We start from the raw sequence: 110,430 nt of genomic DNA on the forward strand, positions 1-110,430 counted from the left end.
GGCCGCCAAATCAAAGCCGTGATCCCGGGCGGCAGCTCGGCGAAAGTTTTGCGCGCCGACGAGCGGTTCAACCTGAAATTGAAACAGCCGGATGGCTCGATGGCGGAGCAGGCCGTGTCCCTTTTCGAAATCCCGATGGATTTCGATTCGCTGGCCGCAGCGGGGTCGATGGCCGGATCGGGCGGCGTGATCGTCCTCGACGACTCTCGCGACATGGTCTGGACGCTGAACAACATCAACGAATTTTACGCCCACGAGAGCTGCGGCCAATGCACGCCCTGCCGCGAAGGCTCACTCTGGATGCAAAAGATTACCGATCGCATGTTGCTCGGCGGCGGCGTAACGCAGGATCCCGACACTCTGAAGACCGTGGCGGATAACATAGCCGGGCGAACCATCTGCGCTTTTGGCGAAGCCTGCGCGTGGCCCACCCAAAGTTTCGTCGAGAAGTTCCGTGATGAGTTCGTAGCGCGGGCCCAAAAGCCGGTCCCGCCCCCCATGCCTCCAGAATTTACCCCGGGAGAATTGATCGAAGAACCAACCATCCCCGCCACTCCCCTGCCCCGCGACCCAGGCTGGGAAAAGGCCGGCACGGCCGGAAGAATTTGAGATGAACAATTGTCCTCGTCCTCGTCCTCGATCGGGCACGCTTTCGATCACGAGCACGAGCACGAGCACGAGCACGAGGACGAGGACGAGGACGAGGAAATAATGGCTGAGACCGCTACAGCGCAGCAGATGGTCAACGTCCAGATCAATGGCGTCTGGCATGAATTTCCAAAAGGGACTCGCGTGATCGAAGCGTGCGAACAGGCCGGCAGTTACGTGCCGCGCTATTGCTATCACAAGAAACTGAGCTCGCCCGGCAACTGCCGGATGTGCCTGATCGAAATGGGTCTCCCAAAAATGGGGCCGGACCGCAAACCGGAACTCGGCGAAGATGGCAAACCAGTGATCAACTGGATGCCGCGTCCCCAGATTTCATGCGCGCAGGACGTGAGCGAAGGAATGGGCATTCGGACCGACTCCCCCCTGGCGCAGGAATGTCGCAAGGGAGTGATGGAATTTCTCCTCATCAATCATCCGCTCGACTGTCCGATTTGCGATCAGGCCGGAGAATGCCGGCTCCAGGAATTCAGTGTGGAATATGGCCGCGCCGATTCGCGGTTCCTGGAAAACAAAGTCAAGAAGCCCAAGAACGTCGAGCTCGGGCCGCGCGTCACGCTCGATGACGAGCGCTGCATTCTTTGCTCGCGCTGCATTCGTTTCTGCCAGGAGATCGCGCACGACGATGTCCTCGGGTTTGTCGACCGCGGCAGTCACAGCGTGCTGACCGCGCACCCGGGCAAGCGGCTCGAAAACAATTATTCGCTCAACACCGTCGATATCTGTCCGGTCGGGGCGCTGACCTCTTCCGATTTTCGTTTCCAGATGCGCGTCTGGTTTTTGAAGGAGACCAAAAGCTTCTGCACAAGTTGCGCCACCGGGTGCAATACCATTATCGGCAGCCGTGAAGATGTCATTTATCGCCAGACCCCGCGCGAAAACGACGCCGTTAATTCCTCCTGGATGTGCGACTACGGGCGGTTGAATTTCGATTATCTCCAGTCGGACCAGCGGCTCCTTCAGCCAGAGATTCTTTCTGGCGACAAACTCATTCCAGCCGAATGGAATGTGGCGATCGCGCACGCCGCCGGGCAGTTGAAACATTTCTCGGGTTGGGAAATCGCGATTCTGGCATCCGGCCGGATGACGAATGAAGAGCTTTGGCTCACGGCGCAACTGGCCAGAGCCCTGGGAGTCGAATTGATCGACATAGTCCCGCGCACGGGGCCGGCCGATGAAATTCTGCTCAGCGCCGACCGCAATCCGAACACGAACGGAGCGCGACTCCTGGGAGTGACCTCCTATCCCGGAGCGAGACTTCGCGAGATCGTGGATGGCGTCGCCTCCGGCAGAGTCCGAGCACTGGTCGCGCTGGGGGAAAATCCGATCGAGATCGGGCTTACCGTCCCCCAACTCGGCGCCCTGCAGTCGTTTGTCCTCATGAATATGCTGGCGAATGAAGCGACGCCGGCCGCAACGGCGCTTCTTCCTTCGTTTGGTTTCGCCGAGAAACGCGGCTCGATGATTAACGGCAAAGGCCGGCTTCAACGACTGAATCGCGCCGTGCGTGGTCCCGGCCAGGCGCGCGATGATTGGGAAATTTTGCGCGACCTGATTCAGACCTATTCCGGGCGAAACGGGATTTACTCGATTGAGGATGTCTTCAAGGAAATGAGCGAAGCGGTGCCGGCCCTGGCGGGATTGAGCCTGAGCAAGATTGGAGATCGGGGCGTGCAGGTGATGGGGGACGGCCAATAGACCAATCGAGATGGACTACGCGTTTCTCATTTCATCGCTGATCAAGATCGTCGTGCTTCTGGCGGTCGTTCTTGGCATCATGAATTACGCGGTCTATGCCGAGCGCCGGATCAGCGCGCTCATCCAGGATCGGCTCGGGCCGAATCGCGTCGGCCCGGCTGGGTTATTCCAGCCGATCGCGGATGCGATGAAGTTCCTTCTAAAGGAAGATTTCACTCCCGCCCACGTTAACACCTTCTACTACTGGCTCGCGCCGTGCCTCGCGATGATCCCCGCCATCATCACCCTCGCCGTCATTCCATTCGGCAGCACTCTTTTCGGATATCCCATGGTCATCGCGGACATCAACGTCGGGGTGCTTTTTGTTTTCGCGGTCGCTTCGCTCGGAGTTTACGGGATCGTCATCGCCGGCTGGTCTTCAAACTCCAAGTATTCCTTCCTGGGTGGTGTCCGGTCGACCTCGCAGATGATCTCCTACGAATTGTCGCTCGGGCTGGCCGTGGTCCCTGTTTTCCTCCTGGTCGGACAGCTCAAATTAACTGAAGTCGTCCGCTACCAGATCGAGCACGGCTGGATGATCGCCCCCTTTGTGGGCGACTGGGGTAATTGGCACAAATGGCTGCTCGCAATTCCGATGCTGATCTCTTTTGTCGTCTTCGTCATCGCGGTCTTTGCCGAGACCAATCGCCTGCCTTTCGATTTACCCGAGGCCGAAACGGAACTGGTCGGCGGCTATCACACCGAATACGGCTCGATGAAGTTCGGCCTTTTCTTCCTCGGCGAATACGTCGCGATGATCACCGGCAGCGCCATCATCGTGACCCTCTTTTTCGGCGGCTGGCATTTTCCGGGCATCCCGGATGGATCGGCCGGCTGGGGTTGGGGGTTGGTCAACATTTTTGTCTTCTTCTCGAAGATCACGGCGCTTCTCTTCGTTTTTATCTGGGTGCGCTGGACGCTCCCCCGCTTTCGTTACGATCAACTGATGCGGCTGGGCTGGGTTTTCTTTTTCGAAATCGCGCTCGTAAACATTTTTATCATGGCGATCATCCTCGCCTATCTGCCGAGCTAATCCTGACCATGGCCCTCACCGTCCGACGTCCGAATCTCAATTTGCGGGAGCGCCTCTACCTTCCGGCCATCCTGAGCGGAATGGCCATCACGATGAGGCATTTCAAAAATATGCTTTTCGGCCGAACGAAAGTGACCATGCAGTACCCGGAAGAGAAATGGGACAGCCAGCTGCCGGAACATTATCGCGGCGCCCCCGCGCTGGTTAAGGATGAAACCGGACGCGTCCGGTGCGTGGCGTGTCAGCTTTGCGAATTCATCTGTCCCCCGCGCGCCATCAAGATCATTCCGGGGGAGTTTTCGGAGGCCGATCGCTTTGCCAAGGTGGAGAAATTTCCGCAGGAATTCGATATCGATATGATTCGCTGCATTTACTGCGGGTTATGCGAGGAGGTTTGCCCCGAACAAGCCATTTACCTTCGGAAGGATTACGCCATTACCGGCTATACCCGCGCCGACATGGTGCATCACAAGGAAAAGCTCCTGGAGATCGGCGGAGTGATGCACGGAGTCGTCTTGAAATGGAACGAGAAGAAGTGAAAGGCCATTTCAGATTGCAGATTTCAGATTGCAGATTGGAGCGCCGCGCTTGCGCTCAATCTGCAACCTGCAATCTGCAATCTGCATTCCTCCCATGAACCCGTTTCTCTTTTGGTTCTTCGCCTTCCTGATGCTGGTGTTCGGCGCCGCCGTCATCATCAATCGCAACCCGATTGCCAGCGCGCTCAGTCTCGTCATCTGCTTCCTGGGGCTGTCAGCCCTGTTCATGTCGCTCGATGCGTTCTTCATCGGGATCATCCAGGTCCTGGTTTATGCCGGCGCCGTGATGGTGCTTTTTCTTTTCATCATCATGTTGCTCGATCTGCGCGTCGAAGTGCGGCGCAAAACAAATTTCGTGGCGTTCGCCGGCGGAATCGCCGTCGCCCTGGCCTTTTTTGTTCAGCTTTGTTTTGTGGTGGGACAAATGAGCGCCGCAAAGGAACCCATCCCTCCGCTGGCGGCCGGCAGGACCGATGACGTTCATAGCGTGGGCGTGGCTCTTTTCACCAATTACACTCTTCCTTTCCAAATCATCGGCGTGCTGGTCCTGGTCGCGACGATTGGCGTGATCGTGCTGAGCAAGAGGGAGCTCCGATAACATGGTGACCCTGGGCCAATATCTGGTTGTCAGCGGTTTGCTTTTCACGATTGGATTCGCCGGCGTCATGCTCCGCCGCAACATCATCATTATCTTCATGTCGCTGGAGTTGATGTTGAATGCCGCCAACCTCTCTCTGGTCGCCTTTTCTCGCTTTCGGCTGACCGCCGACGGAATGCCGAACTACAACGCGCAGGTCTTCGTCTTCTTCATCATTACCGTGGCCGCCGCCGAAGTCGCGGTGGGCCTCGCCATTATCGTGGCGCTCTACCGCGCCCGGCAGACGACCCATGTCGAAGACATCAACTCGCTGAAATTCTGAATGAAAGCCGCCGCGCGTATTTCATGAGCGCCCTGCCCTGGTATCTTTTGCTCCTGCCCTTGTTTGCGGCAGCCGTGATCGTTTTGTTCACGAAATCATCGCCGGGCCTGAGCAGTTTCATTTCCGTCGGCGCGGTCGTGGGAAGCTTCCTTTGCAGTTGCCTGGTCTTTGCGCAGGCCGACATCCAGACGTTTGAGCTGATTTGGATCGATCTTCGCCCGCTCCTCTATGTGCCGCTGGGGTTTGTTCTCGATAACCTGGCGAAAACGATGCTCGTGCTCGTCACCGGGATCGGCGCGCTTATCCATATTTATTCCCTCGGCTACATGCGGGACGATCCGGGCAAGTCCCGCTACTTCGCGTCGCTTTCCTTCTTCATGTTCTCGATGCTCGGAATTGTCGTTTCGAACAATTTCGTGATGATGTTCATTTTCTGGGAGCTGGTGGGCGTCAGTTCCTATCTGCTGATTGGCCACTGGTTTGACCGCGACACGGCGGCGGCCGCCGCCAAGAAAGCGTTTTTGACAAATCGCATCGGCGATTTCGGCTTCATGCTCGGAATCCTCATGGCCTGGACGGCGACGGGCTCCGTTCTTTTCAGCGAAATGAATCACGAACTGGGCCGGATCACGAGTTACCCCGGGTACCTTACCGTCTCCGCGCTGCTCATCTTTTGCGGCGCGATGGGCAAGTCCGCGCAATTCCCGCTTCACGTTTGGTTGCCCGATGCGATGGAAGGCCCCACGCCGATCTCCGCTTTGATCCACGCGGCAACGATGGTGGCCGCCGGCGTTTACATGCTGGTGCGGGTCAGCTTCCTGTTTCAAGCGTCCGCCGAGGCGCTCTGGGTGATCGCCTGGATTGGAACGATCACCGCGGTCATGGCCGCACTCATCGCCACGCAACAAAACGACATCAAACGCATTCTGGCCTACTCAACCCTGTCGCAGCTCGGATACATGGTGATGGCGGTGGGGCTCGCCTCGGGAGAGGCCGCGATGTTCCACCTGTTTACCCACGCGTTCTTCAAGGCGCTTCTCTTCCTCTGCGCCGGATCGATCATCGTGATGCTGCACCACGAACAAAATATATGGAAGATGGGCGGACTGGCGGGCCGCCTCGGCATCACCTTTCTCACCTTCCTGGTCGGGACGCTTGCCCTGATTGGGTTTCCGCCCTTCAGCGGTTTTTTTAGCAAGGACGCCATCCTGGCGTTGGCCTACGAAAAAGATCGCGCTATTTTTTGGCTTGCCCTTTTTACGGCGTTTCTGACCGCGTTCTACATGCTGCGCCTGGTGGTGGTGGTTTTCTTTGGCAAACCACGCAGCGACCAGGCGCGAGCGGGACGAGAAGCGCCTTGGGTGATGATCGGGCCGCTCGTTCTCCTCGCCCTTCCGGCCTTCGCATCGGGCTTTGGATTTGTCGCGAAACTCTTCGTCCAACTGCCGGCTGAGAAAGAGACGGACTGGCTCGTCCCCGGGATGGCTCTGGCCGCCACTGTCGCCGGCGCCACCGCCGCCATCGTCCTTTATCGCAACCGGCAAAGCGAACCGATGGACTTCGCACTGCTTCGAAAGCGTTTCTATTTCGACGAACTCTATGCGTTTCTGATTGCCGCGACCCAGGGACTACTGGCTGCCCTGGCCGCGTTCATTGACCGCTGGATCCTCGACGCCGGTTTCATCCGGGGCGCCAGCACCGCCACCTGGGGTATCGGTTCGCTGCTTCGGTTATTTCAGGTCGGAAACCTCCAGGCCTACTCGTTCCTTTTCGGGCTGGGGATCGTCGCGCTCATCTACTTCACGATTTTCCGATGATCCTGCCTTTCATTGTCTTTCTTCCGATCGCGGCTGCCGTGGCAATCCTGCTGGGAGCGCCTGCCCGAAGAACGGCTCTTTGGGCTGCAGGCCTGACGCTGGGAGCGACCCTGCTCGCTTACCTTTTATTCGAAGGTGGCCGGCGGGGTTTTGAAATGGTGATGTCGTTTCCCATCAGCGCCGATTGGAAGATCAACTTCACGCTTGGGGTCGACGGACTGAGCGTGATGATGCTGCTCCTCACCGCCCTGGTAACCCTGGCGGCCGTCTGGTTTACCGGCGAAATCGGGCAGCACCCAAATGCCTTTTATGCCTGTCTTCTTTTCATCGCCGCCGGGGCGCTGGGGGCATTCGCGTCGCTCGATCTATTTTTCTTTTATGCCTTCCATGAGCTCGCCCTGATTCCCACCTTCCTTTTGATCGGAATCTGGGGCACGGGTAATCGGCAGGCGGCGGCGTGGAAAATCACGATCTACCTGGCGACCGGAAGTTTCATTCTCCTGCTTGGCCTGATCATGCTTTACCGCGCAGTCCCCGAAGCGGCGCGAAGCTTTGATTTTCGGGCGTTGCACGCGGCCGCAGGGGCGATCCCGGCTGCTGCGCAAGGACGCATCTTCCTTATCCTGCTGGTCGGTTTCGGAATTCTGGTTTCGCTCTTTCCGTTTCACACCTGGGCGCCCGAGGCGTATGCCTCCGCTCCGGCGCCGGCCGCGATGTTGCACGCCGGGGTCCTGAAGAAATTCGGATTGTATGGATTGTTGCGGCTCGCGTTGCCGCTCCTGCCGGAGGGCGCCCAGCAATACAGCACGCTCCTGATCGTGTTGTTGCTCGGCAACATCATCTACGTCGGGTTGGTCACCATCGCGCAAAAGCGGCTCGATTGGATGTTGGGTTACTCGAGCGTAATGCACATGGGTTACATTTTCCTGGGGATCGCCAGCGGTACCCTACTCGGGACCAGCGGAGCCGCGGTTCTGATTTTCGCCCACGGAATTTCCATCGCCCTTCTCTTCGCTATCGCCGGAGAAGTCCGCCAGCGCACCGGGACCCTGGTGCTGGAGGAACTGGGAGGTCTTGGAAAATTAATGCCACGCGCGGGCCTGGCGTTTGGATTCGCCGCCTTCGCGTCGATTGGTCTGCCGGGCTTCGCCAATTTTGCCGGCGAAGTGATGGTGCTTTTCGGCGCTTTCCGGAATGGGGCGAACCCGGAGCGCTTTGGGATTTACCAAATCGCAACCGTGCTGGGTCTCTGGGGGATAGTAATTTCCGCTGTCTATATGTTGCGGGCGTATCGCCGGGTTTTCATGGGCGCGTTGGGGGAATCGCTCGGCGGCGTCACCGACCTCCGCCAGAGCCTCCGCGTTCCAATCATGCTCCTCGTCGCCATGACGATTTGGTTCGGGGTCGCTCCGCAATCGTTCCTCAAGCTGGTCACGCCAACTTTCAAAAGTTATTTCAGCGCGAAACCATGATGATCGCCGCTCCCAGTCTCGAAATCGCGGTGCTCGTTCTCGGTTTGCTCGTGCTCCTCTTTGAAGCGTTCGCGGAGGGAATCGACAAGAGGACGTTTGCGATCACCGCCATCGCCGGTCTTGCTACCGTCTTGCTCGCGAGTTTCTTCCTTGTTCCCGCGGTCCCGGACGCGGCCTCCTCTGGTTTCTGGAGTTTTTACACCGCTGATCCCCTGGCGATTTTTTTCAAACGCTTCGCTCTCGTCACGACCATCATCGTCCTGGTCATGATGATCGATTACGCACCGGTCGTGCGGGATTCGATTCCCGGCGCGACGCCTCAGTCAGGGCTGGGCGAATTCTTTGCGCTCCCGATTTTCACCTGTGCCGGCCTGATGTGGATGGCGTCCGCGATCGATTTCGTGATGATTTTCGTCTCGCTCGAGCTCGTGTCCATTTCGCTTTATGTCCTGGTCAGTTTCACCCGTCGCAATCCCGCTTCTCTTGAGGCCGGGGGGAAATATCTGATCCTGAGTGCTGTCTCGACGGGCTTCCTGGTTTATGGGATCACCTGGGTTTTCGGCGTCACTGGCGAAACCAGTCTTGCCCGGATCGCGACCGCGCTAACCCAACCCGGGATCGAAGAGGGCCCGGCTCTTTTCGGGATGGTTCTTATTCTCGTGGCGCTGGGATTCAAAATCGCCGCGGTGCCTTTTCAAATTTGGGTTCCCGATGTCTACCAAGGCGCGCCCACTCCGGTCACCGCTTACCTTTCCGTGGGATCGAAAGCGGCGGGGTTCGTCGTCCTTTTGCGCGTGCTTCAACCGTTCCTGATGCTGCCTCGAATGGAGCGTCTGCTCATGGCGATGGCGCTGCTTACGCTCATCTATGGAAATCTGGCCGCGCTCCCGCAGAGCAATCTCAAACGGCTCCTCGCTTATTCGAGCATCGCGCACGCGGGTTATCTTCTCATCGGCGTGGTCTGCCTCGATGGGATGGCCGTCGCCTACTACCTCGTCGCTTATCTGCTCATGACGCTCCTGAGCTTCGCCGTCCTGGTGGTAGTGGCGAAACACACCGGCGACAACATCGAAGACTTCAACGGCCTCGCCCGGCGGTCGCCATTCCTGGCTTTCGCGATGTTGATCGCGATGGCGTCGCTTGCGGGCATCCCTTTTACCGCCGGTTTTCTGGGCAAATTCTACATCTTCAATGCCGCCATCGAACACCATCAGACGGCCCTGACGGTCGTTGGCATCATCACAGTTGCCTGCGGCTTTTATTATTACTTCAAGATCGTCCGGGCCATGTACTGGGAAACGCCCGTGGGCGACGCGGCGGTGCCGCTGAGCGGATTGTCGCGGGCGACCATGGCAGCGCTGATCGCCGGCATCATTTTTCTGGGCGTCTATCCGCAGCCCGTCCTAAATGCGCTCAAGGGGCCGGCTGTTGCGGTCACCGCGTCGGTCAACCACTGAATGAAACCGCGGATTACGCAGATTTCACGGATCTGAAGAAGGCATTTGCCATAACATCCGGGCCATCCGCGTAATCCGCGGTTCAAAACTCAATCGCTCAGCTCTACGTTCCAGTAGGCAAGATCGACAAAGTGCCGCCAGCTTTCGTGGTGTTGCGACGTGAACGTCACATGGACAAATGGCCGCCATTTCGGCCGCTTCGGTCTTCGGATAAGAGTCATGTGCGCTTCATGCGGGAGGCGGTTTCCCTTGCGCGTGTTGCAGGAGATGCACGAGCAAACCACGTTCTCCCAGGTCGTCAGTCCCCCCTTATCGCGGGGCAGGACGTGGTCGAGATTCAATTCGGTCCGCTCGAAAGTTCCGCCGCAATACTGGCACATGTTTTTGTCGCGCTCGAAAACGTTGTGGCGGGTGAACTTCACTTCCTTTTTCGGCAACCGATCGAACAGGAGGAGGACGATCACTCTCGGCACGCGGATCTTCCACGAGATGGTGGTGACGACCTCATGGTCCGGCGCGGTCACGGAAAAATCACGCCAGCTCGCAAAGTCATGGGTCAGGAAGTTGTTGGAAGGATCGGAGGAAACCACCTGGGCATGACCCTGGTAAAGCAGGGTGAAAGCACGCCTGGCGGAACAAATATTGACGGCCTGCCAGAGGCGATTCAGCACCAGAACCTGAGTATTAAGCAGGGTATGCACGTCGGCGTAAATTGCGGCGACGGTATCACCGCCGATTTTTCCTGTCAACGCGGGTACGCTCCCCCGGGACGCCCCGGGGTGGAATCCCGAGTCAGTGCCCGGTAAGGCCGTGGCCCTCTGGAATCCTCATCATGGTCGAGGCGCTACCCTCCCCGGCCCGCTCCTGTATGTTTCGAACCGAGGCGCGGTCCATTCCCACGACGTTTCGCGGATTTGTCTCACCTGCTTCCACCCAGCGCCCCAAATTACTTCCGGTCCCACTTTTCACCCAAAAGTAGCGAACGCCCTGGATGATCCTTTCGTTGGATGCGATGGGCCGTTCGCTGACGATCTGGCCGGTGATCTGAAGCGTGGATGTTACCGGGACCTTCATGGCAACGCCACCCGCGCTGAATCTCTCCCCCGGCACGGAATCGGCGGTAATCTTTTTCGTCCCGGCGGCGACGACGATCAGATATCGGTCGCCCTTAAGCGTTCCGTTGTTTGCGTCAAACTGCACCACGTACTTTCCGGGACCAAGTCTGCCGGTGATGAAGAGACCCGCGGCGTTGGTCCTGCCTTGGAACGTGGTCTTACCGCTGGCATCGGAGACCGCCACGTTAATGGCTGGCAGCCCGGCCAGAACGGGCGAGGCCAGGAGAAAAGAAAACAGAATGTTCCGGATCGCGCTCTTCACAAGCCGATCGTATCTCGGACTGGAGCGCTTCGACAAGCTCAAGCTTCAGCCGACTCGCGCATCCCGTGCCGAAACTGTCGACTCAGAAGCATCTCCGAGTTCTACTTCTGCAGCCGCACAAGAGCCTCGATCATCTCCGGACTCCGCATCCGCATCTCTTCGCGATGAATCGCGGCCAGTCCAGCCAGGAGCCGATCACCTTCGGGCGTCAGCTTCAGGAAAACCTGACGTCGATCCAGGACACCCGGCTCGCGCTGGAGGAGCGATATCGCCTCGAGTTTGTCCACGATACCCACCGCCGTGTTGTGCTTCACCTGCAGCCGTTCACTCAAGTCGCCGATGGTGAGACCGGTCGAAGCGGAAAACGCCTTCAACGCCAGGAGCGCCTCATATTGTTCGGGGGTCAGCTTTGCCTCGTGGGCCAGGGTTCGCTTACTGAAGCTCAAAAATTTTCGCATCGCATACCGGAAATCGGCGAGCGCATCATAATCCTCTGCCTGGAGTGAACGCGTCATGGCCAGAGAGGTATACGGAAGAAGTTTTTCTGCCCAGCTCAAAAGAATTGGGATACGGACACTATTTGCTCAAACCTCATAATATATCGGTTGCCGATATATTGGCATGAACGGTGCTTATAATTATTATAACATGAAAACCAAATTTGGTTCGCGCCAGTCCGCCTTCACTCTCGTCGAAATCATGATCGTCGTGGCGATCATCGCCTTGCTCGCCGCTATCGCGGTTCCAGGATTCCTCCGCGCCCGGAAGCGCTCCCAAGCCAGCCGCATCATCAATGATCTGCGCCTGATCGACTCCGCAGTCGACCAGTATGCCATCGAAACGAACCGCTCGAGTGGGTTTTCCGTTAACACCGTCGATTGGACCAATTATCTCAAAAAAGACACCAACCTTTATCTGACCGGCAAAGATATTCTCGGCAACAGCTTCGGTCAGCAGGGAGTCGATTCTCTCCCGAAAGTGCCGACGTCCAGCTACAATGCTCTTTCGGACGTCGCAGACGCGACTTTCTGGTCGCCTTACAACTAAGAGCGACCTATCCGTCCGCGACCCATATTGCGGACCTCAGGATGAAGGCAGGCGCGAGCCTGCCTTCGTCGTTTTGTGGATGCCCGGCCCGGGCTGTTTGCCCGGGTTTCAGCGAAGAAAATACTCGCAAAACGAGTAACAACTCGAGAGCCGATATTTCCGGCGCAACTGCTGCTGTAATTTCCATAACATGAAACGCCAGCTCGATTCCAAGCCGACTGCCTTCACGCTCGCCGAAATCATGATCGTGGTCGCTATCATCGCCTTGCTCGCGGTCATTGCGGTCCCTGGTTTTCTTCGCGCGCGCAAGCGAACGCAAGCGAGCCGCGTTCTCAACGATCTGCGCATGATTGATTCCGCGGTCCATCAGTATGCCATCGAGACCAACCGATCCGGCGGGTTTGCGGTTGGAACCGCCGATTGGACGAACTATCTGAAAGTCGGAACGAACCTCTATCTGACCGGCAAGGACATTCTAGGGAACACCTTCGGTGAGCAGGGCGTCGACTCCATCCCGAAAGTCCCGACCGCCAGCTTCAACGCCCTCTCGGACGTGGCGGACGCCGGCTTTTGGTCGCCTTACAACTAAGAAAGATATTTCAGTCCGCGGCATTTTGCGGACTTCAGGATGATGGCAGGGCAGCCGGTCTTCGTTGTCTAACGGATAAGCATTCGGGTCCGATCTTTGCCCTTAACGAAATCACCCGGAGCGCGCTTCCGGTCGTGAGCCGCGGAGCCGGCGGCATCGCCAAGCTCCTGTTCGTCGACCGGCAGGAACTCCTTGAACCGGCCTTTGTCGATCGCCTTCATAAACGCTTCCCGGGGTGAGACCGCCCCCTCTTGCAGCAAAGCCTGGATCGCGTCGTCCATGAATTGCATCCCCTGCCCTTTGCCCGCCACGATGACGTCCTGAAGCTTTTGGGTCGCGCCTTCCCGGATGATGGCGGAGACAGCGGGGTTCGCGATGAGAATCTCATTCACGGCGATCCGTCCGGACCCGTCCGCCTTCTTCAGGAGCAATTGCGCCAGCACTCCCCGCAACGAATTCGCCAGCATGGTGCGAATCTGCGCCTGCTTGTTTGCCGGGAAGGCGTCCACCAGGCGGTCGATCGTCTTGCGCGCGTTGTTGGTGTGGAGCGTGCCGAACACCAGCAATCCGGTCTCCGCGGCAGTCAGCGCGAGGGAGATTGTTTCCAGGTCGCGCATCTCGCCCACGAGGACAATGTCGGCATCTTCCCGCAGGGCGGCCTTGAGCCCGCCGGGAAACGAGGCGCAATCGACCGGGACTTCGCGTTGGGTAATGAGGCTAAGTTTGTTCGCATGCACGAATTCGATCGGCTCCTCGATCGTAACGATATGTCGCGCGAAATTTTCGTTTAGGTAATCGATCAACGCCGCCAGCGTCGTTGATTTTCCCGAGCCGGTAGGACCGGTCACGAGGACCAAGCCGCCCCGAAGACGTCCAAATTGTTTTACCACCGGCGGAATTCCCAGCTCATCCAGGCTGGCGATCGCAGCCGGGATCAGGCGAAAAACCGCACCGTAACCGTTCGTCTGTTTGAGGTAGTTGCAGCGGAACCGGGAGCGGTCAGGCATTTCGTAGGCGAAATCAAGATCGCCGCGCTCCTCGAATAATTTCCAACTCTCCGGGCCGCAAATCTCACTCAACATCGCGACCGCTTCGTCGCGCGTCACGGCCTCTTCCCGAATCGGCATAACATCCCCATGCCGCCGCATCTTCGGCGGCTGACCCTGGGCAATGTGTAAATCCGAGCCGCCATGTTCGACGATGATGCTGAGAAATTGATCAAGGTAAGACATTTTTTGAACCGCGGATTACACGGATTACACGGATGACACGGATGGGATTCAGGAATGAAAGTCAGGGAGGTTAGGCTCGGGTTTCTGACGAACGACACGTTTCCAATCCAGTTTTGTGTTCTTGAAGTTTAGGAGCAACGCGAGTTCAAGACCGGTGATGTTCAGATAGCCGATCATTTGGGCGATGTGTGTCTCGCTAGACGCACTGACCACCTTTGGGTCGACGATCACTACGCGATCGACAATCAAATCAGGGATGAGGTTGCCGATTAATTCAGCTTGATAGAAAACCGGAAAGGATTGTTGAACAGCGACCACATGGCCACGTCGACGCAACTCGATCGCTAGCGCGCGTTCGTATAAGGATTCGTCGAGCCCCGGCTTGAGCTCGTTAAGAACCTCCATCGCGATTCCGATGATCGCGCCACTCAATTGCTCGTGAATCATCTTCCCCATCCGTGTCATCCGCGTAATCCGCGGTTCTCCTTCTGTTCCATCCGTGCCCCGGCTTCCTCCTCCGTGATCGTCCCCTGATCGCGGAGCGCGGCCAGCGCGTCATCCATCAACCGCATTCCCTGTTTCTTCCCGGTCTGAATAATGCCGGGCAACAGGTAGGTCTTGGCTTCGCGAATTACATTCGCTACGGCCGGCGTGTTGGTCAGAATCTCCAGGGCGACTACTCGTCCCTGGCCGTCGGCGCGGGGGACCAACTGCTGACTGATGATCCCGCGCAACGATTCGCTCACCATCATTCGAACCTGGTCTTGTTGTTCTACCGGAAAAACATCGAGCAGCCGGTCGAGGGTCCGGGCAGCATTGCCGGTGTGCAAAGTCCCTAGGACTAGGTGACCCGTTTCGGCGGCGGTAATGGCGAGGGAGATCGTTTCCAGATCGCGCATTTCACCAATAACGATCACATCGGGATCTTCGCGCAACGCTCCCCGCAAAGCCGCGTGGAAAGAGCGGGAGTGAGTCGGCACTTCCCGTTGCGTGATGTGACAACCTTTCGGTTCGAAAATGTATTCGATTGGATCCTCGACGGTAATGATGTGTTCGCGGCGCTCCAGGTTCACCTGTTCGACCAGCGCGGCGAGCGTCGTCGATTTCCCGCTGCCCACGGAGCCCGTCACGAGGATGAGGCCGTTCTGATAGCGCGTCAGCAATTTCAGAGCTGACGGAAGCCCAAGCTCGTCCATCGTTCGCACCTGTGAATTGATGACCCGAAAGACGAGATCCAGGCCGAGCCGCTGCCGGACGACACTGGTTCGAAAGCGCCCAAAACTGTTGGCGTAAGCAAAGTCCGCGTCGCCTTGCTCCTGGAGGCGAGCCTTTTGCACCTTGCTGAGCAATGGCTCCGCGAGCGCGGCGATTTCCCGGGCAGTGAGCTTCGCCGCGTCGGAAGAGATCGGTTGCAGCGTGCCGTGCAACCGCCAGACCGGTGGAGAGTTTACCGCGAGATGAATATCCGAGGCTTCGGCGGTGAGACCGAGAGCAAGGAAATCGTCAACGTGAGAAAAGCAGGGCGCACTTGTGCCGAGCGTGTCCGTGGGGGCGGTCATGGGGGGCCGCCACGATCATTAGCTGGGGGCTACGATTGCGTAAACCCAAATCTAATACACCGCGGATTACGCGGATAACGCGGATGCAAAACAGAAATGTCCATTCCCCCATCCCATCCGTGTCATCCGCGTAATCCGCGGTTCAAATTGATACCAGCCTGACTCTACGAACGCCGCGGCCCGCCGCTGGCGCGTGCGGCATAACTGCCCACTTGTTTCGCGAGGAATGCGGTAATGGTCGGCTTGAGGGCCGTAGCGAGCAGCCGAAGCGCGCCCAGCGCCAGACCCGCGCCGAGAAGTCCTTCCTTCTGCTGTTCTCCCCGGCTTTTCCCTCTTGGCCCCTTAACCTGAACCTTCTTGGTTCGCGCTGGCATCACGGCGAAGACGACGCCTACGACGATCGCGGCGCCAATCCAGAGAACGGTCTGGCGTTGAAACGACTTCCGGAACTTGAGCGGGAAATCGAGCTCATACCGCAGCCCGCTGAGATCGCGCCCGAGCCGATCACGCGAATGAGCAGCTTCCTGCCTTAATTCGTGGAGCGATTTTTCTTGTCCAGGTTCTTGAGCCATTCGCGATCCTTCTTCAATTCCGTTCCCGTCATTTCAAACATCGATTTGTGCATCCGGCCGCGCGCGACCATCACACAGACGAACGCGAGCAGGAAATGCAACCCGGCCGCCATCAGGCTGATCTTCACCCACGAAATATGGAGGGCGTGCGCTATTCCGAAGATCGCGCTGGCCACCAGGAAGATGTAGCCGAAAACGACCAGGAACGCCGCCACCGCCAGGCATCCCACCAGGACCAGCACATGGACCAGCGCCGTCTTCGATTCCTTCGCGAAGAGCGCGATCCGGCTCTCCAGGAATCCCACCAGGGAATTGACCAGCGAGACCAGACTATGGAGCAAGCCGGCGTGTCCCGCGGGATTGCGGAACCGCATCGTTTCGCCAGCCATGCGGCCCAACCGTTAGCGGCGGAAAATCAACCCGAGAACAAACCCGATCCCGAGCGCGGTAAAGACCGCCTTGGTGGGATTTTCACGGATATATTGCTCGCCATCTTCCTGCAGTGTCCGGGCGCGTTCCCGCGCGTCATCCCAGACTTGCTCGGCTTTGTCGCGGTACTCCCCCGCCATTGCCCCGGCGGCCGACTTCAGGTCCTCGGCCACAGCGCCGGCCGCCGAACGGAGATCGTCCGCGGCTCTGCGCACATGGGTTTTGCTGCTTTCGAATTTGTTTTGCGCGGCGGGCGGGATGAACCCGCTGTCGCCTTGGGTCGTAGTTTTGTTTTCTTCAGCCATTTTAGTGTCCTGCTTCTTTTTCTTCGTCTTTCGCTGCGTCTTTTTCACCGCACGCATGCGCTAATGATAGTCCTCTTCAACTAAAACGAAACTCGCGATTTGATTGCGTCTATTTCCCGCCAGTTTGGGAACAAATTCAACCGCGGATTACGCGGATTTAACGGATAAGGATCAGATCGGAGGAGAATTTCTTTCTCATCCGAGTAATCCGCGAAATCCGCGGTCGATCTCCGATCCGATCAACATGTCACTCGTCACATGTCACTCGTCACTGTTCCTTATTTTTCCCTGAAGATGATCCGCGCCTTGGTCAGATCGTAAGGGGAAAGTTCCACTTCCACCTTATCGCCCGGGACGATTCGGATGAAATGCTTCCGCATTTTGCCCGAGATATGGGCGAGAACGTTGCGGTTCCCCGGCAATTCGACCCGGAACATGGTTCCCGGCAGCACCTGCGTCACCGTTCCTTCTGTCACGATCTGTTCCTCTTTCGGCACGACGGATCATAGGCAGGAATGACGTTCTTCTCAACTTACAGATCACTGAAATTGAACCGCGGATGACTCGGATAACTCGGATCGGGAATTGGTAGGGACGGTGCGCTGCGGAGAGCGCCGCTCCTTGGTTTTGAACCGCGGCTACTCAGAAACGGACGGCGCAGCGCGCCATCCCTACCCTTCCCCATCCGTGCCATCCGCGTAATCCGCGGTTCAATTCTTCAAGTGGCAGCGGACGCCACGTTTCACCTTCTACGGTCTCACGGTTACCGCCGTCCCGACGTGGGCGGCTTCGTAGAACTGGCGGGCCTTCCAGTACGGCATCCGGATACAGCCGTGCGAAGCGGGAACGCCGGGCAGATAGCCCTGGTGCAACCCGTAGCCAGGCGAGAACTCGACGAAGAACGGCATCGCGGCCCCGACGAAATGGGAGTGCGGCGGCTTGCTGTCTTTCCGGCTGTCGACGTTTGCCTTCACTACCCGGCCGGAGTTGTCCACATAGTTGCCGTAGAGACTCGAACGATGATCGATGTCTTTCCGGATCACGCTGAACCTGCCCACAGGAGTACGATGACCTTCGCGCCCGCTCGAAATTCGGGAGGAGGCGGTGCGGTGTTTGCCTCGATAAAGATACGCCTCTTGTTCGCCCAGATCGACGACGATGGAAGCGCGCCCGGAATGGCGCTCCGGGATGTGTGACGTGACGAGGTCGGTGACGGTGTTGACGGTTCCGCAGCCGGTCAATGCCGCCGCGATCGCGCTGAGCGCACAGAATTGAGCGAGTCGATTTGCCATGTTTTTAGCGGTGCTCCTAACTTGAGAGGCGGATATTGCCGATGATTGTTGCACAGATGCTTCGTTGTTTCCTGATCTTCATCGTGTGCCTCCTTCTTGCCGGCTGTGCGTCGGACGACCCATTGTCGACCTCGATGGAGAATCACACCCCCGTGGCGGGCGAGTCGACTCCGCCTCCGGCGACCGGCACGCGTCGCGGTTGGGCCTGGTGATTATCTGCCTTGGAAGTCGTCGAGCGAAATTGCCGGCAGATATTCTCCGCGCTCCTCGCGTTTCCAATACGCGCCGTTGGCTCGATGTTCGGGCCAGGTTGTGAAACGATAATCGTAAATCCTGGCGCGAACATAACGGGGCGGACCCTTCGGAAAGGGATTTTGGGCGAACAAACTGGTGACGTCCGGAGACGAGCGAAGCAGTCGTTCCAGGAGGCTGACGAACCAGGGATTGTGCCGGTAGGTCCCGAGCGCGGCGAACCACATTTGCCAGTCGAGGCGCGGCTGGTGCGGCGCGACCCCACCGCGGGGCCTGGTCGAGGCGCCCCGGCTTCCATTTGAACTCGTATGAAAGCCACTCGATTCCATCCACGCTTCCTTCAATGATGATTTCCGGCCGCGTTTTGGTCATGACGCGGAACAGGCCGTAGCCACTCACGACATGGAACGATTCGAGATAGCCGGCGAGTGTCGCGATCGGCCGCGGCCAGCGGACTTCGGGTCTAAACGCGGAAAAGATGAACATGGCGTTAACCGGAAGCGTGATGAGCAGCACGATCAACCCTGGTAGGGACGCCGCGCTGCGGCGTCCGTCGACGCGCGCGTCATTCCTGGCCTCGGGCGGACGCCGCCGCGCGGCGTCCCTACCAAACGAATCCTCAAAGAGCAGCAGGCAGAGCGCGATCGTCAGCAGATTGAAGAAGCAATAATTGCCCGTCGCCGCGATCGCGATTTGGAGCCCGATCAGGAGAATTCCAGCGATATGGCGGAAACGCCGCGGCGCCCAAATGAAAAACGGCGCGGCGATTTCAATGATGAGGCAAAACGCGACCGAGAATTTTTTGAACCATTCGGGATGCTGATCGAACCACCAGCCGAGGACAGTCGGCAACGGCTGCGTCCAGTAATGGTAATCGAGGGCGGTCAGGTTCCACCACGAGTCGTCGCCGCTGGTCAGTTTTACCACCCCGGACATCAGCATGAGCTTGAAGAGAAGCAGCTTGAGCAGAAACAATCCGACGCGCGACAGCGGCGCTTCATTGCCGCGCCGCATCCGCCAAACCATTGGAGCAAAGAAGAGCGCAAGAAACCCGGTTTCCAGAAGAAGGATGTCCCATTGGAAGCTCAGGAATGTTTGGCCCGCGATGGTGAGCGAGAGATAGAGAACGAAAAGCAGCCCGAGCGAAAGGACTGGCGCCAGCCCCACCATTAACAGAACCGAAATGATTGCACCGGCCGCGCAAAGAAAATGGAGAAAGCCGGTGCTGGAATTGAACCAGCAGAGCGTGGGGAGCGCGAGGAAAGCGTCGCTGCCAAACTGTTCTCGAATCCTGGCGAGATACGGACCGACCGGCGAGATGCCGTTCTCGCCGATCAGGCCGTCGACCTGGAACCAAAGCGAAACGAAAGCGATAAAATAGATCGCGCCGAGCGAGCGCACGAAAAGGTCGCGCGCGCCGAAGTAGTTGGGACGACGGACCTCGTTGCCCCAAAGCATCCGGGTGAAGAACGACGCGATCCGGCGATTGCGCGCCACGAAGCCGTAGGCCGCTTCGGTGACGGGTGCAAAACCTGGCAGGTGCTCGTGGCACCAGAGCAAAGCCCGTCCTGCGCGAGCCGTACCTAACGAGCGGAACACGGCTTCCGCGCCGCGATAGACGGTTCCGTCCCGGTCAACGAAATGAAGCGCTGCCTCGAAGTTCTCACGCGGGATTTCCGGAAACCGGGTCGCAGCTTCCTGGTAAGGCGCGTACTCGACCGCGCCCCCGGTCATATCGCGCCAACGCTCGATCCAGCGCCGGCAGAACCGGCAGTCGCCATCGAAGATAACAAGCGGCTTCGAGGGCGGATTGGGCACGCGGTTCGTTTGCGCCATTAATAGATGTTGCGACTTACCTTGGGGAACGTCCACTCCGCGCTTATTGGAGCGGGCGCGCCGTCGCGCTGTAGCGGCGGTCTCAGACCGTCGATCGAACGGTTGTCACGGCCGGTTGTATTCCCGGGCCGCGCGCTCCTCCGCCGGCGCGATGGCGCGCCGGCTCCAATGCTCGGCGGTGAGACACCGCCGCTACAGATCAGAGGGCGGTTTGGAAAGCGCCCCTCCTTGGTCACAAATCAAACTCAGCCCAGATCGGGGCGTGATCGCTGGGTTCCTTGCCCTTGCGCATCTCCCGATCGATCCCGGCTCCGCTGCACTTGTCCGCCACCGTTCGGCTCGCCAGGACCGCGTCGATCCGCAGTCCGCGGTTCTTTGGGAACGCCAGCATCCGATAATCCCACCAGGTGAATAAGCCCGGCTCCCGATGATGAAGCCGAAGGGTATCGACCAATCCGATCTTGCACAGCTCGTCAAAGGCGCGGCGCTCACCCTCCGAGCACATGATCGCGCCTCGCCACAGCGCAGGGTCGTAAACATCCTCGTCCTGCGGCGCCACGTTGAAATCGCCGCAGACGACCAGCGGCCCGTCTCGCTTCTCACCTTCCAGGCAATTCCGCAGCCGCCCGTACCACTTCAGCTTGTAATCGTACGCCGGCGACCCCACCGCCTGCCCGTTCGGCGCGTAAACGGAATAGACGCGCACCTTTCCGATGGTGGCTGCGATAACGCGCGCCTGCGGGTCGTCTTCTTCGTCGCAAAGCGACGCGCGCACTTCCTCCGGCTCAGCCTTCGAAACGATAGCGACGCCGTTGTACGATTTCTGCCCGTGAAATGCGGAATGATAACCCGCGGCTCTCAGGTCGAGCACCGGGAACTGATCATCGGTGCACTTCGTCTCCTGGAGACAGACGACGTCCGGCTGAGTGGCCGCGAGCCAGCCGAGGAAGCGTTCCTGGCGGCGGCGCAGCGAATTGATATTCCAGGATACGATTCTCATCTCTTGTAGCGGCGGTCTCTGACCGCCGAAATCTTCACACCCCGGCGGTCAGAGACCGCCGCTACAGCTACAATTCCAACTCCACCCCCGGCGCTGGCACAATGACTTCCGAGCCCGGCAACTCCGCGGCCAGCTGCGCCCGGGTCCATTCCACCGCGGGCACGTCGCCATGCACGAGCACGATTTTCTTCGGCGCGAGTTTTTTTACATAACTGACAATCGATTCGCGTGACGCGTGCGCACTGAATTGGAATTGCTCGATCTGGCAACGTAACGGCTGCGCGGGCTCGTCCGGATCAAGCGACACCATGTCTCCGGGCCGGGCCGCCTTGAGGACGCCAGCCGGCGATTCGGGGTCGGCGAACCCAACAAAGAAAATCGAGGCTTTCGGATTTTCGAGGACGCGCCGCGCGAAAATATTGGAGAGCGTTTTGGGCGTCATCATGCCACTGGAAAGAGCGTAGAGATGCCCGGGACGGGCGGTGGCGTCGTGAATGGTCTGGCCGTTCAAGATAAAAGGATCGACTTGCTCCATCAATTGCAAACGAGGCAGCAGCCGGCGAGTGGTCATGGCGCGGCGATCGTAGATCTCCGTCATCTTCACGCTCAGCCCGCCGATGTAGACCGGGAAATCCCCGAGCAATTTCTCCCGCCGAAAGTTGTGAATCATTCCGAGCGCTTCCTGCGTTTTGCCCAAGGCAAACACCGGCATAAGAATGCAGCCGCCCCGGCTGAACGCCCGTTGAATGGCTTCCGCCAGCCGCCGCTCTTCGCCGGCGCGCGTGAACCCTTCCGGAAGCGGGCTGTCGCCGCGCGTCGTTTCGATGATCAACACATCGACGCCCGATTCGGGAAAGACCGCGCCCTTTGTGATCGTCTGGTCGTCGAAGTTCACATCGCCGCTGTAAAAAATAGTGCGGCCTTCCGCGCGCAGAATCACTCCGGCTGCGCCAAGGACATGACCCGCGTCCACGAATTCGACGGTGAGCGTGCCTTCTTCGTGCGGCTTCGCCCGCTCCCCCGCGAGCGTGAACGGCTGGCCCAGCGGGCACCAGCGCCACCGGTCCGTCGCGCGATCCGTTTCCTTGTGGGTGAAGAGCGGATAGATCGCAACGCCGATTTCCTCCCGTTGCCGCATCATAACGCTGACCGAGTTGTGCAGCAGGGCGCTGCCGATTTCAGCGGTCGCTTCCGTCATGAAAATGCACGCGTCTGGCTGGCGCCGCATCAGAACCGGGAGGGTGCCGATGTGGTCGAGGTGGGCGTGCGAGATGATAATTCCATCGAGCGGCCGATCACCCAGCACGGAGAGGTTCGGGAGGGCGGCTTCCCCTTCCTCTTTGGGATGCATCCCGCAGTCGAGAACGAGCCGCTGCCCGGCCGCCTCGAGGTAATAGCTATTGGCGCCGATCTCGGTGCGACGCGTGAGATTCGTGAACTTCAATTTCGGCTCTTCCTCTTGCTCTTCCTCTTGCTCTTACTCTGCTTCCCCATAACGCTCGCCGTCTTCTTGAACACGAGCCATCAGACTGTTCGTTAGTCCAATCAACATCGAGACAATTTCCAGGAGCTGCTCCTTCCCAGAACGGATCGTTTCCGCCTGAATCAGTCGCTTCGCCACCAATACATCGAGACACGCGGCGCATTCGAGCGCTGACCCGCGCGCGATATCCAGAAAACGGCAACGATCCCGAATCGCAAATTTTCCATTTCCTTCGGCGATATTGAGCGGAACGCTCGTGGAGGCGCGGTCGAGTTGATCTTTCGCCGCCGCCTTCCCTCTTACCTGAGCAAGCAGATCGGTCGACCAAGTAACAAACACTATGGCCGATTGATAAACCTTAAGTCTCTCGTGATCGAATGAGGGGCGCATTCGATGAGATTGCGCGGGAGCAAGAGCAAGAGCAAGAGCGAGACGGCTTCAGAGCCATTGCTCGAACACCCGCATCCAGTTTCGGAAGAGGATCTTTTCGATTTCGTCGTCCTGGAATCCGCGCTCGATCAACCGCCGGGTCAGGGCGCGGCTGTGGGAATGCTTTGCCAGCTCGGGAACGAAATGGGCGTAGGTGAATTTCTCCTGAAACGCGATCTGCTCCGCTTCCGACCATTGTCGATAGATGAATTCGAAAAAATCGAACCCGATGGCGACGCCGTCGATGCCGATCAAATCGCGCATGTGCTCAATGTGATCGATGTAGCGGTCCAGGGTGATTTCCTCCTTCTTCGGACTCACCAGGACGGCGTTGACCCCGATAACGCCGCCGCGCGCGCCGACGGCCTTGATCTGCTCGTCGGTGACGTTCCGCTCGATGTCGAAGTATTTCCGCGCATTCGTATGCGAGATGATCACGGGCCGCGTCGCCATCTCGATGATGTCGTCGAATCCGGCCGGGCTGATGTGGGCGAGATCGACGATGATTCCAAGCCGCTCGCATTCCCGAATCACATCGCGTCCGAAAGGCGTGAGGCCGCCGCGCGGCGAACCGGTCGGGGCAAACAGGCCGCCATCCCCGGCCGCGTTCCGGCGGACGTGGGTCAGGCAAAGCGAACGCAAACCGAGCTCGTAAAAAACCCGGAGGAGATCGAGATCGGCCCCGAGGGGCTCAACACCTTCCATCGTAAGAAGGAGAGCAATCTTGTTTTGTTCGCGGGCCCGTAGAATTTCCGCGTGGCTTCGGCAAATCGCGAACCGGCCCGAAGCATCCACCTCGAGATAAAGCCGCGCGATTTGGTCGAGGGCAATCCGCAATCCCATCTCAGGCAGGTAGCGATCTTCAAGATAGAGCGCGACGCCGGCCACTCCGATGTCGCCCGCGACCAGGTCATCGAGGAAATCCGTTGCCAGCACATTTTGGCGGCCGCGCTTGTCATACAAATCCATCGGCAGATCGAAATGCATGTCGATCACGCCGTGGCGGTGGAGGCGGGAAATCCGCTCTTCGATCCCTTCGTTCGCGTCGGTCACGGAGTAGGTGGAGAGACTGCGATCACGTCGCGCGCAGCGTGGGAACGATGGGGAATGAGGATCGAGATGAGCACCAGCAGCCAAAGTGCGCCCAGGGGCAGCACCCCCGGAAGCCAGATCAGCCAGCGCGAGACAATGGCCAGAGACACCAGGCAATAGGCCGCCGTAAAGGCGATCGCGACCAAAACCAGATCGATTCGGGAACGACTTCGTAATTGACCGACCACGAAAGCGAGCGCCAGAAGAAGGACGTAATCGAAAATCCAGCTAACCCGACGGACATAGGCGTTCGACTGGATCGTCGCGATCGTGGCTGCGAAAAGGTCCGGAGGCGCGAGCGGGTTCGCGGGCGTGCGGGCCAGGACAATCCGGTCGCGCAACGAATCCGTTTCCGCGTCCTTTTTCGGTCCGGCGTCCCGCTGCTGCGCGGCCACGAGCAATTCGCTCAACGCCATGCGACGAGCTTTCTTGATGGCATTCCGTGAAACCAAAAGAGTTCCATCCGAACGAATCGGAATCCTGCGACCTTGCGGGAGGGAAATGTGCGAATCGAGATCGATGGTGACCTCCGCCGGCGTGACGCGCAGCCAAAGCAGAATTGCTTCGAGAGCGAAAGAGGGAATGACCTCGCCTCGATAGCGGAAGAGCAGCGGCACGTGGATGTCGTCCGCAACTTCATCGGGAAGGTTAGTGAAACCAGCCGTGCCCAGGAGACGGATCTCCTCGTTCGGCTGCCGCCCAATCCCAGAATATTCCACCAGGTCGCCGCGCTTCCCTTTCACCTGGGTGAACCCCTGAATCTCGGGGCCCGGCGCATCCGGATCGGGATTCTTGGTCAATTCCGCGCCCAAAAGAAGGAGCGGCACCCGCATCGCCTGGTCGATAAAGACTTGCTCGTTCCCCTTCTCGCTTTCGCGCCATTTCAAAATATTTTCGAACGCCACCACCGTCGGCTGAAAGGAGAGAACCGACTGAAGGAAAAGCGCGAACTCAAGGGGCGTCAGAGCGCTTGATTCCAGCGCAGGAGCGTTGGCATCACGCAGGGCGGGGTCGGCGCCGATCTCCACCACCGTCAAAGGCGCCGCGGGCCCATGCGAATCCGAATTATTCAGAAGCCATCTCAGGAAAAATTCTTCTGTTTGGGCGAGTCGCGGTTCGCGCAAAAAGAGAGTTCCAAGCAGCAAAACCACCAGCATCAGCCAAAGAGTAGTTCGCGGCATTGTGGCAGAAGTGAAACGGGGAAAGTGACAGGTGACAAGTGACAAGTGCGCTGGAGCCGGCACGCCATCGTGCCGGGGGGGTGACGCACCGCTTACTCCCAACGGCCTGATGGCAGGCCGTCTCCAACCTGAGGGCGAGCCGTCTCCAGATTCTACTTGCTCAGCTCGAGCATCCGCAGAATCGGCGCTTCCGCCCGTTTGCGCAGAGACTCCGGGAGAATGATCTCGGGCTGCATATCCCGAAGGGCGGCGTGCGCTTTCTCCAGCGTGTTCATTTTCATAAACCGGCACTCGCCGCAGAAGCAGTTTTCCGTCGGCCCGGGAATGAAAAGCTTGCCGGGCACTTCCTTTTTCAAGCGATGCAACATTCCCGCTTCTGTGACAACGATGATTTCGCGCGCGGGCGAGTTTCGGCAAAAACCGATCATCTTTTCGGTCGAGCAAACTTCGTCGGCCAGCAAACGCACCGCGTAGGTGCACTCCGGATGGGCGACCACGGGCGCGTTGGGGTAGGTCTCCCGAATCTTGTTGATGCTGCGAGCGGTGAATTCCACGTGGACATAACAGTTGCCCTGCCAGAGGTCCATTTTGCGCCCGGTGCGCTCCATTACCCATGCGCCGAGATTTTGGTCGGGAACGAAGAGAATATTGCGATCGGCCGGCGCAGCGCGGACGATTTTCTCGGCGTTGCCACTGGTGCAGATCACGTCGGAAAGCGCCTTCACGCCGGCGCTGCAATTGATGTAGGCGATAACGTAGTAGTTCTTCTCTGGGTGCGCCTCGAGGAACGCCTTCAGTTTCTCCGGCGGACACGATACGGAGAGCGAACAGCCGGCGTCGAGATCGGGAAGCAGGACTTTCTTGTTCGGGTTGAGGATCTTGGCGGTCTCGGCCATGAAATGGACGCCGCAAAAGAGAATGACGTCCGCGCTCGTTTGCGCCGCCTGGAAACTCAGGCCTAACGAATCTCCGACGTAATCGGCAATGTCCTGGAGCTCTGGGACCTGGTAATTGTGCGCCAGGATCACGGCGTTTCGCTCCCGCTTCAGCTCCTGGATTTCTTCCACGAGGTCGAGACCGAAATTTACACCGGCGGCTACCATTGCTTAATATGCGGCCAACCTATGGATTCTCAAACCTCCGCCGCGGCGTATCGACTTGGTTTTATTGGCGGCGGCAAGCTGGCCGGCTCGGTCATTCGCGGACTGGTCCGGGCCCGATATTGCGCGCCGGGATCGATCCTCGTCAGCGAACCGAATGAAGACACGCGGCGGATCCTCGAGCATGAGTTGGGCATTTCCGGGACGGCGGAGAACGCCGAGGTCGCGGAAAAAAGCGACGTGATCTTCGTCGGCGTGAAGCCGGCGGTGGTGCTGCCGATTCTGAAGGAATTGGCGCCGATCCTGGAACGCAAGCTGGTCGTTTCGTTCGCGGCAGGGGTGCGGCTGGCGAGCATGGAGAAGGTAGCCGCCGCTCACTTCATTCGGGCGATGACCAATACGCCTTCGGCCATCTGCCGCGCCGCCACCGCGCTGGCCCGGGGCAGCCGAACGACCAACAGTGAGCTTTCCTCCGTTCGTGAAATCTTCGGGGCCATCGGTGCCGTCGTCGAAATCGCCGAAGGCCAGATCGATGCGGTGACCGCGCTCTCGGGAAGCGGGCCCGCTTTTGTTTACACCGTTATCGAAGCGCTCGCGCGGGGCGGAGAAAAGATGGGACTGAGCTGGGAAGCAGCCCTGGCTCTCGCCGCCCAGACGGTTTTCGGCGCCGGGCAGCTCGCGAGCGAAACGAAAATGTCGCCTGAAGATTTGCGGAAGATGGTCGTCACCCCCGGCGGGACGACAGCCGCTGGCCTCGCCGCGATGGAGGAACACAAAACCGCGGATGGTTTGATCGCAGCAGTCGAAGCTGCCACCAGGCGGGGCGCCGAAATGGCGAAGGAGAATCAGTAGCTGTAGCCGTCGCCCTGTGGGCGACGCATCGAGCCTTTATGCCGACGCTTCGCACAGCGAAGCGGCTACAGAAGAAACGGTTACAGAAAAGCTATCTCAGCGCCTTCCGCATCGCTTCGATTGGCGCCGGCCGGTCGAACCAAATCTCGAAGGCGAGCGCGCCCTGGTGCAGCAACATCGAGAGCCCGTTGGCCCCACGCGCACCGGACTCGATTGCGCCGGTGACAAAAGCCGTCGGGCGGCCCGAGTAGACGGTGTCGTAGACCATTAAATGCGGCTCGAGCAATCGGGCCGGTATCGGCAAGGAATCGTTTCGATTAAGACCAAGCGGCGTCGCGTTCACCACCAGATCCGTATTCGCGATCTGAAAACGCAACGCCGCCTCGTCGAGCGCGACCGACTGGAGTCGCGCGACCGGCCCGAGCACTCGCGGCCCGGCAAAGAACGGGCGCAACTCCTCGACCAGCGCGCCACCTTTTCCGGCATCGCGATTCGCCACCACCAATCGCTCGCAATTTTCCCTGGCACATTGCCACGCGATCGCCCTCGCGGCTCCCCCTGCCCCGAGGAGAAGAATCCGCAAATCGCGCAGATCGACCGCGAACTCTTCCCGAATCGCCTGGGCGAACCCCCGTCCGTCGGTATTGAAGCCGCGTAGCTTCCCTGCCTCGACTTTGATCGTGTTGATGGCGCCGATCTCACGCGCCGCCTCGTCCAATTCGTGAACCAACGCCACCGCCGCAACCTTGTGCGGCACCGTCAGGTTCACGCCGGCGAAATCCAGTTGCGGCAGCAACTCGAGCGCTGGCTTAAGTTCGTCCGGCGCGATCTCGAAGCGAGCGTATTGCATCGCGAGGTCGGCTTCCTTCAAGGCCGCGTTCTGCATTTGCGGCGAAAGCGAGTGCGCCACCGGTTGGCCGAAAACGCCGAGGCGGACCGGAGGCTTCGCCTTCTTAAAAGAGACGCCTTGCAGATCGGCCAGCGTAAAGATGTCCTTCACCGTATGACGGGATAATGCTTCAAGGAGCGGCGGTTTGAAACCGCCGGTTTTTGTAGTGACGCCGCTCGGTCGGCGTACTTCCCTGAGGTTCCAGGCGGCATGTTCGTACGGCGACAGAGCGCCGTCGCTACAGCAGAAAAATCGGCGATTTCAAATCGCCGCTCCTTGGGTTTGCCGGTCGTTACCTTCCTCTGCTACCGTCGCGCAGGAAAATGACCACGCCCAACGAGGATCCAACACCTTCCGATTTTATCCGCGACATCGTGATTGAGGATTTGAAGGCGGGGAAGCACGCCCAGATTTGCACCCGTTTTCCGCCCGAGCCGAATGGCTATCTCCACATCGGGCACGCCAAATCGATCTGTCTCAACTTCGGCGTCGCGCACGAATTCAACGGCGTCTGCAACATCCGGATGGACGACACCAATCCGACGAAGGAAGAAACGGAATACGTCGATTCCATCATGGCGGACGTCCATTGGTTAATCGACGGCTGGGCCGACAAAAACCTCGGCGGCGCGCCGCTCTACACCTCCGACTATTTCGACCAGCACTACGACTACGCCGTCGAGCTCGTCCGCAAGGGAAAGGCTTACGTCGATGAGATGCCGGCGGATCAAACCGATGAATACCGCCGCCTTGGGAGGGAAAGTCCCTTCCGCGATCGACCGGTCGAGGAGAATCTCGATTTGCTCGCGCGAATGAAGGCCGGCGAATTCCCGGACGGCGCGAAGACCCTGCGGGCGAAGATCGACATGCAGGCGCCGAACGTCTGGCTACGCGACCCGGTGCTCTACCGCATCCGTCACGCCGAGCATCATCACACCGGCAACAAATGGTGCATTTATCCGATGTATGACTGGGCCCACACCCTGAGCGATTACCTTGAAGGCATTACCCATTCGCTCTGCACCCTCGAGTTCGAAGTGCATCGCCCGCTTTACGAATGGATTCTTGAATCTCTCGAGCTCCCCGCGCCGCGCCCGCGCCAGATCGAGTTCGCGCGCCTGAACCTCACTTACACCGTGATGAGCAAGCGCAAGCTCATCCAGCTCGTCAAAGAAGGTTTGGTCAATGGCTGGGACGATCCGCGCATGATCACTATTTCCGGTTTTCGCCGGCGGGGAGTGACGGCGAGCGCCATTCGCGCCTTCGCCTACAACATCGGGATCACGAAATACCCGAGCTTGAACGAGATGGCCTTGCTCGAACATGCCGTCCGCGAGGAATTCAACCGCACCGCGGAACGCCGCCTCGGCGTGCTGAAGCCGATCAAGGTCGTGCTAACAAATTATCCGGAGGGAAAAACCGAGCAGCTCGACGCGGTCAACAATCCGGAGAATCCGGATAGTGGCACCCGGAAAATCCCGTTTGGCCGCGAGCTGTTTATCGACAGCGCCGATTTCACGGAAACGCCGCCGCCGAAATATTTTCGGTTAAAACCGGGCGGCGAAGTGCGGCTCAAATACGCCTACATCATCAAGTGCGATGAGGTGGTGAAGGACGCGGCCGGAAGCGTGACGGAACTGCGTTGCACCGCGGATCTCGAAAGCAAATCGGGCGGCGCCACCTCAAACCGGAAGGTGAAAGGAACGATCCACTGGGTCAGTGCGGCGGACGCCGTCGAAGCCGAGGTGCGGCTCTACGATCGGCTCTTCACGGTTCCAGAGCCGGACGCCGACGGCGGCGATTTCAAATCGTTCATTAATCCAAGCTCGCTCGAAACGGTCCGGGCCAAGTGCGAGCCGTCGTTAGCCGATGCCGATCCCAACGCGCGCTACCAGTTCGAGCGGCTCGGTTATTTCGCGCTCGATCCCGATTCCAAGCCAGGCGCGCTGGTCTTCAATCGGACCATCCCGCTGAAAGATACCTGGGCGAAAGCGGGCGGACGGGCGCCGTAGGTGGATCGCGCGCTACGTCGCGCGATGAGTGACGCGAATCATTTTTCGAACGCCGAATTTCACAGCGACGCCGCACTGATCGAGCGGCGTAGCGCTCGATCCACCATCATTGTAGCGACGCCGCTGTGTCGGCGTAGCAAGCGTTGGCTGACGGAGAAGCGAGCTTACGGCGACATAGCGCCGTCGCTACAACAATGACGTCGCACCTCGGCGTTAGAACGTGCCAAGCGCGCGATCGATCCGGGCGAGCACCTTCTCTTTCCCGAGAATCTCCAAAAGATGGTAAAGGCTCGGCCCGGCATTACTGCCCGTGACGGCCAAACGCGTCGGATGAACCAGCGCGCCGACTTTCAGGCCAAGATTTGCGGCGGTCGCTTTGAGTGTCGTTTCCAGGTTGGCGGCGTCGAAAACTTCCAGGCTGGCAAATGCGCCGCGGACCGCTTCCAGCCGCGGCTTGTTTTCCGGCACGAAATGTTTCGCCGCGCCTTCCGGGTTGTATTCGAATTCGTCCCGGAAATAAAAACCGCCGTAAGCCGGCAGCTCATTGAAGATGCGAAACTTGCCTTTGCAGGTATCGAGCGCGGCGCGGACGTAGTCGGGCGCAAATTGTGAGAGATCGAACCCGGCCCGTTCGAGAGCCTGTTGTCCCATTTCGCGAAATCGTTCGTCGCTTAGCTCGCGCAGATATTCGCCGTTGAGCCAGGTGCATTTCTCGAGGTCGAACGCCGCGTTCTTGTGGTGGACCTTCGCCAGATCGAACAACTGGACCACCTCGCCGAGATCGAGCTTTTCTCGATCGTCCTTCGGTGACCAGCCGAGCAGGCAAAGAAAATTGCGCACTGCTTCCGGCAGGTAACCGTTCTCGATATAAGTGATGAGGCTCGCCCCCTGGTCGCGCTTGCTCATCTTCGAACCGTCCAGATTCAGGATGAGCGGGATGTGGGCGAAGCGCGGCAGTGGCGCCTGGAGCGCGCGATAGAGCTGGATGTGCTTCGGCGTATTGGAAAGATGGTCCTCGCCGCGGATCACATCGGAAATTTTCATCTCGATGTCGTCCACAACGTTGACGAAATGAAAAATCCACGAGCCGTCCGGACGGCGAATGGTCATGTCCGGGTTCGTTTCCGCGTCCGAAAGGTCGAACTCGACGCGACCGCAAATGGTGTCGTCGACAACCACCTTCTCTCGAATAAAACGAAACCGGACCGAGCCCCCGTCGTCATATACCCGGCCCGCCCCGCGCAGCTTTTCGAGATAACTCTGATAAATCTCCTCGCGCTGACTTTGAAAATACGGCCCGAAATTCCCGCCGACTTCCGGGCCTTCATCCCAGTCGAGGCCGAGCCACCGCAACCCGTCGTAAATGGCGCGGGCGGCTTCCTCCGTGTTCCGCGCCCGATCAGTGTCTTCGATTCGCAACACGAGAGCGCCGCCGGTATGTTTCGCGTGCAGCCAGTTGAAGAGCGCGGTGCGCGCTCCGCCGATATGCAAATAGCCGGTAGGCGATGGGGCGAAGCGGACGCGAATTGGCGAGGTCATTGGAGTAATGGAGTGCGGGAGTATTGGAGTGGTGTCATTTCGTTTCGTCGCGCTACTCCATTACTCCATTACTCCATTACTCCAACACTCCATTCCCGCGGCTTACTCCAAAAACAGCTTCCCCGCCCGGCGGCGAGCGTGACGGTCTCTGGGCAGGTTGGTCTTTGCTCGGGGAGCGTCGGGCTCGATCAACGCTCGGACCAGCTCGATCGTGTCGAAATCGAGATCGACCACCCCGCGATTTTGGAGCCAGCGCTGAATTCTCCTGCGTTGCAGGGCCCGCGGCTCGTGGCGCAACTCCTTCACCGACAAATCGCGACTTTCGGCTGGACTGGCGTCGAGCAAGGAGTCGGCCCACTCCGCTTCATCGGCCGCGATCGTGGCCGCGCGCCAGAGGGCGCGGGTGACATTCCGGTTCAGTTCCTTCTCAATATAGGGAATGATCCGATGACGCACCCGATTGCGCATCGGGGCGACGGAATCGTTTGTCGCGTCGTCGCGGTATTTCAAGCCACGTTCTCTAACATAAGAGTCGATTTCAGTTCGGCTGATCCCGAGGAGCGGCCGGACGATTGTGAGCTGAAGGCGATTGACCTCGCGCGTCGCGACCGGCCGCATGGCGCTGAGCCCGGCCGGTCCCGCGCCGCGGAACAAATTCAGGAGGAATGTTTCAACGAGGTCGTCGGCGTGATGGCCGAGAAAGAGGGTCCGGCAACGGTGGCGCCGGGCGATTCTGGCGAAGAATTCGTAACGAGCGTTGCGCCCGGCGGTTTCGATCGATTGCCTGGTTCGCTTCGCCAGCGCCGCGACATTGGTCCGGCCGATTTCGCATTCCAGTTTCAATTTCGCCGCGAGAGTTTTGACGAATTTCGCGTCGGCCATGCTGGCGCGTCCGCGTAACTGATGATCGAGATGGCAAACGACAAGCCGCCGGTATCCGGCGTGGAGGAGCGCGTCCAGAAGCGCAACGGAATCCCGGCCGCCGGAAACGCCAATCAGGTAGCGGTGGGTGGACGGAAACCTGGCGACCAATTCCGATGGCAAAGAAAGCTCCACGCCATGAGGAGGCCATCCGTGTCGAACCGCGTCAAGACTTCAAGGAGCGCGGTTTGAAACCGCCGTCGAACGTCGCAGCCGAATCAGCAGTTGACGGCGATTTCAAATCGCCGCTCCTCGAAGCTCACCTGGAATCCGCCGGCGGAGAAAATTCCGAAGCCGGAATTTCGTCGAAAGTCACCTCGTCGATCTTGATCAATTGCCGCTGCACGCTGCTCTCGATGAAAATCTCAGTCGCAGTCTTGAACCCGTCGAAGTCACGGTATTTCCTCAAATATGTTTTAGTCTCCACGGGACCGATCGGCGTTGGGACGCTCGTTTTCGTTCCTGCAGAGAGAAATGTTTCAGTGTCCACGTACAAGAACGATATCCCGCCTCCCTGCCCAGTGAGCTTCAGTTCGAGGCATTGTTTTTCGTCAAAAACAGCGAAGCCGAGGATGATCACTTCCCGGTTAAAGTTGACCAAATCCAGCGGTCCAAAGAACTGCGCCTGTTGCTGAATCAGGTCCGCGGCGGCGCCGGTCACGATCGTCTTTCCGGTCATTGGCGTATCGGACCATGCGATCGCGCCATCGAAGCCCTGCCGGACCAGGAGGTCACCCAGATTCATCTCGATGAGTGAGCGATTGGGTGCGCTCGCTTTTTGCAGGTAAGGGCCCTTCATCGGCAAACCGACCAGCTCAGCCGTGCCCCGAAGCGTCCGGTGCAGATGCGTGCGGAGCGTCTTTTCTCCGCCCAGCGCGTCCGTCATTTTCTCGATTAGCTCGGACAAGGCGGGCAGCTCCTTTGCCGCCGGCCGGGACGAATGCGGCTGAATGGGTCCCGCAGGACTGATCGATCGCGAATTGCGCGGCGCGGTTTCCAAAAGACGCGCTAACTCCGCTTTCCCGCGTTCGAAGATCGGATCGTCCCCGGCCGAATACGGGCCCGCCCGCTCGACCAGGATGTCCGGCGCGACGCCACCTTGGAGTTCCAGTTTCCGGGTGTATTCGCCAAGGGTGAACGATGGAAACATCAACATCGTCTTCTCGCCCACGGGCGCGAAGCTGGCGGGAATCACAGCTCCCGCCGTCTTTTCCCCGACGAGGAGGGCGAGGTGCCGCTCCTTGAACTCATAGGCGAGCGCATCTTTCGCGCTCCGCGACTGGCGATCGGTCAACGCAACAATTGGGCGATTCCATTCCGATAGAATCTGAAGGATGTCGGGAACGACCACGCCGTTGCCACCACGCCCCCGCAGATCGAGGAGAAGTCCGGCGGCCTCGGCAAATTCGCCGGCAAACAATTCCCGCAGCATTTCGGCCACGCCGGTTGAATGAATGAACCAGAAATGAACGTAGCCGGCTGACTGGCCGCCGACCTGGATCGTTCGGGCGCTGGCCCGGGCGGCTTGCAGGGCGGAATAGGGACGCGCCTTTACGCGGACAGTGCGTTGGTCGCCTCGGCGCCGCTCAAGGACGATCGAGATCTCGTCATCGCTTCGACCAAGGATGGAATGGATCGGCGGATCGCGATCGACGGGCAGGTAAGCGTCCTTTTGGGCCCAATCAAGGCGGGGGTACTCCGCGGTCGGCGTCCCATCGATGGAAACGACCCGCTCCCACGGATGAATCCCGGCCAGGGCAGCGGGCCCTCCTTCAAGGACGAAGAACGTGAAGTAGCTGTCCTGAATTCGAACCAACTGGAACCCGAAGGTCGGCTGAGGTTGTCCGGTTAGTTCGGCGACCAGGTAATGGAAACTCGCTTCCGAGAGCAGCCCGAGATGCGAAGCCGGAACCTGAGACAGGAGTTTCTCGGCCGCGGCCCGTTGCGATCTGAGGTCGGAAGGCGACCCGGAATTCGGGCGATATTTCTCGATCAAGGCGGGAAGGCGTTCTTCGCGGAATTCCTTTTCGTAAAAGCGGTCGCGGAGAATGGCGGCGACGTTGTCGAAGATGGTGGACGACCCGGCGGGGGCGGCGGTCGCAGGAGAGAAGGCGGAAGCGGCGGTAGTCATAGAGAGGAAGTGCGTTGTCGGGCAATGAGACTGATAGAACAAATGGAAAGAATGTAAATAGATATTTACATTTACATTTGCAGGAAGGCAATTAGGATTTGCCGCGATGAGACGAACAACCCGGGCGGCGCATCAGCAAACCCGCAGCAGGGAGACCGCGGTTCGCCTCCTCCAGGCGGCGGAGCAAGTCCTCGAAAAGCGCGGCCTGGAAGGCGCCTCTGTCCCGGAAATCGCGCGGCGGGCCGGGGTCTCACCCGCCAGCATTTATCGCCGCTTTGTCGACAAGGACGGGCTCCTCCGTGAAGTCTTTGAGCGGTTCTTTGAGCGCTCAATCCAGGCCAATGACGAAGCGCTTCAACCCTCCCGGTGGAAAGCAGGATCCCTGGAAGAAGCGGTCTGCACCCTGGTCAGCGGGATGGTGGCGGCCTACAGCCAGCGACCCGGCCTCCTCCGGGCCGTCATTTCCTATTCCGAGAAACATCCCGACTCGGCTTTTCGCCGCCGAGCCGTCGACCTGCGCGAGCGTTCCCTGGCCGGCATCGAAAACGTGATCCTTCTGCACAAGAAAGAGATCAAACACCCTCAGCCGCAGAAAGCGGTTCGGATCGCCTTGCAACTGGTGTCGCTGGCTTTGAAGGAACGAATTCGGCCGGGCGACAAACGAGGCGGGCCGAGGCTGTCGGCGGAAGAACTGGGGAAAGAACTGACCCGGATGTTCCTGGGTTATTTGAAGGCGCCTCTTCTGTAGACGCGTCCCTGTGGGGCGCGAGAGAGGAAGCTGCGGGTTTACGCTAAACGATGCGTCGCCCGCCGGGCGACGGCTACAGAAGAGCCCATTTGACAATGAATGAACGTTCATTCATTGTTGCTTCCTCATGGCCCAGAACCCAATAGAGATTGGTCCCGATCGTCGCACCCAAATCCTTGAGGCTGCCATCGTTTGCTTCGCCAAACACGGCTTTCACCAGGCCAGCATGCACGATATCAGCGCCGAGGCCGGGATCAGCGTGGGCCTCATCTATCGCTATTTTGCCAACAAGGAGGCCGTCATCTCCGCCATGGCCGACCGCCACAAGCAGGAGATCCACGATCTCCTCGAGCGGGCCCAACAGGCCCCCACTCTCTTTGAGTCGCTTGAAATTTTGTTCACCGCCCACTGCTGCGAGAATTCGCCCAAGGTTCTGTCGGCCTTCGTCGTGGATCTTTACGCTGAGGCCTCCCGCAATTCCAAGGTCGCCGACCTGGTGCGCGACGTTTTGCGCACCGCGATGGAAGGCGTGACCGACCTGATCGCGCGTTCGCCTGAAGCCAAACAAGGGGCAGCCCATGGCCTGCAACCGCATGAGTTGGCCGAACTAATTTTCGCCGTCGCGCGCGGGATGCTGATGTTCGACGTTCTCCAGCCGCAGGAAATGACAGCGGCCGAACGCCGGACGCATCAGCTCGAAGTAACCCGGAGGCTCTGGCGGCTCCTGTTCAAGACGGAAAGCGAACCAGTCTATGCATGACGTGGCCAGACCTGTGAAAGAAACGAATGTGAAAAGTCGCACCGCTAAACTCTTCCGCGGCAGACCGCTCCTTTCCGCGATTGCCGGATTACTGCTCATTTTCGCGGCCGTCGCCGGGATCAAGGTGCTGCAAATCCGCAAGATGATGTCGACGCCGATGGTGATGCCGCCTACGACGGTATCGAGCGCGAAAGTCACCGAAGAGAATTGGCCTCCGCTTTTTTCGTCGGTCGGCACCATCTCAGCCGTGCAAGGCGCGACCGTTTCCGCGGAGCTGGCCGGCACCGTGGCCGAGGTTAAATTCGAGAACGGCGGGGTAGCAAAACGAGGGGACGTTCTGGTTCGACTGGATGCTTCGTCGGAGGAAGCGCAGTTGCGGAGCGCCGAAGCGGAACTGGAATTGGCGCGCTCGGATCTGGCGCGGGCGCGCGACCTGGCGACGCGCAACGTTGTTTCGAAAGCGGAACTGGATTCCGCGGAATCGAAATCGAAACAGAAGGAAGGCGTCGTCAACAACATGCGATCGATGATTTCGAAGAAGGAAGTGCTGGCGCCGTTCGACGGACAGTTGGGCATCCGGCAGGTGAACGTTGGCCAAATGGTGACGGCGGGCCAGCAGGTCGTGTCGCTCCAGGCGCTCGATCCGCTCTACGTCGATTTCGCCCTGCCGCAGCAATACCTGCCGAAGTTGACCGCCGGTCTCGAAGTGCGCATTCAAACCGACGTCGTGCCCGGGCGCGACTTCAGCGGAAAACTGACCGCGCTCAATTCCTCGGTCGACCCGGTGACGCGAAACGTCACCCTGCAGGCGACGATCGAAAACAAGGACCACATGCTCCGGCCGGGGATGTTCGCCAAAGTCGAAGTGGTATTGCCGGAGAAACAGAAGACACTCGTCGTTCCGGGCAGCGCGATCTCCTACGCGCCCTACGGCGATTCGGTTTACGTCATCGAGAATAAGAAGGACGAAAAGACGGGAAAAGAATCCCAGGTGTTACGACAGCAATTCGTCCGGGTCGGGGAAGCACGCGGAGATTTTGTTTCGGTCACCAAAGGGCTTGAGCCAGGGCAGCAGATCGTGAGCACCGGGGTGTTCAAATTGCGCAATGGCATGGCGGTCGTAATCAACAACGATCTCGCGCCGAAACCGCAGTTGAATCCCAAGCCTGCAGACACCTAAGGCATGAGGTCGTTCACCGACATCTTCATTCGCCGGCCGGTTCTGGCTCTCGTCGTCAGTTTCGTTATCCTCATCGCCGGATCGAAAGCATTGCTCCCGATCCTGTTTCCGAACCTGCAAGGGCTGGGCGGTCTGGTTGTCCGGCAATATCCGCGGAGCGACATCGCCGCCATTCAGGTGAGCACGGTCTACGTCGGCGCGGACGCGCAACTGGTCCAGGGATTCATCACGACCCCCCTGGAACGCGCGATCGCGGCGGCCGACGGCATCGATTACATCCAATCGTCGAGCAAGCAGAGCGTGTCGACGATCACGGCGCGTTTGAAACTGAATTACGACGCGAACAAAGCGCTGTCCGACATCAGCTCGAAGGTCAATGCAATTCGCCGCGATCTGCCGCCGGAGTCGGAAATTCCGGTGATTCAAATTCAGCCCGCCGATTCCCAAATCGCGTCCTGCTACCTCAGCTTCACTTCGGACATTCTCGAGCCGAACGAAGTTACCGATTATCTCGTCCGCCTGGTGCAACCGCGACTTACCGCGATCGGTGGCGTGCAACGGGCGGACATCCTGGGCGGCCGCACCTTCGCGATGCGGATCTGGATGAGACCGGAACGCATGGCCGCGCTGAATATCAGCCCGGTCGATGTCCGCAACGCCCTTTCGCGCAACAACTACCTCTCCGCGCTCGGGAGCACGAAAGGCTCGCTTCTCCAGGTAAACCTGACCGCGAACACCGACCTGCACACGGCGGATGAATTCAAAAAACTGGTCGTTAGGCAGGAGAAGGGAACGCTGGTCAGGCTGGGCGACATAGCGGACGTGGTCCTCGGGGCGGAAGATTACAATGCGGAAGTGCGTTTCTCCGGCGAGCGGGCCGTCTTTATGGGCATCTGGGTTTTGCCGAACGCGAACGTAGTTGATGTGATCCGACGCGTGCGCACGGAGCTCGGCGCCATCCAGAAGGAGCTGCCGACGGGAATGAAAGCGGATGTCGCCTACGATTCCACCGCCTACATCAACGACGCCATTCATGAAGTGGTGAAGACGTTGCTCGACACCTTGCTCATCGTTGTGGTCGTCATCTTTCTCTTTCTCGGCTCGGTGCGTTCGGTCATCGTCCCCGTGGTAGCTATTCCGATTTCCCTGATCGGTGCGTTGTTCCTGATGCAGGCATTCGGCTTCAGCCTGAATCTGCTCACCCTGCTCGCGATTGTTTTGTCGGTCGGTCTCGTGGTCGACGACGCCATCGTGGTGGTTGAAAACGTCGAGCGCCATATACGCGAAGGTCTCTCGAGGTTCAATGCCGCCCTTCTGGGCGCGCGCGAATTGGTCGGCCCGATCATTGCCATGACGCTGACGCTCGCCGCGGTTTACACCCCAATCGCCTTGCAAGGAGGACTGACCGGGGCGCTCTTCCGCGAGTTCGCCCTCACCCTGGCGGGCGCCGTTGTGATTTCCGGCATCGTCGCCCTCACCCTGTCGCCGATGATGGCGGCGAATCTCTTGCGCGCGGGACATTCCAATCACGGATTTGCCGGAGTTGTGAATCGCACCTTCGATCGGTTCCGCGATTGGTACGGCCGGCATTTGGATCGCACCCTCCAGGCTCGCCCCGCCGTCTATACCGTGTGGGCGGGACTATCCATTCTCGCCGTCGCTTTTTACATGATGTCGCCGAAAGAACAGGCGCCGGAAGAAGATCAAGGCGTTCTTTTCGGCATCGTCACCGCGGCAGCGAATGCGACGATCGACGACACGGTTCGTTACGCGGACGCGGCCGGCAGGATTCTGAAGGATTTGCCCGACTCCCAATTCACCTTTCAACTCACCTTTCCCGATTCCGGTTTCGGTGGCGTGCTTCTAAAACCATGGGGTGTGCGCAAAACCCCCACCGCCGCCTACCTTCCGGTCTTGCAACAAAAGTTCGGCGCCCTGCCGGGCATCATGATGTTCCCCACCGCGCCCCGGCCGTTACCGGGCGGGGAAAACTTTCCGGTCAGTTTTGTGATCGCTTCGACGGCTGATCAGCCGCGCATTCTCGAACTGGCCAGGGACCTGTTCATGAAAGCAATGCAGGCCAACATGTTTCGCTTCGGTGATCTCGACACCAAGATTGATCAGCCGCAATCGCAGGTCATTTTCGATCACGACAAGGTCGCGACCATGGGTCTCGACATGCAGCAGGTCGGCGCGGACATGTCGGCTGCGATCGGCGGCAACTTCGTAAACCGTTTCAACATCGAAGGACGCAGCTATAAGGTCATTCCGCAGATCAAACGGGTCGATCGTTTGAATCCCGATCAGCTGCAAAACATCTACGTTACCGGTCCGGACAAGAAGCTCATTCCCTTGAGCACGGTGGCGACCATTGAACACAAGACGGTGGCGCGTTCGCTCAATCGCATGCAGCAGCTCAACGCTGTCACCATCAGCGGCGTGCCGGCGCAACCCTTGGAGACGGTGCTGAAGTTTCTCGAAACCGAAGCGGCCAAAACTTTGCCCAAAGGTTACGTGATCGATTACACCGGAGAGTCTCGCCAGCTTCGGACGGAAGGCAGCAAGTTTCTGCCCGCGTTCTCGCTCGCCGTCATCCTGATTTTTCTCGTCCTCGCGGCACAGTTCAATAGCTTCCGCGATCCGTTCATCATTCTGCTTGGCTCCGTGCCCCTGGCGATGTTCGGCGCACTTTTGTTCACGTTCCTCAAGATGCCGTTCGGTCAGTTCTGGACCAACTCGTTCACCACCACCCTCAACATCTATTCGCAGGTCGGGCTCGTCACCCTGGTGGGATTGGTGGCGAAGAACGGCATCCTGATTGTGGAATTCGCGAACAAACTCCAATTGACCGGCCTGTCGAAACTGGACGCGATCGCGCAAGCGGCGCGCATTCGGTTGCGCCCGGTGATGATGACCACCGTTGCCACCGTCGCGGGTCACTTCCCGCTCACGCTGGTCACTGGCGCGGGCGCGGCGGCCCGGAATTCGATCGGGTTGGTGCTCGTGGGCGGGATGACCATTGGAACCATCTTCACCCTCTTTATCGTCCCGTCGCTTTACATGCTGATCGCGAAGGAACACCATGAAGGCCGGGAAGACGAGATGGAGGCGGAAGACGAGCCCGAGCTGGCATCGCAATCGCCGGAATCTCGCGAGGTTCCGGAGCCAATGCTTGCGCGCGATGGCGATCTCGATTGGCGACCGGCCTAATTGCGGCTGCAACTGCAAGAGGTGGATCGAGCGCCACGTCCCTCGATAAAGCTGGATCGCGCGCTACGTCGCGCGATTTGTGGGACCCCCATGTTCATCGACCGGCATTTCCAACTACCTCTCCCTCATCGAGCGCGGAGCGCTCGATCCACCATGGCCAATCCTCCGCCCTTTTACATAAGCCCGCGGCGACCGGATTCTGACGGATGTAATTGATCTTGGCTGCTAGTTGCTCGCCCCGTTCATCGTCCCGCAATCGATGATCGAAGTAGCCGTTTTGCCAGGCAATTCCATGCTGGACCGTTTGATATCGTTTCCAATCGCCAATCACGCGACTCATCTGTTTGTCGGGATCGAAAGAGAGCAGCGCGTGAATGTGATCAGGCATCAACATGAAAATGGTGATGTACCAACGCCGTCGACGATGATAGAAGCGCGCGGAATCCATTAGGGATTCAGCGATCGCCGGGCTCGTCAGACCCGGCTGATTTTTCGCCCGATCGAGGGCAATGCGAATGTGAAATAATGCGCCCGTCTCAACCCAGCCGGGTACATCGTGATACAATTTCGAGGGGAACCACCGCGCCACGCGGTAGGATAGGTGGATCGCGCGCTACGTCGCGCGGTTTTTGACGCCTCCGATTCTTCGAACGGCGAATTCCCACAGCAACGCCGCACTCATCGAGCGACGTAGCGCTCGATCCACCTAACGTCAGCGCTTGTCCGGATGCGGCTGCTCGACTTCCCTGGCCACAATCGGCACGGCGTGCTCGCTGGGCTTCACGCGGCGGCCGGCCCGGTTCGCATAAACCTGGGTGAACTCCGCGCCGAAAAGGAGGATCTGCGATGAGTAATAAATCCAGAGCAACAGCGTGATGAGCGAGCTCGCCGCGCCATAGGCCGACGATGCGGCGCCGCTCCCCAGATAAAGCCCAAGCGCCCATTTCCCGATCCCGAAAAAAATCGCGGTCATGACCGCGCCGATCCAGACATCGCGCCATTGAATCTCCGCATCGGGAAGGAATTTGAAGATCATCGCGAAAAGCAGAACGACGACAGTGAAATCGAAGATAAGGTAAACCGAAACCGCGATGGCCAATCCCCCGGGCAAAGCGCCCTGGACATAATGACTGAACCCTTTCAGAAGCGCCTCGATGGTCAGTGAGACCAACAGGAGAAAGAAAACTCCGCCCAGCATGGCGAACGAAACGAAACGCGCCCGGAGAAACGACATGATCCCCTCGCCCGGCTTCGCTTTCACTCCCCAGATCGTGTTCAACGCATCCTGCAATTGGCCGAACACGCCGCTCGCGCCGAAAAGAGCGAGCGCGATCCCGATGACGGTGGCCATCGTGCTCTTGCCCGGTTTCGACGCTTCCGCGGCGATGTCGGTCACGACCTGCACTGCGCTCTTGTCCAGGAAGTAACCCATCTGCTCGGTCACTCTGCTCCAGGCGCCCGCTGGATCGTCGCGAAAGAGGACGCCGATGATGGCGAGCAAAACGAGCACGAGCGGCGCGAGCGCAAAGACCGTGTAGTAGGCCAGGGCAGCGCCGAGCTGCGGCGCCTTGTCGTCCAACCATTCCACGCCGGTCTGCTTCAGCAGACTGAACGCGTTCGGAAAAAACGATGGGCGTTTTGCCATACCAAGAAGCAATCGCAGCGCAAAGGTGGATCGCGCGCTACGCCGCGCGATTTTTGACGCGTCCGATTTCTGCGAAGACCGAAATTCCACAGCGACGCTGCACTCATCGAGCGACGTAGCGCTCGATCCACCCAAACCGTGCGCGTTAACTCTTGTAGGTGGATCGCGCGCTACGTCGCGCGATTTTTGTCGCGTCCGATTTCTGCGAAGACCGAGTTTCCACAGCAACGCTGCACTCATCGAGCGATGGAGCGCTCGATCCACCCAAACCGTGCGCGTTAACTCCTGTAGGTGGATCGCGCGCTACGTCGCGCGATTTTTGTCGCGTCCGATTTCTGCGACGACCGAAATTTCCACAACGACGCTGCACTCATCGAGCGACGGAGCGCTCGGTCCACCCAAACCGTGCGGGAGCTCTGTAGCGGCGTCTGAGACCGCCGGCGCTTCTTCTCAAATCGGTTTCGGCGGTCTGAGACCGCCGCTACAACATTCACTTTCGACGGTCTGAGACCGCCGCTACAGGCCGCTGATGCGTTTAACTCCTGTGGACTGGATGCAACACCTGCAATGGCCGGCGATGATCGCGACCCTGCTTTCGGCCTGGCTCGTCGCGGAGCAATCGAAAACCAGACGCCAATGGGGCTTCTGGATTTTCCTGCTCAGCAACGTTCTCTGGGTGGCGTGGGGCTGGCCGGCCCGCGCCTACGCCCTCGTCGTTCTCCAGTTCGGCCTCGCCTTCCTGAACGTTCGCGGCGTCGCCAAAAACAAACGCGCGTGACGCTTCTGTAGCGCCAAAGGCGCGCCCTCATCTCCAGCCTGGGGCGGCGCCCCAGCATTTCAAGATCAGGAGATCTCAGCGCTGAAAGCGCGATTCAGAGTCGCGCCTTCAGCGCTCGGGCTCAGCCAAGAACCTGGAGTCCCTGGGGCGTCGCCCCAGGCTCAAATTGAATGACCGCCGTTGGCGCAGCGGCCGTGGGTGGACCGGGCGCTCTGCGCGCGGTTCTGACTTGGCCGCATATCGAGCGACGGAACGCTCGATCCACCTACGCGACAGCACCCATCTTTTCCCACTCGACGGTGAGGCGTTCCAAGTCGGCCGTCACCGCGAGCAGTTCGCGGTTCAATTGGGTCGCGGCGCCGCCCCGCTCGTAGGTCTCGGGCTTTTCCAATTCTTCGGTTAATTCCTTCTGTCGGCCTTCGAGTTTGAGAATCTGCATCTCCAAATCGCGAACTTTCTTTTCGTGGTCGCGCTTCAGTTTCGCTTCGGCTTTGCGCTGCTCGGCTTCCGCACGGCGTTGATCGCGCGCCTCGCGCATACCGGGCTTTTGTAGGGCGGGCGCTGCGCCTGCCGTGGCGGTAGATGAGGCAAGCGGAGCGCTTGCCCTACAATCTGAATTCGGATCGACGAGCCCGGCGCGAGCGGAGGTCGCCCGCGACTTATCCAGGTAATAATCGTAATCGCCCGCATAGGGCGTGAGCTTGCCGGCGTTGATGTGCAACACCGTCTTCGCCACCGCGCGAATGAAATAAACATCGTGACTAATAAAAATCAGCGTGCCTTCGTACTGCGCGAGCGCGCCGACCAAGGCATCGATGCTCCCCACATCGAGGTGCGTCGTCGGCTCATCCATCAGGAGAAGGTTCGGCGGATCCAGGAGAAGCTTCACCAGCGCGAGACGCGTTTTTTCTCCGCCGCTTAGAACGGCCGTCGTCTTGAAAACATCGTCTCCACGAAACAGAAACGAACCAAGGACCGTCCGGGCAACCTGCTCCGAAACCGGGTCGGGCATGTCGCGCGCCGCTTCGAGCACCGTTTGCCTTGGATCCAGCATGTCGACCCGGTACTGCGAGAAATATCCGACCTTCACATTGTGCCCGGTCTCGCGTTCGCCTTTTTGCAAAGGCAGGACGCCAGCCAGCAATTTCAGGAGCGTCGATTTCCCTGCCCCGTTCGGACCGACCAGGACAGTCCGTTGTCCCCTCTCCGCTTCGAAATCCAGGCCGCGATAAACCACCAGATTGCCGTAGGCATGATCGACGGCCTTTAGCGTAATCACCCGATGCCCGCTCCGGGGCGGCTGCGGAAAACGGAAATGGACCGTCCGCTCCCGCGCGACCGGCGCCTCGATCTTCTCCATCCGGTCGATCTGCTTCAGTTTGCTCTGCGCTTGTGCCGCCTTGCTCGCCTTGGCGCGAAACCGGTCGGCAAACAATTGCAGGGAAGCGATCTCCTTCTGCTGGTTCTTGTAGGCGGAGAGCTGTTGTTCTTCGCGAGCTTCACGTTGTTCGACGTAGCTGTCCCAGTTCCCGCGATAACGATTCAAACGGCGATGCGCGATTTCGATAATGGAACCGACCAGCTGATTCAGGAATTCGCGGTCGTGCGAGATCATCAGGATCGCGCCCGGATAACTTTTCAAATATTCCTGAAACCAGACCAGCGACTCGAGATCGAGGTGATTGGTCGGTTCGTCGAGCAGCAGCAAATCGGGCTCCTGGACAAGGAGACGCGCGAGATGGGCGCGCATCACCCATCCGCCGCTCAGCGCCCGCGCAGGCCGATCAAAATCCGATTCGCGAAAGGCGAGGCCGGCCAGGATGCGCTTCGCCTTGGGCTCGAGCTGCCAGCCGCCATGTTCGTCGAAGATGTGCAGCGCATCATGGTGCTCCACCGAATCTTCCGGCGTCGTTTTCATGATGCGCTGCGCCTTGCTCAACTCAGGCGAAACCGCGCTGGCCAATTCCAAAACCGTTTCTTCGCCTGCCGGAGCATGTTCCTGCGGGAGAAATCCGATCGTGGCCGATTTCTCGATCGAAATTTTCCCCTCGTCCGGCGAAGCCTCGCCGAGGATAAGAGAGAAGAGCGTCGATTTCCCGGCGCCGTTCGGTCCAACGAGCCCGACACGATCGCCGCGGTTTACCTGGAGCGACGCGTCTTCAAAAAGCGTGCGGCCGGCAAAGGCTTTTGTGACCTGAGAAATCGTGAGCATGCGAGCGGCGGCGAATCTCGCGAATTGATCGCGGCGCGCAAGGAGGCGCGCGGATTTCAGATTTTAGATTGCAGATTGCAGATTGAGGGAGGCTTCGATCTATCGCTGCTAACCGCGCGCAAATCTGCAATCTACAATCTGCAATCTGCAATCCCTTTACTCGTTCCAAATCCTCGACAGACTCGAGGTAGGAACTTCCGGAATGGCGAGGCCAGCCGCGGCATAATGCGAGGTATCGTTGAAAAGCGTCAGCCGTGCGCTCACCACGTTTTTGAAGTCGACTATGTTTAGCGCCGCCGGATTTTGATCGAGATTATCGCGGTATCGGCGCGGGTCGAAGCCAAGCAGGGAACTGAGAAGCAGCCGGATCGTGGCCTTGTGGGAAACAACGAGCACATTCGATTCGGGATGATTCCGCACAATATCCATCAGCACGGGCAGAGCGCGCGCCGTCACCGCCAGCCCACTCTCACCGCCGAGGGGCGCGAAAGTGTATGGATCTTTCTCCCAGGCGTCGGCTTCCTCCGGAAAAGCGTGCTCGACTTCTTTCCGAGTCATTTGCTCCCAACGGCCATGCGAAATTTCCCGGAGCCCGTCGCGTCGTTGCAATTCGAGCCCGTGCGGTTCGGCCAGGATTTGCGCGGTCTCAACGGTCCGCCCCAGCGGCGACGCGTAGATCGCGGCCATCTTTTCTTTTGCGAGACGAACCGCAAGTCGCCGCACCTGTTCCCGGCCTTCATCGGACAATTCCACGTCGGTAGCGCCGGCGAAACGGTCTTCCGCCGACAACACGGTGGCCCCGTGCCGGACCAGGAAAATTCGGGTATGCATTATTCGCTCCTTCCGTCTCCGGTTTCCGCCTTCTTCCTTCTTCCTTCTTACTTTCGTTGTCCCCGGCGAGAATCGAACTCGCATTTAAGGTTTAGGAAACCTCCGTTCTATCCGTTGAACTACGGGGACGATGGATTTGCGATTTTCGATTTGCGAATGCCGATTGTCCAGAGCCGATCCCCTTGCCACCCGCCGGCGGCGATCTGTCTCGCCATCGTCGCCGAAAGTCTTGTCGATTAGCGTGGCGTAAAACATAATCGATTTGTGCGCGCACTTTCCAGGATTGTCGTTCTTCTCACTTTGGTCGCTGTTTCAGCGGCGGCCGATAGCGCGCCGCAAGGTGGCGGCACAACCGCTCCACCTAACAACTCCGAGCTGTCCAATATGAGCACCCGGGGCTTTGTCCTGACCGACGATAACGTCATGATCGGCGGATTCGTTCTCGGAAGAGGGAGCAACACGACAGAGATCGTGGTTCGGGGGATTGGACCATCGCTGGCTGGCCTCGGCCTTGATCCAATCCTCGCCGATCCTGCTCTCGAACTCTACGACGGTAATGGGACGCTCCTGATCGCAAACGACGATTGGCAGGATAATCCCGCGCAAGCCTCGGAGCTTGTTTCGGTCGGCCTTGCGCCCCAGAATGCCAAGGAATCCGCCGTGTTGATGTCGCTTCCCCCGGGCGCCTTCACCGCTATCCTCGGCGGAAGGAACGGCGGGACCGGGATCGGGCTGGTCGAGCTCTACAACGTTCATTAGCCCCGAAGCTATTGAACCGCGGATGACGCGGATAACACGGATGAAAAGAATCCGAACTGTCCATCCTATCCGTGAAAATCCGTGTTGTCCGCGGTTGAAGTCTGCTCGTCGAGCACTGCATATTCCACGTAAATTTTGTGTCTTGTCTCGGGTCTAGCAGTCGGACACAATCAGGCATTCACCCCTTCGCCCTTGGTCTGAATCGGCAGGCCGGATTTTACCTGGTTTCGGTCACAATGCTGCTGGCCGCCAGTGTGGCATCCGTGCGCGGGCAATCCGCCCTCGACGGCTTCGACCCGAACGCGAACGGAACAGTTCGCGTTATCGTCGTCCAGCCGAACGGCAAAATTCTTATCGGCGGCGACTTTACCAATGTCCTCGGCTTACAGCGTAACCACATCGCACGCCTCAACCACGACGGGACTGTTGATGCCGACTTTGACCCCAATGCGAATGGCAACGTTTTGTCGATCGCGGTGCAGGCAGATGGCAAGATCCTGGTCGGAGGCTCGTTCAGCGGGGCGAGCAGTATTGGCGGACAGGCGCGTAATCACATTGCCAGGCTCGATGCCGTGACCGGACTGGCAGATTCGTTCGACCCGAACGCAAACGGTGATGTCAAAGCCATCACCCTTCAGAGCGACGGCAAAATCCTCGCCGGCGGCCTTTTCACCAGTATCGGCGGGCAGGTGCGTAACCGCATCGCCCGGTTGGACGGCGCCACTGGACTGGCCGATTCCTTCGATCCCAACGCGAACGGCGATGTTAATGCAATCACGCTTCAAGCCGACGGCAAGATCCTGGTAGGCGGTGCATTCGCCGGAGCTAATAGCATCGGCGGGCAATCACGGAACCGCATCGCACGACTCGATGCTGGGACCGGCCTGGCTGACTCACTCGATCCTGGCGCGAATGGGTCGGTTAACTCCATCGCCCTCCAAGCTGACGGCAGGATCCTGGCAGGCGGCTCGTTCACTGACATTGGCCAACAATCGCGCAATCGCATCGCCCGGCTCGATCCCAACACCGGCCAGGCTGACTCATTCGATCCAAACGCCAATAACGAAGTCCATTCCATCGCGGTGCAGTTGGACGGCAAAATCCTGGTAGGTGGGGTTTTCAATGGAGCGGGCAGCATCGGCGGTCAATCCCGAAACCGAATCGCCCGACTCGATCCGGCGACCGGCCTCGCTGATTCGTTAGACTCAAATGCGAACAACATCGTTTATGCGATCGCGACGCAGGCGGATGGCAAGATTCTAATCGGGGGCGTTTTCCAAAACATCAGCCCAAACGGCGCCCCGCTGGTGACTCGCAATCGTATTGCCCGGCTGGAAACCGACGGCAAACTCGACCAAACATTTACCGTCATCTTGCAGCGCCCCAGCAACTTCAACATCACCACTGTAAGCGCCATGGCCGTTCAACCGGACGGCAAAATTGTCATTGGCGGCTATTTCGAACTGGTGGCGGGAGTCCCGCGTGCAGACGTAGCCCGTCTAAATGTGGATGGCTCACTGGATACCGCGTTTAACCCCAGTTCCAATGAATACCTCCGTTGCATCGCGGTCCAGCCAGACGGGAAGATCCTCGTGGGTGGCCTTTTTACCAGTATCGGTGGACAAACGCGCTTCGGATTGGCCAGGCTAGATCCAATAACGGGCATGGCCGATTCCTTTAATCCAGCCGTGCAAAATACCAGCATTAACTCCCTGGCAACGCAGGCGGACGGCAAGATTTTGGTAGCCGGCATTTTCACTAGCATCGGTGGGCAATCGCGCAGGGGTATCGCGAGGCTCGATCCTTCCACCGGCCTGGCCGATTCGTTCAACCCAAGCCCGAATAATTCTATAGATGGAGTTTTCGTGCAGGCGGATGGCAAAATTCTGGTAGCTGGCGCTTTCACCAGCATCGGCGGCCAGGCCAGGGTCGGGATGGCCAGGCTCGATCCGGTAACGGGAATGGCCGATTCGCTCAACCCGGCCCCGGACGCTGGCATTAGCACCATCCTGAAAGTCGACGACAAAATTCTAGTAGGCGGTTCCTTCAGCACCATCGCCGGCCAAGCTCACCATTGGATTGCCCGCCTCAATGCCACCACCGGGATGGCCGATTCCTGGGATCCTCACGCGAATGGCGGGGTCAGTTCCATCGGAAGAGGACCGGATGGAAAGATTTTGGTAGGAGGGGGGTTCCGAAACCGTTACAGCGTCGGGGGCGCGCAGAGCAGCATCGGAGGGCAGCCGCGCGACGGCTTCGCGCGGCTAGATCCCAGCAATGGATTGGCGGATTCCTTTAATCTCAACCTCTTCAACACGATAACCAATTCTGGTGCCGGCACCAATTTTGTCGTCCTGCCGGATGGCAAGATCTTGTTGAATGGCGGTTTTGACACGGTAAACGGGCAGTCGCGGGGGGGCCTCGCTCGGGTTACGAACGATGTGCCGGCCCTGCAAAGTCTCAACGTCACTTCAACCACCATTACTTGGGAACGCGGTGGCTCAAGTGCGCAGCTGGCCCACGCGAGTTTTGACTATTCGACGGACAATCTCAGTTACTCTCCACTCGGGGAGGGCACGCCGGTCGGCAATAGCTGGACTCTGACCAATTTAGATTTGCCCATAAACCAAAACTTTTATGTCCGGGCTCGTGGCTATTACGGCTGCGGTATCAACCAGAGTATTACGGAGTCAGTGCGGAATGTGTTTCTGACGCCGGCTGGAACTCCAACTCCAACTCCGTCTGCTACGCCCACCGCTACCGCTACACCCACAACAACGGCAACCACGACGCCGACAGCGACAGCAACGCCTACACCAAGCACACCTACCCCCAGCCCAACCCCGACTGTTTCGCCCACGGCAACTCCTGCGTGTCCATCGGCGATCACTCATTCAACGAGCCAGGAAATTACTCCCGGTAACTCCGTCTCCTGCAACAACGGCGTCTGGCAGGCCGCCAATAGCTACTGGCGCGCATTTAACATGGCCGCTTTCACAGCTCTGGCGCAATACGATATCACATCGGTTTCTTTTGGCGTGGAATCGGTAAACCAGACTCAGCCGGTGACGATACGCTTATACACTCAAATTGGCTTCTTCCCCGGCGGGGTCCGAACCCAGCTTGCGACAACGACCGTTAACCTGACTAGCGACCAATCGGGGACCATCGTCACGGTACCGTTAGTGGCGACGGTACCCGCCAGTACGCCCGAGCTGGTGATGGAAGTCTCTGTGCCCAGTGGGCAGGCTAATGGCCGCCTGTTTTTCGTCGGCTCAAACGCGAGCGCGGAAACGGGGCCGAGCTACCTCAGCTCGACCACCTGCGGGTGGTCGGAACCTCAAAATCTCACCACCGCCGGATTCACCAACGTCCATTTCGTATTCAACGTTAACGGCACTTGCAGTGGTCCGCCACCACCTACGCCAACTCCAACCCCCACTCCATTTGGCAAGATTGTTTTTTCCAGCAACACCCAAACATTCGAAAGCACCTATGAGATCTATGTCATGGACTCCAACGGCGCGAATCGAACCCGCCTTACCCTCTCCGGCCTCAACGATCGAGCAAACAAATATAACCCAAAATGGTCGCCGGACCGGACAAAGATCGCATTTAGTTTCTATCCCGTGCCGCAGTTCCCAGGTAACCAGACAGCCAGCATTATTGTGATAATGGGTGCGGCCGGTGGGGGTGGCAGCTCCCTGGGCAACGGCATAGACGATTTTTCCAATCCGGCCTGGTCCCCTGACGGCCAGAGAATCGCCTTTAGCCGCTACCGCTCGGGGGTCCAAGATCTCTGCATTATCGATGTTAACGGTTCGAATTTAACCCACCTGACGGACAACGCTTGGAGTCCGGCGTGGTCGCCTGACGGCACCAGGATCGCGTTTGTCACCTCTCGGGATGGCAACGCCGAAATCTACGTAATGGATGCAAATGGCGCCAATCCGACCAGAATAACGAATAACCCGGCCTTTGATGAAGACCCGGCCTGGTCACCGGACGGCACGAAGATCGCGTTTACTAGCCTCCGCGACGGTAACGACGAAATCTACGTCATGGATGCAAATGGCGCTAATCCGACCAGAATAACGAACAATTCAGCATATGATGACGAGCCTACCTGGTCGCCAGACGGCAGCCAGATCGGCTTTTATAGTTCCCGTGACGGTGGTGGCGAAATATACGTCATGAACGCGGACGGCTCCAATCCGAGCCGGCTGACGATCAACACTGTTCCTGACATTGACCCAGACTGGCAGCGGTTCTCGCCCATCCCATCTCCAACACCAACCCCTCCTTTTACTCCCAGTCCGACACCCAGTTCTCCTACTCCCACGCCAACGCCCACGGCGCCTCCAGACGCAAGTCAAACTCCCACCCCGACGCCTACAGCCACTCCGGATCTTTCTCCAACCCCTTCTCCATCCCAGGCAAAGCCGCTCAACATTTCCACCCGTCTTCGCGTTCAGACCGGTAACAACGTCGGAATCGGCGGCTTTATCATCAACGGTAACGCCCCCAAAACTGTGGCCGTCCGCGGTCTCGGACCCTCCCTTAACGCTTTTGGAATAAGCGACGCCCTCGCTGACCCGACCTTGGAACTCCGCGACAGCTCAGGCCTCTTGCTCAAGCCCAATGACAATTGGCAGGACGACTCCGCCGACGCAGCCCAACTCATCTCCCACGGTCTCGCGCTTCAGGATCCGAAAGAGTCAGGACTCATGGCGACCCTCCAGCCCAACGCTTCTTACACCGCGATCCTGGCCGGAAAAAACCAGACTGAAGGTGTAGGTCTCATCGAAATCTACGACGTTGACCGGGCAGCGAACTCGGAGCTGGCCAACATCAGCACGCGCGGTTTTGTCCAGGCCGCTAACCATGTCATGATCGGTGGCTTCATTCTTGGAGGGACCTCTAACACTAACATGGTGGCGCGGGGCATCGGGCCGTCGCTCACTCAATTCGGTCTCAGCCCCGTGCTGCTCGATCCCACTCTCGAATTGCGTGACAGCAATGGCGCCACTTTGGTTTCCAATGACAACTGGCAGGACGATTCCGGCTCGGCGGCGCAGCTCATTGCGTTGGGCCTCGCTCCACAGAACTCGCAAGAATCAGCGCTCGTCCTTTCGCTTCCGCCGGGAGCATTCACTGCCATCCTCGCAGGGAAAAATGGCGGCACTGGCATCGGTCTCGTTGAGCTGTATAACGTTCGCTAGCCACGAAGGGTTTGGGGAAACGGCTCCGTCGACGCGCTCGGAGCGGACGAAAGAAGGCGCCTTATCGGCAATTTCCCTCGAAATGGAGTGGTGGAGTAATGGGAAAGAAGGGAAATCCAAACGTCGCCGCAAAATTTGGCTTCCGCTTGCCGTTCGTGAAATTAGTGTCGCCCGTCACACCATAGCCTCGGCGGAGGAGGATCCCGGTTGAATTCGGCTCTTGGGAACCGACCGCACATTCCACGCAAATTTTAGGTCTTGTATGGCGTCCACCACTTAGAGATAATCCGGCATTCACCCCTTTGCCCTTGATCTGAATCTGAAAGCCGGACTTCTCCTGACTTCGGCCGCGATGCTGCTGGCCGCGAGTGTGGCAATGGTTCGTGGACAATCCGCTCTCGACGGTTTCGATCCGAACGCCAACAGCGGAGTTCACGTGATCATTGAACAACCGGATGGCAAGACTCTGATTTCCGGAGATTTTACAACGCTTTCCCCCAACGGCGGCATACCGGTTACGCGCAACCGGATCGCCCGGCTCAACCCAGATGGCACCCTCGACACCGCGTTCGACCCGAATGCGAACGACTCTGTCAATGCGATGTTCCTCCAACCCGACGGCAAAATTCTGATCGGCGGCTACTTTACGCAAGTTGGCGGTCAGCAGCGCAATGGGGTTGCCCGGCTAAACCCGGATGGCAGCCTCGACCCGGTTTTCAACCCTAACGCGAGGGGCGCCGTCTTTACGTTTGCCGTCCAGGCGGACGGAAAGATTTTGGTGGGGGGTAGTTTCGCCGGAGCGAATAGTATTGGCGGACAGACTCGCAATCGCATCGCCAGACTCGACCCCGTGACCGGATTGGCCGATTCTTTCGACCCGAATGCGAACCAGGAAGTCGATGTGATCGCAGTCCAGGCAGATGGAAAGATTTTAGTCGGCGGTCATTTTTCCATGGTCTTTGGGGCCAACAGCATTGGGGGACAGACCCGCAACTATCTTGCCCGGCTCGACCCCACGACCGGCTTGGCGGATTCGTTCAACCCGAATCCGAGCTCCGATATTTGGGCGCTTGTCGTGCAGCCGGATGGCAAGATTTTGGTGGGCGGTCAGTTCTTCGGCCTTGGGAGCATACCGCGCGGCCATCTGGTCCGGCTCGATCCCACCACCGGCTTGCCGGATAATTTTGACCCGCACCCAAACGGGAACGTTCACTCAATTTTACTCGCGGCGGATGGCACCGTGATAGCGACCGGCGCTTTTACAAGCATAGGCGGGCAAACGCGCGGAAGAGTCGCCCGGCTCAATGCCTCTACCGGCCTGGTTGCTGATTCATTCGACCCAAACATCCCTGCGCTGGTGAATTCCGCCGCGGAGCAGGCGGACGGGAAGGTTTTGGTCGGTGGTTTATTCTCGAGCGTTGGTGGCCTGCCACGAAACTCCATTGCGAGGCTGGAGAGGGATGGCCGGCCGGATCGGACCCTGAAGCTCAGTATTGCGGGCACCGACGTTAGCGCTACCGCTGTGCAACGGGATGGGAAAATCGTTATTGGTGGCAGTTTTGCGACCATTCTGGGAATGGCGCGGAACAATGTTGCCCGTCTTAATTCCGACGGGACACTCGATCCGACGTTCAATCCCAATGCCGATGGGAATGTCCTTTCCCTCGCCGTCCAGGCCGATGGCAAGGTCCTGGTTGGCGGCACTTTTGCCAACATCGGCGGCCAAACCCGGAGCCGCTTTGCCCGTCTCGATCCCGCTACTGGCCAGGCGGATTCATTCGACGCGAACGCGAACGATTCTGTCCAGGCAATTGTCGTTCAAGCCGACGGAGGAATTCTGGCCGGCGGCGCCTTCACCGGCATCGGGGGAACGCTGCGCAACCATATCGCCCGGCTTGATCCCGTCACGGGCCTCGCCGATTCGTTCGATCCGAATGCAAACGATACCGTTTTTTCCATCGCGGTGCAGCCCGATGGCAAGGTTTTAGCAGGAGGCGCCTTCCATGGCGCCAACAGCATCGGCGGGGCAATGCGCAACCATATCGCCCGGCTGGATCCCGTCACGGGTCTCGCTGATTCATTCGATCCAAACGCAAGCGATGATGTTTTTTCCCTGGCGCTCCAACCCGGTGGCAAAATCCTGATCGGAGGAGCTTTCACGAATATCGGCGGCCAGACGCGCAACTACCTGGCCCGGCTCGAAGCGAGCAGTGGCCTGGCTGATTCGTTCAACCCAAACGCAAACGACGTCATCCAGTCGATCGCGCTCCAGGCGGATGGCAAGGTATTCGCAAGCGGCAGTTTCACGAGCATTGGCGGGCAGATGCGCAATCACATCGCGCGGCTCGAGGGCTCTTTTGGGCTGGCGGATTCGTTTGACCCGAACGCAAACGACGTGGTCCACTCGCTCGCCCTTCTGGGCGACGGCAAGCTGTTGGCTACTGGCCAGTTCAATATGATCGGCGGACAGGACCGAGATGGTTTTGCTCGCCTAACGAACAGCACCGCGGCGCTTCAGGAAATTTCCGTAACCCGAACCACCATCAGCTGGACGCAGACCGGATCCAGCCCGCAATTCACCCGCGTTACCTTCGAGTCCTCAACCGACGGGACGAACTATACTTTCCTGGGCAATGGAACAGAGGCAGGGAACAACTGGATCCTGACAGGGTTGAATCTCTCCGGCGGCCAAACTTTATCTATCCGGGCTCGGGGTTATTACCGGAGCGGCCGTGACAACGGCTCGCAAAGCACCATGGAATTTGTGCGGAGAGGGCCAGTCGAAGAACCGACGCCCACCCCAACACCGACGGCAACGCCGATCCCGACACCTCCGCCGACGCCTACCGCTACGCTTCCGCCAACACCGAGTCCTACGGTCACTCCTACGCCTACCGCAGGGCCACCACTCACCCCCACCCCCACCCCTGTGAATGGGTGCACCCAGATAGTTTACCGGGAATACTTTGACAACGTCGCGCCTCCCGCCTTGCCTCCTGGTTGGAGCACTTCTTCCACTGCCGGCCCGGCTAGCTGCGAGCCAGCAGGGACCTGTGCCGCCGCTACAGACTGGGTTACTACCGGTATCGGGTTCGACTCGTACCCCAATGCCGCTTTCCATGACGAGCTGGGCTGCGTCACGGATTCAATGCTCGTTTCCCCTCCGCTTAGTGGCGCCCATCAACTGACTTTCAGACACAGCTACGATCTGGAAGGTGGGTTTGACGGCGCTGTCCTCGAAATTTCGATAAATGGTGGCCCGTTCGTCGATGCCTTCCAAGCCTGCGGGGGTTGTGGCTACAATGGAACGATCTCGAACGATTTTCTTAGTCCCATAGCGGGCCGGCGGGCATGGACTGGTAACTCAAACGGTTATGTCTATTCGACCTTGAGTGTATCGAATATTGGGGGGTCCTTCCGCTTACGCTTCCGCCTGGCCACCGACTGCAGCGTAGCAGGCGACGGGTGGAGGATTGACACGATCTACCTAACATATTTCGGCGAATGCCATACCCCCACCCCGACGCCAACGTCCACGCCAACACCCAGTTCCACACCGGTCCCGCCCACTCCTACGCCCACACCGTTCTGTGTTCTTGATACGTGGTCAGCCACCACTACTACGGGCGCGCCCTCTCCTCGATTCTCCCACACCGCCGTCTGGACGGGCAACGAGATGATCGTGTGGGGCGGCCTGGTGAGCGCCGGGCCAGTTTTCACCAACACGGGCGGGAAATACAATCCGGTCACAGACAGCTGGACGGCCACCAGCACCGCCAACGCACCCTCGGCCCGCGGCGGCCACACGGCGGTATGGACCGGCACAGAAATGATTATCTGGGGTGGACCAACGGGCGCGATACCTGGCGGCCGCTACAATCCGAGCACCAATACGTGGACAGCTACGAGTCTTACCAATGCCCCGGCGTCCCGGGACGGACACACGGCCATTTGGACTGGGAGCGAAATGATCGTGTGGGGTGGATTTGCAACTGGCGGCGCGAAATACAACCCCAGCACGGATACCTGGACACCGACGAGTACTGTCAATGCTCCCACTGACCGACACGATCATATTGCCGTCTGGACCGGCACGGAAATGATCATCTGGGGCGGCAGTACGGGTGGCGGCGCCCCTGCCGGTGCCGGCGCGAAGTACAATCCCAGCACCGACACCTGGACGCTCATGAGTACCGTCAATGCTCCCGCTGACCGGACCGCTCAGACTGGGGTCTGGACCGGCAGTGAGATGATCGTCTGGGGTGGCTCGCTTCCGGACAGCACCGGTGGGAGGTACAATCCCATGACGGATAGCTGGACCCCAACCAGTATTACCAATGCCCCTGCCCCCCGATATGGGCACAGCGCGGTCTGGACCGGCCTGGAAATGATCGTCTGGGGCGGCGCTCCCTCGAGCGGCTCTGGCTGTCTTTTCACTGATGGAGGAAGATACAATCCTACCCTCGATAACTGGACTCCCATCCAGACGACGGGCGCGCCCCAGGGCCGAAACGACCAGACCGAGGTCTGGACCGGTCATCAAATGATAGTCTGGGGTGGAAGTTACGGTGATGTTCCTTGCCCGGATTCCTACGGGCCGTCCTTACCCAACTTTTGGAATACCGGCGGGAAATATTGCGCACAGGCGGGACCAACACCCCCAGCGACTCCTACTCCCACTCCGACAGCAACGCCCACCGCGACACCTCCAGCGAGTCCTACTCCCACTGCGACGATCGCTCCCACGCCAACGCCCTCCCCCACTCCCCCAGCGAGTCCAACTAAGGCGCTCAACCTCTCGACGCGGATGCAGGTGCAGACCGGGAACAACGTCGGCATCGGCGGTTTCATTATCACTGGCAATGCGCCTAAGAATGTCGTGGTCCGCGGCATCGGGCCATCTCTCGCCGCGTTCGGAATAAGCGATTCGCTCTCCGACCCAACCCTGGAGCTGCGCGACAGCAATGGTGGAGTGATCAAGCTAAACGACGATTGGATGGATAACGCTGCGGACGCGGCGCAGCTTACTGCTCTGGGCCTCGCGCCCTCGAACTCAAAAGAGTCAGGAATTGTGGCGACGCTTCAGCCCGGCGCCGCTTATACCGCTGTCCTGGCCGGCAAGAACCAGGGTGTCGGAGTAGGTCTGGTCGAGATCTACGATGTCAGCCAGGGATCTGATTCGCAATTGGCCAACATCAGCACTCGTAGCTTTGTCCTCACCGGCAGCAACGTCACGATCGCCGGCTTTATCCTGGGAGGGAACAACAACACGGGAATCGTGGTGCGCGGGCTCGGGCCATCGCTGGCTCAGTTCGGCCTCAACCCAGTCCTCACCGATCCCACCCTCGAGTTGCACGACGCCAACGGCGCGACCCTGGTTTCTAACGACAATTGGGCGGACGATCCCACGTCGGCTGCTCAGCTAATCGCTCTCGGCCTTGCGCCTCAGAACGTGAAAGAGGCGGCGATTGTCGCCTCGCTGCCGCCGGACGCTTTCACCGCTATTCTCGCCGGAGTTAACGGCGGGACCGGCATCGGCCTGGTCGAAATCTACAACGTCCACTAGCCCCGATGGCATTCGGGGAAATCCGAAGCTCGAAACTCGAAATTCGAAACAAAGATCAAATTTCGAAAAGTTTTAAATCGGAAACAGACCCCACGACGTTTTTACGCTTTCTTCTTGTCGATCGACGACCCAGCCGAGCATAATCGGCCATGCGAATGCTCGCCAAGCTTTCTCGGGTTGTGGTCTGGAGCGCGATCGCAACGATCGCCGCGGCCGACACTCCGCAATATCAAATTTTCGACATCGGGGTTATTCAGGCGGGTGACACCGCTTCCCAGGGTTTTGGCGCGTCTCCGGGAGGTGTCGCGGTAGGGCGATCGGTCCGCAGCAACGCGAGTCAGGCCTTCAGCTGGACCGTCGGCGGCGGGCTCGTTGGGTTGCCAAATCTCGCCGGGCGCAACCACGCGGTTTCGAACGACGCGAACGACAACGGGATCGTGGTGGGCACGGCGGCAACGACTCTCTTCGGCTCGAGCCGTTTGCCGGTGATCTGGAACAACGGCGTCGTTTCGCAGCTTCCTCTTCCCGCCGGCGAAACTCTCGGCGACGCCAACGGCGTGAACGCCTCAGGCATCGCGGTCGGTTCGGTCGACGCCGGAAGCTTTCAGCAAGCTGTGATTTATGACGGCGCCACCGCCACCGTGATCACCCAGACGACGGCGACTGGTTGCTTCTTTCTCACCGCCTTCGGCATCAACGATTCCGGCCGGATCGTCGGCCAGGGGATCGATCCCAACAACGCCGCGCGAAACGTTGGGATCGTGTACGACATGGGGAACGCATCCGCGTTCGAAGTCGGCGCGTTGCCGGGCGCCAATGGAGCGCTCGCCTTCGCGGTTGGGAACGGCGGCCACGTCGTCGGCTCGAGCATGATGAACCAGGGCTCCGGCCTGCCTTTCATCTGGTCGACGGGCACGGGAATGGTGGCGATCCCTCTGGCCGCTGGAACCACCCAGGGGTCGGCGCGAGGAGTAAACACAGCAGGCTGGGTAGTCGGCCAGGATTCCTCAGCCTTCTCGATTCCCTTCCTCTGGGATGGAACTACAACCTATCGGCTCGCCGACCTGCTCCCGGCCGGTTCGGGTTGGGACCTGGACATGAACACTTCGTCCTCGGCGCTCGGGATCAGTGACAGTGGCGTGATCGTCGGAACCGGCGTCCACAACGGCGAGACTCACGCCTATGCGATGGTGCCGGTGCAAGCGACACCGACTCCAAGTCCAACTCCAACGCCAAGTCCAACTCCGACGCCACCTCCGCCGACGCCGACACCATCCCCGACACCCACCCCGCCACTAACGCCCACACCGGGGCCGGAGGCCGATGTCGCTGTAAGTATCGCGGACTCCCCCGACCCCGTCACGGTTGGCCAGAACCTGACCTACACCATAACTGTAATGAACTTTGGTCGGGACGAATCGGCCTCTAACCAGATGAGCGATGCCTTGCCGACAAGCGTCAATTTTGTTTCTGTGACCACAAGTCAGGGTAGCTGCACCGGCACGCAGCAACAGGTCAGTTGCAACCTTGGCAGCCTCCTCCCCTTCAACAGCGCGACGGTGACGCTGGTGGTATCGCCCAGGCAGGCCGGACCGCTGGACAATGCAGTTTCGGCCTTCGGTTCCGGTCACGATCCCTCATCTGGAAACAACTACGCTACGGCATCCACTACGGTCCTTCCCTCCGGGTCACCCACGCCACCTCTGGCTTTAGACGGTTTCGATCCGAACGCGAATGGCACCATCTACGCCGTCCTTTTCCAACCGGACGGGAAGATTCTTCTCGGTGGAGCGTTTTCCACCCTCTCGCCCAATGGCGGGCCGGCCGTAACGCGCAACAAGATTGCCCGGCTGAACCCAGACGGTTCGCTCGATTCGGCTTTCGACCCGAACGCGGATTTTCCGGTCCATGATTTCGCCGTGCAACCGGACGGCAAGATCCTGGTGGGCGGCGATTTCACGACCATCGGCGGGCAGATGCGCCATAAGCTCGCGCGGCTCGATCCCACGACCGGCCAGGCCGATTCGTTCAACCCCAATCCGAATAGTTTTGTCTCGTCCATCGCGGTGCAAACCGACGGCAAGATCCTGGTGGGCGGTTTTTTCGACACCATCAGTGGCTTGACGCGCCATCACCTCGCCCGGCTCGACCCTGCTACTGGAATGGCTGACTCGTTCGACCCAAACGCGGACAATTATGTCTACGCTCTTGCCGTGCAGACAGACGGCAAAATTTTGGTGGCCGGAGGTTTCACCAGCGTTGGCGGACAGACGCGAAAATCGCTTGCCCGACTCGACCCGACGACCGGGGTCGCCGATTCGTTCAACCCGAACGCCAGCGGTGTTGTCAACGCGATCGCGGTGCAGGCCGACGGCCGGATTTTAGCGGGCGGCTATTTCATCAGCAACATCGGCGGACAGACGCGCCACTACATTGCCCGGCTCGATCCCACGACGGGCCTGGCCGACTCGTTCAACCCCGACGCGAATTCTTACGTCAATTCGGTCGCGGTCCAGGCCGACGGAAAGATCCTGGCCGGCGGTGCGTTTACCACCATCGGGGGACAGTCGCGCAACCGCATCGCCCGGCTGGATCCCGTAACCGGCTTGGCTGATTCGTTCAATCCCAACGCGTTCGGCCCGAGCCTGGACGCGCCGGTTGGAGAAACCCTGCCGTCCTGGGCACCCCCGGCGTCCGCTCCTCAAACCCCTCCCACCCCCGCGCCAACAGCGACGCCCTCCCCGGATGTTAATGCAATCGCGGTCCAGGCGGACGGCAAGATTCTGGTGGGCGGCGGTTTTACCGGCGTCGCGGCGAACGGCGGTGGGCCACTAACGCGCAATCGCATCGCCCGTTTGGAAATCGACGGCAGAGTCGACCGGACGCTCAATCTCAACCTGGTTGGGGGTGGTTCGGTTTATGGGACCGCTATCCAGCCGGACGGCAAAATCCTTCTCGGGGGTGACTTTACTTCCATCCTGGGCGTGGCGCGCAATAGAATGGCACGCCTGAACACGGATGGGACGGTCGACATGGGTTTCAACCCGAATGCGAACGCCGCCGTTTTCTCGATTGCACTGCAAGGAGATGGGAAGGTGTTGGTGGGCGGCCTTTTCACCAACATCGGCGGACAGGCTCGCAGTCGCATGGCCAGGCTCGATCCTACGACCGGCCTGCCTGATTCGTTTGACCCGAACGCAAACCTCCAAGTCAACTCTGTGGCCGTGCAGGCGGATGGCAAAATCCTGGTCGGCGGCGATTTCACCGTTATCGCCGGCCAAACGCGCAGCTATATCGTCCGGCTCGACCCCACCACCGGTTTGGCAGATTCGTTCGACCCACACTCGAACGGGGAGGTTGAATCGACTGTCCTCCAGGCAGACGGAAAAATCCTGGTCAGCGGCGTTTTCACCAACATCGGTGGGCAGGCACGCCGTTTCGTCGCGCGGCTCGATTCCACCACTGCCCTGGCGGATTCGTTCAACCCGAATGCGAACGATTGGGTCTTCCCCCTCACGGTGCAGCCAGATGGCAAGGTTTTGGCGGGCGGCTTCTTCACCGGAGTGAACGGCATCGGCGGACAGGCGCGCGACTTCATCGCGCGGCTCGATGCCACTACGGGCCTGGCCGATTCTTTCGACCCGAATGCGGACCATTATGTCTTCGCGATCGCCACGCAGGCAGACGGCAAGATCCTGGCGGGAGGCCGTTTCACCAACATCGGCGGACAGAACCGCGGTTTGATCGCGCGGCTCGATGGCACGACAGGCCAGGCTGATTCGTTTGACCCGATCGCGGACGGGACAGTCCTGTCAATCGGGTTACAGGCGGATGGCAAGATTTTCACGGGCGGCGTTTTCACGACCATGAGCAATCAACCCCGCAACCGCTTCGCTCGTTTGAGCAACGACACGGCCGCGCTGCAACACCTCGGCGTAACGGAAACTACCGTTACCTGGGAGCGCGGGGGCTCCAGCCCGCAGTTCACGCGGGTTACCTTTGAGTATTCAGACGACAATATGAGTTACACTCCCCTGGGCAACGGCACCGCAGCGGGGAGCAACTGGAGCTTGACCGGCTTGACCTTCCCCGTCGGACAAAATTTCTATGTCCGCGCTCGCGGTTACTACCGCACTGGCTGGAATAATGGGTCGGAGAGCATCACCGAATCGGTGCGGAATGCTTTTATTGCCGGAACGCCAACTCCCGCGAAGGCCTTCAACCTTTCAACTCGGATGCGAGTCCAGACCGGCGACAACGTCGGCATTGGCGGATTTATCATCACCGGCAACGCATCCAAGAACGTGGCCATCCGTGGGATCGGGCCATCTCTCAGCGCGTTCGGAATCACCGACGCGCTGCCAGACCCCACGCTGGAGCTGCGCGACAGCAATGGCGGACTCATCAAGGGAAACGATGATTGGCAGGATAATGCGGCGGACGCATCGCAGCTCACTTCTCTTGGCCTCGCGCCCCAGAACTCAAAGGAGTCGGGACTCGTGGCGACGCTTCAGCCCGGCTCGGCTTATACCGCTATCCTGGCCGGCAAGAACCAGGGTACCGGAGTAGGTCTGGTCGAGATTTATGATGTTGGCCAGACGGCTGACTCGCAATTAGCCAACATCAGCACCCGCAGCTTTGTCACGACCGGCAACGACGTCACAATTGCCGGGTTTATCCTGGGAGGGAACAGTAGCACCGGCATCGTCTTGCGAGGTATTGGGCCGTCGCTGGCCCAGTTCGGCCTTAACCCTGTCCTGGCCGACCCCACCCTCGAGTTGCATGACGGCAATGGCGCGACCCTGGTTTCCAACGACAATTGGGCGGACGATCCCACGTCGGCCGCTCAGCTGATCGCCCTCGGCCTCGCGCCTCAGAACGCGAAGGAGGCGGCGATTGTTGCCTCGCTGCTGCCGGGCGCTTTCACGGCTATTCTCGCCGGAGTTAACGGCGGAACCGGCATCGGGCTGGTCGAAATTTACAACGTCCACTAGCCCTCTCCGGCAGCAATTCGAGGGCCCGGGATTTCGGAACGGCGGATTACGCGGATTTCACGGATGGGGAGCGCCGATCAACGCTTTCCTTTTAGAGCGGTGTTCGGATTTCCGCGCTCTTCCCATTACTCCAATACTCCACCACTCCATTACTCCGTCCGCTGAAATCCGCGTAATCCGCGGTCCAATGCTCCCCGGTTCCCGTTACCATCAATATGCATCCAGCGTGAATTGTAACTCCGTTGAATTATGGGAGACTGTTTGCGGTCGCCGGGGCGGCGGCCGGCAATTTTTAAAAAAATGAAACGATCTTTTTGGAAAATCTGGATTTGTTCGCTGTTCAGCCTTGGGGCGCTGATTTATTGGGCTCACGCAAAAAGCGGAGGGGCGATCGACGCGCCCGAACAGTCCCAAAGCGTTCCGACCTTCGCCGGCAACCCGCAACACACTTCAATCTACCAACCTGCGGCTCAGAATTTGAATCGCATCATTTGGTCGACGGACATCGATTTTCATAATTCCTTCACCGGCGCTCATTATTCGCCGCCCCTGATCACGGCCGCGAACACGGTGCTGGTCCCGATCAAGACGGCTACGGATGGCTTTCAGATAACTGCTTTTACGTCGAGCGGCGCCTCGATCTACACGGTCACCACCGATTACGTGTTGCCCACACACGGCTGGATCCCCACTTACAACCCGGTCGTCACCACCGGCTCGTTCGGCACGCGCCTCTACTACGCCGGTCGCGGCGGAACAATTTATCACATCGATAATCCCGATTCCGCGGCGCACGGTCCTGCCGTCCAGGAAGTTTTTTACACGACGCTGGCCAACTACCAGGCCAACGCGGCGGCCTATAATGCCGCGATCTTTGTCAATACACCCATCACGGCCGACAGCAGCGGCAACATCTTTTTCGGATTCAGAGTGCAGGGGACTGCGCCCGCGCCCATCAGCTCGACTCAAAGCGGATTTGCCCGCATCGATCCGAACGGAAACGGCACCTATGTTTTAACGGGAGCAACCATCAATAACAGCGCCTTCAACCGCGATAACCATAACTCAGCCCCTGCCCTCAGTAACGATGAAACGACTCTCTATGTGGTCGTGAAACAATCGAGCACCGGCGCCGGATATCTCGTAGGCCTGAATTCCACTACTCTCGCCACGAAGTACCAAGTGCATTTACGAGACCCTCGGGATGGTGGCGAAGCCGGAATTACCGACGACAGCACCTCCTCCGCCACCGTGGGCCCGGATGGCGACGTCTTCTTCGGGCTCTTCGGCACTCCCGGCGACGGTTCCCGGGGATTCCTACTCCATTTCACCGGCGATCTCGCGACGGAAAAGCCGCCGGGCGCATTTGGCTGGGATTATACCTGCGCCATTGTGCCTTCGAGCATGGTTCCCTCCTATCAAGGCACCTCGTCCTATCTGATTTTTGCCAAGTATAATAACTACGCTTTTGACGATGGCGACGGCGTCAACCGGATCGCGCTCCTCGATCCCAACGACACCCAGCTCGACTTTCACCCGTCCGCTTTCGGTCTGGTCGAGATGCGTGAAGTGCTCACGGTGACCGGTCCGACTCCGGATCCCGGCGCGCTTTCAACCCAGTTCCCCTATGCGGTGCGCGAGTGGTGCATCAACACCGCCGCGGTCAATCCAGCCACGAACAGCATCTTCACTCCGAGTGAAGACGGTTACATTTACCGGTGGGACCTTGCGACCAATTCACTTTCCCAAGGGCTTAAACTCACGCAGGGGATCGGAGAGCCGTACGTGCCCACGGTCATTGGTCCCGGTGGAATTATCTATACGCTCAACGGCGGCACCATGTTTGCGCTGGGCAACGTGAATGGAGTCGGCGTGGTAGTCACCTCCAGCATGCCTGATGTTCGGACCGTCGTTGTCGGGCAATCGCTCACCTTTACTGCTACCGTAACGAACACGGGGACGCCCGGACCCACTCCTACCGGAAGCGTCACTTTTCAAGACCTGACGTATCAAGGGACTACTGCGGTGACGACCACCCTCGGCACCGTTTCGCTCAGCGGAGGACAGGCGGCCATTACCACTTCCAGTCTTACTGCGGGCAGCGGGTTCCTCGGAAATCACCTGATCACCGCTACCTATAACGGAGACGCTAATTTCAGCTCAGGAAGCGCGAGGTTAGTCCAAAAGGTTCATCCCAGCGCCTCGGCTACAAGCCTGACGTCGTCGCCGAATCCATCAAACGCCGGACAGAGCGTCACATTCACGGCAACCGTGACGCCGGTTCCCTCAGGATCTACCGCCCGAACCGGCATGGTCACGTTTCAAGAGGGCAACACTGTCCTAGCCCAGGTGCCCTTGAACGCATCCGGAACCTGCTCCTTCAGCACGTCGTCTTTGAGCCCAGGCAGTCATTCGGTGACCGCCACTTACCAGTCGGACACCTTTTTCGCCTTGAGCACTGGTTCCACGGTGCAGCAAGTCGGGCCCGGCAGTTCGGCTACGCCTACACCGACCGCCACGGCAACCCCGGTTCCGACCACCACTCCGCAGCCCAGTACCACCCCGACGCCTACGCCTTCGGGAACGCCCGGTCCCGCATCCCAGGCTGTCAACCTCTCGACCCGGATGCGGGTTTTGACCGGCAACAACGTGGGCATCGGCGGATTCATCATCACCGGAACCGGGACCAAAAATGTGCTGATCCGCGCCGTCGGCCCTTCGCTCAGCCAGTTTGGTGTTCCCGATCCGCTGGCCGATCCCGTGCTCGAGCTGCATGGCCCTGGCGCTTTCGTGACGGTCAACAACGACAACTGGATGGACGACCCAGTCCAGCGGGCGCTGATCGAGGCGACCGGTCTCCAGCCGACCAACAACGTTGAGTCGGCGATCTATGCCACGCTCGATCCCGGAGAGTACACGGCGATCATCAGTGGGAAGAACAACACCACCGGCGTCGGCCTGATCGAAGTTTACGATGTTGCCGCCGGCGACCCGTCGATGCTGGGTAACATCAGCACGCGCGCGTTCGTCAGCACTGGCAGCGACATTGTGATTGCCGGATTCATTCTCGGAGGAACCAACACCGGTCCGGACAGGGTGGTGATCCGCGGCCTGGGCCCCAGCCTCACTGGATCGGGCATAAGCGATCCGCTGGCAAATCCGACTCTGGAGCTGCGGGACAGCAACGGAGCACTGCTCCTTGCGAACAACGACTGGCAGGATAATGCAGGTCAGGCTGCCGAGCTCATCGCTGCAGGTTTGGCGCCGACCAATAATCTTGAGTCGGGCATCGCCGCCACGCTCTCGCCCGGTTTGTACACCGCGCTGCTCTCCGGAGTGAGCAACGGCACAGGTGTGGGCGTCGTGGAAATTTACCACCGCGGCCAGTGACGGCGGAGTGCGGACGGAGCTCGATAAAAAGGGTGTGTTCAATCCGCGCAGTTTCCCTATAATAATGGCCGATGCGTAAAATCACGTCACTGACTTTCCTGCTTTTTTTTGGCGTGCTTGCTCCTGGTTGGGCTCAAACCATTCAGCCCACACCGTGGCCGACCGAGCCACTCGAGAAATATGAGGATGCGCCGCGCTACATCATGCGCACCGGTTCCTCGCCGCGCATGATTTCGCAGTTCGGCGGTTTCATGAGTTACCAGGTCAACATCGGGCCGACGGGCGAGAATATTGTCGGCGACGCCGCCAACGAGCCGTCCATAACCATGGACCCCACCAATCCTTCCAAGATGTCGATCGGCTGGCGGCAGTTTGACACCGTGACTAACAATTTCCGCAGAGGGGGCTTCGCTTACACGACCGACGGCGGGGTGTCCTGGACTTTCCCCGGCTCTCTCAGCAACGTTTTTCGGAGCGACCCGGTATTGTTCTCCACCGAGACCGGGACCTTTTTTTATCTAAGCCTCATCTCGGGACTTCAGGACGACATCTGGCGATCGCTCAACGGCGGCCAATCTTGGACTCGCATCGCTCCCGCCACCGGAGGCGACAAGCAATGGTTCACCATCGACAACAACACCAACAGCTCCGGGCATGGCTTTCAGTACCAATTCTGGACAAGCGGCGCCAGCAGCTTCGACACGCGGCAATTCACTCGTTCGATTGATGGCGGGTTGACCTGGATGGACCCCATTAACCTACCAAATACTCCCGCCTTCGGGACCTTGGATGTCGACAGCAGCGGCAACCTCTTTCTCGGCGGCTTTAACCCGAACGCGCAAACTTTCTGGTGCCTTCGATCGAGCGACGCAAAAAATTCGAAGGTCGTGCCCACTTTCGATCAGGTCACACAGGTCGACCTCGGGGGAGTACTCGACATTAACCGGTTTATCAATCCGGTTGGGATTGTCGGACAGTCTTTCCTCGCCATCGATCACTCGGGCGGCAGCACGAATAACAATATCTACATGGTAGCCAGTGTGACTTTTGGAAACACCGTCCACGCCAGCGACGTCATGTTCGCCAAGAGCACCGATGGCGGCCAGACCTTTAGCGCTCCACGGCGGATCAATACCAACCCGGCTAACCCCAACAAATGGCATTGGTTCGGCACCATGGCCGTCGCACCCAACGGACGCATCGATGTGGTTTGGCTCGATAGTCGCAATGCGGCCAATGACACCGACTCGCAATTGTTCTATTCCTACAGCTCCGACGGCGGCGATACCTGGTCGCCCGACATTGCCGTGAGCAATCCGTTCAATCCGTTTCTCGGTTATCCCAATCAAAACAAGATCGGTGACTACATGACGATCGTTTCCGATAACGGAGGCGGTAACGTGGCCTATCCCGCGACGTTCAATCAGGAGCAGGACGTCTATTATGTCCGCGTCGATCCCACGTTGGTCCCGACCCCAACGCCGACACCTTCACCCACTCCGACAGCGACTCCGGTTGCGACCACACCGCCTCCGCCCACCGCTACTCCGACACCTACGGCGTCGGCAACGCCCGGCGCGGCGTCTCAGGCGGTTAACCTCTCCACCCGGATGCGGATCCTGACCGGCGACAACGTGGGCATCGGCGGCTTCATTATCACCGGCACCGGGACCAAACATGTCCTGATCCGGGCCATCGGACCGTCGCTCAGCCAGTTTGGCGTTCCCAATCCGCTGGCCGATCCTGTGCTCGAACTCCATGGCACGGGCGCCTTCGTTACGATCAACAACGACGACTGGAAGGATGATCCGGCCCAGCGGCCGCTAATCGAAGCGACCGGCCTTCAGCCGACCAACGACTTCGAATCGGCGATCGAGGCGAGGCTGGATCCCGGCCAGTACACCGCTGTCGTAACTGGGAAGAACAACACCACCGGTGTCGGCCTGATCGAAGTTTACGATCTCGCCGCCGGCGACTCATCAAAGCTCGCTAACATCAGCACGCGCGCGTTCGTGAGCACCGGTAACGACATTGTCATCGCCGGTTTCATTCTTGGAGGCAACAACAGCGCCTCGGATCGCGTGATTATCCGTGGGATCGGTCCGAGTCTGGCTTCATCGGGCGTGACCAATCCATTGGCTAATCCCATCCTGGAGCTTCGTGACAGCAATGGATCGCTCATCTTCGCGAATAACGACTGGCAGGAGAATTCTGATCAAGCCTCGCAACTGATCAGCGCCGGCCTCGCGCCGACGAATAATCTGGAATCGGGCATTGCCGCGACGTTGCCGCCGGGCTTGTACACCGCGCTGCTTTCCGGAGTAAACAACGGCACTGGCGTTGGGGTCGTGGAAATTTACGATCGCGGACCGTGACGCTTGAGTGCGGACGCCCTCGACAAAAACGAGTCTGTTCATCCGCTCAGCTCGCCCTATAATGATGGGCGATGCGTAAAATCGGTTCGCTGATTTTCCTGCTTTTTCCCGGTCTGTTTGCCCTCGCCTTGGGTCAGACTCCGCAGGCCAAACCGCTGCCGGCCGAGGAGCTCGAGAAATACGAGGATGCTCCACGGTTTATCTTTCGGACCGATACTTCGCCGCGCAGGATTTCGGTGCACGGCCCCTTCGCAAGTCATCAGGTAAATCTCGATGGGAAAGAAATGAACATCGTTGGCGATGCCGCAAACGAGCCGTCGATAACGGTCGACCCATCCAACCCAGCCAGGATGTCGATCGGTTGGCGACAGTTTGATAGTGTGGCCTCCAACTTCCGGAAGGGTGGCTGGGCCTATACCGCCAACGGCGGCATATCCTGGTCCTTTCCCGGCTCGCTCAGCTCCGTTTTTCGAAGCGACCCGGTATTGTTCTCCACCGACACAGGAGCCTTCTTTTACCTAAGTCTGCTCTCGGGCTTCCAGGACGACATCTGGCGTTCGCTTAACTCCGGCCAGACCTGGACAAGGTTGACTACCAACGCCACCGGTGGCGACAAGCAATGGTTAACGATCGATAACACCACCAGCTCCGGCCGCGGTTTTCAGTATCAATCCTGGAGCACGGGGGGAAACAATTACGGTGGCCGGCAGTTCAGCCGTTCGATTGATGGCGGCGTCACCTGGCTGGATCCGGTCTTCATTCCCAACAGTCCCTCCTGGGGGACCCTCGATGTGGCGTCGAACGGCGATCTCTTTATCGGCGGGGTAAACCTGGCCAACGGCAGTTTCTGGTGTGTGCGCTCGACGGACGCCAGGAATAGCAAGGCGGTTCCAACCTTTGATCGAAGCACTGCGGTAAATATGGGCGGTGGGGTCGGATTCAGCCAGGCGATCAACCCGGAAGGCCTGGTCGGGCAGGTGTTTCTCGCGGTGGACCGTTCCGGCACGAGCACGAATAACAATATCTATATGGCCGCGAGTTTGTTGACCGGTCAATCGGCTAGCGACGTTATGTTCGCCAAGAGCACGGATGGCGGACAGACCTTTAGCGCTCCGCGGCGGATCAACGACGATCCCGTTAATCCCAACAAATGGCACTGGCTCGGAACGCTCTCGGTCGCGCCGAATGGACGGATCGATGCGGTTTGGCTCGACACTCGCAACGCCGCGAACAATACCGATTCGCAGCTCTTTTATTCCTTCAGCCTGGATGGAGGCGATACCTGGTCGGCCAACGTAGCGGTGAGTGAACCGTTCAATCCCTTCCTCGGTTATCCCAATCAAAACAAGATGGGTGACTACATCACGATCGTTTCCGACAATACCGGAGGCAACGTCGCTTACGCCGCAACCTTTAATCTCGAGGAGGACATTTACTATGTTCGCGTCGATCCAGTCAGAGGTTCACCGCCTGGAAATGGCAGGATCGCCTTCGAAAGCAGTCGCTTGAGCGGAGATACCGCACGAGACATCTTCGTGATGGAGGCGGATGGGGCGAACGCTACCAACCTCACGTCCAACCAATCTTATAATCTTTTCGCCGACTGGTCGCCTGACGGGACCAAGATCGCATTTTCGAGCGATCGGTCGGGCGATTTCGAAATCTACCTGATGAATGCGGATGGCTCGAATCCGGTCCGCCTCACGAACAACCCCGCGGAAGACCAGCGGCCTCGCTGGTCGCCCGACGGGACAAAGTTCGCCTTTTACAGTGACCGCGACAATAACGCCGGCCATTTCGAGGTTTACGTCATGAATGTCGACGGATCTCAGCCGACGCGTCTCACGAATACAATGGGAGTAGATTATGAGCCCACCTGGTCTCCCGATGGCCGGAAAATCGTCTTTACGAGCTTCCGCGATGGCAACAGCGAGGTTTACGTGATGGATGCGGACGGCTCGAACCAGATGAACCTGACGAACAGACCAGGTGGAGGCGATCGCCAACCCGCCTGGTCTCCTGACGGCTCGAAGATCGCGTTCTCGAGCACCCGCAGCGGCAGCGGTGTTTTTGTGATGAATCCGGACGGCTCGAATGTGGTTCAGTTGACGCAGTCTGGCAGTAATTTTGCCGACGGCGACGCGGCGTGGTCGCCCGATAGCACCAGGATCGCGTTTGACCGGACGCTGGGAGGCCTGGGCGGGAACGGCGAGACCTTTGTGATGAACGCAGATGGATCGAATCAGACCAATATCACGAATGATCCCGCATTAGACATAAGGCCAAGTTGGCAGCGCATCGCGAGTTCTCCAACTCCAACTCCGACACCCACTCCTACCGCGACAGCGACTCCGGTCCCGACCACCACTCCGCAGCCCAGCACCACCCCGACGCCTACGCCTTCGGGCACGCCCGGTCCCGCATCCCAGGCTGTCAACCTCTCGACCCGGATGCGGGTTTTGACCGACGACAACGTGGGCATCGGAGGATTCATCATCACCGGAACCGGAACCAAACATGTGCTGATCCGCGCCGTCGGCCCTTCGCTCAGCCAGTTTGGTGTTCCCGATCCGCTGGCCGATCCCGTGCTCGAGCTGCATGGACCTGGCGCTTTCGTGACGGTTAACAACGACAACTGGATGGACGACCCAGTCCAGCGGGCGCTGATCGAGGGCACCGGTCTCCAGCCGACCAACAACGTTGAGTCGGCGATCTATGCCACGCTCGATCCCGGAGAGTACACGGCGATCATCAGCGGGAAGAACAACACCACCGGTGTCGGCCTGATCGAAGTTTACGATGTTGCCGCCGGCGACGCATCGAAGCTCGCTAACATCAGCACGCGCGCGTTCGTCAGCACTGGCAACGACATTGTCATCGCCGGTTTCATTCTTGGAGGGAACAACAGCGGCTCGGACCGGGTGATCATTCGTGGGATCGGTCCAAGTCTGGCTTCATCGGGCGTGACCAATCCGCTGGCAAATCCGACTCTGGAGCTTCGTGACAGCAATGGATCGCTCATCTTCGCCAATAATGACTGGCAGGAGAATTCTGATCAAGCCGCGCAACTGATCAGCGCCGGCCTCGCGCCAACGAATAATCTGGAATCGGGCATTGCCGCAACGTTACCGCCGGGACTTTATACCGCACTCCTGGCAGGCCTGAACAACGGCACTGGTGTCGGCCTGGTTGAAGTTTACGACAGGGGCCCGTAATTCGTCTTCACCGTTCGGCGGATTTGGAGCTTGCCCAGGACGACACGCCCGACCTATGAATTGATCCGCCCGGAGCACTCTAATCGAGAGAAGTTCGGACCATGTTTAGGAAAATTCTAAGCCGCGGCACGCTCCTGTTGCTTCTTTTTCTGGGGAACCAGGCCGGAAAGTCTGCGTCGCCATCGGGGCCGGGTGCACCGGAGGTTTTCAATCCCGGTCCTGATGCCATCGCAGGCAACATGGAAGATTTGGCCTCCTTCGGAATCGACGGGACCCAACAGGGCCTGGCGATAGGAATAACGACCTGCAACGCCGGAGATACGTTCGTCAATTTTTTCCCGATGCCGAACCCAAATCATCCGGCGGTTGCCCAGAATCTTTATCGCATGAGCGGGAATAGCGACCGCTTCGAGCAAATCGGCCAGTCGTGGGTAAAGCATACGTTTGGAGCGAAACAAGCCTATGCGTGTTTTGAGTGCATGCCCGGTGGAGACCTCCACCACCTGGGGGTGGGATGTTCGGACACTTATCTTGCTTTTCAAAGTTCCGAGCAGAGCGACCTGGGGTCACGCGCCTGGATCAATCCCTTTACCGGCGCCTTTACCTCGACGGCAAACGATCACACTGGCCACAATCACACCGCCACGTCGCATATGATTCTGACAGAATCGAACGACCTGAACACCGCTCTGAATCCTGGCGCGACCTATTATGCTGAATTGCTCTACGTCACTTCAGATGAGTATGCCTGGTGCCAGGCCCATCCCGGCGAATGCAACATGTCCAACAACGCATCGTACCGGCAATACAACGTCACCGGGACCTCGAGTTTCACTTTTTCACCCGCCGCTGCCACCGTCCGAATGAGCCCTGCGATTTCCGCCTGGACAGGAGCGACCGTCATCCCGATCGAACCCGCCCCGGGAGTCGATGGGCGCGCGTTCCTTGCCTATAAAGTCTCGGGGCCGGTCGGCGGAGTCTACCATTACGAATACGCCATTTATAACCAAAACCTCGATCGAGGAATTTCCTATTTCCGTGTGCCTCTGGGCGGATGTGGCAACCTGGTGGACAATATCGGGTTTCACGCCCCCCTAAATCATCCAGGATTTCCTAATGATGGAACCGGAGGCGCGGGATTTAGCAATACCCCATGGTTGGCAGCTCAAACTATCGCCGACGTGGTTTTTTCAACGGAGTCCTTTGCCCAGAACCCAAATGCGAACGCCATTCGCTGGGGAACGTTATACAATTTCCGTTTTGATTCCGGATGGCCGCCCATACCGAAGGACGCGACGGTCGGCTTTTTCAAGACCGCCGACCAAATCACCGTCTCGGTTCTGGGCCCAAATACCTGTAACGCGCCGACGCCCTCCAGGACTCCCACTCCGAGTCCGACCCCGACTCCGACTCCAAGCCCCCTGCCTACCGCGACCCCGTGTCCTAACGCTTCCATAACGAATTCTGAAAACTTCGATCAGGTTATACATCCGGCGCTGCCGGCTGACTGGGTGGCGACGAATACGCAAGGTCCGGCGCCGGTCTGGGTGACTTCGAACAGTGGCGTGCCAACGCCTCCCTCCGATTCATTCCCAAACGCGGCTTTCGTCGATGATCCAAGCGTGGTTAGCGACAAAAGCCTCCAATCACGAACTATTCATTTTTTTGGGAATCCCGGGACCGCGCAATTGACCTTCCGCCACAATTTCGATTTCGAACCCGGTCACGACGGGGGCGTGTTGGAGGTCATGACGGAAACGGGTGCGTTTGAAGACATCATCGCTGCGGGGGGCAGTTTCGTCACAGGCGGCTACAACTCGAGGATTTTCAGCGCATCCAATCCCCTCGATGGTCGCCAGGCGTGGAGCGGAGGCTCAGGCGGATTTATTACGACTAAAATAAACCTCGCCTATTTCGGACAGGTCGTCCTGCGGTGGCGTATGGGCAGCGATGCCGGCGTCGCTGGTGTGGGTTGGCGCGTCGACAGCATCTCTATCACCGAGTGCCCAAAGCCAACCCCTTCCCCGGCACCAACTCCAACTCCAACGCCCGGCACAACGTCCCAGGCCGTCAACCTTTCGAGTCGGCTGCGAGTCCTGACCGGCGATAACGTGGGCATCGGCGGATTCATCGTTACCGGCGCTGTCCCGAAGCATGTGCTCTTGCGCGGGATTGGACCTTCCCTTGCTGCTTTTGGAGTTGCCAATCCTCTGGCCAACCCAACGCTTGATCTGCGCGATTCGAGCGGTGTCCGCATCCTGGCGAACAATGACTGGCGAGATACACAGGAGGCCGACATCCTGGCGACTGGCCTTCAGCCGACAAATAATCTGGAAGCCGCGATTGTCGAGGCCCTGGCCCCCGGGAGCTATACCGTCATCCTCCGTGGGATGGGCATGACCAGCGGCGTCGGCTTGGTGGAGATTTACGATCTCGACCAGGGAGTCGACGCGAAACTGGCTAACCTGAGCACGCGCGCCTTTGTCGATACCGGCGACAACCTTGTGATCGCCGGCTTCATTCTCGGGAACAACGGCGGCTCGGACCGGGTCGTGGTCCGCGGCATCGGCCCCAGCCTGGGCGCATTCGGAGTGCCCAATCCCTTGGCTAATCCGAAGCTGGAGCTTCGCGACGGCAACGGAGCTCTTCTTCGCGCGAACAATGACTGGCAGGACGATCCGGCTCAGGCAGCGGAACTTGTCAACGCGGGGCTGGCGCCGACAAATAATCTCGAGTCGGGCATCGCCGCCACGCTCGCGCCGGGCTTGTACACCGCGCTGCTTTCCGGAGTAAACAACGGCACCGGCATTGGCCTGGTCGAAATTTACGATCGCGGAGCGCCGTAGGCGGGCATCCCTTGAAGCGACCACGATTCCTGATCCTTCGATGTAGTTTGGTCTTCTGCGGCGTAGTCGGCCCCTTGGACGCTCAGATCAACACAGGAGCAGACTACGTTCGGCAGTCATCCCAACCCGCGGCCATGAGCAGCGTTCAACATATCATTTGGGTGTGGTTTGAGAACAGAGAGTCGTCAGCCATCACTGCCGCGACTGCGCCCTATTTTGCGAGCTTCGCGCTCGCCCACGTGAACTTTACGAACTTTTACGGGATTACGCATCCTTCGCAGCCTAACTACCTGGATGCCTATTCCGGCTCGGCTCAAGGCGTGACCGGCGATGGATATGCGACCTTTCCGGCTGCGGTTGATAATCTGGCTAACCAGCTGAACGCCGCGGGAAAGTCATGGCGCGTTTATGCGCAGAACTATCCCGGTGGCTGCTCTGACGTCCAAACATTCGCGGATGGGCTCACCGATGGCCCGGGCGTTACCGGAACCTACGTCCGAAAGCACAATCCCGCGATCAGCTTTGAAAACGTCCGGCTCAATCCAGCTCAATGCGCCAATATTCAGCGGCTGGCGAATTTCGATCCGACCGTAAACGTTGCCTTCGTCGTCCCCAATATGATTAACGACATGCACGATGGCACAACGGCTCAAGGCGACGCCTTTCTTCAGGCCTTCGTGCCGTTGGTAACGGCGAGCCCGGACTGGGCGCATACGCTTCTTATCGTCTCCTTCGACGAGGGAACGACGAGCGTAAACGGCGGTGGACACATCTACACCGCCGCGGCCGCACCCTGGCTGGCTCCCGCAACGGTCGGCACAACTTACAACCATTTTAACGTCCTGCGGACAATCGAGGAAGTATATGGACTCCCGTTCCTCGGAAGCGCTGCGACCGCCACCGCCATGACCGAACTGCTGCCTGCGGCGACGACACCAACACCAACGCCGACGGCAACTCCTACACCAACACCCAGACCCAGCCCAACACCAACGCCATCACCGGGTCCGGCCACGCACTTGGAGGTCGTTGCTCCATCGGAGGTGATAATGTTCAACGGGTTTAATTTCACGGTCAGAGCCCTCGACCGATCGAACAATACCGTCACCGGCTACACTGGCACGGTCCACTTTACGACCACCAGCCAGCAGGCTCTGCTACCACCGGATGGAACCTTAACAAACGGGTTCCGCACCTTTAGCGCCGATCTTCAAACAATAGGAATCCAGACGATCACGGCCACCGACACGGTGAACGCTTCGATCACCGGTACGAGCAATGATATTCTGGTGCGATCCGATCAACCGCCGACTCCGACCGCGACGGCGACTCCAACGTCGACTCCTTCCGCGACCCCTGCACCATCCACGCCCACTCCCACGGCGACTCCGACTTCTACGCCCACTCCTACCGCGACTCCGGCCTCTACGTCCACGGCAACACCTTCCTCCACCGCGACGCCAACAAACACGCCGGCCCCTACCGCTACGCCTTCGCCTACGCCCGCCGCCGCGTCCCGGGCCGTCAACCTGTCGACCCGAATGAAGATTCTGACCGGTGACAACGTGGGTATCGGCGGATTCATCATCACCGGGACCGGGACGAAACATGTCTTGATCCGGGCCCTGGGGCCTTCGCTCAGTCAGTTTGGTGTTCCTGATCCGCTGGCTGATCCCGTTCTCGAGCTGCATGGATCCAGCGGTTTTGTCGCGATCGTTAACGACAACTGGAAAGACGACCCGGTCCAGAGCGTCCTGATCGAGGCGACCGGCCTCCAGCCAACCAACGACTTCGAGTCGGCGATCGAGGCGAGACTGGACCCCGGACAATACACCGCTGTCGCGAGTGGAAAGAACAACACGACAGGTGTCGGCTTGATCGAAGTTTACGATCTCGCTGCCGGTGACCTATCGAAACTGGGCAACATCAGCACACGAGCTTTTGTCAGTACGGGAAACGACATTGTTATCGCCGGTTTCATTCTCGGCGGGAACAACAGCGCCCCGGATCGAGTGATCGTCCGCGGAATCGGTCCGAGTCTGGTTTCCTCCGGCGTGACCAATCCGCTCTCAGATCCGACCCTGGAGCTTCGCGACAACAATGGATCGCTTCTGTTCGCCAATAATGATTGGCAGGAGAACTCCGCGCAGGCGAAGGAACTGATCAACGCGGGCCTGGCACCGACCAATAATCTCGAATCGGCTATCGCCGCGACGTTGCCGCCCGGACTCTACACCGCGCTCCTGGCGGGTGCGAACAACGGCACAGGCGTTGGCCTGGTCGAAGTTTACGATCGCGGGCCATAATTCGTCTCTGTTCCTCGATGGGATTTGAAGCTTGCCCGAACGAATACGCCGGGACTATAAATTAATCGCGCGTAGGAATTTCTCATGACCTCTCGGATCCCAGCTGTCGTTGTCGCTGGGATCACGTTGCTTGCGACGGCCGTTGTCTTGCGCAACAGCTCCGGGCAATCTTCCTCCCGAGCGGAAACGAGTGTCCCGGAAGTTTTCAATTCGGGGCCCGATATCATTACCGGAGATATCGGTGAAGCGGGAGGCCTGACCCAGTTTGGAAGTAGCGGAACCCAGGTCGGCCTGGGCATGAGCACGACTGGTTGCAACGCCGGAAATCAGCTCGTGAATTTTTTTGCGATGCCGTCGACGAATCATCCGGTCATTCCCCACAATCTTTATCGAATGAGCGGCGGACAGAATAACGACGACCGTTTCGAGCAGATCGGCCAGTCCTGGGCGAAGCACGCATTTGGGGCGGCCCAATTTGACCGCTGTTTTGTCTGTAACCCCGGGGGCGACTTTACCCATCTGGGGGTTGGCTGTTCCGACACTTATGCAGCCGATCAAAACGCAAACCAAAGCGATCTCGGTTCGCGAGCCTTGATCAATCCATTTACCGGCGTCTTCCAATCGAACGCCCGTGACCACACGGGCCATGTTCATTCGGGCACGTCACATCTCGTTCTGGTGGAAGCAAGCGACCTGGATACCAGCCAAAACCCGGGAGCAACTTACTACGCCGAAGTTCAATACATCTCTTCGGACGAGTACGCCTGGTGCCAGTCCCATCCCGGGGAATGCAACATGTACAACAATGCTTCCTATCGCCGCTTCAATGTCAGCGGCACCAGCAGTTTTACTTTTACGCCGGCGGGAAACGCGGTGCGAATGGCGGCGGCCATCAAGGCCTGGACCGGAGCCACGATCGTTCCGATTGAACCCGCGCCTGGAACTGATGGGCGCGCGTTCATTGCCTACAAAGTAACCGGGCCGGTTGCCGGCATCTGGCATTATGAGTATGCGATCTACAACGAAAACCTCGACCGGGCGATCCAATCCTTCTCCATCCCCCTGGGATGTGCGATCACGCTGAGCAACGTCGGGTTTCACGCACCGCTTAATCACCCTGGCTTCCCAAATGACGGAACCCAGGGCGACGCAGGATTCAGCAATGCCCCCTGGAGCTCGAATCAGACTGCCGCCGAGATAGCCTGGAGTTCGGAGACCTTTGTCCAGAACCAGAATGCAAACGCCATCCGCTGGGGCACGTTGTATAATTTTCGATTCGATTCCGACCGTTCGCCGCTGTTTGGAATGGCCACGATTGGTTTCTTCAAAACTGGAACACCAGCCATGGTCGGGATCGTGGGACCGAACGCCTGCAATGTGAGCCCGTCGCCAACTCCCACGCCCGTTCCCGCAACCCCAACCCCAACGCCTCCTCCTACTCCCACGCCGGTCCCGGTGCCGAGCCCGCTCCAGCCTCCCGGTGGAAACGGCAAGATCGCCTTTGTCAGAGCCCAGGAAATCTACGTGATGGATGCCGACGGCGGAAACCCGATCAACATCACGAACCGGCCGCCGTCAAATGATAACGGGCCGGCCTGGTCGCCGGACGGCAATAAGATTGCATTTTCGAGCAACCGGAGTGGTCAGGAGTTCATCTATGTGATGAATACAAACGGCTCGAACCCGGTTCGCGTGGGGACGTTCTGGCGGCGCAATCCGAGTTGGTCACCGGATGGCGCCAAGATCGCCTGTGACGACGGCAGCAATATCTACGTAATGAATGCCAATGGCACCAATGAAGTGGCGCTGACCTCGCAAGCCTCGGGCTCCTACTCATCTCAATACCCAGCTTGGTCGCCTGACGGCGGCAAGATCGCATTTGTCGCGCGGCGTCCCGGTTTCCAACCGAATATCTATGTGATGAATGCGGATGGCTCGAATCAGACGGATCTCACCCAGAGCGCTACCGAGGCAGCTAACCCCGCCTGGTCACCGGATGGGACCAGGATCGCCTACACCAAAAAGGGTGGCATTTTCGTGATGAGCGCCTACGGCACCAACCGGACCCTCCTCCCGAACACGGAAGCCTGTTACGAACCCGCCTGGTCGCCGGATGGAACGAAAATCCTGGCCACGAGGAGCGAGGGCATCTTCGTGATGAATGCCGACGGCTCCAATCAGGCCGCTATCACGAGCAATTCGTTCCATGACTCCGGGCCAAGCTGGCAACGAATTGCGCCACCCCCTCCTGTCCCGGGACAAGCCGTTAATCTTTCGACGCGCATGCGGGTTCAGACCGGTGACAACGTGGGCATTGGCGGGCTCATCGTTACCGGGACTGCCCCGAAACATGTGCTCCTTCGAGCCATCGGTCCTTCCTTGGCCCAGTTTGGAATCCCGAACGCAATGGCTGATCCGACCCTCGAATTATTTGGAGCCGATCCAGCTCCCATCGCCTCGAATAATGATTGGCGAGATACTCAGGAGGCCGCGATCCAGGCATCAGGCCTGGCGCCGGCCAACAATTTGGAATCGGCGATCGACGTGACGCTGCCCCCGGGAAACTATACGGCGGTGTTAAAAGGTAATGGCGATACTATCGGTGTCGCCGTGGTTGAAACCTACGATCTCGATCAAGGGACCGGGAAACTGGGCAACATCAGCACCCGCGCCCTGGTGGGAATCGGCAGCGACATTGCCATCGCTGGATTCATTTTGGGACACAACACCGGTTCGGACCGCGTCGTCATCCGCGGCATTGGTCCCAGCCTTGCTTCATCCGGCGTGGCGAATCCCTTGCCTGATCCAATGCTGGAGTTGCGAGACAGCAATGGATCGCTCCTCATCGCCAACAATAACTGGCAGGACGATTCTGCCCAGGCGGCGGATCTGGTCAAAGCGGGCTTGGCGCCCACCAACGACCTCGAATCCGGCATCTCGGCGACGCTGCCGCCGGGACTCTATACCGCGCTGCTCTCCGGGGTGAACAACGGCACGGGCGTTGGCCTCGTCGAAGTTTACGACCGCGGCCAATAGTCCGAGCGGGAGCCGGGATCCATCTGTAGCGGCGGTCTCGGACCGCCCGTCTGTAGCGGCGGTCTCCAGACCGCCCGTTTGTAGCGGCGGTCTCAGACCGCCGAACGTTTGTATGCAAGGCGACGGTCTGAGACCGCCGCTACAGGTCCCGGCTACAAGCGAAACCTTCTTAATGCTGGTTGTAAATTTCCACCAGGCCTATGCCGGTGGTGTCGTTCAATCCACCCAGTAACACGGTGTAGAACCCGGGCGGCAGCGATGCCGCAATCGCCGATTCACGACTGTTGGACGGCGCCAAACCAGCCGCGGTGATCGCCGCGGCCTGCACCGGGTTGTCCTGCCAGTCGTCGTTCGTCAGGATCAGGGTTCCGTTTTCGTCGCGCAATTCCAGAGTCGGGTTAGCGAGCACCGCGCTGGTGGGGAAGAAGGTCGGCGCCAGGCTTGGCCCAATCCCGCGCACGATCACGCTGTCGAGCGTGGTCCCCTCGCCCAGCACCATGCCGGCGATAACGATGTTGTTGCCGGTGTCGACAAAGGCACGCGTACTAATGTTTTCCAAATTCGAGGCCGCGTCCGGACTGAGATCGTAAAGCTCGACCAGGCCAATGCCCGAAGTGTTATTTTTACCCCGCAATACCGCCGTGTAGGCGCCGGGCGCGAGCGTTGCGTCGATGGCTGATTCGAGATCATGGGTGGGAGCCAGTCCGGTGGCTTCGATCGCCATCGCCTGAGTGTCTCTCCAATTGTCGTTGATTACCGTGACGAACCCGCTCGGCCCGTGGAGCTCGAGAATCGGATCCGCCAGCACGTCCGTAAGATTGAAGCGGATCAGCGATGGCCCGATTCCCCGGACGATGATGTGCTTGGGCGCGGTTCCGGAAATAATGAACCCGCCGATCGCGACTTTGTCTCCCGCCTGAACTCGCATTCGCGTGGAGAGATTTTCCGGCCGGGTCACCGATGGGGTGGGCGTGGGTGTCGCCGTGGGGCTGGGCGTTGCTGTGGCCGTCGGCGCGGGAGTCGGTGTCGCCGTTGGCGCGGGTGTCGGAGTCGAAGTGGGAGCGGGCGTAGGCGTCGCCGTTGGTGCAGGTGTTGGAGTCGGAGTGGGAGCGGGCGTAGGCGTAGCCGTTGGTGCAGGTGTTGGAGTCGGAGTGGGAGCGGGCGTGGGTGTGGGTGTGGGCGTAGCCGTCGGAGCCGGCGTTGGTGTTGGTGTCGGCGTCGCCGTCGGGACGGGCGTAGGAGTCGGAGTTGGTGCTGTGACCACCACCGATTCGTTGGGATCATTGCACGAAGTAGCCGTCGCCACGTTGTTATCGTCTCCACTGTAAACAGCCACGAAACGATAGGTCCCCGGCTGGGCCGGTGTGAACGAACCGGACGGGTAGGATCCGTCCCCGCTCACGCTGACGATCGAGCTGAACGCTTCCGCACCGCCGCAGTTGGCATCGTCCGGACCATAGACAAGGAAAGTGATGGAGCCGGTCGCATTGGCTCCGCCGGTCAGCATGGCGGTGTCGGAAATATTGCCGCCGAGCGGCACGGATGGAGACGCCATCGTCGTCAACGTCGGGGCCGCGGAGACCACGATGGTGGACACGTCAGAATTGTTGTTTTCTTCGTTGTCGTCCGACGACGCAGAAACTGAAGCCCTGTTCGTGTAGACAGTGCCCGTTGGAGTTTTCGGGGGGATGTGACCGACCAGGGTAAAATTGCCGGTGGCTCCCGCGGCAAAGTTTGTGTTCGTGCAGGTGACGGTCCCCCCGGCGCCGGCCGGCGGCGTGGTGCAAGTCCATCCCGCTGGAGAGGTCAGCATTACAAAAGTCATGTTTCCAGGAAGCGTGTCGTCCAGTTCCGCGTCGGTGGCGGCGTCCGGTCCGCCATTAGATACCTGGATCGTGTAGGTCACATTCGAGTTTTGAAGAGCCTGTAGGTTACCAGTCTTCTTCACGCTGAGATCGGCGTGGGGGGTGGGGATGAGAGTTACGGCAGTCGCGGTATTGTTTTCTTCATTCGGATCTTCAGTCGCCGAGCTGACGGTCGCGACATTCGTGATGAAAGTTCCCGGCGCTGTCCCCGGATCAATGTTCACCACGAGAGTAAAAGTGTCGTCGCCCCCGGCAGAAAAGTCCTTGTTCGAACAGGTGACGCTCCCTGTTTCGCCAGGCATCGGGGTACTGCAGCCCCAGGCAATGGGGGAACTGAGCGAGACGAAGGTGGTATTGGCCGGTAGCTGGTCGAACAACTGGGGGGCGACGGCGGTGTTCGGACCGTTATTGATAAAGTGAATCGTATAACTGATGTTCGAACCTGCGGTCGCTGTCGCCGGCCCATCCTTGGTTACCGACAAATCCGCCTGCTGAGGATTGCCCGCTCGCAGGCCGGTGATCGAAAAGATGAGGATAAGAGCTGCAATGAGGGAAAAATGGGGTCGGGTTTTCATTTTGATTTTTAGCCGCAAATCGGCATGAAACCATCTGGCGATTCCCGGGATTGTCGAGGAGAAGTTCTCGCCCGTTGTAGCGGAGGCTGTCATCAGCCGCAGACTTTGCGCCCTCGTGCGCGTGGTGACACGCGCCTCTACACCTACGCCGTCAGGACGAGCGCACCGCAGCGCCAGCAGGTGAACCACTCCCAGCCTGGCTCCACGACGTTGGAGGTGCCGTCGTTCCAGCAGGTGTAGGTCATCCTCTTCGAGCGCGGCCCGGCCTCGGATTGAGGTCCGCCGTCTTTTGCACCCGGCCCCCCCGGTCTTTCTGGTTTCTTGCCTGTCGTGTCGCCCATAAATTTTTCCTTCCCTGGCCTCGCAGCTTGCCCTGCAAACCGCGAAGGCAAGGAAGCGCAGGGCATTGAACCCTGCTCTTCCGCTACCTAACCTAAATTGCTTAGGTGTAATTGAGCGCGCCGCAACGCCAGCACGTGAACCACTTCCAGCTTGGATCGATGTAGTTCCCGGCGCCGTCATTGAAGCATGTGTAAAGCAGCTGTCGCGAACGACCGCCCGCTTCACCGGCATCCGCGCCTTTTTCCGCTCCGCCGCCGCCCTGATCATCGGGTTTCTTACCAGCTTTTTCGTCAGCCATAACTAATTTACCTTTCTTTCTGTTGTTGTTTTCGACTCGCCATCACATCACTCGATGCAGCGGCAAATTTTCTGTTTTCTCTCGTGGCGCTTCAAGACCTTTTCGCCCCGCTTGTCGCACCAACTCTCTTAAGACTGATAGGCTCGCTCCTCTTGCAAATATTTTGATCCTCGGCTCAACCGGGCCGGGCTTTCCCGGACAGGCCCGCGCCCGACATTTGCGGCGGCGGCATCGAAGTGTGGGAATCGTCGCCCGCCGGTTTTGCGTCTTCCGCGTGATAAAGTTCCGCGAACAATCCTCCGCGTTGCAGGAGCTCCTGCGCTGTCCCCTGCTCGGAAATCTTCCCGTTATCCAGCACGACGAAGTAATCGCAAAACGGCATCAGCCACCGCAGATCGTGATCGACCACCATCACGGTGTGGCCCTTGAGCGCGTTCTTGATGATCTCGAGCATGGAAAATTTTTCGACGTTATCCATCCCGACCGTCGGCTCGTCGAGAAAGAGGATCGATGGATTGCGCAGCAGGCAACGCGTCAACGCGAGCAGCTTCTTCTGGCCGCCCGAAAGGCGCCGCGCCCCCGCGAATTCCTGGTCGAGCGGGTTTCCCTGCACGCCGGCCTGCAAAATCTTCCAGACGCCGGTCTTCTCGCAGATCGCGCGGATCTCTTCGTCCGTCGCGTTCATCTTCGCCATCTGCATGTTGGCCCGCAGCGTGTCGTAAAAGAACGCCGGGAACTGCGACATCATCGCGATGTGGTTATAGAGATTGTCGGACGCGTAATCGCCGACCGGTCGGCCGCCCAGGATGATCTGTCCCTGCTGCGGATCATAAAAGCGAAGCGCCAGCTTGAAGAACGTGGTCTTCCCCTGCCCCATTCGCGCCACAAACCCGGTAATTTTTCCGGGCGGAACCTCGAAGGTAATGTCGTCGAAGATCTTTCGGCCCGTGGGCGTGTAGGCGAACGTCACGTTCTTCGCCGCGAGGGTCGGTTGCACGTGCTCCACTTTCAGGGTGCCGGATTTTTCGTCGCGCCGGGCCCGAGATTCCATCATTTTATTGACTGTATCGATGGCCGGCCACGCATTTCCCGCCATCAAAATGTAAGCCGAAAGCCCCTGGATCGGCGTCATCAGCGATGGCGTGAGAAGAAAGATGGCCACGACGTTGCCCGCTGCCTTCGGATCGCCCGAGACGTAGGCAAAATAAACGCCGAACGCCAGCATCGCGACCTCGACGATCCAACTGGGCCCGCCGCTCACCAGGCTCATGTATTCCATCGTCACCGTACTCTTGAGGCGTGACACCAGGAGGGAATCGAGCTGCTTGTCGTATTTCTTCGTGAACATCGGCTCGGCTTCCATCGCCTGGATTTCCTCCGGCGATTGCATCGCTCCCGTCGCGAGGCTATTGAGCGCCACCATTTTTTCCTGAAGATCGCGCGAAACATCGCGCACCTTGTTCGCCATGCGCCCGGTCATCCACGGGGAGATGAACGCGAAGAGCGTGACCGCTACCGGAACCAGCCACGGCGGAATGGTCCAGCCGAAAAGGGTCGGCGCCGGATCCATGTTAAAGTTGTAAATCAGCAGGCCGACATTGAAGGCGAGCGTGATCCCCTGGAGGAACACGTCGAGGCCCACCTGCCGTAACGTCATCGTCGCTTCGACCGCAAACTGGTTCACGACCGCGTTCAGCTCGCCGGTTTCGTGTTTGTGATAAAACTCCGGCGACTGCCGCAATAACCGGCCGAAGAGCTGGCTCCGCAGCTTATTCGACATGGCCAGGTCGAGCTTCGTGGCCAGGGCGCGCAACGGGAGCCTGATGACCAGCGCGACCAAGGCGATGACCGACCACAGAATCACGAGGCGAATGGGGCTCGCCGGTTCCTCCGGCGGCGGCGGTGCGTGAGAAAGGGAATTCTGGGTCACGGGCGGGGGAACCGGAGCAGGCGCCGGAGCGTGCTCGGCGGTCTCGGGCCCACGAGCGGTGCCCCTGATTGCGTTGGTCACTTCGCCAACGAGCTGCGAGCTGTAAAGCGTCACCACATTCTGTCCCAGGGTGACGAGGGCATAGCCGATGACCAGCACCTTGAAGAAACTCATCAGGCGCCAGCCCATCTTGAAGATCATCCCCCAACGGACGTCGCTCAGTTGCGAACCGGAGCCGCCACGGCCGCGGGGTTTCCCGTCAGCTCCCGGCGGGGGCGCAATCCCGCGCAGTCCGGAGGATTCCGCCCCGGCATCCGAAGGCAGCATCGATTGAGAGGGTGGAGGCGTCGTCCCGGGGGACGATTGAGCGGCGGCCTGATTCGGCGGCGGTTTTCCCTGCATAAAATTGGTGGGGGCGGTATTGCTAACAGGGTTTCCTCGCGAAGCGCCAGAAAAATCTTTCGCGCCCCGTCCCACCTCTCTTGCTCCCGATCTCCCCTCGTTCCCAAACTCCGTTTGGGAACGCCATCGTCCCGGCAACTCTGTTGCCCGGTGGATCGGGCGCTACGCGCGCGATGGGAGCCCACGTCGCAGCTCTAACGCGAGTCCCTCCAATCGAGCGACGTAGCGCTCGATCCACCTTGCTGACGGTCAGAGACCGCCGCTACAGTTTCCATCGAGCCGCGAAACGCTCACCTCAATCCTCGTAGCAATCGAGATATTTAATCCCCGACCCGGTATTAAAGATAACCACCCGCTCCTCCGCCGAGATTTGCCCAACCGCCAGCAGCTTCCGCAACGCCACGAAACAGGCCGCCCCTTCCGGCGCAACGAACAATCCCTCCGCCGCCCCCACCTCCCGGGTCGCGCCGATCATCTCTTCATCCTCCACGGTGATCCCGCCGCCGTCCGACTTCCGCAAAATATCGAGCATGATGAAATCACCGACCGCTTTCGGCACGCGTAACCCCGACGCCAGCGTCTGCGCATTCGGAAACTCCGCCGCGAATTTCTCGCCCGCCTCGAACGCACGCACGATCGGCGCGCACCCGCTCGCCTGGACCGTGAACATTCGCGGCCGCTCCGGCCCGATCCAGTCCAGCGTTTCCATTTCATCGAATGCCTTCCACATCCCGATGAGTCCGGTGCCGCCGCCGGTCGGATAAAGAATCACGTCCGGCAGCGTCCAATCCATCTGCTCCGCCAGCTCGTAACCGAGCGTCTTTTTTCCCTCGACCCGATACGGCTCTTTCAACGTCGACATGTCGAACCAGCCTTCCGCCGTTTTTCGCTTCGCAATCTCCGCACCGCAATCGGTGATGAGTCCGTCGATGAGAACCACGTCCGCGCCCAGCTCACGGCATTCGATGATGTTCGCGCGCGGCGTGTCGCTCGGCATGAAGATGTACGCCTTCATTCCGGCTCGCGCCGCATACGCCGCCAGCGCGCCCCCTGCGTTCCCGGCCGACGGCACCGCCAGCTTGGTCGCGCCCAGATATTTCGCCATCGACACCGCGGTCGTCATCCCCCGCGCCTTGAAACTCTGCGTCGGGTTCTGGGCTTCGTCCTTCACCCAAAGATTCGCTACCCCGGCGCTTTTTCCGAATCGTGTCGCGCGTAGCAGCGGCGTCCCGCCCTCCCCGAGTGTCACCGGCTCCGCGTCCACCGGTAACGGCAGCATCTCCCGAAACCGCCAGAGCGATTTTTCACGCGCCGCGAGCTCCTCCTTCTTCAGCTTTTTCCCAACCGCCTCGAGGTCATAAACCGGAAACAGCGGCTTCTGACATTTCGGGCAGAGATTCTGAAGCGTCTTCCATTCGTAAGTCGCCCCACAATTCGTGCACTCCAGATGCATCAAAAACATGGATCACTTGTAGCGGCAGGCGTCTCGCCTGCAATGGTGGATCGTGCGCTACGCGCGCGATGGGAGACCGCTTCGCATTTTTACCGCGCGCCGTGAGTCTCTCCCATCGAGCGACGTAGCGCTCGATCCACCTTCGACGGTCTGAGACCGCCGCTACAGCCTCCCATCGAGCGGCATGCGCTCGATCTACCTTTCCCCTTTCCTACTTCTTCCTTCTTACTTCATACTTCGGTCAACAATGTCCGCATTGCCGCGGCGCCCCTGCTTCAGACTATCAACCGCGGATTACGCAGATTACACAGATTACTATTTAGTTCCCGATCCGTGAAATCCGCGACATCCGCGGTTCGATTCTTTCTGACTTCGACGTTGGATGTTGAGCGTTGGACGTTGGACGTTTGCCCCATCCCGTTTTCCTCCTTCCGCCTTCCGCCTTCCGCCTTCATACTCCGGCAGCGATGACCACCACCGCAACCACCCGCCGACCGTGGTACCGCCCCTCCCTCACCACCCAGATCTTCATCGGCCTCATCCTCGGCGGCCTGATCGGCTACTTCCGGCCCGACTGGGGGAACGCCGTCTACTTCCTCCGCGACATCTTCCTGAACCTCATCAAATCGATCATCGCCCCGCTGGTCATCTCCACCATCGTCGTCGGGATCGCCGGGGCCGGCGCGTTAAAGAAGGTCGGGCGAATGGGCCTGAAAGCGCTCATCTACTTCGAGATCGTCACCACCGCCGCGCTCTTCATCGGGCTCGCCGTCGTCAATCTCACCAGACCTGGGCTCGGCGTTACCCTCGCCACCAACAACACCGACATCATCAAGACCATCGGGCAAACCCATCCGAAAACGCTAGTTGAGACCGTCGTCCACGCCTTCCCCGCCAGCATCATCGAAGCGATGGCGCGGGGCGACGTTCTCCAGATCGTCGCGTTCGGCGTCCTCTTCGCGCTCGCCGTCTCCGCCGTGGGCGAGAAAGGCAAGCCGATCGTGCGCGCGATGGAGAGTCTCTCCCAGGTCATGTTCAAGTTCACCAACTACGTCATGATGTTCGCCCCCATCGGCGTCGGCGCCGCCATGGCCCACACCGTCGGCACCCAGGGCCTCGGCGTTCTCGTCAATCTCGGGAACCTGATCCTCTCCCTTTATCTCGCCCTCATCATTTTCATCGTCCTCGTGTTCGGCGCCGTCATCCTCGTGTTCCGCGTCCCGCTGAAACAATTCGTCCGCGCCGTGCGCGAACCTGCCGCGCTCGCCTTTGCCACCACTTCGAGCGAATCCGCCTTACCGAAAGCGATGCAACACATGGAACGCCTCGGCGTCCCCCGCCACATCGTCGGCTTCGTCATGCCGACCGGTTACAGCTTCAATCTCGACGGCTCCACGCTTTATCTCGCCATGGCCAGCGTGTTCGTCGCCCAGGCCGCCGAGACCACCATGGGCTTCCACATGCCCATCGGCGCCCAGCTCACCATGATCCTCACCTTGATGTTAACCAGCAAAGGCGTCGCCGCCGTCCCCCGCGCCTCGCTCGTTATTTTGTTAGCCACGTTGAACAGCTTTCTCCCCGCCGGCCTCGGCCCCATCGGCGTCGCCGTCATCTTCGGCGTCGACGAGTTAATGGACATGGGCCGGACCTGCGTGAACCTCATCGGCAATTGTTTAGCGACAGTCGTCGTCGCCCGCTGGGAAGGCGAGTTCGACGACCGGCGTGCCGCCGTTTTTGGGACTTCCAAGGAGATCGAACTCGACCTCAAGGAGGGCGAGGTCGCTTTCGCCGAAGCCGCTCGGCAGGGCGATTGAAATTTTCAATTGTAGGGCAGGCGCATCGCCTGCCATTTGGCGCGATGAGGCAACCGGAGCGGTCGGCCTACAAATCTCTGACTTCGACATTGGATGTTCGGCGTGGGGCGTTCGGCGTTTTCCCGATTCCTGCCACGCCGTAGCCTTGGTGAAGGAAGGTTGTCTTTCCGCCTCGTTTACGCGATCATCTTCTCGTGACGTTCACCGTCGAGACCGAGCAGGAAACCGATGGCCGCTGGATCGCCGAGATTGCCCAAATTCCCGGCGCCGTGGCTTACGGTTCGACTCGCGACGAGGCCATCGCTCGCGTTGAAGCACTCGGGCTCCGCGTGCTTGCCGAAGGCTGACGAGATTGACCAACTGACCGCTAGTCCTGACTCCATTCTATGTCTGCGCCGCAGAAACGCCGTAGTGTGCTCCAATTCATATTCGGCGATGACATCGGCGAGATGATTGGAGTAATACTCTATATAACCTTAATGCTTGTAGTTTTCATGGGCGGTCCGCAATTGCTCCTGCGCTGGAATTCTTCCTCAGCGAATGAAAGGAACAAGATATTGGAGCAGGTGCCTGGCGACACGCGCGCGGTCCTTGAAGAATTGGCGGTCGTCCAGAAAAAAACTCAAGGCCTCATCTCCAAGCTCCAAAGCGATATTCGTAATTCCGAAGATTTGCTCGGACAAAAAAAGAAAACATTGGAAGATCTTCAACACCAGATTGAACTCCTCAAGTTAACGCCCGAGCAGTTAGCCGTCATCGAGTCGTACAATCAGTCCGTAGCACATGATCCTGCTTTTATCGAATGGATCACACGCAAAAGCACGCGATACGAACTGACGGCTGCTTTCGTCGTATCGTTTATTTTTTATCGCTTAGGTGTGCGATCAGGAAAGAAGCACGGCTATCGTGGCTGATTCGTTACCAAACAACAGTAGTCGTAGCCGCATTCCCGACGCAATCCTTCTGGCCGGCGCATCAGCGGTTTCGTACGCTGTGGCTTACGCTTATCGATCTGGGTTCGCATCCTTTTATGACTTACCGCCCGTTCTGTCGACTCCAACAATCGGTTCAATACTCCAAGCCAGCGCGGCAGTTGGCGTAGCACTGCTTTTCTTTTGGCTTCTTCTAAACGGATTGTGGCTGTTCCTTCCTCGCCGCGATTCCGCGATTAAAAGAAGCATTCTTCGCCTGTTTCTGATTCTGGCAATCATCATCTTAACTTCGTATTCGCTCTTGAGCTCCTATAGATGGGGTTGGCTCCTGGTGCCTGGAGCATTGTGTCTTTACGGTTTCGCGGAATTCGTATTCCCGCTACTCACTCAGCGCGATGTCGAAGGTTACGAAAACAAGATCGCTGCACAAGAGAAGGTCGAAGCTGGAGTTACTGACCTTACAGATCACCTCGTCCGGAGGATTGGTAACAAGGTTTTCCTTCTTCTGTTCGCGGCTTATGTCCTGATAAATTTTGCACACTCTCTGGGCTACAGCGCCGCAGAATTTCGACAGGATTTCTTCGTCCTCGCCGATAGACCCGATTATGTCGTAGCGCTCATGGACGATGAGCTAGTGGTACTTGTCGAGTACGATCCTGCCCACCTAAGGCTGAAAAAGAAATACGACATCCGTCGCATGACATCGCAATCAAGACTGCTGCTTCAAAAGCGACACATAGGTAAACTCGAAGCGCCGCCGAAAGTAGATGAACCAGAAATCGACGAAATATGTCCAAAATGCATCTGATGTGGTGCGAGATGGGGAGGGCGAAAAGGGGTCGGTCCTAGAATCTCGGCAAAAGCATATCGCATGAATTGCAGCGATCGCATTTTGTTCTGGACGCTGCGTGGCCCGATCGCATAAAAAGCTGAAACCAACCCCAAAACCCCCACCCCCAAATGCCCCCTGTTTTCCCATCGCGCGAAAAATCTTTGCACGTCGGGCATGGTCGGATCGACCAGACAAAAAATTCAGTTTCCCGCACCGACAATAGGTAGAAAGCACCGAATATGGCATTACTGACCAAACCCGATCTGAAATTCCATCACTCATGGACCGCCGTCTTCACGAATTTTCTTCCCTCAGCGATCTGCTGGGCCGCGCTTGCCGGAATTACGATCACCGCCGCGCCTTTGTCACCAGAAGTTAAGAGGCTCGAGGAAGCTACAGTCAGGGCAAAAGATCCGCACCTACGAGTCCTAATCACACTTATGAAGGTCGGCCTAGTCCACGGTTCATCTAAAAAAGTCGGTAAATCGACCGTTGCCGAGGAAATCGCCCGAAATGAGAAATTTCTCGAAAACCTCGATGAGATCGATGTCCTCGCGTGCGCCCAAGAGTTTCAGAAAGCATGGAAGACTGTCTTGGACACACAACTCGCGAAGATTCGCTTTCTCCGCCGCTTGCCGAGCGACGAGTTTGAGGAAGTTTTGCTCATGCTCCAGAAACTCGAACAAGGAATTTCGCCAGACGTTACTCTAAAAGGAATGCAGGGCGAGTTTTACGAAGTGGATCGAAACGCTAGGAATGCTGGTCGAGATTTGGTTTTCGTAGCGCACAACCTGTGGCAAACGGATAAATGGAAATTGTCTGAAGCGGACCTAAAACTCTACAAAGAGGTAAATACCCTGGTTAAGCCAAGTAGCTAATCCCGGGTCACCAGCCGGGGGTCAGTCCTTTTTTCTTGCATTTGGCTGTTGGTCGTCGTCGATGATGACGATGCAGCCTGTTGTTGCGGAAGGATTGGCGTCCCGGAGCGAAGCAAGACTGCAAGAAAAAAGGACTGACCCCAGCCGGCCTCCGCTTGGTGAGTGTCTCAAAATCCTACCGGCTGACAGCAGACAGTTCATTAGGGCAAACTCCCCTTCGCGACGCAAACGCACTACAGCATGACGATCGCGATCAATGTTTCTCTCGTCTTGCTCGGTGCTGTCATCGCGGCAGTCACCGCTTTCGGGGAGACGCACTATCCTGGCTCGCGTCCGGCGCTGAGGCGTCTAAACGGTCGTGGTTGGACGATAGTGACTGCTGTTGTTCTCGCGCTCATACTCGGCGTCGCGAAAGAGTATCTGGCCGACTATGAGCAAAGCGAACAACACCGACTGCTCACCGAGCTTCTCGCCAGCCGCGAAGCTGATCACAACCTGCTTACGCGTGTGCTCTCCGATGGCCTTCAGCTCGCAAAGGGACCGCAAACGCATATCGACGCGGCGTTGTTAAAAGAGTATCAGGACTTGCTAGCGCAACGACAAACATTGCTGCGTGAAGCAGAATACGAGGCCGGCGGATATGGAACTTCGCGACGGGCGGGGGTTGGCCCGGCTTACAACAAGATTCAGCAACGTATTCACGACATTGACGAGCGAATAGCGAAAATCGTTCGTAAGATTGCCAGCGGTTGAATGGAACTCAAAAGGAACGCGTATCGCCGACTGGATCGCGACCCACCCGAAGCCGAACCTGGATCCCCCTTGATCGATTCGCGCGAATCTGTGAATTCGGCAATTGATCTTGTCTATCGAACCACTTTCAGGTTCCATAGCCGGCGTGCGTCCCCCAATCTTGATTATCGCCGTCAGTCTCTTTGCCGCAGATGTCGGAATGTCGGCGCCGCCGACTCCGGTGAAGGACGGACTCTCAACGAAGACGATTGTCCACCAGGTGGTGCCAGAATATCCCCCCGAAGCACGCCGTAGTCGAATAACCGGCTACGGGATTCTGTTTGGGCAAGTCGATGACAAGACTGGATTTGTTACGTCGGTTAGAATGGAGAAGAGCACCGGCAGCGCAATTTTAGACCAAGCCGCTCTCAACGCGTTTCGCCAGTGGCGTTTTAAGCCAGGAACCATTCGACAATTCCGAACGCCGATAATGTTCGAGGCGGGTGGCAGCCGTGAGCAGGCAATGGAAAGGATGCGTCGTCTACAAGCGGCAGATGCTCAGCGTAAAAAATGAAGACGAACATTATGTTGCGAACGGTTGGCGTTCTGACGGCTGTGGTTTTTCTTTTCGCTTCCGAAGTTAACGCGGCGAAAACGCCGAGTTCCGCCAGTAACAGCCAGTTCAAGTTTCCAAACCGAGTCGGATTCTTCGTTCGGAAGGGCGTGAGAGCGGACCAGGCGGGCGATCCGATAGCGACGTACTGGGCAGGATCGCTGGCGGTTGCCACGGTTTATTATTATCGGACTCGTGGACACACGCTCGAGCGCGAGTATTCGAGTTGCAAGGGTGAGGTGAAAATGGTTTCACCCAGCGCCCGGCTCGTATCAGATACGACCTTCACCGCCTCGGGACGAAACGGAAAACGCGCGATCTTCGACATTCGAACGGGGCCTCTGGCGTTAGCAGGGCCGGCGAAATCGCAGCTCATCATTTTTCCTGCGGGCGATCGCTTCCTGAAATTCCGCGTCACCTATCCGGTCGCTCACCGCGAAAGAGCGGAACAGGAGATCAACGTTTTCCTGCGCTCTTTTCCCCAGCCGGGCAGTTAGAGGGGACGGAAAGGGGTCAGAGTGGGATTGCCCTGATTTGACGGACAGTGGGCTTAGGGTCAAAAACCCGAGGAGTCCACATGAAAACACAGATCAGCAAACCGTCTCTCTGATGACCCGCGACGGCATTTTTTGCTGGACACACCTCGAAGCGATCGCATAAAACGCTGACACCACATACCCCCCGATCCCCCAAACGCCTCTTGTTTCCCATCGCGCGCAAAAGCTTTGTCCGTCGTGCCCGGCTTCATCGGCCGGTCAAGAAATTCAGTGGATTGCGCGGACAAGCTTCTTCGCGGGGGAGCGGACCGCGAAAACGAATTTTTCGTCTAAATCATCAGATAGTCAGCGGCATCATTCCTTATGAAAATCGTTAAGATCATTTTCGCGATATTGGCAGCGCTCTGGGCTCTCGCGCTTATCCCAAAGCTCATCGCTGGCCTTTTCCAAGGCGGCGGCGCATTCGCGTTCAGTCATCTCATGGGCACCATTTTCGGAATCCTGATCGCGTCTGCCATCAGTATCGCACTCTTCCGAAGCGCCTTCAGGCAGTAGGGGCCTGCAGAAACCTGCACGTTTTCCCCGGTCGCACTGCCGGCAAGCGGAGCGCTTGCCCTACAAATCTAGCCTTCAGGCAGTAGGGGCCTGCAGAAATCTGCGCGTTTTCCCCGGTCGCACTGCCGGCAAACGGCCTCCTTCGCTAAAGCTACGGCGTGCCAGGGAGCGCTTGCCCTGCAAATATCGCAAAGTCGCTTTCCCACTTGCGTCCATTCGCGTGATTAGCGGGTACCTTCTGTCGTCCCTGCCGGGACTTTGACCTCGTGGCGTGCGCTATTCCCAGCGCTAAAGCACTGGCTATTTTCATGCGAATCCAAACCTGGTAGATCGGGCGCTCCGCCGCGCGATCTCTTTCTTGCGGCTGCGCGACAGTCCATTCTAATCGAGCGACGGAGCGCCCGATCCACCTCTTGCCCCCTTCCCCATCCCGCGCCATCCGCGCCATCCGCGCCATCCGCGTGATCCGCGGTTCATCCCCGGTTGTTCGAGCATCGCCGTGCATTTTTGCGCTCGACACTAATTCGACTGATCGCATATAATGCTGAGCAATCCTCACCCCTAACCTCCGCACCCCTATGCCCCAAGCGATCTCCTTAGCTCACCGTGGGACCCCAAAAAGATGGGTCCTGGTCCTCTCACCAATTCTATTACTGACCCTTCTTTGTTGTTGTGGCGCGATCGCAAAGGCGCGCCGGGCGGACAAACGAGAAGTGAGTAAGGCAAATTCCATTGGATCCAACGCAGGACTCAGCAGCCAATGTTCTCATCAGGACCGCGACAGGGAAAAAGCCACGCAGATCCCCGATGAAGTTAGCGAAATCCGGAGCCGCTCCGGCGACGGGCCCGGAAGTGTATCCGCCAACGATTACCTGACTGCCGTGGCCGCAGTGCGTGCATTGCCGCCAAGCCCCCTTGGGCCAGGACGGGGATTCGTTTCCTCCCGCACGCCCTCGAACTGGAGCCTCGTCGCTCTGTCACCGATCGCGAATGATTGGAGTGGCGGAGCCAGCTCGCGCATTGACGCCATCGCGGTCGACCCAACCAATGCGGACGTTGTTTTCGCGGGAAGCGAGGGAGGAATCTCCAGATCCACGGACGGAGGCGCGCATTGGAATTACGTCTCCGACACCATTGATTCGCAATCGATCAAATCCCTCGTGGTGGACCCATATAATCCCTCCATCGTTTATGCCGGGACAGGAACCCGCGACATATATGGCACGGGAATCTATTGGTCGATCGATGGGGGCGCGACATGGTCGCTACGGAGCGAAATTGAGTTCTACGGCAAGACGGTCGCGAAGCTGGTCATCGATCCGGCCACGGCTGGCTCGACCACTTCGACAACCATGTACGCGAGTGTCATTAGCTACGTGAGCGCCTCGAACAACAGCCACAGCGTTTGGAAATCGACCAACAGCGGCCAGAGCTGGACGCAAATGAGGAGCGCGCCCGGTGTGCTTTATGGCGGCAACCATGAGCGTTTCTACGATATCGTGCTCGATCCCGATAATTCCTCCAGCCTGTTTGTCACCGCGCCTGACGGAGTATTTAAATACGCCTATAGCGGCGGCAGATTTGGCGGTTACGTGTGGACGAAGATCCACGATATCCCGAACGGGACCCTCCCGTCCTACCTGTCCTTCGCGCAATCCGTATTATACCTGGCCTACTCTGATGGGGACGCGGTCATCATCAAATCGACCAACAAAGGCGCCACCTGGAACGCTCCTCTGCCCTCGTCGGGAGCGGGGCTGAGCTGCTTTGGAGTGGACCCGGCGCATCCCGAGCGGATATTCGTGGGCAGCGCGCCGCTCCGATATACCCTGGATGGGGGCGCTCGCTGGCTCTCTCCCAGTACTGTCCACGTCGACCAGCATGCCATCGCCTTCTGTCCGACGAACGACCAGAGGAACTATCTGGGAAACGATGGGGGCCTCTACCGCGCCGATTACACCGGAGGCAGCTCCATAAGCTGGTCCCCGAAGAACGACAACCTTGTTGGTTCGCTGATGCGGGGAGTCTCCCTCAGCAGCGACGGCAGCATGGTCATGGGAAACCAGGACAACGGGACCCAGTTCCACGCGGCCACGACCCCCACCGCGACACCCACCCCGCTACCTTGGGCGATGCTACACGGTGGGGACGGGTACCAGCCGAAGATCGATCCGAACAACGGGAACAAGCTCTATTACCAGAACTTCTCTTATGGGGTCGCACACGTGTGCGATATTGACTTTCAAGCAGTGGTCCGGGTGGTGAATGGTGTTCAGACTGATATTACGCCAACCGCAGCGTGCGGTGAGAAACCGCAAGGCTTTTCCGCGTTGTTCATCACTCCCAGCGACGCGGCCCGCGTGCTTGTCGGATTCAAGAATGTTTACCGCAGCGCGGATTCGGGGGGCAGCTGGACGCGGATCGGCCCTAACGGGATCGATACCGATCCAGGCGGATCGGCTTTCGCTCTCGCCGAGGCGCCCAGCGATACCAATGTCATCTACGCCGTTTTTGATCGTTTGAGAGCTTTTGTAACTTCCAATGCGAACCTTGGGAGCGCGGCGACCTGGACCCAGGTGTTAAACGGCTATGAGGGGGTTGGGCTGATCTCCGGCATCACCGTTGATCCTACCGACCCGAACACGGCGTATATCGCTTCCGAGACCAATGTCTGGAAGACGGTCAATCGAGGCGCGCATTGGGATCCTGTCGCATATGCCAACCTGATCTATCGCGATGTTGTGGTTGATCCCGCTAACCACCTTCAGGTTTTCGCCGGTGGCACGGCCGGCGTTTACGCCAGCACAGATGGAGGCGCCCACTGGGGAACATACGCCGGAATACCGTTCGGTTTGGAGGTGACGTCGCTTTCCCTTAATGCCACGAGTCGCCGCCTGGCCGCGTCCACCTATGGGCGCGGCGTCTATGTGCTGGACCTCTCGCCGTAGGCGTCGTCCGCAAAATTTCGACGCTTCAATAGTTTGGCACGCGGGTGGATCGGGCGCTCCGCCGCGCGATCTCTTGTTGCGGCTTCACGACAATCGACGCTAATCGATCCCGCGATGGCGGGACTCGATCCACTTTTTCCCCCTCCCCCATCCGCGGTTAGTTAATCCGACGATCTCCCTTCGGCACTGCCATCACAGTCATCGCACCGCTTGCCGTAATCTGGCTCCGGCAAGCGGTGCGCTTTCCCTACAAATCCAGCCGGCCACTTTAGCTGCAGGCGGTTATTTTTTCTTCGGATGCGGAGGGGTGGGCAGATCGGAGTCCTCGTCCTTGTCCGACCATGGATTCCAGTGCGTGGGTTCCTTTTGGGTGGCACTGGTGAGTTTGCCGCCGAGCGTGATCGCCCAGATCTGCGCTTTGCCGTTGTTCTGCCCGGCGGCCGTCAGCTCGTAACCGCGCGGGTCGAACCCCTGGGGAGTTGACCAGCCGCGCCAATCGTTGCTACCCGCACTTTTCTGGAAGTTGTCAGTAAAGTCGTTGTTCTCGTCCTGACCGATGATGATTGCGCCGTTCATGCCTTCAACCGCCGCGATGTTGCGCAGCTTTGGCGCTTTGAGCCAGTTCGGCCCATTCCAAACCCCCCATTTGCCGCCCGCCGTCTCCTGCCCCGCGCCCCAGAGCTGCCGCTTGTCGTCGAGAGCCCACACCGCCGAGCGCCCATCCTTCTGCTCGCACGCCGTGACCTCGATGAAGCGTGATTTTTCGGGCGTCTCAGGAAAATTGGCCCAGCCGCTAAAGTTGCCGGCCGGGAGGACTGAGTAAGAATAGGCAAGCACGCCATCTTCCAAAATAGCGAAGATGTACATGCCCTGGCCGCCGCCGCCGCGCACCGCAGCGATCTTCCTCGGCCTCTTGTTCCCCGGGACGCCGTTATAGTTGTGCTGCCACGGCGACCAGTTGCCGCCGGGCGAGGTCTGCCAACGCGCCCACATCTCGTACTTATAGTCGAGCGCCCAGAAATAGACGCGCCCGTCGGGGACAGTCTGGCAGGCGGCCAACTCGTAGATTCTCTTCGGCTCTTTGGGGTCGGTCCAGCCCACGCCTTTCCAGTCGCTCCAGCCGCCGCCGGGCGATCCCTGGTAGCAGGTGTAGAGCTTTCCCTTGAAATCGACGCCCCAGATTTGGGCGCCCCGATTGCCGCCCTGTTGCGCGGCCGTGAGTTTGTTTAGCTTGGGTGCGTTTTGCCAGGACATGATGACTCTCCTTTTTTTGGATGCCCCCAGCGGAATGACAGAGCGCGAAGGCGTTAGTTATCTGGGGATTGGGGTTTGGGTTGGGGTTTTGGGGATCGGGGTTTGGGAGGTATTTATGCGATCGCGCTCCGCGGCGTCCAGCAATAAATGCGAGCGCTTAATTTTCCGCCGATCTGATCTTGCCGAATAATAAGGGGGCAGGCGTTAGTCACCTGGCCGCGGCCAGTCTGTCCGGCGGCGGACATGGCGAATGCGCCCGCAGAAGCATGAGGATTGTTTTTGACGTGTTGTTCTGGCTTAGTCAGAATCGAACGCGAAGCAAGAAACCTGGAGCACAAAACCATGAAACAACTCCTCACGGTAGTTATCCTGGTCGCTTTTCTTCAGAGCAGCGTCGCTGCGTTGCCGGCCGTGCAGGGGCATACCCTGGCGGACAATAAGGTTATCCCCGCGCGGGTGTTGAAGAGATCCGTCAGTGCCAAATTCTACAAGAGTCTGTTAATCTCCCCAATTAAGGGATGGGTTGTCGTCCGCGCCAACCTGGCGGGCGCGCGGCTCTCCGGCATGAGATTGATCCACTCCGAGCTTGATGGCGCTTATGATTCCCTCGCCCTTGAACGCGCGAAAGAAGTATTGATTGCCGGATACCGCGCGACCGAGCGGCCGAATCATACGCCCTCCGTCCTTCTCCATCTTATGATTTACGATATCGCCGATGGAACCATGGCCCTTTCTTTCGCTCACCTGGACGAGCCAGGCGGCGACCAGATGGAATACTGGGGCTGTGCGCGGCTTGCGGTCCTGAAGAACGACGGCACGTGGACCGACGTCAAAGGACCTGAAAGTCTTGAGGGCAAAGGCTGGGCTGTCCGGAGTCCCGGCTGGAGAAATGAGGCCCGCGACGCGGTCCGTAGCTTTAACAATTAACCGTGCACGCTCGATTCTTCTGCCGGCAAGCGGAGCGCTTGCTCTACCACTCCAGCATCTTTCGTCCCCTCCGGGGACTCGCCCGGGTTGTTACGTTTACCCAGCGCTGAAGCGCTGAGCTATTATCAATTCCTTTTCCGACCTCGGATCGACGGGCGTGGAGGTGATCAGCGAACCGCCCGGCTCTCAGGCAGGCGGCTATCTGAAGAAGGCTCTACCTCAGCTCGATTTTACGCCCGGCTACCGCAATGGAAGGCCGACCGCGACCACTTATACTTTTACCTGGTGGTTTGGACAGACGGTCGGGTGGTGAAAGCGATCTCAGATTGCAGATTGTAGATTTCAGATTTCAGATTTCAGATTTCAGATTTCAGATTGATCAGAGGTCAGGCGTCGTCGTGACCCCAATCTACAATCTGCAATCTACATTCTCATTCTGCATTCCCCATCTTGCTGATCGCAAGCGATCTGATACAAGCCTAACTCATGGATAATTTTTCGACTGAGGAATGGGCGGCGCGGCTTTGGCAACGGCGGGAACGTTGGACAATTTTCCTCTTCGCGTGGGCTTCTCTCGGCGCGGTGGTAGCAGGGTCGCTCGCCATCGGAGCGGCGCAGAGGAACAGTCCATTCTGGTTGCGCGACCTTATTGCCTGGGTGGTCGGAGCGCTGCTGGCCTGGGCAATTGTGAGCCTGGGATTTTCCCGCCCGCTCAAGCGGCTCTTACTGGGCCTTGCGCTTGCCGGCCTCGCGGCGAGCCTCCTCAATCACGGAGTGATGGAAGTTCATCGGTGGTTGGACTTCGGGCCACTCCATCTCAACATCGCTGTCTTGCTTCTGCCGGCTCTGCTGGTTGTGCTCGCCGCCGATGGGTCAGGCCCAAAGTTCACCGCAGCGGTCGCAGCGGGGGTGGTCGTCGTTTTGTGGGCCCAACCCGACGCATCGCAAGCCTCTGCCTTCGCCGCCGCATTTGCCGTTCTTTGTGGCGTCCGGAGATTCAAGCCGGTAACACAGCGCCTCATCCTCCTGGCGGTTCTGGCCTGCGCTGGCTTGTCCTGGATGCGAGCGAATCCACTCCCGCCCGTTCCTGAGGTGGAGGGTGCGGTCGGGCTTGCCTGGCATTACTCCCCCATCATTGCGTCCGTGGCGATTGCTTGCCTCGTGATCGCGGCCGTGGCCCCGTTGCTCCTGGTCCTCGGTAACCGAAATATCAGAACAGCCGGGATCGCTTTGACGACCTATTTTGTCATCACCGCGATTGCTCCCTTCGTTGGATACTATCCCGTGCCTCTAATCGGCGTGGGCATGAGCCCGATCGTCGGGTTTTGGATAGGATTTGGCTGTCTGGTCGCGCTTCAGCGAAAGGGCGCGGCGATTCGTGTGCCGCAACCGGCCGAGGCGCCCAACACCATGCCGACCGATCGGCGCGACTTCGCCATTATCTAAGCCGGATATCGAAAGGCGGGTCGGTCGCGAATGCACGCGAATAGACGCGAAGGGATCAGGGAATGGCGGATCAATCACAAAAACAGTCTGTAGGGCGACCCCTTCGGTTGCCGTAATTTTTCGATTTGGCAAGCGACGCGCTTTCGATTTGGCAAGCGACGCGCTTGCCCTACAAATTTTTCCGTGCGCGCTTATCGGCCGGCGATTTCCTCTCACTTGAAATTGTAGATCTCCACGAGCCCGATACCGGTGCCGACGAATTTCCCGTTCAGGATCGCGGTGTAAGCCCCGGGGGCCAGGGTCAGGAATACTCCGGCTTCCTTTGCATTGGGAAGCGCCAAACCGTGGGAGGTGAGCTGCGCGGCCGAGACGGGGTCGCTTTGCCAATCGTCGTTCGTTGCGATCCCCGCTCCATTGCCGTCGTGAAGCTCCAACGCCGGGTCGGGCAACACGTTCATCAATCCATAATTCGCGAGTGATGGTCCCAGACCGCGGACCGCGATCCGAACGCTGCCCGCTTCGTTTCCCAGAATAAAGCCGCCGATCATGACGTCGTTCTCCTGTCCGACGTATCCGCGTGTGCTGAGATTCGCCAGCTCGGGTTCGGCCTGGCCATTAATGTCGTAGACCTCGATCAGTGCGATTCCCTGCGTCTGGTTCCTGCCAGTTAGGAAGGCTGTGTAAGCGCCGGCCTGAAGCGCGACCACGATCACGGCCTCGCGGTCGTCTCTCGGCTGGTAAATGCTGCCTTCGATGAAACCGCGGGTGACCGGATCATCTTTCCAGTTGTCGTTGAGCGCGATCACCGTGCCGTCGGCACGGTTAAGCTGGATGACAGGATCCTGAAGCGCGGCGCTCGCCGGAACCCCGTTTTGGCCCAGCGACGGTCCCAGTCCCCGGATGATGACGTACTTCGTTTGATTGCCGGTGATAATAAGACCACCGATCAGAATGCGGTCCCCGGTCTGAACGGGAGCGCGGGTTGCAATGTTGACGGCTTTTGCTGGGGCCGGATCAGCCAGCGGATCGTCGTCGACAATCGTAACCGTCGCAGTTGCAGGAGAAGAAGGAGTGCCTTGCAGAACCGCGGTGAAATAAACCTCAAACGTTTCATCCGGTTCCCGATAACCGTCGTTCGCAATCGGGATCTGGATCTCCTTGCTCGTCTCATTCGGCTCAAACACCACGCTGGCGGTAAGATCGTCGCCCGTGGCGGAGTAATCCGAAGGCGCCCTCGCGGTCCCGTCCCGGGTTTTGTAATACGCGGTCACCGGAGCCTCGGTGGCGCCGGTTTTGGTGATGGTGAGAGTGGCAGGCCCGGCGCCTTCATTGACGCTGTAATTGGCCGAGCCGAATTGCACCGCCGGCGCGGGGTCGTTGTCCAAAATGGTGACCTGCGCGGAGAAGGGAAAACGCAGGGCCGCGCCGCCTGTTGGATCGCTTAGGACGACGTGAAAGGCTTCGCTCGTTTCATAGCTCGCGTCTTCGTTTATTGCGATGACGATGGTCTTGCTAGTCTCGTTAGGCGCAAAGGTCACTTCGCCCTGCGTGGCGAGATAATCCTGTCCTGCCGTGGCAAAGTTTGGCCCTGTCCCGTCATCCCGGGTGGCGTAATGGACGCTGATCGGCCCGGTCGCCGTCCCCGATTTGATGATGGTGAGGGTAACGGATCCCTGATCCTCACCGATGGGATAAACTTCCGAGCCAAATTCCAGGGTTTGGGCGTTCGCCGCGATCGCCATGAGAAACAGCAGCGCGAAAATGCCTGAAGAACGGCTCTTCATCGGGTCGACGTTAATCGACCTACCCTGCGACCGGGGCGCTGTCGAGTCCGATTAGGTAACAGCGCGAGGCAACCGAAGGGGGAGAACCGCCAAATACGCCAAAGAACGCGAACAAATATGCGACGAGGAGGCACCCAGGGGAACCTTGATATTTTTCTTTTCCTCGTTTCGGGGTTAGGCGAATGCTAAGCCGCGATGCTTTGGCTGATCATCGTCGGCTCGTTTGCCTACATTTTTTACCACCTTGGCGAAATGGAGTATCGGCGCGGCGCGCTCCTCTGCGTTATGAGCATCATTATCTCCCTCGCCGCGCCCTACGTGATTCCGATGAGAATAGGTTTCTTGTCGATAGTAATTGGCAACGTTTTCTTATTTCTTGCCCTGTGGATCTACAATTTCTTTCGAAAAAAACCGATGGATTGACGTTGGAAAATTAAGAAAAATTGGCTCCGCGAACGAAAACGGGTGCCACCATTCGATTCGAACTCACGACAGGGCTAAACTCGGCCAACCTTTCCATTCGCGTTCGTTAGCGTCATTAGCGGTTAGCTCTTTCTGACTTGCATTTCGCTCACCGGAGGGCCTTTCCTCATAGGCATGCGAACCATTATCTCTGCAGTTATTGCGTCGGTTGCGTTCCTGATCGGGGCAGCTTCGGCTTCAGCGCAGGATCCGGCGGTGGTCAATGCCAAGACGGTGAAAGTGAAATTCGAGAACGATAAGGTGCGGGTTCTCGAGGCGGAATTGCCGCCCGGGGTCAAGGAGGCGGTCCACTCGCATCCGGCCTACGTGATTTACGTCATGGCGGGTGGCAAGGTCCGCAATTACGCTTCGGACGGCAAGACGACCGAGACCGAAATCAAGACCGGCGATGTGCTCTACCGCGATCCGTTGACCCACGCCGCCGAGAATATCGGCACCACGACCATGCACATGATCCTGGTCGAGATGAAGCCGGCGAAATAAATTGTAGGGCGACCGCTCCGGTTGCCACGTTTTCCCTCGGCAAGCGGAGCGCTTGCCCTACAATCGGCAATCGGGGACCGGTCCGATTCCCATCTGCGGATTGTTGTAGGGCGACCGCTCCGGTTGCCATGATTTCCCCCTTGGCAAGCGATGCGCTTGCCCTACAATTTCCGCATGGGTCAGCCCCCCAGGATCCCAGTTTGGCTGCGCTGGGAACAAAGCGTCATCTATTTTGTGACGCTCTGTGTTGATGGCCGGAAACCGGTCCTGGCGAATGCAGAAGCGTTCGCTGCCTTCAAGCATGCGGCCGACAGGCTGCGCGATTGGGAGGTGCTGGCAGCGGTCCTGATGCCGGATCACCTTCACCTTCTGGTCACACCAACAGAAGATCGCGAAGCCAGGCTCGGAAATTTCTCCGCTGCGATCAAACGCTGGATGCGCAGGGAATTGAACGCTTCGTGGAAATGGCAGAAAGGATCGTTCGATAGGTTGCTTCGTTCTGATGAATCATTGACCGAGAAGTGGCTATATGTTGAAGAAAATCCGGTTCGCGCAGGCTTGGTGAAAGACTTTCGCGATTGGCCGTTCCGCTATGCGTTCAATGAATTGTAGGGCAACCGCATCGGTTGCCGTAATTTCGGATTCGGTGGCAAGCGGAGCGCTTGCCCTACAATTTTTTCATTTCGAGTTTATTCGCGGTTAGCCGGCGCCACAGAAAACCCGTAAATCGCGTTTCCACAGAAACTTATTGACGCGTCTCGGCGTCGCTCCCTAGCCTCCGCCCAACACAAAACGCAGATGCGAAGCGAGCGCTTCGCGGCCCGCCAAAAGGCAAGGGGTGTCTGGAAGTTCCGGCGAATTTCCCGCGAGCCATCAACTCAACACAAAAGGAACATCATGAAACTTATTGCTTCTACCCTCTTTGTGACCCTCGGAATAGCATCGGCAGCCTGGGCGCAAAAGGCGTCCCCCTCCCCGGCCGCTTCGTCCGCCACCACGACGAAAACCACGACAACGTCATCGTCCTCGGCGCGCACGGACCTGTATCATGTCCACTTCGCCAAGTCGGCGCCGGGGAAAGAATCAGAGCACGCCGAGGCGCTCAAGAAACAGGATCCGAAAGCGCCGATGCCCGGGCATTTCGTCGTGTTCCGCCACATGGATGGGGACGCGTGGGACTACTGCGTGATCGAACATCTCGGAACCAAAATGACCATCGAGGCCGCGGCGGCGGCAACGCCCGCCATGCAACCCGCGCTGAATGATTGGCACACCGACACCTACGTGACCGGTCCGGCGTGGGCGGAATTTGCGAAGGCCCTGGGACTCGACGACGCCAGCAAGAGCAAGGAGTCGGCTTACGCCGTCTCGATGTATCGCCCGATCCCCGGGCAACGCGAAGCGTTGGACAAGTTCCTGAACGAACCGCCTGACCGCACGGTGGACACCTCGTCAGGCAACGTCGTCCTCCAGCATATGGAAGGCGCGGCCTGGACGTTCGTCGCGGTCGCTCGCTACAACTCGTGGGCTGATTTCGCGAAGAACGAAACCAACAGCATTCCGCAGATGAACAAGAAGGAAGGCGGCTGGTTCAAGTTGCGGAGCCTGGTGTCGTTCCATACCGACACGCTCTGCGATCGGATCGCGCCGTAGTTAGCGGCGATGCGGTTATCATGGCTGTCCCGGCGCCGAACCGCGCCGGGGCAGTCGGATTTCGGCGGAAATTCTTTCGACCGTCGGAGACCGCCGCTACAGAGGGAGGCGGACATTATCCTTGACCGGTTCTTTGGCTCTCGTCAGGCTCGGCGCATGAAGCGCCTCCTTCTCCTCCTTACCCCGGTCGTCCTAGTCGGCAGCAGTTTTGGATTCGTTAATCCTGGCAACATCCGGACGATCTCAAACATCTCCTCGATCCCACAACGGGTTCTGCAGAGAACGATCAGTCCGAAGTTTTACCAGAGCCTGCTGATCTCCCCGGTTGAAGGTTATGTGGCTGTTCGCGGACAGATCGATGGCATCCATCTCACGGGCTTGAGGGTGGTGCACTCGGAGCTGGATGGCGCCTACGACTCGCTGGCGTTGGAGCGCGCGAAAGCCGTGACCATTGTCGGCTACTATGGCCTCGACCGGTTAAACAAGAGCGGTAACGTCGTCGTCCATTTACTGATTTACAAAATCGCCGACGGCACCATGGCGCTTTCGTTTGCCAACCTGGATGAACCCGGCGGCGATCAGCAGCAATATTACGGCTGCGCCGTTCTCGCCGTCTTGAAGAGCGATGGACGATGGACCGAGATCAAATCGGTTCCCACGCTCCAGGGGAAAGGCATCGCGGTTCAATCGACCAAGAATTCCAAATTCGCCACGCGAGAAATCTATTTCTTCGCCGGGTTTGGATCACGGCCACGTTAATTGGCCGCTGCTTGGATGGTAGGGACGCTGCGCTGCGGCGTCCGTCGCTTCTCCTCGAAATTTTCGACGGTCTGAGACCGCCGCTACAGGGTCAGCTGCGGGCATTCCCTGATTCGGCATCGTCTTGCCAGTTGGAGAAGTTCCCGATAGAAGGGAACAGAAGGCACCGCATGAGATCATCCATCTCGATCCTGGTTTGCGCGCTCATGATGCTGGCCTCCCGCGGTCTTTCCTCAGGTTTGAGCTTCGCGGGCGTACCTCTCACACCGGGCGCCACAGTCCGCGTGAGTGTGCCTTTGAGCGACGTGGAGAAATCCTATGTCGCGGAAGGGGGCAACGCCGTGCCCCCCTATACCCTCGCTACCCTTGCCGTTCCGCGCGGGTTTGATCCGAAGAAAACCTGGCCCGTGCTCATCGCGTTCTCATCGAGCGATCACCAGTACCCGAACTGGTTCGACATGATGGGCTTGTACCGTGCGACTGCGCTCGCGGAAGGCTGGGTTCTGCTCACTGGGGATGGGCCGAAACCAGCTCCCCGCATAGACAGCTCCGGCTGGCGCGCCGGGCACGCTCTGGCCGCGCTGGATGCGTTGAACCGAAGCTTTCCCGGTTCGCAGAAATGGCCGATCGTCTGCGCCGGTCAATCGGGCGGCGCGAAGAGGGCGAGCTATCTCGCGCCGCTCCTCGCGGCAGGCGGCTATCGCGTTGCCGGAATTTTTCTCGAGGGAATGAACGAGGAGAGAATCACTCAAGCCTATCAGCGGTTCACCCCGGGCCGTGACTTTCTCCGCACTCCTATTTTCCTCAGCAGCGGAGTGAAGGACAGAATCGCCACGCTCGATCAGCAAAACGCCGTGGAATACTCGATGCGACGAACGGGATTCACAAACATCCGGCACACGACCTTCCCGGGCGGGCACGAAGTGCGACCCGCCCAGCTGCAGGAAGCGCTCCGCTGGTTCCGGAAAGGATCGTAGACCAACTACCTGTTCGGCGTCAGCAGGTCCTTGCGCTTGATCTCGACGACATTATGGGACGGTATTGCTCCGGCCGTTCCTTCCTCCGCCCAATGTCCCGGCAGATTGCTGGATGTGCTTCTCGGTATCCAAACGAATCTCTTGAGGCCTTCCGCGAGGACCCGCCCTCGCACGTTGCCGTCCGGTCCCACCTGGATCGGGATATCGACTCCGGCAATAAGTTTGTCGCTCGGTATGTTGCTTTGGTTCGCCGAGCGCTTCGCTCCCTCGATCTTGATCGAATACGAAGTGGCCACAACCATTACGCTTCCCGTGGTCTCCTGAAGATCTTTCGCGGAACGCGCTCCCCAGACAAAGAGCGTGTAGGAGCCGGCAGGCAACGCCGAGAGGACAAAGTTTCCCTGAGCATCCGTAATGGCATGCTTTTTCGGGTTTTGTTTCAGGGCCACGTTGACTGCGGCGACACCGCCAGGTTCCTGGCCGCCATAACTCACTGCCGCCGCGAAAGCGGCGACGCAAAGCAGAATAGCACGCGTCATGTTCTTCATGACTTCAGAGAATAACGTGCCGCTCCCAAAAAACGAGCCTATTTAGTCGCCACGGTCTGAGTTGGACCCCTGCCCCCAGCTCCCAGCTTGCCAGTCCGCGCCCTTGCCGGTACAAGTTGGCAGAACGCATCGCATGAGACGTTCCATCTCAGTTCTGGTTTGCGCGCTCACGATGCTGGCCTCGGCGTCGGCCCAGCAGTTTGAGCTTTCGCTTGATAGCAGGGCCGCAGCGGAGGCTCTCACCCTGCCTCCGGACGATTTCTTCGATTCCCCCTACCGCCTGACTCCGCTCGACCGCGCCCTGCGCATTGTCGAGAAGCAAATTGAGGAGAAGCACGCCGCCGAAGCTCCCAAATCCGCGATCCAATTGTTTTGGGAGGCAGAATTCTGGAGTTCGCCTCTAATGAAATTGATCCCGGTCGGCGGCGGACCGCAACGCTATCCGGAGGACCCCTTCGTGATGGCGGATTATCTCACTGTCGCCCGGCGACAGAGTGATTATCAGCTCAAACTTTCCGACGAGAACACCCGCCTGTTCTTCAGCAAGTAGGATTGCCGACTCCGGAAGTACGTTCTCATGCACCTCAATCACATTCATGTGGCGGTGCGCGACCTGAGCGGGGCGCTCGACTGGCTCGAGCGGGTGTGGCAGGTCAAAGCGCAGTTTCAGAACGAGCGGATGGCGACGCTCATCTTTGGCGATTTCACGCTCATTCTGGATGCGGCCGAAGCGGACAGCCCAGCTACGATCGGGTTCGAGAGCGACGATTGCGACCGGGATTTCCGGAATGTCGTTGCGCGCGGCGCGGCGCCCATTGAGTCTCCTGAAAACAAACCATGGGGGATTCGATCCGCCTACCTTCAAGGACCCGGCCGGCTCAAATTCGAGATCGAGGGGCCATTGAAGTAGACGGCGCGGCACCCACGCACGACAAATTAGAATGGTATCGAACCTCGGGTCAGGAGCGCGGCGGAAAATAAAAGCTCGACATGTTTGTCCTTCTCCCGGTAATAATTACGTCGATTACGTGACCCGACGTTTCAACTCCGAAAGCATTCGGGGCTGGAAGGCCGCGTTCCGGTCCAAAATGGAGTTTTACTCAATCGCCCGGCAGCCGGAACCACTCCAACAGTCTCCGGCCCGCGTCGGCCATCCCGCGGCCGCCCCTTCCCGCCTGAGCAAAGTATTGCTCGTCCTGGCCATGCTGGCGTTGTCAGCCACCGCCAGCTTCGCCCAAGTGACGGTAACAGCGACCGCCGGCGTTACCGGACCCACTCCATACGTGACTCTGGGTCAAGCCTTCCAAGCCATTAACGCCGGCACCCATCAGGGAAGTATCACCATCGACATCGCAACCAGCACCAATGAAGGCGGGGTGCCAGCTAACCTGAATAGCAGCGGCGCCGGGCCGGCCGTATACACGTCGGTCCTGATTCGCCCCAAGGGCGACGACGTTGCCATTATTGGCGCTCCGCCGACTGGCATCGGCGTCATTCAGCTCAACGGCGCTGATAACGTCACCATCGACGGCGACAATCCGGACACTATCGGCATAAATCGAAACTTGAGGATCGTGAACGCCGCGGTCGATACGACCACCTTCAGCTCCGTTATCCGGATTGCGCTCAATCAAAGCAACGTAACGAGCTCCGACAACGTCGTCTTCAAGAACCTTATTATCCAGGGCAACGCGCGAGGGAGAAACATCGCCGCAGCCAACTCCCTGGCTGGGTCTGAAAATACGACCTACGGCATTTTGGCGGGAGGCGGTGCTGGGTCGAGCACCAACACTCAACCGCCGGATCCAATTACTTCCCTGACTATGGTCGTCGGAACGGGCGCGACCGCGGCCAACCTCCAAATTCAAAACAATGTCATCAATTCGGCGGCTCGCGCCATCGCGGTGCAGGGATCGGCCCCGAGCGTTTTCCCCGGCCTCGTGATTTCGGGCAACTCGATCGGGACCGCGGCCCCGGGCTCGCCCGACCAGGTCTATTCCATGGGGGTAACCGTGCAGGGCTCGACTAACGCGATCGTTCGAGCAAACACGGTCTTTGTGGAAAGCTTCCTGCCGACCGGCATTCGCGGTCTCGACTGCGGCTCCATCAGCCCAAACATCAACGGCGCTCTCTTTGACTCGAACCAGGTACTCCGAGTCACGAACAATAATCCTGGGACCTTTGGCGCGTATGGCATCAATCTGGGCGGAGGCAACAACCACGGCATCAGGAACAATTTTATCAGCGATATTAGCCACAACATGACTGGCGGCTCTGCCTTCTCAACCACGTTTGGTGTCTTTGGGATACTAGTCCCGATTGGGACGGGCCACCAGGTTTACAACAACTCGGTCAACCTCCATGGACTGATGCCTGGAACGGCGAGCTCAAGTCTCCTCTCGGCGGCCTTCGCTCTGGTGTCCACGAGTTCAACCAATTGCGATGTCCGAAATAACATCTTCGCCAACAACATTACGGGCGGCACGACTTCTGTCGCTCATGTTTCGGTTTATCTGCCGTCAGGTGGCACCGCGGCGATGAATCTCACCGATAATTGGAATTCATACTATTGCGGGACCGATTCCGCGCGCCAGGGCGTGGGTCAGGCGGGGTCCACAGCCGGAACTAATTTCTTCGTTACTCTGGCGGCCCTCGCGACCTACTCCAGCACCCTTTCTCCGGCAGGCACGAACGACAATGCTTCGATCGCTTCGACCGGAGCCGTCCCGTTCGCTTCCGCCGATGATCCGCACATTACCTCGGCTGCGCCGGAGTTTGATAGCGGGGTTACTATCGCGTCGGTCACGACTGACATTGATGGTGAGACACGGCCGCAAGGGTCCGCCTATGATATTGGCGCGGATGAAGCACCAGGATTGCTGCCCAGCTTCTCGATTGACAACGTCACGAACAACGAAGGCAACGCGGGGACCACCACGGCCTTTGTCTTTACCGTCACGAAAACTGGCGCGGCGCCGGCAAATACCTCGGTTGACTTCATGACCCAGGACGGGACGGCGACTCTGGCGAACAATGATTATCAATTCGCCACCGGGACGCTAACGTTTTTGCCGGCGGACACGACAAAGCAGATAACGGTGATCGTGAACGGCGATAATGCGGTGGAGCCGAATGAAACTTTCACGGTTCATCTCAGTAACGCCTTCAACGCCACCATCGGCACGGCAGACGGCACCGGAACGATCATTAATGACGACGCGCCGACACCTACGCCGACCGCCACTCCAACAGCGACGGCGACGGCGACGCCAACTGGTACGCCATGTCCGTCGACGACCATTGCGGGGACCGGAGTAGGAGCAATCGCCGATAGCCCGGGATCGCCAACCTATGGACCGCCGCTGGTGATCAGCTTTGCGGTAGCTGGGCAGAGCGCGCCGCTCACTAACGTGGCGGTGGATCTGACCCTGACGCACACGTGGGTGGGAGATCTGGACATGATCCTGACCTCACCGGGAGGGACAGCGAGCCTGATCACGGTGAGCCGGATCGGGCAAACGACCGCGGGGGGAGTGGGCGACAGCTCCAACTACGGAGGGCTGTATAACTTCACCGACAGCGCGGCAGGGACCAACATCTGGACGGTGGCGTTGACT

At 59.0% G+C, this 110,430-nt stretch carries 83 protein-coding genes and 1 tRNA gene (1 of these 84 running past the window's edge); 49 read left to right on the forward strand and 35 right to left on the reverse strand.

The window, feature by feature from the left end; translation table 11 throughout:
* From nuoF to VJU77_02870, 9 genes are all read left to right on the forward strand, one after another.
* On the forward strand, nucleotides 1–609 hold the end of the coding sequence (nuoF, locus tag VJU77_02830) for an NADH-quinone oxidoreductase subunit NuoF (GenBank protein HKP02272.1). The gene continues 1,380 nt to the left of window position 1, outside the view; only the last 609 of its 1,989 coding nucleotides appear in the window; its start codon lies beyond the left edge, outside the window; it ends in the stop codon at nucleotides 607–609.
* Between the two features lie 9 nt (nucleotides 610–618).
* Nucleotides 619–2,364: a molybdopterin-dependent oxidoreductase gene (locus VJU77_02835; protein HKP02273.1), complete on the forward strand. Its 1,746-nt coding sequence runs from the start codon at nucleotides 619–621 to the stop codon at nucleotides 2,362–2,364.
* A 10-nt stretch (nucleotides 2,365–2,374) separates the two neighbouring features.
* Nucleotides 2,375–3,436: an NADH-quinone oxidoreductase subunit NuoH gene (gene nuoH / locus VJU77_02840; protein ID HKP02274.1), complete on the forward strand. Its 1,062-nt coding sequence runs from the start codon at nucleotides 2,375–2,377 to the stop codon at nucleotides 3,434–3,436.
* 8 nt (nucleotides 3,437–3,444) lie between these two features.
* Nucleotides 3,445–3,975, forward strand: coding sequence for an NADH-quinone oxidoreductase subunit I (locus VJU77_02845; protein ID HKP02275.1), 531 nt, complete (start codon nucleotides 3,445–3,447; stop codon nucleotides 3,973–3,975).
* A gap of 94 nt (nucleotides 3,976–4,069) precedes the next feature.
* Complete coding sequence (locus VJU77_02850; protein HKP02276.1) at nucleotides 4,070–4,573, forward strand: NADH-quinone oxidoreductase subunit J; 504 nt, start codon at nucleotides 4,070–4,072, stop codon at nucleotides 4,571–4,573.
* Nucleotide 4,574: 1 nt separating this feature from the next.
* Entirely contained in the window at nucleotides 4,575–4,895 is a 321-nt protein-coding gene (gene nuoK, locus VJU77_02855; GenBank protein ID HKP02277.1) for an NADH-quinone oxidoreductase subunit NuoK, read from the forward strand.
* 23 nt (nucleotides 4,896–4,918) lie between these two features.
* Entirely contained in the window at nucleotides 4,919–6,712 is a 1,794-nt protein-coding gene (nuoL, locus tag VJU77_02860) for an NADH-quinone oxidoreductase subunit L (protein HKP02278.1), read from the forward strand.
* A complete protein-coding gene (locus VJU77_02865; protein HKP02279.1) occupies nucleotides 6,709–8,184 on the forward strand; it encodes an NADH-quinone oxidoreductase subunit M in 1,476 nt (491 codons plus the stop codon). The genes nuoL and VJU77_02865 overlap by 4 nt, the downstream gene beginning before the upstream one ends.
* On the forward strand, nucleotides 8,181–9,641 hold the full coding sequence (locus tag VJU77_02870) for an NADH-quinone oxidoreductase subunit N (protein HKP02280.1): 1,461 nt from the start codon (nucleotides 8,181–8,183) through the stop codon (nucleotides 9,639–9,641). Before VJU77_02865 ends, VJU77_02870 begins: the two co-directional genes overlap by 4 nt.
* Before the next feature lie 89 nt (nucleotides 9,642–9,730).
* Here VJU77_02870 and VJU77_02875 read toward each other — a convergent pair whose 3' ends face one another.
* The 3 genes from VJU77_02875 to VJU77_02885 form a co-directional block, all read right to left on the reverse strand.
* A complete protein-coding gene (locus tag VJU77_02875; protein HKP02281.1) occupies nucleotides 9,731–10,390 on the reverse strand; it encodes an HNH endonuclease in 660 nt (219 codons plus the stop codon).
* Nucleotides 10,391–10,433: 43 nt separating this feature from the next.
* Nucleotides 10,434–11,018: a hypothetical protein gene (locus VJU77_02880; protein HKP02282.1), complete on the reverse strand. Its 585-nt coding sequence runs from the start codon at nucleotides 11,016–11,018 to the stop codon at nucleotides 10,434–10,436.
* Between the two features lie 101 nt (nucleotides 11,019–11,119).
* On the reverse strand, nucleotides 11,120–11,533 hold the full coding sequence (locus tag VJU77_02885; GenBank protein ID HKP02283.1) for a MarR family transcriptional regulator: 414 nt from the start codon (nucleotides 11,531–11,533) through the stop codon (nucleotides 11,120–11,122).
* A gap of 133 nt (nucleotides 11,534–11,666) precedes the next feature.
* Here VJU77_02885 and VJU77_02890 point away from each other — a divergent pair, with 133 nt between their 5' ends.
* Both VJU77_02890 and VJU77_02895 read left to right on the forward strand, forming a co-directional pair.
* Nucleotides 11,667–12,065: a prepilin-type N-terminal cleavage/methylation domain-containing protein gene (locus VJU77_02890; protein HKP02284.1), complete on the forward strand. Its 399-nt coding sequence runs from the start codon at nucleotides 11,667–11,669 to the stop codon at nucleotides 12,063–12,065.
* Nucleotides 12,066–12,255: 190 nt separating this feature from the next.
* Nucleotides 12,256–12,654, forward strand: coding sequence for a type II secretion system protein (locus VJU77_02895; GenBank protein ID HKP02285.1), 399 nt, complete (start codon nucleotides 12,256–12,258; stop codon nucleotides 12,652–12,654).
* Between the two features lie 68 nt (nucleotides 12,655–12,722).
* Here the strand turns inward: VJU77_02895 and VJU77_02900 are convergent, their stop codons facing one another.
* From VJU77_02900 to nadA, 15 genes are all read right to left on the reverse strand, one after another.
* Nucleotides 12,723–13,886, reverse strand: coding sequence for a type IV pilus twitching motility protein PilT (locus VJU77_02900; protein ID HKP02286.1), 1,164 nt, complete (start codon nucleotides 13,884–13,886; stop codon nucleotides 12,723–12,725).
* Nucleotides 13,887–13,934: 48 nt separating this feature from the next.
* Nucleotides 13,935–14,333: a GxxExxY protein gene (locus tag VJU77_02905; GenBank protein ID HKP02287.1), complete on the reverse strand. Its 399-nt coding sequence runs from the start codon at nucleotides 14,331–14,333 to the stop codon at nucleotides 13,935–13,937.
* 14 nt (nucleotides 14,334–14,347) lie between these two features.
* On the reverse strand, nucleotides 14,348–15,445 hold the full coding sequence (locus VJU77_02910; GenBank protein HKP02288.1) for a PilT/PilU family type 4a pilus ATPase: 1,098 nt from the start codon (nucleotides 15,443–15,445) through the stop codon (nucleotides 14,348–14,350).
* 164 nt (nucleotides 15,446–15,609) lie between these two features.
* Nucleotides 15,610–16,017: a hypothetical protein gene (locus VJU77_02915; GenBank protein ID HKP02289.1), complete on the reverse strand. Its 408-nt coding sequence runs from the start codon at nucleotides 16,015–16,017 to the stop codon at nucleotides 15,610–15,612.
* Nucleotides 15,975–16,406: a phage holin family protein gene (locus VJU77_02920; GenBank protein ID HKP02290.1), complete on the reverse strand. Its 432-nt coding sequence runs from the start codon at nucleotides 16,404–16,406 to the stop codon at nucleotides 15,975–15,977. Before VJU77_02920 ends, VJU77_02915 begins: the two co-directional genes overlap by 43 nt.
* 12 nt (nucleotides 16,407–16,418) lie before the next feature.
* On the reverse strand, nucleotides 16,419–16,751 hold the full coding sequence (locus tag VJU77_02925; GenBank protein HKP02291.1) for a hypothetical protein: 333 nt from the start codon (nucleotides 16,749–16,751) through the stop codon (nucleotides 16,419–16,421).
* A gap of 278 nt (nucleotides 16,752–17,029) precedes the next feature.
* Nucleotides 17,030–17,248: a translation initiation factor IF-1 gene (gene infA / locus VJU77_02930; GenBank protein HKP02292.1), complete on the reverse strand. Its 219-nt coding sequence runs from the start codon at nucleotides 17,246–17,248 to the stop codon at nucleotides 17,030–17,032.
* A 252-nt stretch (nucleotides 17,249–17,500) separates the two neighbouring features.
* A complete protein-coding gene (locus tag VJU77_02935) occupies nucleotides 17,501–18,043 on the reverse strand; it encodes a L,D-transpeptidase family protein (protein ID HKP02293.1) in 543 nt (180 codons plus the stop codon).
* A 78-nt stretch (nucleotides 18,044–18,121) separates the two neighbouring features.
* Nucleotides 18,122–20,131, reverse strand: a complete 2,010-nt coding sequence (locus tag VJU77_02940; GenBank protein HKP02294.1) for a lipase maturation factor family protein — start codon at nucleotides 20,129–20,131, stop codon at nucleotides 18,122–18,124.
* A gap of 232 nt (nucleotides 20,132–20,363) precedes the next feature.
* Nucleotides 20,364–21,131 (reverse strand): exodeoxyribonuclease III, encoded by a 768-nt coding sequence (gene xth / locus VJU77_02945; protein HKP02295.1) that lies wholly within the window; start codon nucleotides 21,129–21,131, stop codon nucleotides 20,364–20,366.
* Between the two features lie 67 nt (nucleotides 21,132–21,198).
* A complete protein-coding gene (locus VJU77_02950) occupies nucleotides 21,199–22,575 on the reverse strand; it encodes an MBL fold metallo-hydrolase (protein ID HKP02296.1) in 1,377 nt (458 codons plus the stop codon).
* Nucleotides 22,576–22,608: 33 nt separating this feature from the next.
* A complete protein-coding gene (locus VJU77_02955) occupies nucleotides 22,609–23,004 on the reverse strand; it encodes a four helix bundle protein (protein ID HKP02297.1) in 396 nt (131 codons plus the stop codon).
* A 48-nt stretch (nucleotides 23,005–23,052) separates the two neighbouring features.
* Entirely contained in the window at nucleotides 23,053–24,096 is a 1,044-nt protein-coding gene (locus VJU77_02960; GenBank protein HKP02298.1) for a membrane dipeptidase, read from the reverse strand.
* The gene (locus VJU77_02965; protein ID HKP02299.1) at nucleotides 24,093–25,316 is read right to left on the reverse strand and encodes a hypothetical protein; all 1,224 of its coding nucleotides are present in this window, start codon (nucleotides 25,314–25,316) and stop codon (nucleotides 24,093–24,095) included. Before VJU77_02965 ends, VJU77_02960 begins: the two co-directional genes overlap by 4 nt.
* A gap of 152 nt (nucleotides 25,317–25,468) precedes the next feature.
* Nucleotides 25,469–26,419: a quinolinate synthase NadA gene (nadA, locus tag VJU77_02970; GenBank protein ID HKP02300.1), complete on the reverse strand. Its 951-nt coding sequence runs from the start codon at nucleotides 26,417–26,419 to the stop codon at nucleotides 25,469–25,471.
* A 21-nt stretch (nucleotides 26,420–26,440) separates the two neighbouring features.
* Here nadA and proC point away from each other — a divergent pair, with 21 nt between their 5' ends.
* Nucleotides 26,441–27,268 (forward strand): pyrroline-5-carboxylate reductase, encoded by an 828-nt coding sequence (gene proC, locus VJU77_02975; protein HKP02301.1) that lies wholly within the window; start codon nucleotides 26,441–26,443, stop codon nucleotides 27,266–27,268.
* Nucleotides 27,269–27,359: 91 nt separating this feature from the next.
* Here the strand turns inward: proC and aroE are convergent, their stop codons facing one another.
* A complete protein-coding gene (aroE, locus tag VJU77_02980; GenBank protein ID HKP02302.1) occupies nucleotides 27,360–28,268 on the reverse strand; it encodes a shikimate dehydrogenase in 909 nt (302 codons plus the stop codon).
* 212 nt (nucleotides 28,269–28,480) lie between these two features.
* Between aroE and VJU77_02985 the strand changes: the two genes are divergently transcribed.
* Entirely contained in the window at nucleotides 28,481–30,169 is a 1,689-nt protein-coding gene (locus VJU77_02985; protein HKP02303.1) for a glutamine--tRNA ligase/YqeY domain fusion protein, read from the forward strand.
* Nucleotides 30,170–30,382: 213 nt separating this feature from the next.
* Here VJU77_02985 and VJU77_02990 read toward each other — a convergent pair whose 3' ends face one another.
* From VJU77_02990 to VJU77_03000, 3 genes are all read right to left on the reverse strand, one after another.
* On the reverse strand, nucleotides 30,383–31,708 hold the full coding sequence (locus tag VJU77_02990; protein ID HKP02304.1) for a glutamate--tRNA ligase family protein: 1,326 nt from the start codon (nucleotides 31,706–31,708) through the stop codon (nucleotides 30,383–30,385).
* Nucleotides 31,709–31,810: 102 nt separating this feature from the next.
* Nucleotides 31,811–32,764 (reverse strand): tRNA lysidine(34) synthetase TilS, encoded by a 954-nt coding sequence (gene tilS / locus VJU77_02995; GenBank protein ID HKP02305.1) that lies wholly within the window; start codon nucleotides 32,762–32,764, stop codon nucleotides 31,811–31,813.
* A gap of 124 nt (nucleotides 32,765–32,888) precedes the next feature.
* Nucleotides 32,889–34,760: a S41 family peptidase gene (locus tag VJU77_03000; GenBank protein ID HKP02306.1), complete on the reverse strand. Its 1,872-nt coding sequence runs from the start codon at nucleotides 34,758–34,760 to the stop codon at nucleotides 32,889–32,891.
* Nucleotides 34,761–34,866: 106 nt separating this feature from the next.
* Between VJU77_03000 and VJU77_03005 the strand changes: the two genes are divergently transcribed.
* From VJU77_03005 to VJU77_03020, 4 genes are all read left to right on the forward strand, one after another.
* Nucleotides 34,867–35,508 carry a TetR/AcrR family transcriptional regulator gene (locus VJU77_03005; protein ID HKP02307.1) on the forward strand — a complete coding sequence of 214 codons (642 nt, stop codon included), beginning with the start codon at nucleotides 34,867–34,869 and terminating at the stop codon, nucleotides 35,506–35,508.
* A gap of 127 nt (nucleotides 35,509–35,635) precedes the next feature.
* Entirely contained in the window at nucleotides 35,636–36,268 is a 633-nt protein-coding gene (locus VJU77_03010; GenBank protein ID HKP02308.1) for a TetR/AcrR family transcriptional regulator, read from the forward strand.
* Nucleotides 36,269–36,296: 28 nt separating this feature from the next.
* A complete protein-coding gene (locus VJU77_03015) occupies nucleotides 36,297–37,448 on the forward strand; it encodes an efflux RND transporter periplasmic adaptor subunit (GenBank protein HKP02309.1) in 1,152 nt (383 codons plus the stop codon).
* Between the two features lie 3 nt (nucleotides 37,449–37,451).
* The gene (locus tag VJU77_03020; GenBank protein ID HKP02310.1) at nucleotides 37,452–40,658 is read left to right on the forward strand and encodes an efflux RND transporter permease subunit; all 3,207 of its coding nucleotides are present in this window, start codon (nucleotides 37,452–37,454) and stop codon (nucleotides 40,656–40,658) included.
* A 94-nt stretch (nucleotides 40,659–40,752) separates the two neighbouring features.
* On the opposite strand, the gene VJU77_03025 is transcribed toward VJU77_03020, so the two are convergent.
* Entirely contained in the window at nucleotides 40,753–41,247 is a 495-nt protein-coding gene (locus VJU77_03025; GenBank protein ID HKP02311.1) for a transposase, read from the reverse strand.
* 123 nt (nucleotides 41,248–41,370) lie between these two features.
* On the reverse strand, nucleotides 41,371–42,303 hold the full coding sequence (locus tag VJU77_03030) for a YihY/virulence factor BrkB family protein (GenBank protein HKP02312.1): 933 nt from the start codon (nucleotides 42,301–42,303) through the stop codon (nucleotides 41,371–41,373).
* A 529-nt stretch (nucleotides 42,304–42,832) separates the two neighbouring features.
* Between VJU77_03030 and VJU77_03035 the strand changes: the two genes are divergently transcribed.
* Nucleotides 42,833–43,081: a hypothetical protein gene (locus VJU77_03035; protein ID HKP02313.1), complete on the forward strand. Its 249-nt coding sequence runs from the start codon at nucleotides 42,833–42,835 to the stop codon at nucleotides 43,079–43,081.
* A gap of 265 nt (nucleotides 43,082–43,346) precedes the next feature.
* Here the strand turns inward: VJU77_03035 and VJU77_03040 are convergent, their stop codons facing one another.
* The 3 genes from VJU77_03040 to VJU77_03050 form a co-directional block, all read right to left on the reverse strand.
* Nucleotides 43,347–45,293 (reverse strand): ATP-binding cassette domain-containing protein, encoded by a 1,947-nt coding sequence (locus VJU77_03040; protein HKP02314.1) that lies wholly within the window; start codon nucleotides 45,291–45,293, stop codon nucleotides 43,347–43,349.
* A 156-nt stretch (nucleotides 45,294–45,449) separates the two neighbouring features.
* Nucleotides 45,450–46,124 (reverse strand): histidine phosphatase family protein, encoded by a 675-nt coding sequence (locus VJU77_03045; GenBank protein HKP02315.1) that lies wholly within the window; start codon nucleotides 46,122–46,124, stop codon nucleotides 45,450–45,452.
* Nucleotides 46,125–46,181: 57 nt separating this feature from the next.
* Nucleotides 46,182–46,253: transfer RNA gene (locus VJU77_03050), tRNA-Arg, on the reverse strand.
* Between the two features lie 135 nt (nucleotides 46,254–46,388).
* On the opposite strand from VJU77_03050, the gene VJU77_03055 reads away from it, so the two are divergent.
* The 10 genes from VJU77_03055 to VJU77_03100 all read left to right on the forward strand — a co-directional run bounded on the left by VJU77_03055 (nucleotide 46,389) and on the right by VJU77_03100 (nucleotide 79,833).
* Nucleotides 46,389–46,883 (forward strand): hypothetical protein, encoded by a 495-nt coding sequence (locus tag VJU77_03055; protein ID HKP02316.1) that lies wholly within the window; start codon nucleotides 46,389–46,391, stop codon nucleotides 46,881–46,883.
* Between the two features lie 236 nt (nucleotides 46,884–47,119).
* Nucleotides 47,120–52,105: a hypothetical protein gene (locus tag VJU77_03060; GenBank protein ID HKP02317.1), complete on the forward strand. Its 4,986-nt coding sequence runs from the start codon at nucleotides 47,120–47,122 to the stop codon at nucleotides 52,103–52,105.
* A 352-nt stretch (nucleotides 52,106–52,457) separates the two neighbouring features.
* Nucleotides 52,458–57,671: a hypothetical protein gene (locus VJU77_03065; protein HKP02318.1), complete on the forward strand. Its 5,214-nt coding sequence runs from the start codon at nucleotides 52,458–52,460 to the stop codon at nucleotides 57,669–57,671.
* 155 nt (nucleotides 57,672–57,826) lie between these two features.
* The gene (locus VJU77_03070; GenBank protein ID HKP02319.1) at nucleotides 57,827–62,665 is read left to right on the forward strand and encodes a hypothetical protein; all 4,839 of its coding nucleotides are present in this window, start codon (nucleotides 57,827–57,829) and stop codon (nucleotides 62,663–62,665) included.
* Nucleotides 62,666–62,965: 300 nt separating this feature from the next.
* Complete coding sequence (locus VJU77_03075) at nucleotides 62,966–66,055, forward strand: Ig-like domain-containing protein (protein ID HKP02320.1); 3,090 nt, start codon at nucleotides 62,966–62,968, stop codon at nucleotides 66,053–66,055.
* A 71-nt stretch (nucleotides 66,056–66,126) separates the two neighbouring features.
* Nucleotides 66,127–68,430, forward strand: a complete 2,304-nt coding sequence (locus VJU77_03080) for a hypothetical protein (GenBank protein HKP02321.1) — start codon at nucleotides 66,127–66,129, stop codon at nucleotides 68,428–68,430.
* Between the two features lie 71 nt (nucleotides 68,431–68,501).
* Nucleotides 68,502–71,645, forward strand: a complete 3,144-nt coding sequence (locus VJU77_03085; GenBank protein HKP02322.1) for a hypothetical protein — start codon at nucleotides 68,502–68,504, stop codon at nucleotides 71,643–71,645.
* 101 nt (nucleotides 71,646–71,746) lie between these two features.
* Nucleotides 71,747–74,491 carry a hypothetical protein gene (locus tag VJU77_03090; protein HKP02323.1) on the forward strand — a complete coding sequence of 915 codons (2,745 nt, stop codon included), beginning with the start codon at nucleotides 71,747–71,749 and terminating at the stop codon, nucleotides 74,489–74,491.
* A gap of 134 nt (nucleotides 74,492–74,625) precedes the next feature.
* A complete protein-coding gene (locus VJU77_03095; protein ID HKP02324.1) occupies nucleotides 74,626–76,797 on the forward strand; it encodes an alkaline phosphatase family protein in 2,172 nt (723 codons plus the stop codon).
* Between the two features lie 84 nt (nucleotides 76,798–76,881).
* A complete protein-coding gene (locus VJU77_03100) occupies nucleotides 76,882–79,833 on the forward strand; it encodes a hypothetical protein (GenBank protein ID HKP02325.1) in 2,952 nt (983 codons plus the stop codon).
* 169 nt (nucleotides 79,834–80,002) lie between these two features.
* Here VJU77_03100 and VJU77_03105 read toward each other — a convergent pair whose 3' ends face one another.
* The 5 genes from VJU77_03105 to VJU77_03125 form a co-directional block, all read right to left on the reverse strand.
* Nucleotides 80,003–82,273, reverse strand: a complete 2,271-nt coding sequence (locus VJU77_03105) for a DUF11 domain-containing protein (GenBank protein HKP02326.1) — start codon at nucleotides 82,271–82,273, stop codon at nucleotides 80,003–80,005.
* Nucleotides 82,274–82,416: 143 nt separating this feature from the next.
* Complete coding sequence (locus VJU77_03110; GenBank protein ID HKP02327.1) at nucleotides 82,417–82,614, reverse strand: hypothetical protein; 198 nt, start codon at nucleotides 82,612–82,614, stop codon at nucleotides 82,417–82,419.
* Nucleotides 82,615–82,715: 101 nt separating this feature from the next.
* A complete protein-coding gene (locus VJU77_03115) occupies nucleotides 82,716–82,913 on the reverse strand; it encodes a hypothetical protein (GenBank protein ID HKP02328.1) in 198 nt (65 codons plus the stop codon).
* A gap of 175 nt (nucleotides 82,914–83,088) precedes the next feature.
* Nucleotides 83,089–85,245, reverse strand: coding sequence for an ABC transporter ATP-binding protein (locus VJU77_03120; GenBank protein ID HKP02329.1), 2,157 nt, complete (start codon nucleotides 85,243–85,245; stop codon nucleotides 83,089–83,091).
* Between the two features lie 295 nt (nucleotides 85,246–85,540).
* Nucleotides 85,541–86,707, reverse strand: coding sequence for a threonine synthase (locus VJU77_03125; GenBank protein ID HKP02330.1), 1,167 nt, complete (start codon nucleotides 86,705–86,707; stop codon nucleotides 85,541–85,543).
* Nucleotides 86,708–87,165: 458 nt separating this feature from the next.
* On the opposite strand from VJU77_03125, the gene VJU77_03130 reads away from it, so the two are divergent.
* The 10 genes from VJU77_03130 (at nucleotide 87,166) to VJU77_03175 (ending at nucleotide 96,499) form a co-directional block, all read left to right on the forward strand.
* The gene (locus tag VJU77_03130; protein HKP02331.1) at nucleotides 87,166–88,512 is read left to right on the forward strand and encodes a cation:dicarboxylase symporter family transporter; all 1,347 of its coding nucleotides are present in this window, start codon (nucleotides 87,166–87,168) and stop codon (nucleotides 88,510–88,512) included.
* A 194-nt stretch (nucleotides 88,513–88,706) separates the two neighbouring features.
* A complete protein-coding gene (locus VJU77_03135) occupies nucleotides 88,707–88,859 on the forward strand; it encodes a type II toxin-antitoxin system HicB family antitoxin (protein HKP02332.1) in 153 nt (50 codons plus the stop codon).
* Nucleotides 88,860–88,898: 39 nt separating this feature from the next.
* Nucleotides 88,899–89,426 (forward strand): hypothetical protein, encoded by a 528-nt coding sequence (locus VJU77_03140; GenBank protein HKP02333.1) that lies wholly within the window; start codon nucleotides 88,899–88,901, stop codon nucleotides 89,424–89,426.
* Complete coding sequence (locus VJU77_03145; protein ID HKP02334.1) at nucleotides 89,419–90,252, forward strand: hypothetical protein; 834 nt, start codon at nucleotides 89,419–89,421, stop codon at nucleotides 90,250–90,252. The genes VJU77_03140 and VJU77_03145 overlap by 8 nt, the downstream gene beginning before the upstream one ends.
* Before the next feature lie 263 nt (nucleotides 90,253–90,515).
* Nucleotides 90,516–91,154: a hypothetical protein gene (locus tag VJU77_03150; protein HKP02335.1), complete on the forward strand. Its 639-nt coding sequence runs from the start codon at nucleotides 90,516–90,518 to the stop codon at nucleotides 91,152–91,154.
* Nucleotides 91,155–91,394: 240 nt separating this feature from the next.
* A complete protein-coding gene (locus VJU77_03155; protein ID HKP02336.1) occupies nucleotides 91,395–91,907 on the forward strand; it encodes a hypothetical protein in 513 nt (170 codons plus the stop codon).
* Nucleotides 91,908–92,010: 103 nt separating this feature from the next.
* On the forward strand, nucleotides 92,011–92,460 hold the full coding sequence (locus tag VJU77_03160; protein ID HKP02337.1) for an energy transducer TonB: 450 nt from the start codon (nucleotides 92,011–92,013) through the stop codon (nucleotides 92,458–92,460).
* Nucleotides 92,457–92,996 carry a hypothetical protein gene (locus VJU77_03165; GenBank protein ID HKP02338.1) on the forward strand — a complete coding sequence of 180 codons (540 nt, stop codon included), beginning with the start codon at nucleotides 92,457–92,459 and terminating at the stop codon, nucleotides 92,994–92,996. The genes VJU77_03160 and VJU77_03165 overlap by 4 nt, the downstream gene beginning before the upstream one ends.
* A 363-nt stretch (nucleotides 92,997–93,359) precedes the next feature.
* On the forward strand, nucleotides 93,360–93,551 hold the full coding sequence (locus tag VJU77_03170) for a hypothetical protein (GenBank protein ID HKP02339.1): 192 nt from the start codon (nucleotides 93,360–93,362) through the stop codon (nucleotides 93,549–93,551).
* 881 nt (nucleotides 93,552–94,432) lie between these two features.
* Nucleotides 94,433–96,499 carry a hypothetical protein gene (locus tag VJU77_03175; GenBank protein ID HKP02340.1) on the forward strand — a complete coding sequence of 689 codons (2,067 nt, stop codon included), beginning with the start codon at nucleotides 94,433–94,435 and terminating at the stop codon, nucleotides 96,497–96,499.
* Between the two features lie 282 nt (nucleotides 96,500–96,781).
* Here VJU77_03175 and VJU77_03180 read toward each other — a convergent pair whose 3' ends face one another.
* On the reverse strand, nucleotides 96,782–97,753 hold the full coding sequence (locus VJU77_03180; protein HKP02341.1) for a hypothetical protein: 972 nt from the start codon (nucleotides 97,751–97,753) through the stop codon (nucleotides 96,782–96,784).
* A 342-nt stretch (nucleotides 97,754–98,095) separates the two neighbouring features.
* Between VJU77_03180 and VJU77_03185 the strand changes: the two genes are divergently transcribed.
* Both VJU77_03185 and VJU77_03190 read left to right on the forward strand, forming a co-directional pair.
* Nucleotides 98,096–98,680: a hypothetical protein gene (locus VJU77_03185; protein ID HKP02342.1), complete on the forward strand. Its 585-nt coding sequence runs from the start codon at nucleotides 98,096–98,098 to the stop codon at nucleotides 98,678–98,680.
* A 486-nt stretch (nucleotides 98,681–99,166) separates the two neighbouring features.
* Nucleotides 99,167–100,126 carry a hypothetical protein gene (locus tag VJU77_03190; GenBank protein ID HKP02343.1) on the forward strand — a complete coding sequence of 320 codons (960 nt, stop codon included), beginning with the start codon at nucleotides 99,167–99,169 and terminating at the stop codon, nucleotides 100,124–100,126.
* Between the two features lie 212 nt (nucleotides 100,127–100,338).
* On the opposite strand, the gene VJU77_03195 is transcribed toward VJU77_03190, so the two are convergent.
* On the reverse strand, nucleotides 100,339–101,910 hold the full coding sequence (locus VJU77_03195; GenBank protein ID HKP02344.1) for a Calx-beta domain-containing protein: 1,572 nt from the start codon (nucleotides 101,908–101,910) through the stop codon (nucleotides 100,339–100,341).
* A gap of 195 nt (nucleotides 101,911–102,105) precedes the next feature.
* Here VJU77_03195 and VJU77_03200 point away from each other — a divergent pair, with 195 nt between their 5' ends.
* From VJU77_03200 to VJU77_03225, 6 genes are all read left to right on the forward strand, one after another.
* Nucleotides 102,106–102,333 carry a hypothetical protein gene (locus tag VJU77_03200; protein ID HKP02345.1) on the forward strand — a complete coding sequence of 76 codons (228 nt, stop codon included), beginning with the start codon at nucleotides 102,106–102,108 and terminating at the stop codon, nucleotides 102,331–102,333.
* Between the two features lie 174 nt (nucleotides 102,334–102,507).
* On the forward strand, nucleotides 102,508–102,876 hold the full coding sequence (locus tag VJU77_03205) for a hypothetical protein (protein HKP02346.1): 369 nt from the start codon (nucleotides 102,508–102,510) through the stop codon (nucleotides 102,874–102,876).
* 174 nt (nucleotides 102,877–103,050) lie between these two features.
* A complete protein-coding gene (locus tag VJU77_03210) occupies nucleotides 103,051–103,488 on the forward strand; it encodes a transposase (protein ID HKP02347.1) in 438 nt (145 codons plus the stop codon).
* A 285-nt stretch (nucleotides 103,489–103,773) separates the two neighbouring features.
* On the forward strand, nucleotides 103,774–104,529 hold the full coding sequence (locus VJU77_03215) for a hypothetical protein (GenBank protein HKP02348.1): 756 nt from the start codon (nucleotides 103,774–103,776) through the stop codon (nucleotides 104,527–104,529).
* Between the two features lie 156 nt (nucleotides 104,530–104,685).
* Nucleotides 104,686–105,288 (forward strand): hypothetical protein, encoded by a 603-nt coding sequence (locus tag VJU77_03220; GenBank protein HKP02349.1) that lies wholly within the window; start codon nucleotides 104,686–104,688, stop codon nucleotides 105,286–105,288.
* Nucleotides 105,289–105,458: 170 nt separating this feature from the next.
* Nucleotides 105,459–106,265, forward strand: coding sequence for a hypothetical protein (locus tag VJU77_03225; GenBank protein HKP02350.1), 807 nt, complete (start codon nucleotides 105,459–105,461; stop codon nucleotides 106,263–106,265).
* A gap of 5 nt (nucleotides 106,266–106,270) precedes the next feature.
* Here the strand turns inward: VJU77_03225 and VJU77_03230 are convergent, their stop codons facing one another.
* The gene (locus tag VJU77_03230; GenBank protein HKP02351.1) at nucleotides 106,271–106,813 is read right to left on the reverse strand and encodes a hypothetical protein; all 543 of its coding nucleotides are present in this window, start codon (nucleotides 106,811–106,813) and stop codon (nucleotides 106,271–106,273) included.
* 133 nt (nucleotides 106,814–106,946) lie between these two features.
* Here VJU77_03230 and VJU77_03235 point away from each other — a divergent pair, with 133 nt between their 5' ends.
* From VJU77_03235 to VJU77_03245, 3 genes are all read left to right on the forward strand, one after another.
* Nucleotides 106,947–107,363, forward strand: coding sequence for a hypothetical protein (locus VJU77_03235; protein ID HKP02352.1), 417 nt, complete (start codon nucleotides 106,947–106,949; stop codon nucleotides 107,361–107,363).
* 27 nt (nucleotides 107,364–107,390) lie between these two features.
* Nucleotides 107,391–107,723, forward strand: a complete 333-nt coding sequence (locus VJU77_03240; protein HKP02353.1) for a VOC family protein — start codon at nucleotides 107,391–107,393, stop codon at nucleotides 107,721–107,723.
* Between the two features lie 178 nt (nucleotides 107,724–107,901).
* A partial coding sequence (locus VJU77_03245; protein ID HKP02354.1) for a Calx-beta domain-containing protein occupies nucleotides 107,902–110,430 on the forward strand: 2,529 nt, incomplete at its 3' end.

This window comes from Chthoniobacterales bacterium (assembly GCA_035274845.1).
Lineage (GTDB): Bacteria > Verrucomicrobiota > Verrucomicrobiia > Chthoniobacterales > UBA10450 > AV80.

Bases quoted from the DNA above. Each gene is read 5' to 3' on its own strand.
- VJU77_02965 (HKP02299.1), bottom strand. From the start codon at position 25,316: ATGCCGCGAACTACTCTTTGGCTGATGCTGGTGGTTTTGCTGCTTGGA.
- VJU77_02890 (HKP02284.1), top strand. From the start codon at position 11,667: ATGAAAACCAAATTTGGTTCGCGCCAGTCCGCCTTCACTCTCGTCGAA.
- VJU77_02915 (HKP02289.1), bottom strand. From the start codon at position 16,017: ATGGCTCAAGAACCTGGACAAGAAAAATCGCTCCACGAATTAAGGCAG.
- VJU77_02925 (HKP02291.1), bottom strand. From the start codon at position 16,751: ATGGCTGAAGAAAACAAAACTACGACCCAAGGCGACAGCGGGTTCATC.
- VJU77_03235 (HKP02352.1), top strand. From the start codon at position 106,947: ATGAGACGTTCCATCTCAGTTCTGGTTTGCGCGCTCACGATGCTGGCC.
- VJU77_02885 (HKP02283.1), bottom strand. From the start codon at position 11,533: ATGACGCGTTCACTCCAGGCAGAGGATTATGATGCGCTCGCCGATTTC.
- VJU77_03240 (HKP02353.1), top strand. From the start codon at position 107,391: ATGCACCTCAATCACATTCATGTGGCGGTGCGCGACCTGAGCGGGGCG.
- VJU77_03215 (HKP02348.1), top strand. From the start codon at position 103,774: ATGAAACTTATTGCTTCTACCCTCTTTGTGACCCTCGGAATAGCATCG.
- VJU77_03085 (HKP02322.1), top strand. From the start codon at position 68,502: ATGCGTAAAATCGGTTCGCTGATTTTCCTGCTTTTTCCCGGTCTGTTT.
- VJU77_03110 (HKP02327.1), bottom strand. From the start codon at position 82,614: ATGGGCGACACGACAGGCAAGAAACCAGAAAGACCGGGGGGGCCGGGT.
- VJU77_03105 (HKP02326.1), bottom strand. From the start codon at position 82,273: ATGAAAACCCGACCCCATTTTTCCCTCATTGCAGCTCTTATCCTCATC.
- VJU77_03090 (HKP02323.1), top strand. From the start codon at position 71,747: ATGTTTAGGAAAATTCTAAGCCGCGGCACGCTCCTGTTGCTTCTTTTT.
- nuoL (HKP02278.1), top strand. From the start codon at position 4,919: ATGAGCGCCCTGCCCTGGTATCTTTTGCTCCTGCCCTTGTTTGCGGCA.
- VJU77_03195 (HKP02344.1), bottom strand. From the start codon at position 101,910: ATGAAGAGCCGTTCTTCAGGCATTTTCGCGCTGCTGTTTCTCATGGCG.
- VJU77_03000 (HKP02306.1), bottom strand. From the start codon at position 34,760: ATGACTACCGCCGCTTCCGCCTTCTCTCCTGCGACCGCCGCCCCCGCC.
- VJU77_03005 (HKP02307.1), top strand. From the start codon at position 34,867: ATGAGACGAACAACCCGGGCGGCGCATCAGCAAACCCGCAGCAGGGAG.
- VJU77_03185 (HKP02342.1), top strand. From the start codon at position 98,096: ATGAAACAACTCCTCACGGTAGTTATCCTGGTCGCTTTTCTTCAGAGC.
- VJU77_03035 (HKP02313.1), top strand. From the start codon at position 42,833: ATGCGTTTAACTCCTGTGGACTGGATGCAACACCTGCAATGGCCGGCG.
- VJU77_03060 (HKP02317.1), top strand. From the start codon at position 47,120: ATGCTGCTGGCCGCCAGTGTGGCATCCGTGCGCGGGCAATCCGCCCTC.
- VJU77_03225 (HKP02350.1), top strand. From the start codon at position 105,459: ATGAGATCATCCATCTCGATCCTGGTTTGCGCGCTCATGATGCTGGCC.
- nuoH (HKP02274.1), top strand. From the start codon at position 2,375: ATGGACTACGCGTTTCTCATTTCATCGCTGATCAAGATCGTCGTGCTT.
- nuoK (HKP02277.1), top strand. From the start codon at position 4,575: ATGGTGACCCTGGGCCAATATCTGGTTGTCAGCGGTTTGCTTTTCACG.
- proC (HKP02301.1), top strand. From the start codon at position 26,441: ATGGATTCTCAAACCTCCGCCGCGGCGTATCGACTTGGTTTTATTGGC.
- VJU77_03125 (HKP02330.1), bottom strand. From the start codon at position 86,707: ATGTTTTTGATGCATCTGGAGTGCACGAATTGTGGGGCGACTTACGAA.
- VJU77_02955 (HKP02297.1), bottom strand. From the start codon at position 23,004: ATGCGCCCCTCATTCGATCACGAGAGACTTAAGGTTTATCAATCGGCC.
- VJU77_03200 (HKP02345.1), top strand. From the start codon at position 102,106: ATGCTTTGGCTGATCATCGTCGGCTCGTTTGCCTACATTTTTTACCAC.
- VJU77_03040 (HKP02314.1), bottom strand. From the start codon at position 45,293: ATGCTCACGATTTCTCAGGTCACAAAAGCCTTTGCCGGCCGCACGCTT.
- VJU77_02940 (HKP02294.1), bottom strand. From the start codon at position 20,131: ATGGCGCAAACGAACCGCGTGCCCAATCCGCCCTCGAAGCCGCTTGTT.
- VJU77_02900 (HKP02286.1), bottom strand. From the start codon at position 13,886: ATGTCTTACCTTGATCAATTTCTCAGCATCATCGTCGAACATGGCGGC.
- VJU77_03095 (HKP02324.1), top strand. From the start codon at position 74,626: ATGAGCAGCGTTCAACATATCATTTGGGTGTGGTTTGAGAACAGAGAG.
- VJU77_02850 (HKP02276.1), top strand. From the start codon at position 4,070: ATGAACCCGTTTCTCTTTTGGTTCTTCGCCTTCCTGATGCTGGTGTTC.
- VJU77_03210 (HKP02347.1), top strand. From the start codon at position 103,051: ATGGGTCAGCCCCCCAGGATCCCAGTTTGGCTGCGCTGGGAACAAAGC.
- VJU77_02895 (HKP02285.1), top strand. From the start codon at position 12,256: ATGAAACGCCAGCTCGATTCCAAGCCGACTGCCTTCACGCTCGCCGAA.
- VJU77_03170 (HKP02339.1), top strand. From the start codon at position 93,360: ATGAAAATCGTTAAGATCATTTTCGCGATATTGGCAGCGCTCTGGGCT.
- VJU77_03120 (HKP02329.1), bottom strand. From the start codon at position 85,245: ATGCAGGGAAAACCGCCGCCGAATCAGGCCGCCGCTCAATCGTCCCCC.
- VJU77_03220 (HKP02349.1), top strand. From the start codon at position 104,686: ATGAAGCGCCTCCTTCTCCTCCTTACCCCGGTCGTCCTAGTCGGCAGC.
- VJU77_03230 (HKP02351.1), bottom strand. From the start codon at position 106,813: ATGAAGAACATGACGCGTGCTATTCTGCTTTGCGTCGCCGCTTTCGCG.
- xth (HKP02295.1), bottom strand. From the start codon at position 21,131: ATGAGAATCGTATCCTGGAATATCAATTCGCTGCGCCGCCGCCAGGAA.
- VJU77_03010 (HKP02308.1), top strand. From the start codon at position 35,636: ATGGCCCAGAACCCAATAGAGATTGGTCCCGATCGTCGCACCCAAATC.
- VJU77_03130 (HKP02331.1), top strand. From the start codon at position 87,166: ATGACCACCACCGCAACCACCCGCCGACCGTGGTACCGCCCCTCCCTC.
- VJU77_03030 (HKP02312.1), bottom strand. From the start codon at position 42,303: ATGGCAAAACGCCCATCGTTTTTTCCGAACGCGTTCAGTCTGCTGAAG.
- VJU77_02990 (HKP02304.1), bottom strand. From the start codon at position 31,708: ATGACCTCGCCAATTCGCGTCCGCTTCGCCCCATCGCCTACCGGCTAT.
- VJU77_02845 (HKP02275.1), top strand. From the start codon at position 3,445: ATGGCCCTCACCGTCCGACGTCCGAATCTCAATTTGCGGGAGCGCCTC.
- VJU77_02935 (HKP02293.1), bottom strand. From the start codon at position 18,043: ATGGCAAATCGACTCGCTCAATTCTGTGCGCTCAGCGCGATCGCGGCG.
- VJU77_02870 (HKP02280.1), top strand. From the start codon at position 8,181: ATGATGATCGCCGCTCCCAGTCTCGAAATCGCGGTGCTCGTTCTCGGT.
- VJU77_03100 (HKP02325.1), top strand. From the start codon at position 76,882: ATGACCTCTCGGATCCCAGCTGTCGTTGTCGCTGGGATCACGTTGCTT.
- VJU77_02905 (HKP02287.1), bottom strand. From the start codon at position 14,333: ATGATTCACGAGCAATTGAGTGGCGCGATCATCGGAATCGCGATGGAG.
- VJU77_03165 (HKP02338.1), top strand. From the start codon at position 92,457: ATGAAGACGAACATTATGTTGCGAACGGTTGGCGTTCTGACGGCTGTG.
- VJU77_03115 (HKP02328.1), bottom strand. From the start codon at position 82,913: ATGGCTGACGAAAAAGCTGGTAAGAAACCCGATGATCAGGGCGGCGGC.
- VJU77_03045 (HKP02315.1), bottom strand. From the start codon at position 46,124: ATGCATACCCGAATTTTCCTGGTCCGGCACGGGGCCACCGTGTTGTCG.
- VJU77_03155 (HKP02336.1), top strand. From the start codon at position 91,395: ATGACGATCGCGATCAATGTTTCTCTCGTCTTGCTCGGTGCTGTCATC.
- VJU77_03180 (HKP02341.1), bottom strand. From the start codon at position 97,753: ATGTCCTGGCAAAACGCACCCAAGCTAAACAAACTCACGGCCGCGCAA.
- VJU77_02920 (HKP02290.1), bottom strand. From the start codon at position 16,406: ATGGCTGGCGAAACGATGCGGTTCCGCAATCCCGCGGGACACGCCGGC.
- VJU77_03020 (HKP02310.1), top strand. From the start codon at position 37,452: ATGAGGTCGTTCACCGACATCTTCATTCGCCGGCCGGTTCTGGCTCTC.
- VJU77_03075 (HKP02320.1), top strand. From the start codon at position 62,966: ATGAAACGATCTTTTTGGAAAATCTGGATTTGTTCGCTGTTCAGCCTT.
- VJU77_02985 (HKP02303.1), top strand. From the start codon at position 28,481: ATGACCACGCCCAACGAGGATCCAACACCTTCCGATTTTATCCGCGAC.
- VJU77_03190 (HKP02343.1), top strand. From the start codon at position 99,167: ATGGATAATTTTTCGACTGAGGAATGGGCGGCGCGGCTTTGGCAACGG.
- VJU77_03080 (HKP02321.1), top strand. From the start codon at position 66,127: ATGCGTAAAATCACGTCACTGACTTTCCTGCTTTTTTTTGGCGTGCTT.
- VJU77_03140 (HKP02333.1), top strand. From the start codon at position 88,899: ATGTCTGCGCCGCAGAAACGCCGTAGTGTGCTCCAATTCATATTCGGC.
- VJU77_03065 (HKP02318.1), top strand. From the start codon at position 52,458: ATGCTGCTGGCCGCGAGTGTGGCAATGGTTCGTGGACAATCCGCTCTC.
- VJU77_03150 (HKP02335.1), top strand. From the start codon at position 90,516: ATGGCATTACTGACCAAACCCGATCTGAAATTCCATCACTCATGGACC.
- VJU77_03205 (HKP02346.1), top strand. From the start codon at position 102,508: ATGCGAACCATTATCTCTGCAGTTATTGCGTCGGTTGCGTTCCTGATC.
- VJU77_03070 (HKP02319.1), top strand. From the start codon at position 57,827: ATGCTCGCCAAGCTTTCTCGGGTTGTGGTCTGGAGCGCGATCGCAACG.
- VJU77_02910 (HKP02288.1), bottom strand. From the start codon at position 15,445: ATGACCGCCCCCACGGACACGCTCGGCACAAGTGCGCCCTGCTTTTCT.
- VJU77_02865 (HKP02279.1), top strand. From the start codon at position 6,709: ATGATCCTGCCTTTCATTGTCTTTCTTCCGATCGCGGCTGCCGTGGCA.
- nadA (HKP02300.1), bottom strand. From the start codon at position 26,419: ATGGTAGCCGCCGGTGTAAATTTCGGTCTCGACCTCGTGGAAGAAATC.